Annotated in this window: 115 protein-coding genes, 1 pseudogene and 1 other annotated feature (2 of these 117 cut by a window edge); of the genes and pseudogenes, 113 read left to right on the top strand and 3 right to left on the bottom strand. The window is 45.5% G+C overall.

All coding sequences use genetic code 11. From position 1 onward, the window contains the following. On the bottom strand, positions 1-869 hold the 5' portion of the coding sequence (locus tag BTO30_RS08105) for a Fe(3+) ABC transporter substrate-binding protein (protein ID WP_075398214.1). It extends 217 nt beyond the left edge of the window; only the first 869 of its 1086 coding nucleotides appear in the window; its start codon is at positions 867-869; its stop codon lies beyond the left edge, outside the window. Positions 870-1052: 183 nt separating this feature from the next. Here BTO30_RS08105 and bshC point away from each other — a divergent pair, with 183 nt between their 5' ends. From bshC to pyrE, 37 genes are all read left to right on the top strand, one after another. Continuing rightward, complete coding sequence (gene bshC / locus BTO30_RS08100; RefSeq protein ID WP_075398213.1) at positions 1053-2669, top strand: bacillithiol biosynthesis cysteine-adding enzyme BshC; 1617 nt, start codon at positions 1053-1055, stop codon at positions 2667-2669. 147 nt (positions 2670-2816) lie between these two features. After that, positions 2817-3248, top strand: a complete 432-nt coding sequence (gene mraZ, locus BTO30_RS08095; RefSeq protein WP_075398212.1) for a division/cell wall cluster transcriptional repressor MraZ — start codon at positions 2817-2819, stop codon at positions 3246-3248. A 22-nt stretch (positions 3249-3270) separates the two neighbouring features. Further along, the gene (gene rsmH, locus BTO30_RS08090) at positions 3271-4218 is read left to right on the top strand and encodes a 16S rRNA (cytosine(1402)-N(4))-methyltransferase RsmH (RefSeq protein ID WP_075398211.1); all 948 of its coding nucleotides are present in this window, start codon (positions 3271-3273) and stop codon (positions 4216-4218) included. A 16-nt stretch (positions 4219-4234) separates the two neighbouring features. Then, positions 4235-4585 (top strand): cell division protein FtsL, encoded by a 351-nt coding sequence (ftsL, locus tag BTO30_RS08085; protein ID WP_075398210.1) that lies wholly within the window; start codon positions 4235-4237, stop codon positions 4583-4585. Then, positions 4582-6786 (top strand): penicillin-binding protein, encoded by a 2205-nt coding sequence (locus tag BTO30_RS08080; protein WP_075398209.1) that lies wholly within the window; start codon positions 4582-4584, stop codon positions 6784-6786. Before ftsL ends, BTO30_RS08080 begins: the two co-directional genes overlap by 4 nt. Before the next feature lie 91 nt (positions 6787-6877). Beyond that, a complete protein-coding gene (locus BTO30_RS08075) occupies positions 6878-8779 on the top strand; it encodes a stage V sporulation protein D (protein WP_075398208.1) in 1902 nt (633 codons plus the stop codon). A gap of 125 nt (positions 8780-8904) precedes the next feature. After that, on the top strand, positions 8905-10380 hold the full coding sequence (locus BTO30_RS08070) for a UDP-N-acetylmuramoyl-L-alanyl-D-glutamate--2,6-diaminopimelate ligase (RefSeq protein ID WP_075398207.1): 1476 nt from the start codon (positions 8905-8907) through the stop codon (positions 10378-10380). After that, positions 10377-11348 carry a phospho-N-acetylmuramoyl-pentapeptide-transferase gene (gene mraY / locus BTO30_RS08065; protein WP_075398206.1) on the top strand — a complete coding sequence of 324 codons (972 nt, stop codon included), beginning with the start codon at positions 10377-10379 and terminating at the stop codon, positions 11346-11348. Before BTO30_RS08070 ends, mraY begins: the two co-directional genes overlap by 4 nt. Then, a complete protein-coding gene (murD, locus tag BTO30_RS08060) occupies positions 11345-12694 on the top strand; it encodes a UDP-N-acetylmuramoyl-L-alanine--D-glutamate ligase (RefSeq protein ID WP_075398205.1) in 1350 nt (449 codons plus the stop codon). The genes mraY and murD overlap by 4 nt, the downstream gene beginning before the upstream one ends. A gap of 98 nt (positions 12695-12792) precedes the next feature. Then, positions 12793-13857 (top strand): putative lipid II flippase FtsW, encoded by a 1065-nt coding sequence (gene ftsW / locus BTO30_RS08055; RefSeq protein WP_281248603.1) that lies wholly within the window; start codon positions 12793-12795, stop codon positions 13855-13857. Positions 13858-13996: 139 nt separating this feature from the next. Continuing rightward, positions 13997-15097 carry an undecaprenyldiphospho-muramoylpentapeptide beta-N-acetylglucosaminyltransferase gene (gene murG / locus BTO30_RS08050; protein WP_075398204.1) on the top strand — a complete coding sequence of 367 codons (1101 nt, stop codon included), beginning with the start codon at positions 13997-13999 and terminating at the stop codon, positions 15095-15097. Between the two features lie 14 nt (positions 15098-15111). Beyond that, on the top strand, positions 15112-16020 hold the full coding sequence (gene murB / locus BTO30_RS08045; protein WP_075398203.1) for a UDP-N-acetylmuramate dehydrogenase: 909 nt from the start codon (positions 15112-15114) through the stop codon (positions 16018-16020). 19 nt (positions 16021-16039) lie between these two features. After that, on the top strand, positions 16040-16837 hold the full coding sequence (locus tag BTO30_RS08040; RefSeq protein WP_075398202.1) for a cell division protein FtsQ/DivIB: 798 nt from the start codon (positions 16040-16042) through the stop codon (positions 16835-16837). A 219-nt stretch (positions 16838-17056) separates the two neighbouring features. Then, complete coding sequence (gene ftsA, locus BTO30_RS08035) at positions 17057-18361, top strand: cell division protein FtsA (protein ID WP_075398201.1); 1305 nt, start codon at positions 17057-17059, stop codon at positions 18359-18361. Positions 18362-18400: 39 nt separating this feature from the next. After that, entirely contained in the window at positions 18401-19558 is a 1158-nt protein-coding gene (gene ftsZ, locus BTO30_RS08030) for a cell division protein FtsZ (protein WP_075398200.1), read from the top strand. Between the two features lie 157 nt (positions 19559-19715). Continuing rightward, positions 19716-20564, top strand: coding sequence for a sigma-E processing peptidase SpoIIGA (locus BTO30_RS08025; protein WP_075398199.1), 849 nt, complete (start codon positions 19716-19718; stop codon positions 20562-20564). Positions 20565-20586: 22 nt separating this feature from the next. Continuing rightward, entirely contained in the window at positions 20587-21306 is a 720-nt protein-coding gene (gene sigE, locus BTO30_RS08020) for an RNA polymerase sporulation sigma factor SigE (protein ID WP_075398198.1), read from the top strand. An 84-nt stretch (positions 21307-21390) separates the two neighbouring features. Continuing rightward, complete coding sequence (gene sigG / locus BTO30_RS08015) at positions 21391-22170, top strand: RNA polymerase sporulation sigma factor SigG (protein WP_075398197.1); 780 nt, start codon at positions 21391-21393, stop codon at positions 22168-22170. A 72-nt stretch (positions 22171-22242) separates the two neighbouring features. After that, positions 22243-22503, top strand: coding sequence for a YlmC/YmxH family sporulation protein (locus tag BTO30_RS08010; protein WP_075398196.1), 261 nt, complete (start codon positions 22243-22245; stop codon positions 22501-22503). 51 nt (positions 22504-22554) lie between these two features. Continuing rightward, positions 22555-23388, top strand: a complete 834-nt coding sequence (pgeF, locus tag BTO30_RS08005) for a peptidoglycan editing factor PgeF (protein WP_075398195.1) — start codon at positions 22555-22557, stop codon at positions 23386-23388. Beyond that, positions 23375-24049, top strand: a complete 675-nt coding sequence (locus BTO30_RS08000) for a YggS family pyridoxal phosphate-dependent enzyme (protein ID WP_075398194.1) — start codon at positions 23375-23377, stop codon at positions 24047-24049. Before pgeF ends, BTO30_RS08000 begins: the two co-directional genes overlap by 14 nt. Positions 24050-24065: 16 nt before the next feature. Further along, positions 24066-24491: a cell division protein SepF gene (locus BTO30_RS07995; protein ID WP_075398193.1), complete on the top strand. Its 426-nt coding sequence runs from the start codon at positions 24066-24068 to the stop codon at positions 24489-24491. Between the two features lie 5 nt (positions 24492-24496). Further along, on the top strand, positions 24497-24757 hold the full coding sequence (locus tag BTO30_RS07990; protein WP_075398192.1) for a YggT family protein: 261 nt from the start codon (positions 24497-24499) through the stop codon (positions 24755-24757). Positions 24758-24769: 12 nt separating this feature from the next. Next, a complete protein-coding gene (locus tag BTO30_RS07985) occupies positions 24770-25546 on the top strand; it encodes a YlmH family RNA-binding protein (RefSeq protein ID WP_075398191.1) in 777 nt (258 codons plus the stop codon). A gap of 91 nt (positions 25547-25637) precedes the next feature. After that, the gene (locus BTO30_RS07980; RefSeq protein WP_075398190.1) at positions 25638-26147 is read left to right on the top strand and encodes a DivIVA domain-containing protein; all 510 of its coding nucleotides are present in this window, start codon (positions 25638-25640) and stop codon (positions 26145-26147) included. Positions 26148-26201: 54 nt separating this feature from the next. Further along, positions 26202-26421, top strand: a binding site (T-box leader). Positions 26422-26474: 53 nt separating this feature from the next. Next, entirely contained in the window at positions 26475-29246 is a 2772-nt protein-coding gene (gene ileS / locus BTO30_RS07975) for an isoleucine--tRNA ligase (protein WP_075398189.1), read from the top strand. 76 nt (positions 29247-29322) lie between these two features. Continuing rightward, the gene (gene lspA / locus BTO30_RS07970) at positions 29323-29781 is read left to right on the top strand and encodes a signal peptidase II (RefSeq protein ID WP_075398188.1); all 459 of its coding nucleotides are present in this window, start codon (positions 29323-29325) and stop codon (positions 29779-29781) included. 1 nt (position 29782) lies between these two features. Next, positions 29783-30694 carry an RluA family pseudouridine synthase gene (locus BTO30_RS07965; protein WP_075398187.1) on the top strand — a complete coding sequence of 304 codons (912 nt, stop codon included), beginning with the start codon at positions 29783-29785 and terminating at the stop codon, positions 30692-30694. A gap of 162 nt (positions 30695-30856) precedes the next feature. Beyond that, on the top strand, positions 30857-31393 hold the full coding sequence (gene pyrR / locus BTO30_RS07960) for a bifunctional pyr operon transcriptional regulator/uracil phosphoribosyltransferase PyrR (RefSeq protein WP_075398186.1): 537 nt from the start codon (positions 30857-30859) through the stop codon (positions 31391-31393). A 192-nt stretch (positions 31394-31585) separates the two neighbouring features. Beyond that, the gene (locus tag BTO30_RS07955) at positions 31586-32494 is read left to right on the top strand and encodes an aspartate carbamoyltransferase catalytic subunit (RefSeq protein WP_075398228.1); all 909 of its coding nucleotides are present in this window, start codon (positions 31586-31588) and stop codon (positions 32492-32494) included. Further along, on the top strand, positions 32478-33758 hold the full coding sequence (locus BTO30_RS07950; RefSeq protein ID WP_075398185.1) for a dihydroorotase: 1281 nt from the start codon (positions 32478-32480) through the stop codon (positions 33756-33758). The genes BTO30_RS07955 and BTO30_RS07950 overlap by 17 nt, the downstream gene beginning before the upstream one ends. A gap of 3 nt (positions 33759-33761) precedes the next feature. Continuing rightward, positions 33762-34853, top strand: a complete 1092-nt coding sequence (locus BTO30_RS07945; RefSeq protein ID WP_075398227.1) for a carbamoyl phosphate synthase small subunit — start codon at positions 33762-33764, stop codon at positions 34851-34853. After that, the gene (gene carB, locus BTO30_RS07940; RefSeq protein ID WP_075398184.1) at positions 34846-38052 is read left to right on the top strand and encodes a carbamoyl-phosphate synthase large subunit; all 3207 of its coding nucleotides are present in this window, start codon (positions 34846-34848) and stop codon (positions 38050-38052) included. Before BTO30_RS07945 ends, carB begins: the two co-directional genes overlap by 8 nt. Beyond that, the gene (locus BTO30_RS07935; protein ID WP_075398183.1) at positions 38049-38828 is read left to right on the top strand and encodes a dihydroorotate dehydrogenase electron transfer subunit; all 780 of its coding nucleotides are present in this window, start codon (positions 38049-38051) and stop codon (positions 38826-38828) included. Before carB ends, BTO30_RS07935 begins: the two co-directional genes overlap by 4 nt. Next, positions 38825-39736 (top strand): dihydroorotate dehydrogenase, encoded by a 912-nt coding sequence (locus BTO30_RS07930; protein ID WP_075398182.1) that lies wholly within the window; start codon positions 38825-38827, stop codon positions 39734-39736. The genes BTO30_RS07935 and BTO30_RS07930 overlap by 4 nt, the downstream gene beginning before the upstream one ends. Next, positions 39736-40449 (top strand): orotidine-5'-phosphate decarboxylase, encoded by a 714-nt coding sequence (gene pyrF, locus BTO30_RS07925; protein WP_075398181.1) that lies wholly within the window; start codon positions 39736-39738, stop codon positions 40447-40449. The genes BTO30_RS07930 and pyrF overlap by 1 nt, the downstream gene beginning before the upstream one ends. Beyond that, positions 40446-41072 (top strand): orotate phosphoribosyltransferase, encoded by a 627-nt coding sequence (gene pyrE / locus BTO30_RS07920; protein ID WP_075398180.1) that lies wholly within the window; start codon positions 40446-40448, stop codon positions 41070-41072. The genes pyrF and pyrE overlap by 4 nt, the downstream gene beginning before the upstream one ends. A gap of 235 nt (positions 41073-41307) precedes the next feature. Here pyrE and BTO30_RS07915 read toward each other — a convergent pair whose 3' ends face one another. Beyond that, a complete protein-coding gene (locus BTO30_RS07915; RefSeq protein WP_075398179.1) occupies positions 41308-43011 on the bottom strand; it encodes an Rqc2 family fibronectin-binding protein in 1704 nt (567 codons plus the stop codon). Positions 43012-43178: 167 nt separating this feature from the next. Between BTO30_RS07915 and remA the strand changes: the two genes are divergently transcribed. The 15 genes from remA to spoVM all read left to right on the top strand — a co-directional run bounded on the left by remA (position 43179) and on the right by spoVM (position 56818). Next, positions 43179-43439 (top strand): extracellular matrix/biofilm regulator RemA, encoded by a 261-nt coding sequence (gene remA / locus BTO30_RS07910; RefSeq protein WP_075398178.1) that lies wholly within the window; start codon positions 43179-43181, stop codon positions 43437-43439. A gap of 5 nt (positions 43440-43444) precedes the next feature. Next, positions 43445-44062: a guanylate kinase gene (gmk, locus tag BTO30_RS07905; protein WP_075398226.1), complete on the top strand. Its 618-nt coding sequence runs from the start codon at positions 43445-43447 to the stop codon at positions 44060-44062. Continuing rightward, positions 44062-44289, top strand: a complete 228-nt coding sequence (gene rpoZ / locus BTO30_RS07900; protein ID WP_075398177.1) for a DNA-directed RNA polymerase subunit omega — start codon at positions 44062-44064, stop codon at positions 44287-44289. Before gmk ends, rpoZ begins: the two co-directional genes overlap by 1 nt. A 93-nt stretch (positions 44290-44382) precedes the next feature. Next, a complete protein-coding gene (coaBC, locus tag BTO30_RS07895; protein WP_075398176.1) occupies positions 44383-45588 on the top strand; it encodes a bifunctional phosphopantothenoylcysteine decarboxylase/phosphopantothenate--cysteine ligase CoaBC in 1206 nt (401 codons plus the stop codon). Then, complete coding sequence (priA, locus tag BTO30_RS07890) at positions 45585-47981, top strand: primosomal protein N' (RefSeq protein WP_075398175.1); 2397 nt, start codon at positions 45585-45587, stop codon at positions 47979-47981. The genes coaBC and priA overlap by 4 nt, the downstream gene beginning before the upstream one ends. A gap of 14 nt (positions 47982-47995) precedes the next feature. Continuing rightward, the gene (gene def, locus BTO30_RS07885; protein ID WP_075398174.1) at positions 47996-48478 is read left to right on the top strand and encodes a peptide deformylase; all 483 of its coding nucleotides are present in this window, start codon (positions 47996-47998) and stop codon (positions 48476-48478) included. Continuing rightward, a complete protein-coding gene (fmt, locus tag BTO30_RS07880; RefSeq protein ID WP_075398173.1) occupies positions 48478-49419 on the top strand; it encodes a methionyl-tRNA formyltransferase in 942 nt (313 codons plus the stop codon). The genes def and fmt overlap by 1 nt, the downstream gene beginning before the upstream one ends. Position 49420: 1 nt before the next feature. Next, complete coding sequence (gene rsmB, locus BTO30_RS07875; RefSeq protein ID WP_075398172.1) at positions 49421-50746, top strand: 16S rRNA (cytosine(967)-C(5))-methyltransferase RsmB; 1326 nt, start codon at positions 49421-49423, stop codon at positions 50744-50746. After that, positions 50747-51826: a dual-specificity RNA methyltransferase RlmN gene (gene rlmN / locus BTO30_RS07870; protein WP_075398171.1), complete on the top strand. Its 1080-nt coding sequence runs from the start codon at positions 50747-50749 to the stop codon at positions 51824-51826. Between the two features lie 5 nt (positions 51827-51831). Continuing rightward, positions 51832-52584 carry a Stp1/IreP family PP2C-type Ser/Thr phosphatase gene (locus BTO30_RS07865; RefSeq protein ID WP_075398170.1) on the top strand — a complete coding sequence of 251 codons (753 nt, stop codon included), beginning with the start codon at positions 51832-51834 and terminating at the stop codon, positions 52582-52584. A 5-nt stretch (positions 52585-52589) separates the two neighbouring features. Beyond that, positions 52590-54527, top strand: coding sequence for a Stk1 family PASTA domain-containing Ser/Thr kinase (gene pknB, locus BTO30_RS07860; RefSeq protein ID WP_075398225.1), 1938 nt, complete (start codon positions 52590-52592; stop codon positions 54525-54527). A 14-nt stretch (positions 54528-54541) separates the two neighbouring features. Further along, positions 54542-55417, top strand: a complete 876-nt coding sequence (gene rsgA / locus BTO30_RS07855) for a ribosome small subunit-dependent GTPase A (RefSeq protein ID WP_075398169.1) — start codon at positions 54542-54544, stop codon at positions 55415-55417. Between the two features lie 2 nt (positions 55418-55419). Next, complete coding sequence (rpe, locus tag BTO30_RS07850) at positions 55420-56079, top strand: ribulose-phosphate 3-epimerase (RefSeq protein ID WP_075398168.1); 660 nt, start codon at positions 55420-55422, stop codon at positions 56077-56079. Continuing rightward, positions 56076-56738 (top strand): thiamine diphosphokinase, encoded by a 663-nt coding sequence (locus tag BTO30_RS07845; RefSeq protein WP_075398167.1) that lies wholly within the window; start codon positions 56076-56078, stop codon positions 56736-56738. The genes rpe and BTO30_RS07845 overlap by 4 nt, the downstream gene beginning before the upstream one ends. After that, a complete protein-coding gene (gene spoVM, locus BTO30_RS17980) occupies positions 56735-56818 on the top strand; it encodes a stage V sporulation protein SpoVM (RefSeq protein WP_034285583.1) in 84 nt (27 codons plus the stop codon). The genes BTO30_RS07845 and spoVM overlap by 4 nt, the downstream gene beginning before the upstream one ends. Positions 56819-56866: 48 nt before the next feature. Here the strand turns inward: spoVM and rpmB are convergent, their stop codons facing one another. Next, a complete protein-coding gene (gene rpmB / locus BTO30_RS07835; protein WP_018392308.1) occupies positions 56867-57055 on the bottom strand; it encodes a 50S ribosomal protein L28 in 189 nt (62 codons plus the stop codon). A gap of 226 nt (positions 57056-57281) precedes the next feature. Here rpmB and BTO30_RS07830 point away from each other — a divergent pair, with 226 nt between their 5' ends. The 61 genes and pseudogenes from BTO30_RS07830 to BTO30_RS07530 all read left to right on the top strand — a co-directional run. Continuing rightward, complete coding sequence (locus BTO30_RS07830) at positions 57282-57644, top strand: Asp23/Gls24 family envelope stress response protein (RefSeq protein ID WP_075398166.1); 363 nt, start codon at positions 57282-57284, stop codon at positions 57642-57644. 17 nt (positions 57645-57661) lie between these two features. Then, the gene (locus BTO30_RS07825; RefSeq protein ID WP_075398165.1) at positions 57662-59326 is read left to right on the top strand and encodes a DAK2 domain-containing protein; all 1665 of its coding nucleotides are present in this window, start codon (positions 57662-57664) and stop codon (positions 59324-59326) included. A 57-nt stretch (positions 59327-59383) separates the two neighbouring features. Next, positions 59384-61444 carry an ATP-dependent DNA helicase RecG gene (gene recG / locus BTO30_RS07820; protein ID WP_245796375.1) on the top strand — a complete coding sequence of 687 codons (2061 nt, stop codon included), beginning with the start codon at positions 59384-59386 and terminating at the stop codon, positions 61442-61444. An 87-nt stretch (positions 61445-61531) separates the two neighbouring features. Next, complete coding sequence (gene fapR / locus BTO30_RS07815; protein WP_075398164.1) at positions 61532-62104, top strand: transcription factor FapR; 573 nt, start codon at positions 61532-61534, stop codon at positions 62102-62104. 1 nt (position 62105) lies between these two features. After that, a complete protein-coding gene (plsX, locus tag BTO30_RS07810) occupies positions 62106-63098 on the top strand; it encodes a phosphate acyltransferase PlsX (protein ID WP_075398163.1) in 993 nt (330 codons plus the stop codon). An 8-nt stretch (positions 63099-63106) separates the two neighbouring features. Next, complete coding sequence (gene fabD, locus BTO30_RS07805; protein WP_075398162.1) at positions 63107-64054, top strand: ACP S-malonyltransferase; 948 nt, start codon at positions 63107-63109, stop codon at positions 64052-64054. Then, on the top strand, positions 64051-64794 hold the full coding sequence (gene fabG, locus BTO30_RS07800) for a 3-oxoacyl-[acyl-carrier-protein] reductase (protein ID WP_075398161.1): 744 nt from the start codon (positions 64051-64053) through the stop codon (positions 64792-64794). The genes fabD and fabG overlap by 4 nt, the downstream gene beginning before the upstream one ends. 60 nt (positions 64795-64854) lie before the next feature. Continuing rightward, positions 64855-65088, top strand: coding sequence for an acyl carrier protein (gene acpP / locus BTO30_RS07795; protein WP_045850123.1), 234 nt, complete (start codon positions 64855-64857; stop codon positions 65086-65088). 245 nt (positions 65089-65333) lie between these two features. Continuing rightward, on the top strand, positions 65334-66071 hold the full coding sequence (gene rnc, locus BTO30_RS07790) for a ribonuclease III (protein ID WP_075398160.1): 738 nt from the start codon (positions 65334-65336) through the stop codon (positions 66069-66071). 17 nt (positions 66072-66088) lie between these two features. Continuing rightward, positions 66089-69649: a chromosome segregation protein SMC gene (gene smc / locus BTO30_RS07785; protein WP_075398159.1), complete on the top strand. Its 3561-nt coding sequence runs from the start codon at positions 66089-66091 to the stop codon at positions 69647-69649. A gap of 21 nt (positions 69650-69670) precedes the next feature. Beyond that, complete coding sequence (ftsY, locus tag BTO30_RS07780; protein ID WP_075398158.1) at positions 69671-70690, top strand: signal recognition particle-docking protein FtsY; 1020 nt, start codon at positions 69671-69673, stop codon at positions 70688-70690. A 92-nt stretch (positions 70691-70782) separates the two neighbouring features. Continuing rightward, positions 70783-71097 (top strand): putative DNA-binding protein, encoded by a 315-nt coding sequence (locus tag BTO30_RS07775; protein ID WP_075398223.1) that lies wholly within the window; start codon positions 70783-70785, stop codon positions 71095-71097. Positions 71098-71109: 12 nt separating this feature from the next. After that, complete coding sequence (gene ffh / locus BTO30_RS07770; protein WP_075398157.1) at positions 71110-72459, top strand: signal recognition particle protein; 1350 nt, start codon at positions 71110-71112, stop codon at positions 72457-72459. Positions 72460-72630: 171 nt separating this feature from the next. After that, positions 72631-72903: a 30S ribosomal protein S16 gene (gene rpsP / locus BTO30_RS07765; protein WP_075398156.1), complete on the top strand. Its 273-nt coding sequence runs from the start codon at positions 72631-72633 to the stop codon at positions 72901-72903. 81 nt (positions 72904-72984) lie between these two features. Beyond that, positions 72985-73374, top strand: coding sequence for a YlqD family protein (locus BTO30_RS07760; protein ID WP_075398155.1), 390 nt, complete (start codon positions 72985-72987; stop codon positions 73372-73374). A gap of 5 nt (positions 73375-73379) precedes the next feature. After that, positions 73380-73898, top strand: coding sequence for a ribosome maturation factor RimM (rimM, locus tag BTO30_RS07755; protein WP_075398154.1), 519 nt, complete (start codon positions 73380-73382; stop codon positions 73896-73898). Next, positions 73895-74629 (top strand): tRNA (guanosine(37)-N1)-methyltransferase TrmD, encoded by a 735-nt coding sequence (gene trmD, locus BTO30_RS07750; RefSeq protein WP_075398153.1) that lies wholly within the window; start codon positions 73895-73897, stop codon positions 74627-74629. Before rimM ends, trmD begins: the two co-directional genes overlap by 4 nt. Positions 74630-74758: 129 nt before the next feature. Next, positions 74759-75106, top strand: a complete 348-nt coding sequence (rplS, locus tag BTO30_RS07745) for a 50S ribosomal protein L19 (RefSeq protein ID WP_075398152.1) — start codon at positions 74759-74761, stop codon at positions 75104-75106. A gap of 98 nt (positions 75107-75204) precedes the next feature. Further along, positions 75205-75744, top strand: a complete 540-nt coding sequence (gene lepB, locus BTO30_RS07740; RefSeq protein ID WP_075398151.1) for a signal peptidase I — start codon at positions 75205-75207, stop codon at positions 75742-75744. Between the two features lie 24 nt (positions 75745-75768). After that, a complete protein-coding gene (gene ylqF, locus BTO30_RS07735) occupies positions 75769-76623 on the top strand; it encodes a ribosome biogenesis GTPase YlqF (RefSeq protein ID WP_075398150.1) in 855 nt (284 codons plus the stop codon). A 70-nt stretch (positions 76624-76693) separates the two neighbouring features. Beyond that, positions 76694-77461 carry a ribonuclease HII gene (locus BTO30_RS07730; protein ID WP_075398149.1) on the top strand — a complete coding sequence of 256 codons (768 nt, stop codon included), beginning with the start codon at positions 76694-76696 and terminating at the stop codon, positions 77459-77461. A 21-nt stretch (positions 77462-77482) separates the two neighbouring features. After that, complete coding sequence (locus BTO30_RS07725) at positions 77483-79297, top strand: hypothetical protein (RefSeq protein ID WP_075398148.1); 1815 nt, start codon at positions 77483-77485, stop codon at positions 79295-79297. Next, positions 79294-79566, top strand: a complete 273-nt coding sequence (locus BTO30_RS07720; RefSeq protein ID WP_075398147.1) for an EscU/YscU/HrcU family type III secretion system export apparatus switch protein — start codon at positions 79294-79296, stop codon at positions 79564-79566. Before BTO30_RS07725 ends, BTO30_RS07720 begins: the two co-directional genes overlap by 4 nt. Positions 79567-79721: 155 nt before the next feature. Further along, on the top strand, positions 79722-80882 hold the full coding sequence (gene sucC / locus BTO30_RS07715) for an ADP-forming succinate--CoA ligase subunit beta (RefSeq protein ID WP_075398146.1): 1161 nt from the start codon (positions 79722-79724) through the stop codon (positions 80880-80882). A 34-nt stretch (positions 80883-80916) separates the two neighbouring features. Next, positions 80917-81819: a succinate--CoA ligase subunit alpha gene (gene sucD, locus BTO30_RS07710; protein ID WP_075398145.1), complete on the top strand. Its 903-nt coding sequence runs from the start codon at positions 80917-80919 to the stop codon at positions 81817-81819. Between the two features lie 161 nt (positions 81820-81980). Continuing rightward, positions 81981-82760: pseudogene (gene dprA / locus BTO30_RS07705) on the top strand (DNA-processing protein DprA). 214 nt (positions 82761-82974) lie between these two features. Next, positions 82975-85053 carry a type I DNA topoisomerase gene (gene topA, locus BTO30_RS07700; RefSeq protein ID WP_075398144.1) on the top strand — a complete coding sequence of 693 codons (2079 nt, stop codon included), beginning with the start codon at positions 82975-82977 and terminating at the stop codon, positions 85051-85053. A 146-nt stretch (positions 85054-85199) separates the two neighbouring features. Further along, complete coding sequence (gene trmFO, locus BTO30_RS07695) at positions 85200-86504, top strand: FADH(2)-oxidizing methylenetetrahydrofolate--tRNA-(uracil(54)-C(5))-methyltransferase TrmFO (protein ID WP_075398143.1); 1305 nt, start codon at positions 85200-85202, stop codon at positions 86502-86504. A 61-nt stretch (positions 86505-86565) separates the two neighbouring features. Then, complete coding sequence (gene xerC / locus BTO30_RS07690) at positions 86566-87465, top strand: tyrosine recombinase XerC (RefSeq protein WP_075398142.1); 900 nt, start codon at positions 86566-86568, stop codon at positions 87463-87465. Between the two features lie 13 nt (positions 87466-87478). Next, on the top strand, positions 87479-88021 hold the full coding sequence (hslV, locus tag BTO30_RS07685; RefSeq protein WP_075398141.1) for an ATP-dependent protease subunit HslV: 543 nt from the start codon (positions 87479-87481) through the stop codon (positions 88019-88021). Positions 88022-88047: 26 nt separating this feature from the next. Further along, positions 88048-89442, top strand: a complete 1395-nt coding sequence (gene hslU, locus BTO30_RS07680; RefSeq protein ID WP_075398222.1) for an ATP-dependent protease ATPase subunit HslU — start codon at positions 88048-88050, stop codon at positions 89440-89442. Positions 89443-89462: 20 nt separating this feature from the next. Continuing rightward, the gene (gene codY / locus BTO30_RS07675; RefSeq protein WP_075398140.1) at positions 89463-90242 is read left to right on the top strand and encodes a GTP-sensing pleiotropic transcriptional regulator CodY; all 780 of its coding nucleotides are present in this window, start codon (positions 89463-89465) and stop codon (positions 90240-90242) included. A gap of 250 nt (positions 90243-90492) precedes the next feature. Beyond that, positions 90493-90879 carry a flagellar basal body rod protein FlgB gene (gene flgB, locus BTO30_RS07670; RefSeq protein WP_075398139.1) on the top strand — a complete coding sequence of 129 codons (387 nt, stop codon included), beginning with the start codon at positions 90493-90495 and terminating at the stop codon, positions 90877-90879. Then, entirely contained in the window at positions 90876-91328 is a 453-nt protein-coding gene (gene flgC, locus BTO30_RS07665) for a flagellar basal body rod protein FlgC (RefSeq protein WP_075398138.1), read from the top strand. Before flgB ends, flgC begins: the two co-directional genes overlap by 4 nt. Before the next feature lie 13 nt (positions 91329-91341). After that, entirely contained in the window at positions 91342-91647 is a 306-nt protein-coding gene (gene fliE, locus BTO30_RS07660) for a flagellar hook-basal body complex protein FliE (RefSeq protein WP_075398137.1), read from the top strand. Between the two features lie 37 nt (positions 91648-91684). Next, positions 91685-93256, top strand: coding sequence for a flagellar basal-body MS-ring/collar protein FliF (fliF, locus tag BTO30_RS07655; protein ID WP_075398136.1), 1572 nt, complete (start codon positions 91685-91687; stop codon positions 93254-93256). A gap of 11 nt (positions 93257-93267) precedes the next feature. Next, positions 93268-94281 (top strand): flagellar motor switch protein FliG, encoded by a 1014-nt coding sequence (gene fliG / locus BTO30_RS07650; protein WP_075398135.1) that lies wholly within the window; start codon positions 93268-93270, stop codon positions 94279-94281. Continuing rightward, positions 94274-95035: a flagellar assembly protein FliH gene (fliH, locus tag BTO30_RS07645; protein WP_158023575.1), complete on the top strand. Its 762-nt coding sequence runs from the start codon at positions 94274-94276 to the stop codon at positions 95033-95035. Before fliG ends, fliH begins: the two co-directional genes overlap by 8 nt. Before the next feature lie 3 nt (positions 95036-95038). Next, on the top strand, positions 95039-96352 hold the full coding sequence (gene fliI / locus BTO30_RS07640; protein WP_075398133.1) for a flagellar protein export ATPase FliI: 1314 nt from the start codon (positions 95039-95041) through the stop codon (positions 96350-96352). A 7-nt stretch (positions 96353-96359) separates the two neighbouring features. Next, complete coding sequence (fliJ, locus tag BTO30_RS07635) at positions 96360-96806, top strand: flagellar export protein FliJ (protein WP_075398132.1); 447 nt, start codon at positions 96360-96362, stop codon at positions 96804-96806. A 7-nt stretch (positions 96807-96813) separates the two neighbouring features. After that, positions 96814-97434 (top strand): MotE family protein, encoded by a 621-nt coding sequence (locus BTO30_RS07630; RefSeq protein ID WP_075398131.1) that lies wholly within the window; start codon positions 96814-96816, stop codon positions 97432-97434. Between the two features lie 54 nt (positions 97435-97488). Beyond that, positions 97489-98841: a flagellar hook-length control protein FliK gene (locus BTO30_RS07625; RefSeq protein WP_075398130.1), complete on the top strand. Its 1353-nt coding sequence runs from the start codon at positions 97489-97491 to the stop codon at positions 98839-98841. 3 nt (positions 98842-98844) lie between these two features. After that, positions 98845-99489 carry a flagellar hook assembly protein FlgD gene (gene flgD / locus BTO30_RS07620; RefSeq protein ID WP_075398129.1) on the top strand — a complete coding sequence of 215 codons (645 nt, stop codon included), beginning with the start codon at positions 98845-98847 and terminating at the stop codon, positions 99487-99489. A 17-nt stretch (positions 99490-99506) separates the two neighbouring features. Beyond that, a complete protein-coding gene (locus tag BTO30_RS07615) occupies positions 99507-99899 on the top strand; it encodes a TIGR02530 family flagellar biosynthesis protein (RefSeq protein ID WP_075398128.1) in 393 nt (130 codons plus the stop codon). A gap of 79 nt (positions 99900-99978) precedes the next feature. Next, a complete protein-coding gene (locus BTO30_RS07610; RefSeq protein ID WP_075398127.1) occupies positions 99979-100947 on the top strand; it encodes a flagellar basal-body rod protein FlgG in 969 nt (322 codons plus the stop codon). A 64-nt stretch (positions 100948-101011) separates the two neighbouring features. Next, positions 101012-101233 carry a flagellar FlbD family protein gene (locus BTO30_RS07605; protein ID WP_075398126.1) on the top strand — a complete coding sequence of 74 codons (222 nt, stop codon included), beginning with the start codon at positions 101012-101014 and terminating at the stop codon, positions 101231-101233. After that, positions 101223-101672 carry a flagellar basal body-associated protein FliL gene (gene fliL, locus BTO30_RS07600; RefSeq protein ID WP_075398125.1) on the top strand — a complete coding sequence of 150 codons (450 nt, stop codon included), beginning with the start codon at positions 101223-101225 and terminating at the stop codon, positions 101670-101672. Before BTO30_RS07605 ends, fliL begins: the two co-directional genes overlap by 11 nt. A gap of 30 nt (positions 101673-101702) precedes the next feature. After that, positions 101703-102704, top strand: coding sequence for a flagellar motor switch protein FliM (gene fliM, locus BTO30_RS07595; protein WP_075398124.1), 1002 nt, complete (start codon positions 101703-101705; stop codon positions 102702-102704). Then, the gene (fliY, locus tag BTO30_RS07590) at positions 102694-103896 is read left to right on the top strand and encodes a flagellar motor switch phosphatase FliY (RefSeq protein WP_075398123.1); all 1203 of its coding nucleotides are present in this window, start codon (positions 102694-102696) and stop codon (positions 103894-103896) included. The genes fliM and fliY overlap by 11 nt, the downstream gene beginning before the upstream one ends. Positions 103897-103919: 23 nt before the next feature. Beyond that, positions 103920-104285 (top strand): response regulator, encoded by a 366-nt coding sequence (locus BTO30_RS07585; protein WP_075398122.1) that lies wholly within the window; start codon positions 103920-103922, stop codon positions 104283-104285. A gap of 13 nt (positions 104286-104298) precedes the next feature. Continuing rightward, positions 104299-104964: a flagellar biosynthetic protein FliO gene (locus BTO30_RS07580; protein ID WP_083632337.1), complete on the top strand. Its 666-nt coding sequence runs from the start codon at positions 104299-104301 to the stop codon at positions 104962-104964. Further along, positions 104957-105622 carry a flagellar type III secretion system pore protein FliP gene (fliP, locus tag BTO30_RS07575; RefSeq protein ID WP_075398121.1) on the top strand — a complete coding sequence of 222 codons (666 nt, stop codon included), beginning with the start codon at positions 104957-104959 and terminating at the stop codon, positions 105620-105622. Before BTO30_RS07580 ends, fliP begins: the two co-directional genes overlap by 8 nt. A 12-nt stretch (positions 105623-105634) precedes the next feature. After that, the gene (gene fliQ, locus BTO30_RS07570) at positions 105635-105904 is read left to right on the top strand and encodes a flagellar biosynthesis protein FliQ (RefSeq protein WP_075398120.1); all 270 of its coding nucleotides are present in this window, start codon (positions 105635-105637) and stop codon (positions 105902-105904) included. A gap of 6 nt (positions 105905-105910) precedes the next feature. Then, a complete protein-coding gene (gene fliR, locus BTO30_RS07565) occupies positions 105911-106687 on the top strand; it encodes a flagellar biosynthetic protein FliR (protein ID WP_075398119.1) in 777 nt (258 codons plus the stop codon). Positions 106688-106691: 4 nt separating this feature from the next. Further along, entirely contained in the window at positions 106692-107771 is a 1080-nt protein-coding gene (gene flhB / locus BTO30_RS07560; protein ID WP_075398118.1) for a flagellar biosynthesis protein FlhB, read from the top strand. A 23-nt stretch (positions 107772-107794) separates the two neighbouring features. Further along, positions 107795-109831 (top strand): flagellar biosynthesis protein FlhA, encoded by a 2037-nt coding sequence (flhA, locus tag BTO30_RS07555; RefSeq protein WP_075398117.1) that lies wholly within the window; start codon positions 107795-107797, stop codon positions 109829-109831. Beyond that, a complete protein-coding gene (gene flhF / locus BTO30_RS07550) occupies positions 109828-110940 on the top strand; it encodes a flagellar biosynthesis GTPase FlhF (RefSeq protein ID WP_075398116.1) in 1113 nt (370 codons plus the stop codon). The genes flhA and flhF overlap by 4 nt, the downstream gene beginning before the upstream one ends. Further along, positions 110937-111830 carry a MinD/ParA family protein gene (locus tag BTO30_RS07545; RefSeq protein ID WP_083632336.1) on the top strand — a complete coding sequence of 298 codons (894 nt, stop codon included), beginning with the start codon at positions 110937-110939 and terminating at the stop codon, positions 111828-111830. Before flhF ends, BTO30_RS07545 begins: the two co-directional genes overlap by 4 nt. Then, positions 111827-112918: a protein-glutamate methylesterase/protein-glutamine glutaminase gene (locus BTO30_RS07540; protein WP_075398114.1), complete on the top strand. Its 1092-nt coding sequence runs from the start codon at positions 111827-111829 to the stop codon at positions 112916-112918. Before BTO30_RS07545 ends, BTO30_RS07540 begins: the two co-directional genes overlap by 4 nt. Positions 112919-112924: 6 nt before the next feature. Next, positions 112925-114970 (top strand): chemotaxis protein CheA, encoded by a 2046-nt coding sequence (locus BTO30_RS07535; protein ID WP_075398113.1) that lies wholly within the window; start codon positions 112925-112927, stop codon positions 114968-114970. A 14-nt stretch (positions 114971-114984) separates the two neighbouring features. Continuing rightward, positions 114985-115343, top strand: the 5' portion of a protein-coding gene (locus BTO30_RS07530) for a chemotaxis protein CheW (RefSeq protein ID WP_075398112.1). The gene runs 79 nt beyond the window's last position; the window shows 359 of its 438 coding nt (coding positions 1-359); its start codon is at positions 114985-114987; the stop codon falls past the right edge of the window.

The raw sequence follows: 115343 nt of genomic DNA, 5'->3' as shown, positions 1-115343 counted from the left end.
TTGTTTTTCGCATGTTTTGTCACACCGGCACCGCTTACGTTTACATGCGTGCCGTTTGTCTCCTGATTCGGGAAGAAAACACCAAGCTGTTCCGCTACTTTTACTTCTTCTGCATCTTCTGAATTTAACATTTGACCAAAGTAATATGTGTTCATAACCGCAACGTCACCTTCACCGGCTGCAATGGCTTTCGCCTGGTCACGGTCGCCGCCTTCCGGATCACGCGCCATATTGTTCACAATACCCTGTGCCCATTCTTTCGCTGCATCTGCACCGTTTAATGAAATAAAAGAAGCGACAAGTGATTGATTGTATATGTTTTCTGATGAGCGGATCAATACTTTCCCTTTCCACTGTTCTTCTGTTAATGCTTCATATGTCGATAAATCCTCTGGTGTTACACGGTCTTTCGCATAGACGATAACACGTGCGCGTTTTGTCAGACCAAACCATTCATTGTCGATATCCCGGTAGTTTTCAGGAACATTGGCTTCAAGTGTTTCGCTCTCAATGCTTTGCAGCAGTCCTTTTTCTTTCGCCCAGTGCAGGCGCCCTGCATCGGCTGTGTAAAACACGTCTGCTTCTGTTGCTTCGCCTTCACGTGTTAACCGCTCCATTAATTCATCTTCTTCGCCTTTGACAACATTCACTTTAATACCTGTTTCTTCAGTGAATTGTTCAAAAAGCGCATCGTCAGTTTCATAGTGGCGGCTCGTATATAAATTTACCACTCCTGCATCTTTTGTTTCTTCGTCTGCCTTTGTACCGGTTTCCGGCTCAGCGGAATTATTATTGCCGCTGCACGCTGCCAGCAGCATAACTGCCAAAGTAAATAAAATGGATAAAAACTTGAATTTCCTGTTGTTCATTGAATAAAACGCTCCTTTGTTTTGTGTGATTCAGCCAGGCTGTAACCTAAATTATAATGATAATCATTATCAAATCAACACTTTTTTGAAATAATTTTATTGGATAGGCACATTGTTTTTCCTTTCGTTACATCAGGTGGTATACTCAAACAAGAAAAATGTACGCAGAAAGGAAGTACTTTTATGGAACAAGAACGCATTTCTGTTCCCGCCTTAAACCAGTTTGCGAAAGATTACATAAGCGGTTCGGAACAGACCGCCCCGTATTTTGATTACCACCCGTTTCAGCAGGCGGATTATGCAGCGAGATCGGCAGAATTACAAACGCGAATATTTCAGCGCGGCGAGCTTGCCCGGATTATCCGCGATTATATGAGACCATTTCAAATAACCGATGAAACCGAACGATCACTTGCTAAGCTTCAGGATGAGAAGTCGGTTGTGGTTATCGGGGGACAACAGGCGGGATTGTTAACAGGTCCGCTTTATTCTATACATAAAATTATTTCCATTCTGCAATTTGCAGCCGTGAAAGAAAAAGAACTGGGTATTCCGGTTGTGCCTGTTTTCTGGATCGCCGGTGAAGATCATGACCTTCTTGAAATTAATCATGTATATGTAGAAAAAGAGGGCCGGATGGAGAAAATGGGTTACCCGGAACGGTTCGTTAAAAAACAAATGGCCTCGGAAACCGTGTATGATCACGATGTAATGGAAAAGTGGATCACATCCATTTTTTCCTGTATGCAGGAAACGATTCATACAAATGCGCTGCTTCAAGATGTTCGGAAAGCAGCCCGTGAACAAGAAACCTTTACCGCTTTTTTTGCGCAGCTGACGCAAACTCTTTTCAGTCGTTACGGTCTTCTGCTCATCGACGCTGCGGAACCAGCTTTAAGAAAGCTGGAGGCTCCTTTTTTTAAGCGGTTAATTATTGAGAATAAACCGCTTGCCGAATGTGTCGCCCGCTCGCAGGAAAAGGTAAAGAAAGCAGGCTATACACCAGCAATCGAAACGGGTGAACAGCCGGCTCATTTGTTTTTAAACGAAGACGGTGAGCGCCGCTTGCTTGAAAGGGACGGCCGCACATTTAGAAGCAAAAGCGGACGAGCCTATTCTGAACAGGAGCTGCTTCAGCTTCTTGAAACATCACCACAGCTTTTCAGTAACAATGTCGTTACCCGTCCATTAATGCAGGAGTGGGTTTTTCCGACACTGGCGTTTATTGCCGGACCGGGAGAAATAGCCTATTGGGCTGAGCTGAAAGAAGCCTTTCACTATTTTGACATGAACATGCCGCCAATCGTACCGCGTGTAAACATCACATTTGTTGAACGGTCCATCGCCGGTGCAGCTTCAGATATCGGTTTATCGATTGAACAGATTGTGCAATCCGGGGTGAAAAGGAAGAAAGAAGCGTATATTGAATCCGTACGGGATCAACATCTTCATGAATTAGCAGCGGAAATGAAAGAAACGTTGTTTGCCAATTATGAGAAAATTGAACGACGCGCGAATGAATTGCATCGCGGTCTGATACCGATTGTAGAAAAAAATAAAGAGTACCATGAACGGCAAATTGACTTTTTAATTCAAAAAAGTGATGCGGTACTCAAACAGACACACGCTGCTGCGCTTCTTCGTTTTGACCGGGTTGAAGCCGCTCTCCATCCGGGGGGGCCACAGGAAAGAATTTGGAACTTATACACATTTTTAAATACGTACGGAAAAGTCTTTATAGAGGATTTGGTGAAACAACCGTTCGACCATAACGGGGACCATTATCTCATTTTTATATGAATAAAAAGTCTGCCTTTTTGGCAGGCTTTTTTGTACGGGAAAAAAGTGAAAAGAATCAAGGAATACAAAGGGTTTACGGCGAAATGAAAATGGTGGTGCAAAGTGGGGGGATGTGGTAAAGTTAGTGTAGAAAGTGGGGAAACGGCAATGTTCATGGGCGAATACCGTCACACGATAGATGAAAAAGGAAGAGTCATTATCCCGGCAAAGTTTCGCGGGGATGCAGGCAAAACGTTCATCGTGACGAGAGGGCTTGATGAATGTTTGTTTTTATACCCGCTGCACGAATGGAAAGCGTTGGAAGAAAAGCTCTTGACACTTCCGCTGACAAAAAAAGATGCGAGGGCGTTTACCCGTTTCTTTTTTTCAGGCGCCAATGATTGTATGCTCGACAGACAGGGACGCATCAATTTACCTGACCCGCTTATGAAGTATGCCTCGCTTGAAAAAGACTGTGTAATCGTCGGCGTTTCCAACCGGATGGAGATTTGGAGTGCTTCAAAATGGGACACCTATCTCGAATTGTCGGAACAGTCATTTTCTGATATCGCTGAAAATTTACCGGATTTTGATTTATAAATGTGATTGGACTGATAAGAAAATGGAATTTAATCATACGACCGTTCTTTTACGGGAAACGGTCGACGGGCTCAATATACGTCCTGATGGAATTTATGTAGACTGCACACTGGGTGGAGCGGGACATAGCGAATATTTATTGTCGCAGCTTGGGCCTAATGGAAAATTGTATGCCTTTGATCAAGATGATACGGCGATTAGTCATGCGGGGATACGCCTTGCTCCGTACGCTGACAAGGTCGTATTGATAAAAAGCAACTTTGAACACATTAAAAATGAATTGGAAGACCGTGGGGTAACAGGTGTAGATGGCATTTTATACGATCTCGGCGTCTCCTCTCCGCAGCTGGATACGCCGGAACGCGGATTCAGCTATCATCACGATGCACCTCTAGATATGCGGATGGACAAAAATGCTCCGTTGTCCGCTTATGATGTCGTCAACGAATGGCCATTTGAACAGCTTGTCCGTATTTTTTTCAAATACGGGGAAGAGAAATTTTCAAAACAGATCGCCCGTAAAATCGAGGCGGCCCGTGAACAAAAGCCGGTAGCCACAACAGGGGAATTGACGGAATTAATTAAAGAGGCTATTCCGGCACCAGCTAGACGCAAGGGAGGCCATCCCGCAAAACGTATTTTTCAGGCAATTCGAATCGCGGTGAATGATGAGCTTGGTGTATTTGAGCGATCGCTTCATGATGCCATTGACTTGCTGAATGTAAACGGGCGCATCAGCGTCATTACTTTCCATTCTCTTGAAGACCGCATCTGTAAAACGGTGTTTAAAGAAGCTTCAACAGGTCCGGAGCTGCCTCCGGGACTGCCGGTTATTCCGGAAGAATATGAACCTGTCTTAAAACTTGTCACGAGAAAACCGATTGTACCGGCTGAACAGGAATTAGAAGAAAACAACCGGGCACGATCAGCGAAACTGCGCATTGCAGAAAAAAGAAAGGCAACCGTTTAGGGGGATAGGGATCCAGATGAACACTACTGCGAAAAAGCCGATAATGGAAGAACCAAAAGCGGGATCTATTAAACAGCGGAAAGTCATTAAACAATTCTTTACTCCGGGTGAAAAGGTCTTATTTCTTGTCTTTATGCTGACGATTTGCTTCATGTGCGCGAAGCTTATTTCGACACAGGCGGCTATTTACGAAACGAACAAACAACTGCAGGATACGGATGCCAAAATCCAGGAACAGGAAAAGATTAATCATGATCTTGAAGTGCAAATCAGCGAAGAAAGCACGTACGAGAAAATCAGGGAACGTGCAAAAGCGATGGGACTTGATTTAAGTGATCAAAATATTAAGGTTGTTGAGCCGAAATGAAAGAAAATCGGAATAATCAAAAAATAGGAGCAGCGATTCTTTTTCTCGGATTCGCCCTCCTCTTTTTTATCTTGTTTTCACGGGTGTTATTTATTCAAATCACTGGAAAAGCTGATGGTCATGAATTGAAAAACGAAGCGCTTCAAAAATATATGCGCACCGATGTTTTGGAAGCGAAAAGGGGGACCATTTATGACACGAACGGAGAGGTGATTGCAGAAGATTCGACTTCGTTTACGATAGCTGCAATATTGGATGAATCCGTGACAACCAACCCAGAAGAGCCTAACCACGTCATCGATCCTGAAAAAACAGCGGAAGTGCTTGCGAAATATATCGATATGGATGAAGCAGAAATAAGAGCGCGTTTAGAAAAAGACGGAGATCCGTTTCAAGTGGAGTTTGGCACTGCAGGCCGCGGTTTATCGAACAGTGTGAAACGGAAAATTGAAGCTGAAAATTTACCGGGCATCACATTTCTCCGGCAGGCAAAACGATTTTATCCAAATGGGAGATTCGCTTCCCACTTAATCGGTTTTACCCGGCTTGTCGAAGAAAAAGAAGATGGGAAGACGTCGTTTGAAGCAGAAGGTCAAATGGGGATTGAAAAATCGTATGAAAAGTACCTTGAAGGACAGGACGGAAAAATCCGCTACACAAGTGACCTTTGGGGCTATCTTCTCCCTGGCCGCCATGAAATGGTTGCTGAACCGGAAGATGGCGATCATTTGTATGTAACGCTTGACTCGAAAATTCAAACGTTTCTCGAAGATGCGCTGAATGAAGTGGAAGCGCAGTACGACCCATCAAAAGCCTTTGCTGTTGTGGCTGAAGCGAAAACAGGCAAAATTTTAGCGATGAGCCAAAGGCCGACGTTTCATCCCGGGACGCGTAAAGGATTGGACGTCAACTGGATGAACGATCTGGTTGAATATTCGTATGAACCAGGCTCAACGATGAAAATCTTTACTCTTGCTGCAGCGATTGAAGAAGGTGTCTATAACGGGAAGGAAATATATAAATCCGGCACATATAAAGTGGGGCCGAATCAAGTCCGTGATCATAATGCCGGCGCAGGATGGGGCGATATAACGTATGAAGAAGGCGTGCAGCGCTCATCAAACGTCGCCATGGCTAACCTTCTTGAAAAAATGACACCGGGAGTCTTCCGCCAATATTTAGAAGACTTTCGTTTTGGTCAAAAAACCGGTATAACGCTTCCGAATGAAGCGTCAGGAAGCATTTTATATAACTTCCCGCTTGAGCAAGTCACGACCTCATTCGGTCAAGGAACAACGGTGAATGCCATGCAAATGCTTCAAGCTGCCACGGCTATTGCCAATAACGGGAAAATGATGAAGCCATACATCATTGATAAAATCGTCGATGATACGACTGGTAAAACAATTGTCAAAACGAAGCCGGAAGTCGTCGGTGAGCCTATTTCAGAAGAAACGGCCGCTGCGACGCTCGATGTGCTGGAGACGGTTGTTACAGCCGAACACGGGACCGGCAGACCTTACCATATTGAGGGGTATGATGTGGCCGGTAAAACAGGAACAGCGCAGCTTGTCGGTGAAGACGGGAAATATTTGACGGGTACAAATAACTATTTATTTTCCTTCATTGGCATGGCGCCGAAAGATGATCCGGAACTGATCGTATATGTGGCGGTAGCGCAGCCGAAACTTGACAATGAATCGGGTTCTGCTCCTGTATCAAAAGTTTTTAATCCTGTCATGCGCAACAGCCTTCAATATTTAAATGTTAAACCGGACGAGAACATTGTGTCCAAAACAGTGAAACTGGAAGATTACACAGGCAAAAAAACAGCTGAAGCGCGGGAAGCCTATGCAAAATACGGGGTAGATCCTGTTATTATCGGGACCGGCAGCGAAATTGTGAAGCAGGTGCCGGCAGCAGGTGAAAAGTTACTGCAGGGTGAAAAAGCGGTTTTGCTTACATCGGACAAATGGACAATGCCGGATATGACAGGCTGGTCCATCCGTGATGTTCTGAAAGTAACCGAAACGGCCGGATTGAAATTAAGTTACTCCGGTACAGGGTATGTCACATCCCAAAATATTAAAGTAAATGGATTATTGAAAGAGGGACAGAAACTCATTGTGAAGCTCGAGAAGCCGGGCAATGCGCAGCAGGCAAATGAAAATGCAAAAGAAGAATCCGATCAATCCCGCTAGGCAATCAGAAACCGTTATGGAATATTTTTCCGTAACGGTTTTTTGTCAATTTTTCATTTTTTCTGCATATAGTCATTGTGGAGGAAAGGGGATGGAACCATTGCGTATCAGAATGTTCTGGCTGCTGGCAGCTTCATTGTTTGCTTTTACAGCGCTCATTATCCGTACCGGCTATATACAATTGTCGATAGGAAGTGAATTAACAGAAAAAGCAGAGGAACTCTGGGGACGAAGCATTCCTGCACAGCCGGAACGCGGTCTAATTAAAGACCGAAACGGAACAGTTCTTGCCGGCAATAAGAGCGCACCAACCGTTTACGTCATACCTGCACAAATTGAAGATGCTAAAACAGCGGCGCGGAAGCTTGCTGCCATTTTAGGAGAAAAGGAATTGGTTATTTATGAAAGAATGACGAAACGTTCATCTATTGAGCGCTTATCATCGAAAGGGAGACATATTTCAACCGAAACGGCACGTAACATTACTGAACTACAATTAAAAGGGGTATGGGTCGGCGAAGATTCAGTGCGTGACTATGTCTTAAATGAGCGTCTTGCCCATGTTATTGGCTTTACAGGAGCCGACAATCAAGGACTGGCCGGAATCGAAGCATATTACGATGAGAAATTATCAGGCTCTTCCGGTTCTGTTCAAATGTTTACCGATGCAAAAGGTGAAAATATGCCGGGTATGGCGGATGACTATATCCCGCCTGAAGACGGAATGGACTTGCAGCTGACCATTGATGCAAAAATCCAAGCAGTGATTGAACGGGAACTGGATTTTGCGGAAAAAACGTACAAGCCTGAAGGCGCTATGGCGATTGCGATGGATCCGAACAGCGGGGCGATTCTGGCGATGTCTTCCCGTCCCTCCTATAACCCGAGCGCGTTTGGTGATTACGATCCCGATGTGTATAACCGTAATTTACCTGTCTGGAGCACATTCGAACCTGGTTCGACATTTAAAATTATAACGCTGGCCGCCGCACTTGAGGAAAAAGAAGCCGATCTTGACCGGGATCATTTTCATGATCCGGGCTATGTGAAAGTAAACGGATCGAGGCTCCGCTGCTGGAAACGGGAAGGACATGGTCATCAATCATTTCTTGAAGTCGTTGAAAATTCGTGCAATCCGGGGTTTGTTGAACTTGGCAGCAGACTCGGTGAAAAAAAACTGTTTCACTATATTCGTAAGTTCGGTTTTGGACAGAAAACCGGTATTGATCTGTATGGAGAAGGAACGGGTATTTTATTTTCAGAGCAGGCAGCGGGACCCGTCGAAGCTGCCACCACCGCATTCGGACAGGGAGTGGCGGTGACGCCGATTCAACAGGTATCAGCCGTGTCGGCCGCTGTGAACGGCGGGATACTGTATCGTCCGTATGTGGCGATGAACTGGACAGACCCCAAAACGGGTAAGGTAACAGTTCAAAATAAAGCAAAGAAAGTAAGACGTGTCATTTCAGAAGAAACATCAAAAGAAGTACGAAGAGCTCTTGAAAGTGTTGTGGCAAAAGGAACGGGCCGCAACGCTTTTGTTGACGGCTACCGGATTGGCGGGAAAACAGGGACAGCACAAAAAGCGAAAGATGGCCGCTATTTAGAAAATAATCACATTGTCTCGTTTATCGGAGTAGCGCCGTCAAACGAGCCGAAAGTGGTCATTTATACGGCTATTGACAACCCGAAAGGCACGGTTCAATTTGGCGGAACCGTTGCAGCACCAATCGTCGGTAAAATGATGGCGGATGTCCTGCCGCTGCTCGGAGTTGAACCGCAAAAGGATCAGATCGAAAAAGAAAAAACGTGGAGCGACCCGGATATCATTGAAGTACCTAAACTGGTTGGGTTAAGCAAACAGCAGTTAAAAGAACAGCTGATCAACGTTAATATCGAAGTGGAAGGCACTGGGGACAGCGTTGTATCTCAGTCGCCGTCTGCCGGTGTAAAAGTAGAGAGGGGAAGCAAAGTGCGTGTTTTACTAAAATAAATAGGTCAAGCCGCCGAAAATTACTGAAACAGGCTGAAAAGCATTCGCATCGGCGGCTTTTTTTCGTTACAATAGAAATCGCGGGAATTGTACATATCGGTTTTGAACAGAAAGGATTGAAAAACGTGGATTTATCAACCGTGTTAACGGCCATTCCATTTTACCGTCAGGATAAAGAAGGAAATCCGGCGATTACATCGATTGAAAACGATCACCGTCTCGTCACAGAAGGGTCGATTTTTATTTGTATACAAGGATTTACATTTGACGGTCATACCGCCACAAAAGAGGCAGTCGAAAATGGAGCAGCGGCGGTCGTTGCCGAGCGGCCGGTCGATGTTTCCGTGCCCGTTATTTATGTGCGCAGCACGAAGCGTGCAATGGCACAATTAGCTGCGCATTTTTATGGTCATCCAACCGATTCTTTTCATTTAATCGGGATTACCGGTACAAACGGAAAAACGACGACGAGTCATTTAATCGAAGAAATCCTTCGCGCTTCTGGAGAAACGACCGGATTAATCGGAACGATGTATATGAAAATCGGCGATAAAATGATTGAAACAAAAAACACAACGCCGGAAAGCTTAACCTTGCAAAAAACGTTTGCGTATATGAAACAAGCGGGTGTCTCGTCAGCGGTGATGGAAGTGTCTTCTCATGCATTACAGGAAGGGCGGACGAATGGCACACAATTTAATGTGGCCGTTTTTACTAACTTAACGCAAGATCACCTTGATTTTCACCGCACTATGGAGGAATACCGGGCAGCAAAAGGACTGCTGTTCGCCCGTCTCGGCAATTCCTTTCATGCATCGGCTCCGGCTTATGCTGTCCTTAATGCCGATGATGCTGCATCTGCCGTTTATGAAGCCATGACTGCGGCGCATGTCGTGACATACGGTATAGAAAAAAAAGCGGATATACAAGCGAAAGATATTCAACTGACATCGGAAGGAACCGCTTTTACGATTCACTATCCGGGCGGGGTGATCCAGATTCATTCCAAATTAGCCGGACTATTTAATGTTTACAATATGCTGGCGGCTTTTGCGGCTGGATTCGTCTCTAAGATTACACCAGATACAATGAAACAAGCACTTGAACGGGTGAGCGGCGTTGCGGGCCGGTTTGAACTGGTACCGAATGAAAGCGGTGTGTCGGTCATTGTTGATTACGCCCACACCCCGGATAGTCTCATCAATGTATTAGAAACCGTTCGTCCGTTGACAAAAGGACGGGTTATTGTCATTGCAGGGTGCGGCGGCGACCGTGATAAAACAAAGCGTCCGCTTATGGCGCAGGCAGCATGTAAATATGCAGATGAAGCGATTTTTACATCGGACAATCCGCGCAGTGAAGATCCGGTTTCCATTTTAACGGATATGAAATCGGGCGTTAGCGGAGAGGCGTATACTGTCATTGTAGACCGGAAAGAAGCCATTCACCGGGCAATTGCACTTGCCAAGCCGGGCGATTCGGTCGTTATTGCCGGCAAAGGGCATGAAACATATCAAATTATTGGTCAGGAAGTTATTCATTTTGATGACCGGGAAGTCGCAAAAGAAGCGCTGGCCGACAAGAAAGGCGGGTTCGCATGAGTGAGTGGCAAATTGGATTGGTCATTGCGGTGTCATTTTTGATAACAGTCGTTATCGCGCCGTTATTTATTCCATTTTTACGCCGGCTGAAATTTGGACAGAGCATACGTGAGGAAGGTCCGGCATCTCATCAGCAAAAATCAGGAACGCCAACGATGGGCGGACTGGTCTTTTTATTGTCAATCGTTGTTACAACCTTGTTTTTTGTTCAATTGTTCGGTTCAATCGGTGCTGAAACTATTTTACTTTTACTTGTAACAATTGGATTCGGATTTTTGGGCTTTTTGGACGACTTTATTAAAGTGGTCATGAAGCGTAATCTTGGATTGACATCATCGCAAAAATTAATCGGGCAAATAATTATTTCGATCATTTTCTATGTGATTTACGCACAGCATGAACTGTCAACGGAGCTGTCATTCGGTTTCTTTTCAATTGATCTTGGTATTATATATGCCTTATTCGTCTTATTTTGGCTTGTCGGCTTTTCAAATGCGGTCAACTTAACAGATGGGCTGGACGGCCTGGTCTCGGGAACAGCATCTGTGGCTTTTGGCGCATATGCGGTGATTGCCTGGAGCCAAGGTTTAGATGAAACAGCTGTTTTCGCATTTGCGGTTGTGGGGGCTGTTATTGGCTTTCTCGTTTTCAATGCGTATCCGGCACACGTTTTTATGGGAGATACGGGTTCGCTTGCACTCGGCGGAGCGATTGCTGTTTTGTCTATATTAACGAAATTTGAATTTTTATTATTGTTGATCGGGATCGTATTCGTTGCGGAAACGCTCTCGGTTATTTTGCAGGTATGGTCGTTTAAAACGACAGGGAAACGAATTTTTAGAATGAGCCCGCTGCATCATCACTTTGAACTCGGCGGCTGGACAGAATGGCGTGTTGTCGTCACATTCTGGTCCGTCGGTGTTGTGGCTGCAGCGATTGGCGTCTGGATTGGAGTTTGGAATTCATGAAGCAGGTTGATCAATTTAAAGGAAAAAAAGTGCTCGTAGTGGGTCTTGCCAAAAGCGGATTCGCTGCAGCTACTCTTTTGAAAAAATTAGGTGCCATCGTGACAGTGAATGATGGAAAGCCGCTGGAGGAAAATGAGGCGGCACAGGCTCTTTTGTCGGAAGGAATGAATGTCATTTGCGGCCGTCATCCGCTGGAACTTCTTAATGAAGGATTTGAAATCGTCGTTAAAAACCCGGGTATCCCGTATTCGAATCCGATTGTTGCGGCAGCTGTGCAGCAGGGTACGCCCGTCATAACCGAAGTGGAAATTGCCGGACTCATATCAGAAGCACCGTTTATCGCCATAACGGGCACAAACGGAAAAACGACAACAACGACATTGATTAATGAAATCATGAAAGAAGACGGGAGAGGAACGGTTCTCGCCGGGAATATCGGTGAAGTGGCATCAGAAGTCGTGCAAGAGGCAAAACCGGATGATCATGTTGTTATTGAACTGTCGTCGTTTCAATTAATGGGCATTCAAACTTTCCGTCCGCACATCGCGATCATTACCAACATTTATGACGCACACCTGGACTATCATGGTTCAAAAGAAGAATACGCCGGTGCGAAAATGAACATTACAAAGAACCAGACAGAAGAGGACTTCTTAATCATAAACGCTGACCAAGAGGCTCTTCTGTCAATGGCAAGTGCGAGTCAGGCGGCCATTATTCCGTTTTCGGTTCACGAAAAAGTGGAAAATGGGGCATATATAGAAGACGGGACGGTTTATTTTCAAGGAGAGGCCATTATGCAGGCTGCTGATTTTGCACTGCCTGGTAATCATAATCTGGAAAATATATTGGCAGCTGTGGCAGCAGTTAAACTATCTGGTGTTTCCACAGCAGCAGTTGTACGTGTATTAAAAAGGTTTGCAGGTGTGCGCCACCGGACGCAGTTTGTCCGTGAATGGAATGGAAGAAAATTTTATAACGATTCAAAAGCGACGAATACATTGGCGACGAAAAGCGCCTTAACCGCCTTTCAGTCACCGCTTGTCCTTCTTGCGGGGGGATTGGATCGGGGAAATGGATTTGATGATTTGCTTCCTCATTTAACGTCAGTCAAAGCAATCGTCGCATTTGGTGAGACAGCGGATAAGTGGAAAGAGACGGCTTTAAAAGCGGGCATTTCCCAATTTGAAAAAGCCGATTATATGACTGACGCAGTCGAAAAAGCGGCTGCCCTTTCTGCTGAAGGGGATGTTGTTCTTTTGTCCCCGGCATGTGCAAGCTGGGATCAATATAAAACATTTGAAGAACGGGGCGACATATTTATCAACTGCGTGAATAAACTATAAGAAAGAGCCGGAGCCGGATGAGGCTCCGGCTTTTTTAATGGATGCATGAATGAAAGGGGTGCACAACCGTTTCCAGACAGTCGCCGGATTACGTATTCTTGATGCTCGTTTTGCTTTTGACCGGCTCGGGTTTATTAATGGTGGCAAGTGCCGGAGAAGTGTGGGGACAGTTTAACTATGGAAACCCTTATTATTTTGTTCAGAGACAGGCGTTCTTTGCAGCGGCCGGTTTGATTGTGATGGCATGCATTTCATATGTGGATTACCGGATTTGGAAAAAAATCGCGCGTCCGCTGCTTATCATTGCCTTTTTATTTTTACTGGCTGTGCTCATCCCTGGAATTGGGATGGTGAGAAACGGATCGCAAAGCTGGATCGGGTTTGGAACTCTATCGTTTCAGCCGTCGGAATTAATGAAAATCGCGCTTATCTTCTATTTTTCAGCGCTGCTTGCCGGACGAAAAAAAGTCATCCATTTATTTTGGAAGGGTCTGTTTAAACCTCTTTTCGTGCTCGGCATGGCGTTTGCGCTGATCATGATGCAGCCTGATCTCGGTACGGCGGCTGTCATGGGAGGGACCGCTTTTCTATTGCTGTTTATCGCAGGCGCGCCGATTCGTTTTTTTGTAATGACAGGAGTGTCTGCACTGGCGGGACTGGTCCTGTTAATTTTATCAGCACCATACCGGATAAAACGAATTACAGCGTATCTTGATCCTTGGTCAGATCCGCTCGGAAGCGGGTTTCAAATTATCCAGTCACTGTACGCCGTCGGTCCGGGCGGATTATTTGGCTACGGATATGGAGAAAGCCGTCAAAAATATTATTATTTGCCGGAGCCGCAGACTGATTTTATATTTGCAATTTGGGCTGAAGAAACGGGTTTTATCGGGGCCGTCTTTATTATGATCTTATTTTTCCTGCTCATCTGGCGGGGCATTCATATCGCGATGCGGATGGAGGACTCATTCGGTGCGCTGCTTGTCTGTGGAATTACAGCCATGATCAGTCTGCAATCGTTTATCAATCTCGGTGTTGTGACAGGTCTTTTGCCGGTTACCGGTGTGACGCTTCCATTTTTAAGCTATGGCGGATCTTCTTTGACGATGACACTTGCTTCCGCGGGGATTGTCCTCAGTGTAAGCCGTTCAAATGGATATTGAACAGTAGAATTGGAGGAATTTTGCTGGTTTTTTAAGATAATAATTGATTCTCGTGTCGCATTGATTTAAGATGAGAATGCATTAGACAGCTGTCTTGAAAGAATAGGAAGCTGCCAGATGAATACTGAGGTGAACGTAATTGAAAATAGTTGTCAGCGGCGGTGGAACGGGCGGACATATTTATCCTGCACTCGCGCTCATTCGAATGATTAAGCTGAAACACCCGGAAACATCTTTTTTATATATCGGAACTGAAAAAGGACTGGAGTCTAAGCTTGTTACACGCGAAGACATTCCTTTTCGGTCAATTGATATTACAGGTTTTCGCCGGGCGGTTTCATTTGAAAATGTGAAAACAATTATGCGCTTTTTAAAAGGTGTAAATGAATGTAAAAAAATACTGAAAGAGTTTAAGCCGGACGTCGTCATCGGCACCGGCGGCTATGTGTGCGGGCCGGTTGTGTATGCGGCAGCCAAATTGGGTATACCATCCATCGTGCACGAACAAAACAGTGTGCCGGGCTTAACGAACAAGTTTTTAAGTAATCATGTCAACAGGATTGCGGTTTGTTTTGAAGAGGCGAAGGCCTATTTCCCTGCAGAGAAAACGGTGTTAACGGGGAACCCGCGAGCTTCTGAAGTCATAGAAGCGGACGGTTCGGGTGTATTGGAAACGTTCGGTTTAAGAGGCGGCCGGAAGACGGTACTGATTTTTGGCGGAAGCCGTGGTGCAAAGCCGATAAATGATGCTGTGACCGGGGCATTGAATGATTTTGCAGGCCGAGATTATCAAGTGCTTTATGTCACTGGTGATGTCCATTACGACAAGGTTTCATCTATATTGGAATCGGCTGGAAAACCTGTTAATGTATCGGTTATGCCTTTTATTCATAATATGCCGGAAGTACTGGCTGCTTCTGATCTCGTCGTTGCGCGGTCGGGTGCAACCACACTGGCTGAATTGACGGCACTGGGCATCCCATCCATTCTCGTGCCAAGCCCTTATGTTACGAATAATCATCAGGAAAAAAATGCGCGTACGCTGACGGATCGCGGTGCCGCGGTCATGCTTTTAGAAAGCAAATTAAGTTCAGAATCGCTCGTACGAGAGCTCGATTCGATTTTAATGGACGATTCATTACTAATTAAAATGAAAACAGAAGCAGAACGCCTCGGTATTCGGGATGCTGCGGAACGGCTGTACAATGTCATGATTGATATTGCCGGGAAAGATAAGTAAAGGAGCGGTTCATTTTGAAAGAATTCATCAAAGAACTAACACAATTGCAAGCCGGTCCCGTGATGGAAAATGAACCGCTTGCCAATCATACAACAATGAAAATCGGCGGACCGGCTGATGTTTTTTTTGAGCCATCGTCGATCACCGGTCTGGAAAAAGCGATGAGCGCCATCATAAAACATAAGCTGCCATGGCGTGTCATTGGGCGGGGGTCTAATCTGCTCGTGTCAGATGCCGGAATTCGCGGCATTGTGATTAAACTTGGAAAAGGAATAGACGATGCGGCTATTGATGGTACTACAGTAACGGCAGGGGGCGGGTTCCCGCTCGTCGTTCTGGCAACAAAAGCAGCCAAAGAATGCTTGACAGGTCTTGAATTTGCAGGTGGAATCCCGGCATCTGTCGGTGGGGCTGTTTATATGAATGCCGGTGCTCACGGATCAGAGATGTCATCCATTCTTACAAAAGCGCACGTTTTGTTTGCGGATGGTCAAATGTCCTGGCTGACGAATGAAGAAATGGACTTTTCCTATCGGACGTCTATTTTACAAAAAAAACGTCCGGGAATTGTTCTTGAAGCAGAATTTCAACTGCGTGAAGGTGACAGGGAAACCATTCGTACACACATGTTGAAATATAAGGAATATCGCCGGACGACACAGCCATGGGATCACCCGTGTGCAGGCAGTATTTTTAGAAATCCATTGCCGGAACATGCCGGTCATTTGATTGAAAAAGCAGGGTTAAAAGGTTTCACCATTGGCGGTGCAAAAATATCAGATCTGCACGGCAATTTTATTGTGAACACAGGAACAGCTACAGCGGCGGATGTGCTAGCCTTAATTGAGCATGCAAAAAACGTCGTCTATGATCGATATCAAATTAATATGGAAACGGAAGTTGAATTGATAGGCGGACCATAAAACGGGCAGAGGTGTGGATATGGGCAAACAAAAAATCATCTCAATTGAAGACCGTATTCCGAAGCTGAAACAAATGCGCAAACGGAAAGCGAATCGGCGCCTGCTTGTTTTGCTGTCGGTTTTCTTTTTCCTTATACTTCTTTTAATTTATTTGCAGTCACCGTTAAGCAAAGTGGCATACATTCATGTAGAAGGCAATGAATTAATGACGAAACAGGAAATTATTGAACAAAGTGGACTTGAAACAGGACGCAGTATTTGGTCTTCCGATAAAAGCAGAGCGGCAGAGCAGCTTCAAAAAGATGACCGGATAAGAGAAGCACACGTTTCAATGGGTTTTCCAAATGATTTAAAGATAAAGATCATCGAGCAAAATGAAATTGCCTATGCAGCGAGTAAAGGCGGTTTATACCCTGTTTTACAAAATGGGAAAATTATGAGTGAGCCTGTCAGCGGATACCCATCTCAGCTGCCGATTTTATATAACTTTAAAGAAGGCGAGGCACTCGACCGGTTTGCTGAAGCAGTTGACACGCTGCCTGATGAGGTTGTGAATACAATATCGGAAGTTTACTATGATCCGAAAGAAAGTGATGCGCTGCATATAAATGCGTTTATGACGGATGGATTTGAAGTATCAGCGACGCTATCAACATTTGCGGACAAAATGGTGTATTATCCATCCATTTCAAATCAGCTTGATCCGAATATAAAAGGGGTCATTGACTTGGAAGTGGGTTCTTATTTTAAAGCGTACGATCCCGCGGAGCAGCCGGAAGCAGAAAAAGTGAATATCGAAGAGGCGGACACGCCGTAACGATTTCAAAAACGGGACAACTTAACCTTTTCCGGCCTCTTGTCTTAGTGTAGACTTGAATGAGGAAGCTTTGGGTGCTATTTCAGCTGAAAATATAAAACTTTAAAAGGAAAATATGTTGAATATGACGAATAACGTACTTTATACATTATTTTGCGCAGATGAGCGCGAATTGTTGTTCGATTATTCAGGTTTTTATGGTAAAGGAGGTGCCGCAGTATGAACAATAATGAAATACTTGTCAGTCTCGACATCGGTACATCCGCAATTAAAGTGATCATTGGCGAAATGGTCAATGATTCTTTAAATATTATTGGTGTCGGAAGTGTGAAATCAAAAGGGATCCGTAAAGGGGCTGTTGTTGATATTGACGATACGGTCCACTCGATTAAAAAAGCAATAGAGCAGGCAGAGCGTATGGTGGGCATTGATATCAGCTCCGTCATCGTCGGCATTGCCGCTAACCATGCGATTCTCCATCCATGCAACGGTGTTGTAGCCGTTTCAAGTGAAAATCGCGAAATTACGAGTGAAGATGTCATTCGCGTAACTGATGCGGCACAAGTTATGTCCATTCCACCGGATCGGGAAATTGTAAACGTTATTGCTAAACAATTTATCGTGGACGGATTTGACGAAATAAATGATCCGCGCGGAATGCTCGGTGTCCGTCTAGAGATGGAAGGAACCATCGTTACCGGTTCAAGAACTTTTTTACATAACACATTGCGCTGTGTTGAACGTGCCGGTCTGGACATCAGTGAGATTGTCCTTCAGCCGCTTGCAAGCGGAGAAATTGCTTTGTCAGACGATGAAAAAAACCTTGGCACGGTTCTGGTGGATATCGGCGGCGGTTCGACAACCATATCTTTCTATAGAGATGGTCATATTCAGCAGACAACGGTAATGCCTGTAGGCGGCGATCATATTACGAAAGATTTGTCGATCGGCCTCCGTACATCGACTGAAGATGCGGAACAAATCAAAATCAAGCACGGTCACGCCTTTTATGACCACGCATCAGAAGAGGAAGTTTTCAGTGTACAGGTGATTGGCAGCGATCAGCATGATCAGTTCAACCAGCTGGAAATTTCAGAAATTATTGAAGCGCGTCTTGAAGAATTATTTATGATGATTGTTGAAGAACTTCGCCAAACTGGTATTCATGACGTGCCAGGCGGTTTCGTTTTAACAGGTGGCACATCCGCCATGAACGGCATTCTTGACCTGGCGCAGGACGTTTTTCAAAACCGTGTGCGTGTAGCCATTCCGGATTATATCGGCGTGCGTGAACCGCAATATACGACAGTGGTCGGCTTGATAAAATATGCATATAAACATGCTCGTTTGACCGGCCGGAAAGTAAGTGAGCCTCAGAATCTAAAGCCGAAAGAAAAAGAGGTTAGAAGAGAACGTCAGGAACTGAAACAGGAATCAAAAATGTCGAATAAAGAAAATGAGAAGCCAAAAGAAAGCCCTAAATCAAAGATGAAACGCCTTTTCGGGTACTTTTTTGAGGAATAAAACAGACGAACAGATTATGACGAATTAGGAGGATTTGCCATGTTGGATTTTGATACAAGTTTGGATTCGTTGGCAACGATTAAAGTGATCGGCGTAGGCGGCGGCGGAAATAATGCTGTTAACCGGATGATTGAGCATGGTGTGCAGGGCGTTGACTTCATTGCGGTCAATACAGATGCGCAGGCGCTGAATTTATCAAAAGCGGAAGTGAAAATGCAAATCGGCTCAAAATTGACACGCGGTTTAGGGGCAGGGGCTAACCCGGAAGTCGGCAAGAAAGCGGCAGAGGAGAGCAAAGAGCAGATTGAAGAAGTGCTTAAAGGCGCGGATATGGTATTCGTTACAGCCGGTATGGGCGGCGGCACAGGCACAGGCGCCGCGCCGGTCATTGCGCAAATTGCAAAAGATCTTGGCGCCTTGACGGTTGGGGTTGTGACCCGTCCATTTACTTTTGAAGGCCGAAAACGTGCAACGCAGGCAGCAGGCGGTATTGAGGCGATGAAAGCATCGGTTGATACATTAATTGTTATCCCGAATGACCGTCTTCTTGAAATTGTGGATAAAAGCACGCCTATGCTGGAAGCGTTCCGTGAGGCGGATAACGTTCTTCGCCAGGGAGTGCAAGGGATTTCCGATTTAATTGCGGTCCCTGGTCTTATTAACCTTGACTTTGCCGATGTGAAAACCATTATGTCCAATAAAGGTTCTGCTTTAATGGGAATCGGAGTGGCTTCAGGTGAAAATCGTGCTGTTGAAGCGGCGAAAAAAGCCATTTCCAGCCCGCTTTTAGAAACGGCGATCGATGGAGCGCAAGGTGTTTTAATGAATATTACCGGCGGCACCAATTTGAGCCTTTATGAAGTACAGGAAGCAGCAGATATCGTGTCCTCTGCTTCTGATCAGGAAGTAAACATGATTTTCGGTTCCGTTATTAACGAAAACCTAAAAGATGAAATTATTGTTACGGTGATTGCGACCGGTTTTAAAGAACTGCCCGCTCAAACCGGACAGACTCGTCCTGGTCTTGGACAGGTGAAGCCTCAGCAGCAGGCAGCACCTCAATCCGCAAAGCCGCGTGAAACAAAGCGTGAAGATATCCCGGTTCAAGAGCAGCCTATTCGTCAGCCGCAGCAGACGCCTGTCGACGATACGCTGGATATTCCGACATTTTTACGCAACCGTAATAGAAGAAGATAAATGCAGTAAATCCCGTCACTTATGTGGCGGGATTTTTTGTGTGACATAAATCGGAAAAATTGCTGTAAAAATTCACTCACATTGCGACATACATTGAAAGCATATTCCGATACACTATTGGTCATAGGACAGGCAGCCGGCAAGGGGGAGGGGTGAATTGACCGGTTATGCAGAAGTAATTTTAATTTTTAATTTGGCAGCGGATGGATTGCTTTTGACGGCAGCAGGTATTTTACTGGGGCAGCCAATAAAAAAAACCCGGATTGTGATAGCCTCCATGATCGGGACAATCCCGCTTTTGTTACACATGATAACAGGATGGGACTGGCTCATCCATTTTGCAGTTAAATTGATGACACCGGTTTTGATGCTTGTCATAGCCTATAAAATAACCAGAATTGCCATCCTGCTGTCCGCTTCCTTGACCTTTTATTTTGTTACCTTTTTAACAGGCGGTGTACTGTTCGGATTTCAGTCTGTTTTTTTGAATGGCGCTGCTTCCGGTCAGTTTTCTACGGTACTGTTATTCATTTTATCTATTTCGGTTGCTTTTTACTTTATTCAAAGACGTCTGTTCAGTATGAGCACGAAACGAAATTTTAAAAAGCAGACAGTTCCGGTTACCTTTTCAATTTGCCGGAAGGAATGGTCGGGTACAGCACTTATCGATACCGGAAACTCTCTGTGCGATCCGATCACGAAAAAAGAAGTGGCTGTCTGCCAAATTAGACATGAGGATGGCTGGCCGGCAGCGATCAGCTCAGGAGAACAGGCAATTTTGACACAGCTCCCTGATCAATGGGCGGAAAAAATGACCTGGATTCCTGCCCGGTCAATAGGGGCCGAAAAACAGCTGCTTGCTGCTTTTCGAACGGATGAATTCACCGTTTTTCTGGATGGAAAATCCATTCGGACAGATAGAGCGCTTGTTACCTTCACAACAGTTGCGCTTTCCGATGATCAGTCTTTTTTTTGTATTTTACATCCGAATATGGTTCGACAATGAATGGAGAGGTGAGTGGTTTTATATGAGGCCGGTTAAAACAAAGTGGATGTATGTGATGTATAATATGCTTCAAAAAGCGGGAATGAAATCCAAAACGATTTATTATATCGGGGGCAGTGAAGCGCTTCCACCCCCGCTTTCGCGGGATGAAGAAGCGCATTTGCTGATGCAGCTGCCATCGGGCGATAAAGCGGTCCGCGCGATGCTGATAGAGCGAAATTTACGTCTAGTCGTATATATTGCCCGTAAATTTGAAAATACCGGAATTCATATTGAAGATTTAATCAGCATCGGAGCTATCGGATTAATTAAAGCCGTGAATACATTTAATCCGGAGAAGAAAATTAAACTGGCGACGTATGCATCCCGCTGTATTGAAAATGAGATATTAATGTATTTGCGCCGAAATAATAAAACACGTTCGGAAATTTCATTTGACGAACCGCTGAATGTTGACTGGGATGGCAATGAACTGCTCTTATCCGATGTGCTGGGCACGGAGAACGATATTATTACAAAAGGAATTGAAGAAGCTGTTGATAAACATTTAGTCATTGAAGCACTTGCTGATCTTGAAGGACGTGAGAAGCAGATAATCGAAATGCGGTTCGGATTAAACGGGCAGGAAGAAAAAACGCAAAAAGAAGTGGCCGATCTGCTTGGTATTTCACAGTCATACATTTCACGTTTGGAGAAAAAAATCATTGGACGTTTGAAAAAAGAATTGAATAAATTGCGCTGAATAAATACTCTTTCCTTAAGCGCATAAATTTTTCCGGGCCGGAGATACTGTTCGAGAAACAGAGCAGCATGAGGAGGAACAGTGATGGCCCGGAATAAAGTGGTATTATGCGGTGTCGATACGTCGACGCTTCCTGTTTTGACAAATCCCGAAATGAAAGTGCTGTTTATTAAATATCAAAACGGTGATAAAAGTGCCCGTGAAGAAATCGTCACGGGAAATTTGCGGCTTGTTTTAAGTGTAATTCAACGCTTTAATCACCGAAATGAACAGGCAGATGATTTATTTCAAGTTGGCTGCATTGGGCTGATGAAGTCCGTGGATAACTTTGATTTAAGCCATAATGTCCGCTTTTCGACGTATGCCGTACCGATGATTATCGGGGAAATACGCCGTTATTTACGTGACAATAATCCGATTCGTGTTTCGCGCTCGCTGAGAGACATTGCGTATAAGGCATTACAGGCAAGAGAAAGGCTGACGGCAGAACGTTCTGTTGAGCCGGCTGCAGAGGACATTGCCCGCGCGATTGATGTCCCGAAAGAAGATATCGTTTTTGCGCTTGATGCCATCCAAGATCCTGTTTCATTATTCGAACCGGTTTTTCAAGACGGCGGTGATCCGATTTATATGATGGATCAAATCAGTGACGGAAAAGACCGCGAAGTCGAATGGGTGGATTCCATTACTGTAACTGACGAGCTGAACCGGCTGTCTGACCGGGAGCGGATGATTATCGAAAAGCGGTTTTTCAGCGGCAGAACGCAAATGGAAGTCGCAGATGAAATCGGTATTTCCCAGGCGCAGGTATCCCGCCTTGAAAAAGGGGCGATAAAACAAATGAAAAAGAAAATAAATGGCTGATTTAAAACAGGAGAGTTACCTTCCTGTTTTTTTTTGTTGAGCTTATACATACACATGTAAAAAGGAGGCATTATCATGCGCATTTCTGATTTTCAGCTGAAAGATATTGTCAATGTGACGAACGGAAAAAAACTTGGACGTCTTACAGATATTGAAATAAACAGTGCAACCGGGGCCATTTCCTCTTTAATTATTGAACAGAGCGGCAAAAAATTCGGACTATTCGGGAAAGAGGAAGAAATCATCATTCTATGGATGAATATTGTCAAAATCGGCGGCGATGTTATTTTAGTCCGATATGGGGAAAAGTCATCCGAAGAGGAAGAACGGTGACGAAAAATAGTCGGGTGTGGTACACTAGAAGAAAAGGCACGGGAGATTAATATGACAGAACCTTTCAAAAAATCAACTGACAGCCTGTATATCATTGACCGTTGGCAAAAGGAAGCCCCTGGTTTAACAGCAGGATTTACGTCAAAAGAAGGCGGAACCGGTCTTTTTAATGGGCTGAATATGGCGTTTCATGTAAATGATGATCCGGATGCCGTGCAGAAAAACAGGCGGATAATCGGGGAACAAGCCGGTATTCCGGCTGATCAATGGATTGGCTGTGAACAGACGCATGGCATACACATTGAACATGTTTCAAAAAAAGACAGAGGACGCGGCGCGCTTGATTATGACAGTGCCTTATCGTCGACAGATGGTCTTTTCACTGACGATACAGGTGTTTTGTTGACGCTTTGCTATGCAGATTGTGTTCCGCTTTATTTTTACGACTCCGAAGTGAAACGGGTCGGGGCAGCACACGCAGGCTGGAAAGGGTCTGTTGAAGGAATCGGCCCGGCAATGATTAAAAAATGGAAAGAAGCCGGCAGTCAGCTTGAAGATATTCAAATCGTGATCGGTCCTTCAATTTGCGGAGACTGCTATAAAGTCGGCAAAATGGTCGTTGATAAAGCGGCTGAATGGTTCGAAAAAAATGAAATGAAACCTTTTTTTCCGGTTTCAAATGAACCGGATACGTTTTACTTCTCACTGCAGACGTTCAATCGGGATCTTTTCATAAAAGCGGGTATTCCGGAAGAAAATATTCAGATGACGCGTCTTTGCACCAGCTGCTCATCCGACTTTTTTTCACACCGTCGCGATGAAGGGCATACAGGAAGAATGATGAGTTATATCGGCTGGAAGGAATGGGATCATGAAAGTCATTGAAAAGTTAGCAATTATTCAAGAGCGAATAAACGCAGCGGCTGAAAGGGCTGGCAGACAGGCGGATGAGATCAAAATTATTGCCGTCACAAAGTATGTGTCAACAGCGCGTGCGGTGGAAGCTGTGGAAGCGGGTATTACCGATCTAGGTGAAAACCGCGATGAAGGAATGAACGCGAAATATGAAATAATCGGCAGTCGTGCTGTATGGCATTTTATCGGGACGATGCAGACGAGAAAAGTGAAATCGGTTATTGATAAAGTAGATTACATTCATTCACTGGATCGTGAATCACTCGCAAAAGAAATAGACCGCCGCGCCAATCGTAAGGTGAATTGTTTCATTCAAGTAAATGCATCCGGTGAAGAGTCGAAACACGGCATAACGCCGGAAGAAGTGGTCCCTTTTATTAAATCACTCGCTTCATATGAAAATATTCATATATGCGGGCTGATGACGATGGCACCTTTCACAGAGGATAAAGAAATACTCCGCTCCTGCTTTCGCCGGCTGGCGGAGTGCAAAAAAAGTGTACAGGCTTTACATCTTGCGTACGCACCGTGTACAGAACTTTCAATGGGGATGAGCAACGATTTTGAGATTGCCATTGAAGAAGGGGCAACAATGGTCCGGATTGGTACAGCGCTTGTTGGTGAAGAATGAAAGCGGAGGTGGAACCATGGGAGTAAAGTCAAAATTTAAATCCTTTTTTCTTTTAGACGAAGAAGACTATGACATGGCTGAAGAAGAGACGTATGAAGAAGAACGGCAGTCTCCTGCTGCGCGAAAAAGAAATGTCGTCAGCTTAAAAAGCGCTCAAAAGCCGGCAAAAGTGATTATGGCTGAGCCGCGTATGTTTGCTGAAGCGCAGGAAATTGCTGATCACTTAAAAGCAAAAAAAGCGGTTGTCGTTAATTTGCAGCGTATTCAAACAGACCAGGCCCGCCGGATTGTCGATTTTCTCGGCGGTACAGTCTATGCGATTGGCGGGGAAATACAGCAAATCGGTGAAAAAATTTTCTTTTGCGCACCGGAAAATGTAGAAATCGCCGGCAGTATGACGCAGTTTAACAATAATGATCATGAAAAAACGGGGTGGCAGTAAATAGAATGGATACAATTATTAACATATTAGCGAGTGCAATGAATCTTTATTCCTGGGCACTCATTATTTACATTTTGATGTCCTGGTTTCCGGACGCGCGTGAAACAACGGTCGGCCGGTTTTTAACAAAAATAAGCGAGCCTTATCTTGAGCCATTTCGCCGCTTTGTGCCGCCGATCGGCATGTTCGATATTTCACCGATCGTAGCGCTGATCGTTCTCCGCTTAGCTGAAAGCGGTTTGTATCAATTGAAAATCTGGCTGTAAGAGGATGAAGAAGTGAGTGAAATATATCAGCATTTCCGTCCGGAAGAAAAAGAATTTATCGATAAAGTGGTGGAATGGAAGCGGCAGGTAATGGAAATTTATGCACCGAAGCTGACCGGATTCCTCGATCCGCGCGAACGGCAGATAATCCGTTCGGCCGTCGGATCAGATGAAGATGTCCGCGTCTCTTTTTTCGGCGGGACAGCGGAAGCTGAACGGCAGCGGGCACTTATTCACCCGGACTATTTTGAACCGGCTGACACTGATTTTGATGTGGTTCTGCATGAAATCGACTATCCGGAAAAATTTGCATCCATCAGTCATCCGCAAATTCTTGGCAGTTTAATGGGGCTTGGTTTAAAACGGGAGAAATTTGGTGATATCATCACCGATGGGAGCCGCTATCAACTATTTGTTGTAAAAGAAACAGCAGATTACATGTACATGCACTTGGGTCATGTTGGAAAAGTGCCGGTGAAACTTATGGAAAAGCCATTTCAAGAAGCCATTCAGCAGCATGAAGAATGGCGTGAACAGTCTGTGACAGTGTCTTCCATGCGCCTGGATGCTGTCATCGGTTCACTGCCGTCCATGTCCCGCCAAAAAGCGCAGCAGCTCATAAAAGGCGGCGCTGTCAAAGTGAATTGGAAATCTGTCGAAAACCCGTCATTCGAATGTGAAGAACAGGATGTTTTATCTATCCGCGGCAGCGGCCGGATGAAAATTTTATCGATTGACGGGCAGACGAAAAAAGAAAAATGGCGAATGACACTGGGTATTTTGAAATAAATTTGTGAAAATGCAGGGATTTCCCCACAAAAGAGCGAAAAACCTTTATAATGGAAGTCAGTTATTAACGTTACGCTTTGGAGGTGGCTGTATGCCCTTAACGCCGTTGGACATACATAAAAAAGAATTCGGCCGTTCGTTTCGCGGATATGATGAAGATGAAGTAAACGATTATTTAAATCAGATTATTAAAGATTACGAACTCATCATTCGTGAAAAAAAAGAACTGGAAACACAGCTTGCAGCGCAAACGGAGCGGCTCAATTATTTTTCGAATATTGAAGAAACATTAAACAAATCTATTGTTATTGCACAGGAAACAGCGGAAGATGTAAAACGAAATGCACTGAAAGAATCAAAACTGCTGATCCGGGAAGCGGAAAAAAATGCGGATCGAATCGTTGAAGAATCACTTTCTAAAGCACGCCGGATTGCTGTTGAAATTGAAGAACTAAAAAAGCAGTCGAAAGTATTCCGGACGCGCTTTAAAATGTTAATGGAAGCACAGCTCGATTTGCTGAATAACGATGATTGGGATACGTTAATGGATTTTGAAGTCGATACGAATGAACTCGAGCAATTGAGTGAAGATGATAAGTAAACTTGACGGATGACCCGTTCATTCTTATAATGAAATCATTCAAATAGGCCATAAGAAAAAACGATGACGGGGACAGTACGTGTACAAGATCAGTCCATAAGCGAGCCGGGGATGGTGAAAGCCTGGCGGCTGACGGTAATACGGAAAATCACCCTTGAGTGCTTTTTGTGAACAAAGTAGTAGCGAAAAGCGTTTCATCCACGTTACGGATGATGAGCGGGCAGCTTTGTGCTGTCAATCAGGGTGGTACCGCGGAAACCTTTCCGTCCCTTTATAGGGATGTGAAAGGTTTTTTTGTTTTTAGTACACAAAAAGGAGTAATGAGACATGAATTACAAAGATTCACTATTAATGCCGAAAACAGAGTTTCCGATGCGCGGCAATTTGCCAAAACGTGAGCCGGATATGCAAAAAGCATGGAATGAAGAGGACATTTACAAAAAAGTGCTGGAGCGCACGAAAGGCCGCCCCGCGTTTGTCCTGCATGATGGCCCTCCGTATGCGAATGGGGACATTCATATCGGGCACGCGCTAAACAAAATTTTGAAGGATTTTATCGTCCGTTTTAAGTCAATGAGCGGCTATTATGCGCCATACGTTCCGGGCTGGGATACACACGGCCTGCCGATTGAACAGGCGCTGACAAACTCAGGTGTCAACCGGAAAGAAATGACGATTGCTGAATTCCGTCAGCTTTGTGAAGAGTATGCATATAAGCAAATCGACAGCCAGCGCGCTCAATTTAAGCGTTTGGGCGTACGCGGTGACTGGGAAAATCCGTATATTACATTGAAGCCGGAATATGAAGCCCAGCAAATTAAAGTGTTCGGCGAGATGGCGAAAAAAGGCTATATTTATAAGGGTTTAAAACCTGTATATTGGTCTCCTTCTTCTGAATCCGCCCTTGCGGAAGCGGAAATTGAATACCAGGATAAAAAATCAGCGTCTATTTATGTTGCATTTGATGTGAAAAAAGGCAACGGCGTCCTTGAAGAAGGAACGAAGATTATTATTTGGACTACAACACCGTGGACAATTCCGGCAAATCTTGGTATTGCCGTCCATCCGGATCTGTCTTATTCCGTTGTGAGTGCCATTGGAGAACGTTATGTTGTCGCAGAAGCACTTCTTGAAGAAGTGGCTCAGAAAATTGGCTGGGATCAGTATACGACAGAAAAATCAGTAAAAGGTGCAGAGCTTGAAAACATTCTTGCTGCTCATCCTATTTACGGTCGTGATTCCCTTGTCATGCTCGGTGAACACGTTACGACGGATTCTGGTACAGGCGCCGTTCACACCGCTCCTGGACATGGGGAAGATGACTTTATCATCGGAAAAAAATACGGTCTTGACGTACTTTGTCCGGTCAATGACCGAGGTGTCATGACAGAGGAAGCACCAGGTTTTGAAGGTCTTTTCTATGATAAAGCAAATAAAGCCATTACAGAAAAGCTGACTGAAGCCGGTGCCCTTCTTAAAATGGAATTCATTACGCATTCGTATCCGCATGACTGGCGGACGAAAAAACCGGTGATTTACCGTGCGACAGCACAATGGTTCGCATCGATCGATAAATTCCGGCCTGAGCTTTTAGAAGCGGTGAAAGAAACAAAATGGGTGCCGGCATGGGGTGAAACGCGTTTATTTAATATGATCCGTGACCGCGGTGACTGGTGTATTTCCCGCCAGCGTGCATGGGGTGTTCCGATTCCTGTTTTTTATGCGGAGAACGGTGAAGCCATTATCACAGATGAAACGATTGCACACGTTTCCGATTTGTTCCGCGAGCACGGCTCAAACATTTGGTTTAAGCGTGAAACAAAAGACTTACTGCCGGAAGGTTTTACACATCCGGGCAGCCCGAATGGTGAATTTACAAAAGAAAACGACATCATGGACGTCTGGTTTGATTCCGGTTCTTCCCATCAAGCGGTTCTCGTTGAACGCGATGATTTGCAGCGGCCTGCAGATCTTTATTTAGAAGGATCCGATCAATACCGCGGCTGGTTTAACTCATCCCTGACAACAGCAGTGGCTGTGACAGGAAAAGCGCCATATAAAGGGGTTTTAAGTCATGGCTTCGCACTGGATGGTGAAGGCCGCAAAATGAGTAAATCACTTGGGAATGTTGTCGTTCCGGCGAAAGTGATGGAGCAGCTTGGTGCAGATATTTTACGTCTTTGGGTGGCGTCTGTTGACTTTCAGGCGGATGTACGTGTTTCAGATGCCATTTTGAAACAGGTGGCAGAAGTATACCGGAAAATCCGTAACACGTTCCGTTTCTTACTTGGAAACCTAGACGGATTTGACCCATCCCAACATGCGGTATCTTATGAAAACTTGCGTGAAGTAGATCAATTCATGATTGTAAAATTGAATGAATTAATTAAAAATGTACGAAACCATTATGAAAACTATGAATTTGCAGCTATTTACCATGCCATTAATAATTTCTGCACAGTGGATTTAAGTTCGTTCTACCTCGATTTTACGAAAGATGTCCTTTATATTGAAGCGGAAAACAATGCAGACCGCCGGGCCATTCAAACGGTTCTTTATGAAACGTTGACAGCTCTCGCAAAACTTCTTTCGCCAATTTTGCCTCATACAGCGGATGAAGTATGGGCTGAGGTTCCGGGGGCATCAGAAAAATATGTTCAGCTCACGGATATGCCTGAATATAAAGAATTGGCGGATGCGGATCAGCTGACGGAAAAATGGACAGCATTTATGAATGTGCGTGATGATGTATTGAAAGCTCTTGAAGCGGCACGTAACGAAAAAGTAATCGGCAAATCATTGACTGCCCATGTTCGTTTATATGCTGACAGCGAAGTAACGAATCTTCTTTCGTCCATTAAAGAAGACTTGAAACAGCTGTTTATCGTTTCCGGATTTGAAGTATCCGGTTCAAAAGCAGATGCACCGGACAATGCAGTCGAACTCGAAACAGCTTCTGTTGTTGTTGAAAAAGCGGCAGGAGAAACGTGTGAGCGCTGCTGGACGGTGACGGAAGAAGTTGGGCAAAATCCAGCGCATTCCACTCTTTGCCCGCGCTGTGCGACTGTTGTGACAGAGCATTATCCAGAACTAAATTAAAGGATAAGAAAAAAGAGGTTAGCTGTAGACCGCTAACCTCTTTTCATCGTTATCCGGCTGATGGAGGAGCGTATCGATGCACTACGTATTGACACTGTTAGTAATTTTATTGGATCAATGGACAAAGTGGCTGATTGTCACATCAATGGAGATAGGCGAAAGCGTAAAAGTGATTGAGGATGTCTTTCATATTACGTCCCACCGGAACAGAGGAGCAGCCTGGGGGATGCTGGAAGGACAGTTCTGGCTGTTCTACATCATCACCATCATTGTGGTGGCGGCCATCATCTATTTCATGCGGACTGAGGCAAAAGGGAAGCCGTTAATGAAAACGTCTCTCGCTATTTTACTTGGCGGGGCAATCGGCAATTTCATTGACCGGCTGTTTCGCGGCGAAGTCGTTGATTTTGTGCAGACGTTTATATTCGGGTATCATTTTCCGATATTCAATATTGCGGATGCGGCATTGACGATAGGCGTGATCTTATTATTCGGCGCGATGTTTATTGAAGACCGAAAAGGAAAGAAGGCATAAGATGGAAAACATACGATTTACGGTCGGGGAAGAGGATAACGGCAGCCGTATTGATAAACTGGCAGCAGCGCAGAACGAACAGTATTCGCGAACGCAAGTACAGGAATGGCTAAAAGAAGGACGGGTACTTGTCAACGGAAAGCCGGTGAAAGCGAATTACAAGGCGGCAGCCGGTGATGAAGTGGAAGTGAATATTCCGGAACCGGAAGAATTGCATATTGCAGCAGAAGATTTAAATTTAGATGTTTATTATGAAGATGCAGATGTCATTGTCGTCAATAAACCGCGCGGCATGGTGGTTCATCCGGCACCAGGGCACGTGACCGGCACACTTGTCAACGGCTTAATGTTTCATTGCCAAGACTTGTCTGGCATCAATGGGGTTATGCGTCCTGGAATCGTCCACCGCATTGACAAAGATACATCGGGACTATTGATGGTTGCAAAAAATGATATGGCACATGAGAAACTGGTGAATCAACTTGTTAATAAAACCGTGACAAGAAAGTATAAAGCGATTGTTCACGGCGTTATTCAACATGATTTTGGCACGATTGATGCACCGATCGGCCGCGACACGAAAGACCGTCAAAAAATGGCCGTCATTGATCATGGGAAAGCGGCTGTGACACATTTTCATGTAATCGAGCGGTTCGATGAATTCACACTTGTCGAATGTGAACTGGAAACCGGACGGACGCATCAAATCCGCGTTCATATGAAATATATTGGTTTCCCGCTTGCAGGAGACCCCAAATACGGTCCGAGAAAAACGCTAAATATTGACGGGCAGGCGCTGCATGCCGGTGTACTGGGCTTTGATCATCCACGAACAGGCGAGTATATGGAGTTTGAAGCGCCTGCTCCGAAAGAATTTGAAGATCTTGTCATTGAATTAAAGAAAAAGATTTGACATCTGGAACGATTATCGTTAAACTAAATGCAGTTGAATAAGAACCTTTAAAGAACAGTCCCGAGAGGCTGGGAAGGGATCGGATGAAATGCGGGATGCGTATGCCTGCATGTAAAGGAATCAGTATGCCTTCTCACCAAAACGGGTGAGGAGGCTTTTTTCATGGAAAAAGCAATTGTACTAGATCAGCAGGCCATTCGCCGGGCTTTGACGAGAATTGCGCATGAAATCATTGAACGGAACAAGGGCATTGAAGACTGTGTATTGATCGGCATTAAGACGCGTGGGATTTATATTGCACAGCGGCTGGCCGAACGCATTTTTCAAATTGAAGGGCAGCATATTCCTGTCGGTGAACTGGATATTACTCTTTACAGGGACGACTTAACCATTAAGACGAAAAGTCACGACCCGGAAGTAAAAGGTTCAGAAATACCGGTTGACCTTAACGGAAAGACGATTATTTTAGTAGATGATGTGCTCTTTACAGGACGGACGGTACGGGCTGCGATGGATGCCATTATGGATATAGGACGACCCTCGCACATTCAAATGGCAGCACTTGTCGACCGAGGCCACCGTGAACTGCCAATACGAGCGGATTACGTTGGGAAAAATATTCCCTCGGCGAAAAGCGAGCGAATTGTTGTCACACTTGAAGAAGTAGATGAATATGACCGTGTAAGTATATATGAATAAAAATTGAATGTTTAATTAAAAGTCCCGAGAGGCTTTTTGAACATTGACAACCTTTTAAAAGTGCACGAGAGGCATTTAAGGGTGAATTCGGTCTGCACGTATGTGCAGTACAGCTTCGTTATGCTGTACAGTCGAGAAAACACCCTTATTGCAAGGGTGTTTTTTTCATGAAAACGGAGGCGGAAATCGATGATGAAAAATTTAGTTTCAATTAGGGATTTGAATAAAGATGAAATTTTGTTAATATTAATGCAGGCGCAAAAATTTGCGGAAGGTGAAAGCTGGTCGCCGGATGAAAAATTATTTGTCGCAAATTTATTTTTTGAGGCGAGTACGAGAACAAAAACAAGTTTTGAAATGGCGGAGCGGAAATTAGGACTGGATGTCATCCCGTTTGATGTCAGAAGCTCGAGTGTCTTAAAAGGTGAAACATTGTATGATACAGTACGTACCCTTGAAGCGATCGGAGTAAATGCGGTTGTTGTCCGTCATGAAGAGGACGCCTATTATGATGAGCTTGTCGGACACATTGATATCCCTGTTATAAACGCTGGTGACGGATGTGGACAGCATCCGACGCAATGCTTGCTTGATTTACTCACGATTCAGCAAGAATTTGGTTCATTTGAAGGCTTGAAAATAGGCATTGTCGGCGACATTCGCCATAGCCGTGTGGCGCGGTCAAATGCAGAAGCGCTCAGAAGACTCGGCGCGGATGTGAAATTTTCTGGACCGCCGGAGTGGTTTGAAGAGGATTTCCTGAACTCGGGTGGATTTGTCGAAATTGACGAACTTGTTGAGAATGTGGATGCACTTATGCTGCTTCGTATTCAACATGAGCGGCATCAGGTCGCGTCATCCATGACGAAAGAAGAATATCATGTGCGGTACGGGCTGACAGAAGAGCGGGAAAGCCGTATGAAAGAGGGAAGCATCATCATGCACCCGGCACCGGTAAACCGCGATGCAGAAATTGCGGACAGTCTTGTTGAATGCGGACGGTCGCGCATATTTAAACAGATGGAAAACGGCGTCTATGTCCGCATGGCCGTACTAAAAGAGGTACTTGAAGGGAGATTGGCAAATGAGCTGGTTAATTAAAAATGGACAAGTCTTAAACGAAAACGGTGAATTATGGCGTGCAGATATCCGCATCCAAGATGGCAAAATTGCTGAAATCGGAACAGATCTTACTGTATCAAACGAAGAAGTGATCGATGCAGGGGGAAACCTGGTGGCACCGGGGCTTGTCGATTTACACGTTCATTTGCGTGAGCCGGGCGGCGAGCATAAAGAAACGATCGATTCAGGCACAATGGCTGCGGCAAAAGGGGGCTTCACAACCATCGCTGCTATGCCGAATACACGTCCTGTACCGGATACAGAAGAAAACCTTCAAAAAGTAAACAAGTTAATTGAAGAAAAGGCGCACATTCGAGTTTTACCGTATGCATCCATTACGATTCGTCAAGCGGGTAAAGAACTCGTTGACTTCCCTGTATTAAAAGAAAACAGCGCATTTGCTTTTACCGATGACGGTGTCGGTGTTCAAGAAGCAGGCATGATGCACGCCGCAATGAAGCAGGCGGCAGCAATCGACATGGCGATTGTCGCCCACTGTGAAGATAACAGCTTAATTTACGGTGGAGCTGTTCACGAAGGCGAATATTCAAAAAGGGAAGGCATTCCGGGTATTCCATCGATTTGTGAAGCGGTGCAAATTGCCCGCGATGTCCTGCTGGCGGAACATACAGGCTGCCACTATCATGTCTGCCACGTTAGTACAAAAGAATCAGTACGTGTCATCCGCGATGCAAAAAAAGCCGGTATTCGTGTGACAGGAGAAGTATCGCCGCATCACCTTGTGTTAACAGATCTTGATATTCCTGGTCAGGACCCGAACTTTAAAATGAATCCGCCGCTGCGCGGAGCTGAGGATCGGGCGGCTTTAATTGAAGGATTGCTTGACGGCACACTTGATTTTATCGCTACGGATCATGCACCGCACACTGCGGAGGAAAAAGCCGCCGGCATACAAAAAGCACCATTCGGCATTACAGGGTTTGAAACAGCATTCCCGCTTTTATATACAGAGCTTGTGCAGAAAGAGGTCATGACATTAAAACAGCTCGTCGATTGGATGACAATTAAACCGTCTGAAACATTTAATCTGCCATACGGCCGTTTAGAAACAGGCACTGCGGCTGATATTACGGTTATTGACTTAGAAACAGAAAAAGAAGTGAATCCAGAAACGTTTTTATCAATAGGAAAAAACACGCCATTTACAGGCCGCAAGTTAACTGGGTGGCCAACCGCAACATTCTTTGAAGGAAATCTCGTATGGCAGGAAGGAAAGGAATAAATGATGAAAAAACAGCTGATTTTAGAAGATGGCACGGTATTTACCGGTGAAGGATTTGGCAGCGACAAAGATATTACAGGAGAAGTCGTCTTTACAACAGGGATGACAGGCTATCAGGAAACATTGTCTGACCCATCATACTGCGGACAGATTGTCACATTTACGTATCCGTTAATCGGAAACTACGGCATAAACCGTGACGATTTTGAAACGATTCAGCCGGCTGTCAAAGCGCTTGTTGTGAAAGAAGCAGCCGATTTTCCTTCTAACTTCAGAAGCGAATTTTCGATTGATGAATATTTAAAAATGAAAGACATTCCAGCCATTTCCGGCATCGATACACGCAAATTAACACGTATTATCCGCCAATATGGGGCATTAAAGGGAGCGATTGTTTCAGCGGATGTAAACCCGGAAGAAGTTGTTCACCGTCTTCAGGCGACGGTTTTGCCTAATGATCAGGTTGCACAAGTATCGACAAAATCAGCCTATCCAAGCCCAGGCCGCGGATTCCGTGTTGTCCTCATCGATTTCGGCATGAAACACGGCATTTTACGTGAGTTGAACAAGCGGGACTGTGACGTGATCGTTGTGCCTCACAATACAACGGGCGAGGAAATTATGCAATTTAAACCGGACGGTATTATGCTGACAAATGGACCCGGAAATCCGAAAGATGTACCGCATGCGATCGAAACCATTAAGTATTTAATTGGAAAAGTGCCGATTTTCGGTATCTGCCTCGGTCATCAGCTGTTCGCCTTGGCATCAGGTGCGGATACATTCAGATTAAAATTCGGCCACCGCGGATCCAATCATCCGGTAAAAGATTTGGAAACAGGACGTACTGCTTTAACGTCACAAAACCATGGATTTGCAGTAAGCGAAGAATCCATTGCCAAAACGGACTTGAAAGTGACGCATATTGCGTTAAATGATGGAACGGTAGAAGGCCTTGCGCATAAAACACACCCGGTATTTACTGTTCAATATCACCCGGAAGCTTCACCAGGACCAGAAGATGACAACATTTTATTTGACCGCTTCATCAACATGATGAAAGAGAACGCTGCAAAGGAGACTCAACATGCCTAAACGCACAGACATCAACAGTATATTAGTAATTGGCTCCGGTCCGATTGTTATCGGACAGGCAGCAGAATTTGACTACGCAGGAACGCAGGCGTGCCTAGCTTTAAAAGAAGAAGGGTACCGCGTGATTCTCATTAACTCGAATCCGGCCACTATTATGACAGATACAGAAGTTGCCGATGCTGTTTACATCGAACCGATCACACTTGACTTTGTACGCCGTATTATTCAAAAAGAACGCCCGGATGCGATCCTTCCGACTCTTGGCGGGCAGACAGGCCTTAATATGGCAGTGGAATTGGCTAATGCAGGTGTGCTTGAAGAATATAATGTCGAAGTGCTCGGAACGAAATTGTCCGCGATTGAGCAGGCGGAAGACCGTGAATTGTTCCGTACGTTAATGAATGATTTAAACGAGCCGGTACCGGAAAGTGAAATCATTCATACGCTTCAGGAAGCATACGATTTTGTTGAACAAATCGGTTTTCCGGTCATTGTCCGCCCGGCATACACACTCGGCGGTACAGGCGGCGGTATTTGCGCCAATGAAGAAGAATTGATTGAAACGGTCACAAACGGATTAAAACAAAGTCCGGTGACGCAATGTCTTCTAGAGAAAAGCATTGCCGGCTTTAAAGAAATTGAATATGAAGTCATGCGCGACTCCAACGACAATGCCATTGTTGTATGTAACATGGAAAACATCGATCCGGTCGGCGTCCATACTGGTGACTCAATCGTTGTTGCACCAAGCCAGACACTCACAGACCGTGAATATCAAATGCTTCGCAATACGTCACTGAAAATCATTCGTGCGCTTGGAATCGAAGGCGGCTGTAACGTTCAGCTGGCACTTGATCCATACAGCTTCCAGTATTACATCATTGAAGTAAATCCACGGGTGAGCCGTTCATCTGCTCTTGCTTCAAAGGCAACGGGCTACCCGATCGCAAAGCTTGCGGCAAAAATTGCAGTCGGATTGACGCTTGATGAAATGATGAACCCTGTTACAGGAAAAACATATGCTTGCTTCGAGCCGGCCCTTGATTACATCGTTTCGAAAATTCCACGCTGGCCGTTCGATAAATTTGAACATGCGAATCGTACACTTGGAACACAGATGAAAGCAACAGGGGAAGTCATGGCCATCGGGCGTACGTTTGAAGAGTCGATGTTAAAAGCCGTTCGTTCACTTGAAAGCGGCGTTTATCATCTCTCGCTGGACGAGCTTGCTGATAAAGATGATTCTTTCATCGAAAAGCGCATCCGCAAAGCAGGAGACGAACGTTTATTTTACCTAGGCGAAGCACTGCGCCGCGGGGTAACAATCGAAACGATTCATGAGTGGAGCCAGATTGATCTTTTCTTCCTGAAAAAATTCGAAAATATCGTTCGTTTTGAAAAAGAAGTGGAAAACAATCCATTCCATGTTGAAACAGCGAAAAAAGCAAAAGAACTTGGTTTTGCTGACAAAACGATCGCCAAAGCGTGGGGAACGAAAGAAAAAGAAATTTACGACTGGCGTAAAGAAAACGGCATAACACCGGTATATAAAACGGTCGATACATGTGCAGCCGAGTTTGAATCCGAAACACCTTACTACTATGGCACATACGAAGAAGAAAATGAGTCAATTGTGACAGATCGTAAATCCGTTGTCGTACTCGGTTCCGGTCCAATCCGCATCGGTCAGGGTGTTGAGTTTGACTATGCGACGGTCCATTCTGTGTGGGCGCTGAAAGAAGCGGGTTATGAGGCGATTATTATCAACAACAACCCGGAAACTGTTTCAACCGACTTCAGTATTTCCGATAAGCTATACTTTGAACCGTTAACGATTGAAGACGTCATGCATATAATCGATCTGGAAAAACCGGAAGGCGTTGTCGTCCAGTTCGGCGGCCAGACCGCAATCAATTTGGCAGCTCAGCTTGTTGAACATGGCGTGAAAATTCTTGGTACAAGCTTAGAAGACGTAGACCGTGCTGAAAACCGCAACAAATTTGAGCAGGCTTTGCAGGAGCTTGACATCCCGCAGCCGCTTGGCAAAACAGCATTCTCTGTTGAAGCAGCTGTGGAAATTGCCAACAGCATCGGCTATCCGGTTCTTGTTCGTCCTTCATACGTACTTGGCGGACGCGCAATGGAAATCGTGTATAAAGAAGCGGAACTGCTTCAATACATGCGAAATGCAGTCAAAGTAAATCCGGAACATCCTGTCTTGATCGACCGTTACTTAACAGGAAAAGAAATCGAAGTCGATGCCATTTCTGACGGTACAGACGTGGTGATCCCGGGTATCATGGAGCACATTGAGCGCGCGGGCGTTCACTCCGGTGACTCGATCGCGGTCTACCCTCCGCAAAAATTGACGGAAGCCCAGAAAGAAAAAATCATTAAATATACAACGAAGCTCGCCAAAGGTTTAAACATTATCGGCCTGCTTAATATCCAGTACGTGATTTCAAAAGGCGAGGTCTTTGTTATCGAAGTCAACCCGCGTTCAAGCCGTACTGTACCGTTCTTAAGTAAAATTACAAACGTCCCAATGGCAAATATCGCAACGAAAGCAATCATGGGGCAGTCATTGAAAGAAATGGGCTACGAATCAGGACTTGTTCCAGAAAAAGAAGGCGTGTATGTCAAAGTACCGGTCTTCTCATTTGCGAAACTTCGCCGTGTTGATACAACACTCGGCCCTGAAATGAAATCAACGGGTGAGGTCATGGGGAAAGATTCAACGGTTGAAAAAGCGCTGTACAAGGGACTCGTAGCATCCGGCATGAAGATCCCGACAAAGGGTGCTGTGCTCTTAACAGTGGCGGATAAAGATAAAGAAGAAGCGCTTGCGATAGCCAAACGTTTCCACAACATCGGCTTCCAGCTGCTTGCGACACATGGAACAGCCAACTTGATCCGCGAAGCAGGCGTTCCGGTTGAAACCGTTGCGAAAATCGGCGCAAAAGGACCGGATATGCTTGATACAATCCGCGGCGGCGAAGCGCAGTTTATTATTAACACATTGACAAAAGGCAAACAGCCGGCACGTGACGGATTCCGTATCCGCCGTGAATCAGTTGAAAATGGCATCCCGTGCTTAACATCACTGGATACAACAACAGCCATTTTAGAAGTATTAGAATCCATGATCTTTAATGCAGAAGCAATGCCAAAACCGGCATTGGAGGCGATCCATTCATGATTCAGAAAGAGTTGATGACCGTTACGAATCAGACGGAAATCGCCCATAATATTTATGAAATGACGCTGCAAGGCGCGCTTGTTGACCAGATGAACGAACCGGGCCGGTTCGTTCATCTGAAAGCAGGTGATGAGATGATCCCCCTTTTAAGACGACCGATCAGCATTGCGCGTATTGAACCAGAAAAGCAGGAGTTTACAATGATTTACCGCGCGGAAGGAGCTGGCACGAACGCGCTCGCGAAAAAACGCGCAGGCGATAAAGTTGATGTCCTTGGTCCGCTCGGTCACGGTTTTCCTGTTGATGAAGCGAAACCGGGTCAGACAGCGCTGTTAATCGGCGGCGGGATCGGTGTTCCTCCGTTATATGAGTTGTCCCGCCGTTTAAATGCGAATGGTGTAAAGACAATTCATGTGCTTGGTTTTCAAAATAAAGAAGCGGCTTTTTACACCGAGCAGTTTTTGGCACTCGGTGAGACATATGTGGCAACAGTGGATGGATCGCTTGGTGAACAGGGATTTGTTACAGACGTTGTAAATAAATTTTCGCTGAAAGCCGATATTTTTTATTCATGCGGGCCGACCTTGATGTTAAAAGCGGTCGAACAGCTTCAAGCGGCGCCGAGTGGCTATATTTCGCTTGAAGAGCGGATGGGCTGCGGCATCGGCGCCTGCTTTGCCTGCGTCTGCCATCCTGCACAAGACAAATCGGGCACTGCTTATTTGAAAATATGCAGTGACGGTCCCGTATTTCCAGCCGGGGAGGTAGCACTTTGAACAGATTAACGATTGAACTTCCCGGTCTTTCTTTAAAAAATCCAGTCATGCCGGCATCGGGATGCTTCGGATTTGGACGTGAATTCAGCCAGCTGTACGATTTAAGTACGCTTGGCGCCATCATGATTAAAGCGACAACAGAAGAGCCGCGCTACGGCAACCCGACGCCCCGTGTTGCTGAAACACCGGCGGGCATGCTGAATGCGATCGGTCTTCAAAACCCGGGACTTGAAAAAGTCATTGCAAATGAATTGGAGTGGCTGAAACAATTTGACGTCCCGATCATTGCGAACGTTGCCGGGTCACAAACAGAAGATTACGTTGCCGTGGCGAAAGAGATTTCGAGAGCGGCCAATGTTCATGCACTTGAATTAAATATTTCCTGTCCGAACGTCAAAACAGGCGGTATTGCATTTGGTACGGTACCGGAAACGGCAAAAGAACTGACAAAGCGTGTGAAAGAGGTGTCAGAAGTACCTGTTTACGTAAAGCTGTCGCCGAACGTCACCAATATTGTTGAAATTGCCAAAGCCGTTGAAGATGGCGGCGCGGATGGAATTACGATGATTAATACGCTCATCGGCATGCGAATTGATGTGAAAACGGCGCGTCCAGTATTATCCAACCGTACAGGCGGCTTATCCGGTCCGGCGGTGAAACCGGTGGCGATCCGCATGGTATATGAAGTAAGCCAGAACACGAACTTGCCAATTATCGGCATGGGCGGCATCTCAACGGTGGAAGACATTATTGAATTTTATTTGGCCGGTGCAGACGCGGTTGCTGTTGGAACTGCGAACTTCGTCAATCCGTTTGTATGCCCTGAATTGATTGAACAGCTTGACGGGTACCTTGAAGAACATCATATTGACCATATTAGCGACTTGAAGGGACGGAGCTGGAAGTAATGGAGAAAGAACCAATTATTGCACTCGATTTCCCTTCATGGGAGCAGACGGAAGCATTTCTCAAACCGTTTAAGCAGGAGCAGCTGTATGTGAAAGTCGGCATGGAACTTTATTTGCAGAATGGCCCGTTTATCATTGAACGGTTAAAAGAAATGAATCACCGCATTTTTCTTGATTTGAAACTTCATGATATTCCAAATACGGTCAAGCAGGCGATGAAAGGACTCGCAGCACTCGGAGTGGATATGGTGAATGTCCATGCCGCAGGCGGCGTTCAAATGATGAAAGCGGCGCGTGAAGGATTGGATGAAGGCGCAAAAGACGGAAAACGTCCGGTTTTGCTTGCGGTGACACAATTGACATCGACATCTGAAGAAGCAATGCAGGAAGACCAATTAATTTCGGTGCCTCTTCAAGAGTCCGTCCTTCATTATGCGAAAAAAGCGAAAGAGGCAGGCTGTGACGGCGTTGTCTGTTCGGTTCTTGAAGCTTCCATCATTTGTGAGGCGTGCGGAGAAGACTTTTATAAAGTGACGCCGGGCATCCGTTTGAAAGACGGCAGCACAGATGATCAGCAGCGTATTGCTGATCCTCATGAAGCACGGAAAATGGGTTCAACCATGATCGTCGTCGGCCGTCCCGTTACGAAAGCAGACGATCCAGTCGCTTCCTATCATCATGTAAAAGCACTGTGGGGAGGACAAGCTCAATGAAAAAAGAAATTGCAGAAGAATTGTTGAAAATCCGCGCGGTGTATTTGCAGCCGAACGATCCTTTTACATGGTCATCCGGCATGAAGTCGCCAATCTATTGCGACAACCGCTTAACGTTGTCGTATCCGGAAACCCGTCAAAAAATCGCCGCCGGGCTGGCGGAATTAATTAAAGAACATTACCCGGAAGCGGAAATCGTTGCCGGAACAGCGACAGCGGGAATTCCGCATGCCGCATGGGTATCAGACGTGCTGAATTTGCCGATGTGCTACGTCCGCTCGAAAGCGAAAGAGCACGGTAAAGGGAATCAAATTGAAGGTAAAGTGGAAAAAGGAGCAAAAGTCGTTGTTATTGAAGATTTAATTTCAACGGGCGGGAGCGCCATCACAGCAGCGGAAGCATTACGCGCGGCAGGCTGCGACGTTCTCGGGGTTGCTGCCATCTTTACATATGGGCTCCCAAAAGGCGACAAATGCCTTTCAGAAGCGAATTTACAGGCTGCGGCGCTCAGTGACTATGACGCATTAATTGAAGTGGCGGCTGACAAAAACTACGTTGAATCGGGCGACATCGAAACTTTGAAACAATGGAAGCAAAACCCAGATGCATGGGGGACGAAATAAAGAGGTCGAACAAGTATGGAGGAACGGCCGGATTCAGAGCCATTTCGGCCGATTTATCGAAAGGAAAGCCGGATTCTGCCTCATGGAGGCCGAAATGATGAAAATTCGGCCTGCATGACAAGAAAACCGGCCCAACATCAGAAAATTCGGCTCAAAGTGCAAGAAATCCGGCTATAAAAATGAAAAGGGATGTCTCAATGAGTTTTTGAGATATCCCTTTTCTTTTAGTAAGCTATTATTTCTTCATTTCCATCACTTTGCCTTCATCCGGTGTCACGTAAACGGTGTGCTGCTGGTCGTAGATCACAAAACCAGGCTTGGCGCCGGATGGTTTTTTTACGTGGCGCACTTTTGTATAATCCACCGGTACGGATGAGGACTCTTTTGCTTTACTATAGTAGGCGGCGATCATTGCGGCTTCTAATATCGTCTCGTCAGACGGTTCGTCCGAGCGGATGACAACGTGTGAGCCGGGGATGTCTTTCGTATGGAGCCAAATATCATCGCGGCGCGCAAATTTGTTTGTTAAGTAATCATTTTGACGGTTGTTTTTGCCGGCGTGAATAAGCGTGCCGTCAGAGGATACATACTCTTCAATGGACGGTTTTTCCATTTTCTTTTTCTTTTTCACATGTCGTGCTTTCACGTAGCCTTCGTCCGCCAGCTCTTCCCGGATTTCTTCAATATCGCGTGGAGAAGCCGATTCAAGCTGCTGCAGGAGTGCTTCAAAATAGCGGATTTCGTTTTTTGTTAGTTCAATCTGCTCTTGAACCACCAAAATCGCATTTTTTGCTTTTTGATAACGTGAAAAGTACTTTTGCGCATTGTCTGACGGGTTTTTTTGCGGATCAAGGGGAATCGTCACCATCGCGCCGTTTTCATCGTAATAATTTAATACCTCTATTTCCGTCATGCCTTTTTTCACCATGAACAAATTGGCTGTCAGCAATTCACCGAGCCGCTGATATTCACCGGCGTTTTCCGCTTCTTCAAGCGTCCGCTCCAGCTTCTTTATTTTCGACCAGTTTTTTTGCAGTTCGTTGCTGATTAAGCGTTCAAGATCGTTTGCCTGCTGACGGACACGGTCACGTTCTGCTTTGCCGAAATAATAACGGTCAAGAAGTGCAGATAACGTGTCAAAAGCCGTCCTGTCGCCTTGCAAATGAGGCAGGTCCACCATATAAAAATACGTTTTCGAGCCGTCGTCGATCATCACCGGATTATACGCAAGTTCGCGCAAAGGCTTCATCACTTCTACAAAAGCGGGCGGAATCGTTTCGCGGTTCGCAAGTCCGGCGCGGGCAACAACCTCATTACTGATGAGAGGAGACATTCCTTCAAAGGCGGCAACGAGCTGTTTGCCGATTTTTCCGGCGTTAAAATCAATGGACTGTGCAACCGACTGTATATCAGCTGTCAGCGGATTTTTTTTGTTTTGCGCAGGCGGGTCCACGTACAATGATCCCGGTAAAATCGTCCGGAAGCTGTTTAATACAGGTGGTACGTGCTTAATGCTGTCAATGATTGTCCCCTTTTCTTTATCAACAAGAATGATGTTGCTGTGGCGTCCCATAATTTCAACGTACAGCTGTTTATAGGAAATGTCGCCGATTTCATTTTTTCCTTTAAACTCCAATACAATGGTCCGATCAAGACCGTTCTGTTGAATGTTTTCTAAGATGGCGCCATCCAAATGTTTGCGCATCATCATACAAAACAGCGGCGGTTCAGACGGGTTGTCCTGTACCGTATCCGTCAGCTGGACACGTGCGTATGAAGGATGGGCGGATAAAAGAAGCTTATTGTTTTTCCCGCGCGCCCGAATGACCATCATTGCTTCATTTTTATACGGCTGGTAAATTTTATTGACCCTCCCGCCGGTGAGCGCTTCATTTAATTCTTCGACCATTGCCTTCGTGAATAATCCATCAAATGCCATACATCATACTCCCTTTTCTAACATACCTATTTATTTATCATATCACGATGAAGAAAGATTAGGTAAATTTGCGGTCCGCTTATTTTTTAAGCAATATTCGGAGAAAATATGATATAATGCTTTAAGTATGCAAGAACGGATTAGATTGACAAAGGGGATTTAAGACGATGCAGTTAATCAATATTGGTTTCGGAAGCGTCGTCTCGGCAGATCGGATTGTGGCGATTGTCAGCCCGGAGTCGGCACCGATCAAACGGCTTGTACAAGAGTCTCGTGAAAGTGGAAATCTCGTCGATGCGACGTTTGGCCGCCGGACGCGTGCGGTCATTATAACGGACAGCAGCTATATTATTTTGTCAGCCGTTCAACCGGAAACAGTGGCAAACCGAGCTGTTTTGAAAGATGAGGATGCAGAGGAAGGAATGTGAAAGACGTGAAGGAAAAAGGCTTGCTGATCGTATTGTCCGGACCATCAGGTGTTGGAAAAGGGACGGTGCGAAAAGCGATTTTCTCAAGGGAAGATGTAAAGTTCGAATATTCGATTTCGATGACTACACGCAAGCCTCGAGAAGGTGAAGTCGATGGAGTCGATTATTTTTTCAAATCCCGGGAAGAATTCGAACAGCTTATTGCCGACGGTAAATTGCTGGAATATGCTGAGTTTGTCGGCAATTATTACGGGACGCCGGTTGATTATGTGAGGGAGACGCTTGATGCCGGGACGGATATATTCCTTGAAATTGAAGTGGAAGGGGCCCGTCAGGTACGTGAGAAATTTCCGGAAGGCCTATTTATTTTTCTTGCACCGCCGAGTCTTTCCGAACTGCACAGCCGGATTATTGGCCGAGGCACGGAGACAGATGCTGTAATCCGCGGCCGCATGGAGCAGGCTAGAAAAGAAATCAAAATGATGGATTTATATGACTACGTTGTTGAAAACGACGAAGTCGAGCGTGCGTGCAGCCGCATCCAATCCATTGTTGAAGCGGAGCACTGCCGCCGTGAACGCGTGCAGCACCGTTACCAAATTATGCTGGAAGGTGAAAATTAATGTTATATCCATCAATTGATAATTTACTGACTAAAATCGATTCAAAATACTCGCTCGTCAGCGTTGCCGCAAAACGCGCGCGCTTTATGCAGGAAAACAGGGGATCAGAAGTATTACCTTCATACCAGTCTCATAAATTTGTCGGCAAAGCGCTGGAAGAAATTTATGCGGATGAGCTTGTGATGAAAAAGAAAGATTTAAATGAAACGTATTCAGATGAAGTGTAAATAAAGGATGAAGGTAAAAGGGCGGCTCACACCGGCCTTTTCTTTTTTTATGCTATCATATTGGTAAAGAACGATTGAACGGAGGATACATGGATGAATGGTAAACATATTTTGCTTTGCGTCAGCGGAGGAATTGCGGTTTATAAAGCGGCGGCGCTGACAAGCAAATTAAAACAGGCCGGTGCGGAAGTGAAAGTCGTGATGACCGAGTCGGCACAAAAATTTGTTACACCGGTTACATTTCAGGCTTTATCCAGCCAGCCTGTTTATACGGATACATTTGATGAGAAGGATCCGGCCAAAATTGCGCACATTGACATTGCGGACTGGGCGGATCTTGTCATTGCCGCTCCGGCAACAGCCAATTTGATCGCTAAAATGGCCAATGGTATCGCGGATGATATGGTGTCGACCGTTTTGCTTGCCGGTACAGCGCCAAAATGGATCGCGCCTGCGATGAATGTTCATATGTATGCCCATCCAGCCGTGCAAAAAAATATGGATACGCTGAAATCTTTTGGGTACCGTTTTATTGAACCGGGAGAAGGGTACCTTGCCTGCGGTTATACGGGAAAAGGACGTATGGAAGAGCCAGAAGTCATCGCCGCTCTTGCGGCAGATTATTTTATCCGGGAGAAACATAAACCGCTCGCAGGGAAAAAAGTGATTGTTACAGCCGGACCAACGCGTGAAGCGGTGGACCCGGTCCGTTTTTTTACAAACCGCTCAACCGGTAAAATGGGCTATGCCGTTGCGGAAGCAGCCCGTGATCTGGGGGCTGATGTGGAGCTTATTTCAGGTCCGGTGGCGATTGATCCGCCTTCTGGTGTAACCATTAAAAATGTGGAAAGTGCTGAGGACATGTTTGAAGCGGTGATGGCGTCCTACAGCGAAGCGGATATCATTGTGAAAACAGCCGCTGTCGCCGATTACCGGCCGAAACTCGTTCATGATCAGAAAATGAAAAAACAGGATAGCGGACTGTCTCTTGAACTTGAACGTACGCGAGATATTTTAAAAACACTGGGTGAGCGAAAAGAGCAACAGTTTTTAATTGGTTTTGCGGCGGAAACAAACAACCTGGAGATGTATGCGAAAAGAAAACTGGAGTCGAAAAATGCGGATATGATTGTCGCAAACAATGTGAAGCAGACCGGTGCTGGATTTGGCGGCGATACAAATATCATTACCATTTTCCACCGGGACGGCTCCCATAAAGAATTTAATAAGATGTCGAAAAAAGAAGCAGCATTTCACATTTTAACAGAAGCGATCGAGCGGATGGGTGAGGCAGAATGAAGACAGCTTCTGTCATTGTGGACGTAGCTGCCATGCAGACAGACCGCCCGTTTGACTATGAAATACCGGATCGCTGGCGGGAAGTCATTCAGCCGGGCATGCGCGTTATTGTGCCATTCGGTCCGCGTCACGTACAGGGGTTTGTGCTTGATGTAAAAGAAGAGACAGAAGGCCGCAAGCTGAAACCGATTATAGAGCCGATGGATATTGTGCCGGTGTTAAATGAGGAGCTTCTGTCACTGGCGGATTGGCTCACCATAGAATCACTTTGCTTTAAAATCTCCGCCTTGCAGGTCATGCTGCCGGCCGCGATGAAAGCAAAATATTCGAAAGTCATTCGAAAAACAGGAGAGCAGCCCATTCATCCGGAAATGGAGACGTTATTCAACAACCGGGAAGAAATTCCGTGGGAAGAAGCAGCGGATGCCGGTAAATTGGCGCATATACGCAAAGAAGTGAAAAATGGCTCACTGGAAGTCATTTATTCCGTCAAAAGCAAAGGCCGAAAAAAAACGGTCAGAATGGTCAAATGCACGCTGTCTGACACCGAGTTGTCCGAAACGGTAGAGATTATGGCGAAAAATGCCGTTAAACAAAAAGAGGCATTGCTTTTTTTTTCAGGGCGGACAAATCAATGGCTCACTTTAAAAGAAACAGGCATTTCATCTGCAACCGCAAAAGCATTAATTGAAAAAGGGTATTTGCAGGAAAAGCAGGAAGAAATGTACCGCGATCCGCATAGCGGGCAAGATTTCGAATCGGATACACCGCTCGTTTTAACAGAAAATCAAAAAGAAGCCATTACACCGATTCTCGATGCAATAAATGAAGGGACATCGGGGACGTTTTTGCTTCATGGGGTGACGGGAAGCGGCAAAACGGAAATTTATTTACAATCGATCAGCCGCGTGATTGAAAAAGGGCAGGAAGCGATTGTCCTTGTTCCGGAGATTTCCCTGACACCGCAAATGACTGAGCGGTTTAAACGGCGCTTTGGGAATGACGTTGCGGTTTTGCACAGCGGGCTTTCCATTGGTGAAAAGTACGACGAATGGCGGAAAATCAGCCGTAATGAAGTAAAAGTCGTCGTCGGCGCGCGGTCGGCTGTTTTCGCGCCGTTTCAAAACATTGGACTTATTATAATTGATGAAGAACATGAAACGAGCTATAAACAGGAAGAAAATCCGCGCTATCACGCACGCGACGTGGCGATTCAGCGGTCGGCGTTTTATAATTGCCCTGTTATATTGGGAAGTGCAACCCCTTCACTTGAAACGTATGCACGTGCGAAAAAGGGCGTTTACACATTGCTCTCGCTCGAAAGCCGTGTCAATGACCGGCCGCTTCCCGCAGTAGATATTGTCGATATGAGGGAAGAGCTCCGAGAAGGAAACAGGTCGATGTTTTCCCGGTCACTGTTTGATAAATTAAAAGACCGGCTTGAAAAAGGCGAGCAGACCGTTTTATTTTTAAATAAACGCGGATATTCTTCTTTTATTATTTGCCGCGACTGCGGATATGTGGCAGGATGTCCAAACTGCGATGTATCGATGACTTATCACCGCCATCGGCATCAGCTGAAATGTCATTATTGCGGCTATGAAGAACTGGCGCCGTCTGTATGTCCTGAATGCGGCAGCGAGCACATCCGCCATTTTGGCACCGGAACGCAAAAAGTGGAGGAAGAATTATTAAAACTGCTGCCGCAAGCGCGTATTATTCGAATGGATGTCGATACCACCGGAACGAAAGGCGCACATGAACGGCTTTTGCGTAAATTTGCCGATAAAGAAGCGGATATTTTACTCGGCACGCAAATGATTGCAAAAGGGCTCGATTTCCCTCATATTACGCTTGTCGGTGTGTTAAGTGCAGACACGATGCTTCATTTGCCGGATTTCCGCTCATCAGAGAAAACATTTCAACTATTGACGCAGGTGAGCGGACGCGCCGGGCGCCATACACTGCCGGGCGAAGTCGTCGTCCAGACGTACACGCCTGAACACTACAGCATTCAGCTGGCTGCTGAACAAAATTATGAATCGTTTTATCAGCAGGAAATGATGATGCGTAAAATGGGCGGCTATCCGCCGTTTTATTATTTAGCGCTCATTACAGTCAGTCATGAAGAAGCAGTTGAAGCGGCTTCTGCAGCGAATAAGATCGTCACGAAGATTACGCCTTCGTTGTCTCCCGCGGCTGTCATCCTTGGACCAGTCGCATCGCCCATTGCGCGGATCAACAATAGATATCGGTGGCAATGTTTGATAAAATACAAACGGGAACCAAACTTGACCGATGTATTAAAAGAAGTACTTGAACATTATTCAAAAAAGGGCAAATCAAACGGATTGATGGTGTCCATTGATATACATCCATACGTGTTAATGTAGAAAAGAGGAAGAAGATGACCGTATTAACGATTGTCGAACATCCGGCGGCGATTTTAGAAAAAAATTGCCGTCCGGTTACGCAGTTTGACAGCAAATTAAAGCGTCTTGTACGCGATATGCAGGAAACGATGATAAAAGCAGACGGCGTCGGACTAGCCGCGCCGCAGATCGGCCTGGACATCAGGCTTGCGATTGTAGACGTGGAGGATGAGCACGGATTGATCGTGCTCATTAATCCCGAGCTGGTGGAATCCTCAGGCAAACAAACGGATATTGAAGGGTGCTTAAGCTTTCCCGATTTATATGGAGAAGTAACGCGTCCGAATGTCATTCAAATAAAAGCGTTCAATGTAAAAGGACAGCCGTACACATTTCGGGCGGAAGGCTTTTTAGCGCGCGCGATCCTTCACGAAATGGATCACCTCGACGGCATTTTATTCACGTCGAAAGTAACGAAATACATTCCGGCAGAGGAATTGGAAAGGGTGGATTCGTAATGACAAAAATAGTATTTATGGGCACACCGGATTTTTCTGTTCCCGTTCTCGAGAGACTTATTGAAGACGGTTATGACATACTGGCGGTCGTCACACAGCCGGACCGTCCTGTCGGGCGAAAAAAAGTGATGACACCTCCGCCTGTCAAAGAGGCGGCATTAAAACACCAGCTGCCTGTTTTACAGCCGGAGAAGCTGTCTAAATCGGAAGAATTGAAGCAGATTTTGGCGCTGAATCCGGATCTTGTCGTTACCGCGGCATATGGACAGCTGCTGCCTAATGAACTGCTCGATGCACCGGTATATGGCTGTATCAATGTACATGCGTCTCTGCTTCCGGAATTACGAGGCGGCGCACCCATTCATTACGCTATTTTGCAGGGAAAAAAAGAAACGGGTATTACGATTATGTATATGGCGGAAAAATTGGATGCCGGTGATATTATCAGCCAGTCTGCCGTTACGATTGAAGAAACGGATGATACAGGGACCCTTCATGATAAATTAAGTAAAATCGGTGCCTCACTTTTATCCGAAACGATTCCAGCCATTTTATCAGGCCAATCGAGCCGTACTCCACAGGATGAATCGAAAGCAACATTTGCGCCGAACATACGCCGCTCAGATGAAAAAATCGACTGGAGCCGAGCCGGGGAAGAGCTGTATAATCAGGTGCGCGGCCTTCATCCGTGGCCAGTAGCCTATACAAAACTTGATGGGGCTGTCGTGAAAGTCTGGAAAGCCGAAAAAGTGAAAGGTGATGCCGGTAAACCGGGCACAATTACAGCGGTTGAACAGGACGGGATTATTGTGTCAACAGGTTCTGATACATCTTTGAAAATAAAAGAATTACAGCCGGCAGGCAAAAAACGCATGAGCGCACGCGATTATTTACGCGGCTCCGGTTCTGCACTTGCAGCCGGCATGAAGTTTGGAGAGTAAAATGGGAACAGCAAATGTGCGCGAAATAGCGCTTGACTTAATTGACACAGTGGAAAAAAGCGGCTCCTACAGCAACTTAATGTTAAACAATGCGATTGAAAAAAATGACATTTCCGGACGGGATGCCGCCTTGTTGACGGAAATCACTTATGGGACCATCCAAAGAAAATTAACACTTGATTTTTACCTCGCGCCTTTTTTGAAAAAAAAACCGGAAAGATGGGTTCATAACTTGCTCCGTTTATCACTTTATCAAATGGTCTATCTTGATAAAGTACCGGAGCGGGCCATTATACATGAAGCGGTCAACATCGCGAAGAAGCGCGGTCATAAAGGCATCGCCGGAATGGTCAACGGTGTTCTCCGCTCCATTCAGCGCGAGGGGGTGCCGGACACCAAATCGATCCATGATGAAGCGGAGCGTATTTCTGTTGAGACAAGTCATCCGCTTTGGCTTGTAAAACGATGGATAAGCGCATACGGTGCGGAAAAAACCGAAGCGATGTGCCGGCATAATTTGACCGCACCTGACCAGACAGTACGCGTTAATAAAATGAAAATGACACGTGATGAAGCGATTGAAAAACTGGAAGAAGAAGGATTTTATGCCATCCCTTCGGATGTCTCTCCATATGCGGTGCGGATCGCCAGAGGAAATGCCGCCAAATCTTCTCTTTATAAAGACGGTTCCATTTCGATTCAAGATGAAAGTTCGATGCTCGTCGCCCCTGTTCTTGAAGCCTCATCCGGACAGCGTATTCTCGATATGTGCGCCGCACCTGGCGGGAAAACCGCTCATATTGCGGAACTGATGAATGGAGAAGGGAGAATTGACGCCCTCGATATTCATGCTCATAAATTGAAGCTTGTGACGCAAAACGCCGAGCGTCTTTCGCTTTCAAACATTCTTGTTCAAAAGCAGGATGCACGCAAGGCCGGCGAGCTCTTTGAAAGTGAAACGTTTGATGCGATTCTTGTTGATGCGCCTTGCTCCGGGCTTGGAGTCATCCGGCGAAAACCAGATTTGAAGTATGCGAAAACAGAAAAGGATCTGGACAATCTGCAAGCGATTCAGCTGAATATTTTAGAGGCGGCTGTCCCGTTGTTAAAAGAAAACGGCGTTCTTGTCTACAGTACCTGTACGGTTGATAAGGCAGAAAATGAAGGGACGGCAGCGGCTTTTCTGAAGGCGCACCCTGAATTCCAGCCGGAGCCTCTTGAACATATCTCCATTCAGCCGCAATCGACAATGATTCAAGTATTTCCGGACGATTTCGGCGGAGATGGATTTTTTATCAGTAAATTTAGAAAGAAGGCACACTCATAAATGAACATAGCAGCAACCAAACAAAATGAAGCAAAGAAACCGTCGATTTATTCACTGGAACTTCACGAATTGAAAGACTGGCTCGCGGAAAATGGTGAAAAACCATTCCGCGCCGACCAAATATTTGACTGGCTGTATGTAAAACGGGCGAAATCCGTGGATGATATGACGAATTTGTCAAAAGGGCTGCGCGAAAAACTGGAAGAACATTTTTCATTCACCGTTTTGAAAACCGCCATTCAGCAAGAATCCGCAGATGGCACGATTAAATTCCTATTTGAACTGCACGACGGATATTCCATTGAAACGGTATTAATGCGGCATGATTACGGCAACTCGATCTGTGTTACCACGCAGGTCGGCTGCCGTATTGGCTGCACGTTTTGCGCCTCTACGCTTGGCGGCTTAAAACGGAACCTTGAAGCAGGTGAAATTGTCGCACAAGTTGTGAAAGTACAACAGGCGCTGGATGAAGTCGGTGAACGTGTCAGCTCGGTTGTCATTATGGGAATTGGCGAACCTTTCGATAACTACGATGAAATGATGTCATTTTTGCATATTATTAATCATGAAAAAGGGCTGAATATCGGGGCACGCCACATTACCGTCTCGACGAGCGGTATTATACCGAAAATTTATAAATTCGCGGATGAAAAAACGCAAATTAATTTTGCGGTGTCACTCCATGCGCCAAATGATGAACTGCGCTCGAAACTGATGCCGATTAATCGCGCCTATAAGCTGAAAGATCTAATGGAAGCGATCCGTTACTATACAGAAAAGACAGGACGCCGCATCAGCTTCGAATACGGATTGTTCGGCGGCGAAAACGATTCCGCTGCCCATGCGGAAGAACTGGCTGCTCTTATTAAAGGAATCAAGTGCCATGTAAACTTAATTCCGGTCAACTATGTACCGGAACGCGATTACGTCCGTACACCGCGCAATAAAATCTTTGAGTTTGAAAAAACATTGAAAAAAAATGGCGTAAATGTAACAATCCGCCGTGAACAGGGAACGGATATTGATGCGGCATGCGGACAGCTCCGTGCGAAAGAGCGTGCCGGCGAAACGAGGTGACCAATTTGAATGCTGTTTTTCAAACGGATAAAGGCCGAATCCGAGCTCATAATGAAGATAATGGCGGCGTGTTTCATCATGGCGGCCAACTTTGCTTAGCGATAGTGGCGGACGGAATGGGCGGCCATAATGCGGGGGATATCGCGAGCCGCATGACCATAGAGGCGATGGAGAAAGCATGGAATGAATCGGCAGCGGGTTTCTTATCCCCTGACGATGCTGTGGAGTGGCTGAAGGCGATTATATCCGAAATCAATCTCCATATTTTCACACATGCGAAAAAACATCCTGAATGCAGAGGAATGGGGACAACGCTTGTCGCTGCACTCTGTACGGAAAAATTTTGCACCATTGCGAGCATCGGCGACAGCCGGTGCTATTTGCAAAGTGAAAACGGGTTCACACAAGTGACAGACGATCATTCACTTGTAAATGAACTCGTAAAATCCGGTGAAATTACCCGTGAAGACGCAGAAAGCCATCCGAAAAAAAACGTCCTTACACGCGCGCTTGGGACGGAGGAAAAACTGACGGTGGATTACCGGACGATTATGTTTGAAGAAGGAGATTTTCTTCTTCTCTGCTCGGACGGTTTATCGAATAAAGTAACCGCCGATCAAATGAAAAACGTCCTGTTATCGGGAGACTCGCTGCCGCTTAAAGCGGATACACTTATTCAAATGGCCAATGAAAACGGAGGCGAAGACAACATCACTGTTGTGATCCTCGAGCATTGTGCCGGAAGTGAAAGCGGATGAGCAGTATGTTGATCGGCAGACGATTAAGCGGCCGCTATAAAATTGAACGGACGATTGGCGGCGGAGGGATGGCCAATGTGTATCTTGCCCGTGATATCATTTTAGACCGTGATGTGGCGATCAAAGTCCTGCGCTTTGATTTTGCGGGAGAAGATGAATTTTTGCGCCGGTTTCAGCGGGAAGCACAGGCGGCATCAAGCCTTGCTCATCCAAACATTGTCAGTATTTATGACGTCGGTGAAGAAGACGATGTGAATTTTATCGTAATGGAATATGTGGATGGCATGACGTTAAAGGAGTACATTCAGCATTACTCACCCGTTCCATATGAAAAAGTCATCGATATTATGAAACAGATGACCGCAGCAGTCGCATTTGCTCATCAGCACTCGATTATTCATCGGGATATAAAACCACACAATATGTTAATTGATCATGAAGGCACGGTCAAAATGACCGATTTTGGTATTGCGATGGCCATGAGTGCGACCTCGATTACACAAACGAACGCGGTTCTCGGTTCTGTTCATTATATTTCACCTGAACAGGCAAGAGGCGGAATGGCGACAAAAAAGTCGGACATTTATGCACTTGGTATTGTCATGTATGAGCTTTTAACAGGCAGACTGCCATTTTCAGGTGAGTCAGCCGTATCGATTGCCTTAAAGCATTTACAATCGGATACGCCATCTGTCAAGCAGCTGTATCCCGATGTGCCGCAAAGTGTGGAAAACATTGTCCTGCATGCGACTGCAAAAGATCCGTTTCACCGATATGCAAGCGCGGAAGCGATGGAAGCCGATCTTTCGACAGCACTGGAAGACTATCGTATACACGAAGCAAAGTTTACGATACCGGTTGAAGATGACGAAGCAACGAAAGCGATTCCTACTATCGCGTCAAAGCCGGGCGAACGGCTTAATGAGCAGCCTGAGCCTGAACAAAAAACGGAACAAGTGAAAAAAGAGAAAAAGCGTAAGAAGTGGCCGTGGTTCATTGCTGTCATTATTACCATCGCGATTGCGTTTGTATTGATCTGGCCTATCGTAACGGCACCGAAAGATATTGTCGTGCCGGATACAACAGGGGATGGCCTTGAAGCCGCTGCTTCCAAACTTGTCATAGCAGGATTTGTCGTCAGGGAATCACATGAAGAATTCAGCGGGGACATCCCGGAAGGAAAAGTTATTCGGACCAATCCGGAAGCTGGTGAAACGGTGAAAGAAGGCAGTGAAATAGACTTGTACGTATCGGCAGGCAAAGAAAAGACCAATATGAAGGATTACACCGGCAAAACGTTGGAAGAAACGCGTGAGCTGCTTGAAGAAGCCGGATTTCGCCATGTGAATGTGGAAATGGTTCATGATGACAGTGAATCGGGTACTGTTCTGGAACAAAAGCCGGAAGCTGGTGAACAGGTTCTTCCGGAAGAAGTGAATGTCGATTTAACGGTCAGTGCCGGACTTGCCAACGTCATTCTAATTGATTTGACGGACTACAACAAAAAAAGTCTTGAAGACTATGCGGATTCAGCCGGCATTTCGATTAAGGTTGCCGGAGAAGAATATTCAGATACCGTTGATGCCGGACAAGTTTTGAGACAAACACCTCAGGCTGGAAGTGAAGTTGCTCCCGGCAGCACGATTGAGGTCATCTTGTCAAAAGGACCGGAAGAGATTCCGCCGGAAACCGTTGTAAAGAACATTGTCATTCCGTATGAGCCGGAAATGGAAGGCGAACCGCAGGAAGTGCAGATTTACATTGAGGATATGGATCACAGCATGACCGAACCATATGAAAAGTTTTTAATTACAGAAGATACAGCGCGCACGCTTGAATTTATGATTGAAGAAGGATCGAAAGCCGGATTTAAAGTCATTCGTGATCAAACCGTGATTATGGATGAAGCGATTCCGTTTCCGGAAAACGATGAAAATGAATAAGGGGGACCCCTTACATGCCAACGGGCAAAATTATTAAAGCATTAAGCGGCTTTTACTATGTCCTTGATGGAAAAGAAACCATTCAGTGCCGGGGGCGCGGCGTATTCCGGAAACGGAATATTACCCCGCTCGTCGGTGATTATGTGGAATATGAAGCTGAAAACGATAAAGAAGGGTATATTTTATCGATTGATGAAAGAAAGAACGATCTCATCCGCCCGCCTGTGGCGAATATTGATCAGGCAGTTCTCGTCTTTTCAGCGGCGGAACCCGCATTTAGCACAACGCTCCTCGACCGGTTTCTTGTGCTTATTGAATCAAAAAATATTGAACCGGTTATTTGCCTGACAAAAATGGACTTATTAAACGGCTCAGAGGAACTGGCGCAGTACGTGTCGGATTATCGGAATATTGGGTATACGGTAATTGAAACATCATCTGAAACATTTAATGGTCTGGAAGCACTTGCGCAGCATTTAAATGAAAAAACCTCTGTCTTTGCCGGGCAGTCGGGTGTTGGTAAATCGTCATTACTAAATGCAATTCGTCCTGACCTGGCATTAAAAACAAATGAAATATCCAATTCGCTCGGACGGGGCAAGCATACAACGCGCCATGTCGAACTGATCCCGGCGGCTGGCGGTCTCGTGGCGGATACACCTGGATTCAGTTCCCTCGATTTTGACGGAATTGAAATTGAAGAATTGTCATCGTGCTTTCCGGAAATGGCAGCACGCAGCTCCTCCTGTAAATTTAGAGGCTGTATTCATTTAAATGAACCGAAATGTGCGGTGAAAAAAGCAGTGGAAGAGGGAGAGATTCCTTCATACCGCTATGAACACTATTTGCAGTTTATAGAAGAAATTAAAGAGAGAAAGCCGAGGTATTAGCGATGATAAAAATTGCCCCTTCGATTTTATCGGCCGATTTTGCACGGCTTGGAGAAGAAGTAAAAGATGTGGAAAGAGGAGGTGCGGATTACATTCATGTTGACGTGATGGACGGCCATTTCGTTCCCAATATTACCATTGGACCGCTGATAGTGGAAGCAATCCGTCCGGTTACAAAGCTGCCGCTTGACGTTCATTTAATGATCAGCCATCCGGATGACTATATTGAGTCATTTGCCAAAGCAGGGGCGGATATTATTACGGTTCATGCGGAAGCCTGTCCACATTTGCACCGGACGATTCAGCTTATCCGATCCTTCGGTGTGAAAGCAGGTGTTGTTTTAAACCCATCGACGCCGGAAAATGTACTCGAATACGTCTTAAAAGATATTGATATGGTACTTCTTATGACCGTCAACCCCGGCTTTGGCGGGCAGTCATTTATCCATTCAGTCGTGCCGAAAATCCGCCGCGTCCGACAAATGATTATAGACGCTGGAGTCGATGTCGATATTGAAATTGACGGCGGAGTGAACCCGGAAACAGCAAAAATTTGTGCAAAAGCCGGTGCAAATGTCCTGGTGGCCGGCTCTGCTATATACAATAAAGAAGACAGGGGAGCGGCGATTAAAGAAATTCGCGGCGCTGCCGAAAACGCGTGATCATCCGTATTGTTGCCGGCGGTCCTGAACACGAACTGCCGGATCTACATCTAAACAATCCTCATGAGTCGGAGTGGATCGGCGTAGACCGGGGGGCACTGTATTTACTTGACAGAGGGATTACCCCGTCAAAAGCATTCGGTGATTTTGACTCAGTGTCTTTATCAGAATGGCAGAAAATTTCAGATACCGTACCAGACTATGTGCAGTTTCCTGCCGAGAAAGATGAAACAGATTTGGAAATTGCTCTTACATATGCCATTAGTCAAAATCCGGACGCCATTTATTTATATGGCGTAACAGGAGGGCGTCTTGATCATTTTTTTGGTGCGGTTACGCTGCTGATGAAAGAGGAATTGATAAACGGGGGGCCGGCTGTCACGATCATAGACCGCCAGAATGCGATCCAGGTGTTTGCGCCGGGACGGATAAAAGTGGAAGCCGACGAGAACATGCAATATTATTCTTTTTTTTCTATGAGTGAAGAGGTGGCAGGGCTGACACTCGAAGGATTTAAATATCCGCTGGTGGATCATTTGCTGAAAAGCGGCTCGTCCAGATGTGTCAGTAATGAATTAATGGATAAAAAAGGGGTCTTTTCATTTCGCTCCGGCATATTAATGGTAGTAAGAAGTAGTGACGGGGGGAAAAGCCGTTGAAATTTTATACATTAAAGCTGCCGAAATTTGTGGGTGGAATGATCAGAATGGTCTTGTCTGCAGGAAAAAAGAACAAATAAAAAATCACCTGTGCCGCATCGGTACAGGTGATTTTTTACTATAAAAGATTAAACGCGTTCCACTTTTCCGGATTTAAGCGCACGTGCGGAAACCCATACACGTTTCGGTTTACCGTCTACGAGGATGCGAACTTTTTGCAGGTTAGCGCCCCATGTACGTTTACTTGAGTTCATGGCGTGTGAACGATTGTTTCCAGTACGTGCTTTACGGCCAGAGATAACACATTGTTTTGGCATTTTATTCACTCCTTACTGTTCAGGATTAACATCGTCTATTTTCATATGTGCAAGACACTTAAATAATTTATCATAATCAGATAACGAATGCAACTACTTACATAAAGTCTTTCAAGAAAAAAACCTTGACAGTGATTTGAGCGGCGGCCATTCATAGAGTGAGTTGTGATTATATATATAAATATAGTAAAATGACAATAGTTCGATTCGCAAGGGAGGATTTTTTGTGACGATTGAATTAAAAACAGAGCTTGGTCAAATTGATATTTCAAACGAAGTCATTGCGATGATTGCCGGCGGCGCTGCTGTGGATTGCTACGGTATTGTCGGCATGGCGTCCAAAAAGCAGCTGAAAGACGGAATTGCTGAAATATTACGCCGTGAAAATTTTACACGCGGTGTTGTGGTCCGCCAGGAAGAAGACCGCGTTTTCATCGATATGTATATCATTGTGAGCTATGGCACGAAAATTTCGGAAGTGGCGAGCAACGTACAGTCAAAAGTAAAATATACGCTTAATAAAACGGTCGGCCTTTCGGTTGATTCAGTTAATATTTTTGTACAGGGTGTACGGGTGACGAACCCGTAGTGTGAGGAGGAAATTTTGTGGTGATTACTTTATTGGACGGGCTGCGTTTTGCCAAGATGGTACAGGCGGGCGCACAGCATTTATCAGCAAATGCAGCAATGGTTGATGCGCTGAACGTTTTCCCGGTTCCGGACGGAGATACAGGAACAAATATGAATTTATCGATGACGTCCGGCGCAAAGGAAACAGAGCAAAGCAAACAGCCGCATGTCGGCAAAACAGCGGAAGCGTTCTCGAAAGGGCTGTTAATGGGCGCGCGCGGGAATTCAGGTGTAATCCTTTCCCAATTGTTCCGCGGTTTTTCAAAAGCTATCGCCGGCAAACAAGAAGTGACGGCGTTTGAACTGGCAGCCGCTTTTGAAGCTGGTGTGCAAACAGCCTATAAAGCCGTGATGAAACCGGTTGAAGGAACGATTTTAACGGTTGCTAAAGATGCGGCGAAAAAAGCAGTTTCGAAAGCGAAGTCAGAAACAAATGTCATTGCGGTCATCGAGGCCCTTGTGGAAGAAGGACAGGCTTCATTAAACCGGACGCCCGAGCTTTTACCCGTTTTAAAAGAAGTCGGTGTCGTCGATAGCGGCGGGCAGGGACTTCTCCTTGTGTATGAAGGTTTCCTGGCCGAGTTAAAAGGGGAAGCCCTGCCGGCCGCGCTGGCCGCGCGTCAGGATATGACGGACCTTGTCAGCGCCGAGCATCATAAAAGCGTTCAAAGCTTTATGAATACAGAAGATATCGAGTTCGGATACTGCACAGAATTCATGGTGAAGTTTGAAGCTGATAAATTGTCCAAAAATCCATTTTCAGAAGATACATTCCGTGAAGAATTAAGCGGATTCGGAGATTCACTGCTTGTCATTTCCGATGATGAGATCGCGAAAGTACATATTCATGCGGAGCATCCGGGTGACGTGCTGACGTGCGGCCAAAAATATGGCAGCCTCATCAATATCAAAGTTGAAAACATGCGTGAGCAGCACACTGCGATTACAGGCGGTAATCCTAATGCAGAAAAACCGGCAGATAAAGCGCGCTATGGTGTTGTAGCGGTGGCGATGGGTGCAGGTGTTGCAGACCTCTTTAAAAGCATCGGAGCCTCATTTGTAATTGAAGGCGGGCAGACGATGAATCCGTCAACAGAAGATATTGTGAAAGCCATTCACGATTCTCACGCAGAACACGTTATCGTTTTGCCGAATAATAAAAATATTATTATGGCGGCGGAACAGGCGGCGGAAGTGTCTGAGGCAAGCGTGACCGTCATACCGACCAAAACCGTTCCGCAAGGTCTTGCTGCCCTGATCGCTTTTAATCCGGATGGAGATGAAGAGGCGAATAAAAAGGCGATGACAACGGCTTCCGCTCACGTAAAGACAGGTCAAATCACACATGCCGTCCGCGATACAAGCATCGATGGCATTGAGATTAAAAAAGATGACTTTATGGGGCTGGCTGAAGGAAAAATTGTGGTGACAAACGACGATAAAATGACCGCAGTTACAGCGCTTCTGGATAAACTGATTGATGAGGAAACAGAAATCGTCACCGTTATTTACGGCCAGGATGCTGCAGAGGCAGAAGTCGAACAGATTGTATCGTATGTGGAAGAGAAATTCCCGGATACAGAAGCGGAAGTTCATAATGGACAGCAGCCGCTTTATCCGTTTATTTTCTCTATTGAATAAAAAAGGAGAGGGAGTGATCTCTCTCTTTTTTCACTTTTTTTGAAAGGAAGAACAAACGTGAGTCAAATAGAGGAGTCTCCACTCCAATCACCGATCAGCGTTTTAAAAGGTGCCGGAAAAGAAGCTGAAACGTCACTGGCCGGCATCGGCGTATTCACAGTCAGCGATTTAATGGAATTTGTACCGGCGCGTTATGAAGATCGGCGGCTGAAAAGTCCGGAAGATGCTGCCCATGATGAAAAAGTCACGATCGAAGGGACCATTCAAACGGAACCATCTGTTATGTATTACGGTAAAAAAAAGTCGCGTCTCACGTTTAAGCTCCTGTCCGGACCGCATTTAATTCAGGTGACTTTTTTCAATCAGCCTTATTTAAAGAAAAAAGCAGCGGTTGGCGATACGGTGACGGTGACCGGCAAGTGGGACAGGCACCGGCTGGCGGTATCGGGACAGCTGCTTGAAGCTGGACCTTATCGGCGCGGGGCTGATTTTGAAGCGGTGTACTTGCTGCGAAATGCGATTCCGTTGAAACAATTCCGCAAGCTCGTGCAGCAGGCCATTGATCTGTATGGCTCTCTTATTGAAGAAACACTGCCGGAGAGTCTGATGCGGCAATACCGGCTGATGCCGAGAAAAGACGCCATTAGAGCCCTTCATTTTCCGGAATCACAAGAGGAGATGAAACAGGCACGGCGCCGGTTTGTCTATGAAGAATTTTTTTATTTTCAGCTGAAAATGCAGGCGCTCCGAAAAACAATCCGCGAGCAGTCCGGCGGTATTTCACAAAAATACGATCTGGCGAAATTAAAAGCACTGATCGATTCATTGCCTTTCGAACTGACGAAGGCGCAAAAAAAAGCGGTGAATGACATTTGTGCCGATATGAAATCACCATACCGGATGAACCGGCTGCTGCAGGGAGATGTAGGCAGCGGCAAAACAGCTGTCGCGACATTGGCGCTTTACGCATCGGTTACAGCCGGATTTCAAGGCGCGCTGATGGTGCCGACGGAGATTTTGGCCGAGCAGCATGCAAAATCCCTTCACGACATGCTTGAACCGTTTGGGATTAATACAGCTCTTTTAACTGGCACAGTAAAGGGAAAAAAAAGGCGGGCACTGCTCGAAGCGCTGGAACGGGGAGATATTGATATTTTAATTGGGACGCACGCGCTTATTCAAGAGGATGTGGTGTTTCATAAGCTCGGACTTGTGATTACGGATGAACAGCATCGCTTCGGTGTCAATCAGCGCCGTGTGTTACGGACAAAAGGAGAGAACCCGGATGTGCTGTTTATGACGGCGACACCGATCCCGCGGACACTTGCCATTACCGTGTTCGGTGAAATGGACGTTTCGATCATTAACGAAATGCCGGCCGGGCGAAAAGCCATTGAAACGTATTGGGCGAAAGAAGAAATGCTCGGCCGGGTGCTCGATTTTACTGAAAAAGAGCTTCAAAAAGGAAGACAGGCCTACGTGATCTGCCCGCTTATTGAAGAATCGGAAAAACTTGACTTTCAAAATGCGCTTGATGTTCATGCACAGCTGAGCAGCCATTTTCATGGGAAATTTACGGTTGGTTTAATGCATGGCCGCTTGTCCGGTGATGAGAAAGAGGCCGTCATGAAATCATTCAGTGCAAATGAAATAAACATTCTTGTGTCAACGACCGTTGTTGAAGTCGGTGTGAACGTACCAAACGCGACGGTGATGATTATATACGATGCTGAACGGTTTGGATTGTCGCAGCTTCACCAGCTGCGCGGACGGGTTGGCCGTGGATCGGAGCAGTCCTACTGCATGCTTATTGCCGATCCGAAATCGGAAACCGGGAAAGAGCGGATGATGGCGATGACCGAAACGAATGACGGGTTTGTCCTTAGTGAAAAGGATCTGGAGCTGCGCGGACCTGGTGATTTCTTTGGACGCAAGCAAAGCGGTCTTCCTGAATTTAAGATGGCGGATATGGTGCACGACTATCGTGCTCTTGAAACCGCACGGGAGGATGCGAAGACACTGATCGATTCCCCTGCGTTTTGGCATGATCCTGAATACCGTCATTTACGGGCTGTTTTAACTGACTCCGGTGTGCTTGACGGTGAAAAGCTCGATTAGGAATGCAAGATTTTCCTTGCATTCTTTTTTTTTTGTCTCTATACTGATTTTAGTACCTAGTCCTAATATCGGATGGTGGCAAACATTATGAGAAGATCGAAAAAAGAACGGCAGGAACGTCTTCAGGACACGATTCAGACAAATCCATTCGTAACGGATGAAGAATTGGCAGCCGCGTTTAACGTAAGCGTACAGACGATTCGGCTGGACCGGATGGAATTATCGATTCCTGAATTGCGTGAACGCATTAAATATGTAGCAGAACGAAACATGGACGATGAAGTGCGGTCTCTTCCAATTGAAGAAGTGATCGGCGATATCATTGACATTGAACTCGATAAAAGCGCGATTTCCATATTTGACGTAAAAAAAGAACATGTTTTTATGCGTAACGGCATTGCCCGCGGACATCACTTATTTGCCCAGGCAAATTCGCTTGCCGTGGCTGTAATCAATGATGAAATGGCGCTGACAGGAAAAGCGGATATTCGCTTTACTCGGCCGGTAAGGGAAGGCGAACGCATTGTCGCGAAAGCAAAAGTGACACGCATGGAAAAGTTAAGAACGATGGTAGAAGTATCAAGTTTTGTCGGCAGCGAGCTTGTTTTCCGCGGGGAATTCTCGATGTTCCGTGCGCCGGCAGCAGAAAAGGATGATTAACATGAAACTGGCAATTGATGCAATGGGCGGCGACAATGCTCCTGAACAAATCCTTCTCGGTGTCAATCGTGCATTGAAGGAAATGCCTGACCTTGAATTACTTGTATTTGGCGATGAAAAAAAAATAAGTACATATTTAGATCAAAACAGCCGTGCACAAATCGTACACGCTCCTGATGTCATTCTCGGCACAGATGAGCCGGTCCGGGCTGTCCGCCGGAAAAAAGAATCATCACTCGTCATGATGGCGGAAGCTGTGTCCAAAAAAGAAGCGGCGGCATGTGTCTCAGCCGGCAATACAGGAGCGTTGATGGCGGCAGGGCTGTTTGTGGTCGGCCGCATTGATGGTGTGGAACGTCCTGCTCTGGCCCCGACTTTTCCGACTATCGATGGGAAAGGGTTCGTCATGCTCGATGCCGGTGCAAATTCAGATGCGAAGCCTGAGCATTTGCTGCAATATGCGGTGATGGGTTCCGTGTATGCGGAAAAAGTGCGCGGCATCGATAAGCCTCGTGTCGGCCTTTTAAACATCGGAACGGAAGAAAAAAAAGGAAACGAGCTGACGAAAGCCGCTTTTAAACTCTTAAGCGATGCAAAAGAGTTTCATTTTATCGGCAACGTTGAATCACGCGAATTGTTAAATGGTGCGGCGGATGTTGTGGTGACAGATGGCTTTACAGGTAATATGGTGCTGAAAACGATCGAAGGAAGCGCATTGTCAATTTTTTCGATGCTGAAATCAGCGCTGACGGCGTCTACAAAGTCTAAAATAGGCGCTCTTTTATTAAAAGAAGAGCTCCGGTCGCTCAAAAATAAAATGGATTATTCGGAATACGGCGGCGCGGGTCTTTTCGGATTAAAAGCACCTGTTATTAAAGCGCACGGTTCGTCGGATGCAAACGCATTTTTCCATGCGATTGAACAGGCTTATAAAATGGCCCAGTCCAATGTACCATCCATTATCGAAACGCAAATTGCCAGCGGAAAGGAATGAATAAACGAATGGGGAAAATAGCTTTTGTTTTTCCAGGACAAGGTTCACAGTCAGTCGGAATGGGGAAATCACTTGCCGATCAGCACGCAGACATTCAAGTATTATTTCAGAAAGCGGACGAAAAACTCGGGTATTCATTAACGAATATTATCTTTAATGGCCCTGAAAGCGAGTTAACATTAACGACTAATGCCCAACCAGCGCTGCTGGCGACGAGCATGGCTGTGTTAAGACAGTTTGAGAAAGAAGGCATTACGCCGGATTTCACAGCCGGTCATAGCCTTGGCGAATATACAGCACTCGCGGCAGCCGGCGCCCTCACGTTTGAAGAAGCCGTGTATGCAGTAAACCAGCGCGGCAAACTGATGGAAGAAGCCGTTCCCGCGGGACAGGGTGCCATGGCGGCTGTTCTTGGACTAGACCGCGCGGCACTTGAAGAAGTAACGGACCGTATATCAGCCGGCGGCGATGTCGTGGCGGCCGCGAACTTTAACTGCCCGGGACAGATCGTTATTTCCGGTTCAAAACAAGGTGTTGAAAAAGCGTCGGAACAGCTGAAAGAAAAAGGCGCAAAACGGGTTATTCCGCTGAATGTAAGCGGGCCGTTTCATTCACCGCTTATGAAGCCGGCTGCAGAAAAATTGCGTTCCGTGCTCGATGATGCAAATATCCGGTCAAGCCAAGTACCGGTTATTGCGAATGTCAATGCGAAGCCGGTAACGGATGCAGAAATGATTAAAGAAAACCTTGTAAAACAACTTTATTCACCTGTTTTATGGGAAGACAGCGTTAATACGCTGCTTGACCTTGGTGTGGACACATTTATTGAAATCGGGTCCGGCACTGTTTTATCCGGCCTTATAAAAAAAGTAAATCGCCGCGTGCGCACGTTTTCCGTGAGCGATGAAGAATCAATCGTGAAAACAGCGGCAGCATTGAAGGAGGAATCAGAATGACTCTTGAAGGGAAGACAGCACTCGTAACCGGCGCATCACGCGGTATCGGAAAAGCCATTGCACTTGAATTAGCACGCCTAGGAGCAGATGTTGCCATTAACTATGCGGGCAGTGAGCAAAAAGCAAAAGAAACGGCAGAAGAAATTCAGGCGATGGGCCGCCGCTCGTTTATTATTCAATGTGATATTTCAGACAGCGACGCCGTACAATCTATGGTGAAAGAAACAATCGATCAATTTGGCCGCCTTGACATTCTTGTGAATAACGCAGGCATTACACGGGATAATTTGCTCATGCGGATGAAAGATCAGGAGTGGGACGATGTCATCAACACGAACTTAAAAGGCGTATTCCTGTGCACAAAAGCTGTGACGCGCCAAATGATGAAACAGCGGAGCGGACGCATCATTAATATTTCTTCCGTTGTCGGCCGCATCGGCAATGCCGGACAAGCGAACTACACGGCGGCGAAAGCGGGTGTTATCGGATTGACAAAAGCTTCCGCGCGTGAACTTGCGGCGCGGGGCATTACAGTGAATGCGATTGCGCCGGGCTTTATTTCAACGGATATGACAGACGAACTGCCTGCTGAAGCGAAAGAGCAGCTGCTCGGGCAGATCCCGCTCGGCACACTCGGTGAAACGGCTGATATCGCAGCGGCGGCGGCATTTTTAGCGGGTGATGGAGCGAAGTATATTACAGGTCAGGTCATCGGGGTGGATGGCGGCATGGCGATGTAAGAAAATTCGTGTTCTGAGACGGTAAATCGTCTATAATAGCTTGAGGGGAGGTGAAACGTAGTGGCAGATGTATTAGAACGTGTAACGAAAATTATCGTGGATCGTCTAGGTGTTGAAGAATCACAAATCAACCTTGATGCGAAATTCAAGGAAGATCTTGGTGCTGATTCTCTTGACGTTGTTGAGCTTGTAATGGAGCTTGAAGACGAATTCGATATGGAAATTTCCGATGATGATGCGGAAAATATTACGACGGTAGGCGACGCTGTAACATACATAAACAGCAAAAACTAATCGTCCTTTCATGGCAGATCCGTTTATGCGGGTCTGCTTTTTTAATTCTTATATCCAGCTACAGGTGCCATCAGCTCGAGGTCATAAGCCAAGCCCTTCCGGAGGCAAAAATCGCCTCCGCCAGTGCTCGTCTTATGCTTGTCGCTGATAAACGGGCGCCCTGCGCTTTTAATTGTCTTTGCGCTATGCATTTTTTTCAGCTAAACTATTTTTGTGTGCATTTTAACTTTTCGGAGGAACACTTAATGAAGAAATCAAATCGCGAGCAGCGTTATGCCGAACGGAAAGACATGGAATTTAAACAATTTCAGGAAACCATGGGCATCCGTTTTCAGAACGAGGCATTATTAAAACAGGCGTTTACGCATTCATCATATGTGAATGAGCATCGGAGAAAACCGTACGAAGATAATGAAAGGCTTGAATTTCTTGGTGATGCTGTGCTGGAACTGACTGTATCACAATTTTTATATAAAACATATCCGGTTATGTCAGAAGGGGAGTTGACAAAACTGCGTGCAGCCGTCGTATGCGAACCTTCTCTCGTCACGTTTGCCAATGAGCTGGAGTTCGGGAAGCTGATCTTACTTGGCAAAGGAGAAGAAATGACCGGCGGCAGAATGCGCCCCGCCCTGCTTGCGGATGTATTTGAAGCCTTTATTGGTGCGCTGTATCTGGATCAGGGAATGGACGCAGTTATCCCTTTTTTAGAACGGGTTGTCTTCCCGAAAATCAGCGCCGGTGCTTTTTCTCATGTGATGGATTTTAAAAGCCAGCTGCAGGAATATGTACAGCGTGAATTAAAAGGAGCGCCTTCGTACCGTATTTTGGAAGAAAAAGGTCCGGCTCACAATAAAGAGTTTGTAACAGAAGTGTCATTGAATGGAAATGTTCTGGGGACGGGAAGCGGCCGCTCGAAAAAAGAGGCAGAGCAGTTTGCCGCCCGGATGGCACTTGAAAAAATGAAACAACAATCGAAGTAGGAGACAGGTGGATAGGCATGATCCTGAAAAAGCTTGATATTGCAGGGTTTAAATCATTTGCCGGAAAAGTGACCGTGGAATTTATGCCGGGCGTAACCGCAGTCGTCGGTCCAAACGGTTCCGGCAAAAGCAACATTACAGAAGCGATTCGCTGGGTGCTTGGAGAACAGTCCGCGAAAAGTTTACGCGGCGGAAAAATGGAAGACGTCATTTTTTCCGGAAGTGACTCAAGAAGAAGATTGAATGAGGCGGATGTGACGATTACGCTTGATAACCGGGACGGGGCACTGCCGCTTGATTACAGTGAAGTAAGCATTACCCGGCGTGTGAACCGGAACGGTGACAGCGATTATTTTATTAACAAGCAAAGCTGCCGTTTGAAAGACATTATTGAATTGTTTATGGATTCCGGTCTTGGACGAGGTGCGTTTTCCATTATCGGACAAGGACGAGTCGATGAAATTTTAAACAGCCGTCCTGAAGAAAGGCGAGCTATTTTTGAAGAAGCAGCTGGTGTGTTGAAGTATAAAACGCGGAAAAAAGAAGCGGAACGCAAGCTTTCGGAAACGGAAGAAAACGTCAGCCGTGTTAACGATATTCTGCATGAGCTTGAACAGCGTGTTGAGCCGCTTGAAATGCAGGCATCCGCGGCGAAAGATTATTTGGAGAAAAAAGCGGAATTGAGAGAGGTTGAGGCTGCTGTATGGGCGCACGATATTGCCGCTTCTCATGCGGAATGGGAGAAACAGAAGCTGGAAAAAGAGCAAAATGAAAAACAGGCAGCCCGTCTTGCTTTGGAAGTGGAAACAGCCGAGTCGTCGATCCGTTCCCTTGATCAGGAAATAAAAGCCCTCAGCAGCGAGGAAGAAGGGGCCCAGCAAAAATTGCTGACAATCATTGAATCGCTTGAAAAGATTGAAGGAAAGCGGCGGCTGATGGATGAACGTCAGAAAAATGCTTCCTATAATGAAGAGCGGCTGGTCAAATCGCTTGCGGAAGCGGAAGAAAAGCAAGCGTCTCTAAAAAAAGCGGCAGATGAAGCAAAAGCGCTTGCCGAACAAAAGAGAAATGAACTTGAAAAATTGCAGCAGGAAGCATCGGAACAGGAATTGCTGCTAAGAGCATTATCTGAAAATAATGGAGAAACATTGGATTCGTTAAAAGCGGATTATATCGAACATTTGAGCCGTGAAGCGGCAGCCAAAAATGAACTGCGCGAAATAGATCGGCAGCTTGAGCGGCTCAAAGCCCGCTTTGAACGTCTCGGGGGGCACAATGATCAATATTTAAGTGAACGTGCCGCTCTCAAAGAAGAGCAGGCACAGATTGAGAAAGCGCGGAAAGCGGCGGAACAAAAGCTGAACGAACATACTCATGCGTATCGGGAAGCGAAAAAAGAGCGAGATCAAGTAAAAGAAATACTTGAAAAAAAGCGCAGCTCGTTATACAAAGCATACCAGATTTTACAGGAAGCAACGGCCCGCCGTGATTTGCTGTCATCCATGGAAGACGAATACGCCGGCTTTTTCTCTGGGGTCAAAGAAGTACTGAAGGAAAAAAGCAACCGGCTGCAGGGTGTCATTGGGGCGGCGGCAGAATTGATCCGTGTTCCAAAAGAATATGAAACGGCTATAGAAACCGCCCTCGGCGGCGCGCTTCAGCATATTTTTGTAACAGACGAGCCATCCGCGCGAAAAGCCATTTCGTTTTTGAAACAGAATAAATTTGGACGTGCGACATTCCTGCCGCTGTCGACTGTAAAAGAAAAGACCATTCCGGACCATATACTTGCTTCTGTCCGGCATGAAAGCGGGTTTCTTGGAACCGCTGCGCAGCTGGCCGAATATGACATACAATATGCACACGCAGCCGGCCATTTGCTCGGCAATGTCATCATTGCCTCATCGCTGGAAGAAGCGAACAACATTGCCCAGAAAATCAACCATCGGTATCGCGTCGTGACATTGGATGGAGATGTGGTCAACGCGGGCGGCTCGATGACAGGCGGCTCACTGAAAAAAACAGGCGTATCCTTGCTCGGCCGCAAAAATGAACTTGAAACACTCAGCCGTCAGATTGACTTGATGGAGCAAAAAACCGCCCGAGCTGAAAAAGAAGTAAAGTCTCTTCAGGCAAAGGCCGCGGAAATGGATAAGCGCGTTCAGCAGCTTGAAGAAACAGGCGAACTTTACCGTCAAGGGCTTCAGGAAGCAAAAAATCAGCAGCTTGAGTGGTCATTTACTGAGCAATCCATTAATGACCGGCTTGCTGTTTACGATGCGGAAAAGAGAGAATTTCAAGAAGAAAAATCCCGCCTTGAACAGCGTAAGACAGCAGCGGCTCGCCTATTAAACGAGGAACAGCAGTCTATTCAGTCGCTTAATCGGCAGATCGCGTCGCTCGAAGCAAAGCAAAAAACAGCGTCTGTCGAGCGGGAAAGTATCGCTGCACAATTGAATATCCTTCGTCCGAAAATCGCTGTGCTGCAGGAGCAGCTTGCATACAGCAAACAGCAGGAGGCCCGCATACGGTCTGAATGGAGAGAAGTGGAAAAATGGCATGAAGAGCTTCAGGAAGAACGTTCATTTGTTGAAAGTGAGCGATCAGACAGCGGCATAACAGGTGTGACACTTGCTGAACAGTCAGAACAGCGGTCGGCTGAAAAAGACTGGATCATCAAAAATATTGCCGCACTAAAATCAAAACGCGCCGAAAAGCTGGAACAACTTGATCAAAAAACAGCGTCGCTTACAGAAACCCGACGTCTATTAAAAGGATTGACAGAAGCGCTCCGTGAACATGACGTCACAATCACCCGTCTCGATATGGAGATGGATACGCTTCTCCATAAATTAAATGAGCAATACGCACTGACATTTGAAGAAGCTCAGCGGGAATATCCGTTAAATCAGCCGATTGACGAAGCGAAACGCCGCATTCGCTTAATTAAGAAGACGATTGAAGAACTGGGCGATGTAAACATTGGCGCCATTGAAGAATATGAGACGACGTTTGAACGCGTCACGTTTTTGCGTGAGCAAAAAAGCGATTTGGAAGAAGCGAAAGCGACATTGCGTGATGTCATGAGTGAAATGGATGCGGAAATGACGCGCCGGTTTACAGAAACATTTGACGCGATAAAAGCGGAATTTCAGCCTGCTTTCACGGAATTATTTGGCGGCGGCCGGGCGGAATTGAAATTGACGGATCCGAAAGATATCCTTCATTCCGGTGTGGATATTTCCGCCATGCCGCCGGGGAAAAAACTGCAAAATTTAAGTCTGCTCTCGGGCGGGGAGCGGGCGTTAACGGCGATTGCGCTTTTGTTCGCGATTTTGCGCGTCCGTCCTGTCCCTTTTTGTATTCTGGATGAGGTGGAAGCGGCTCTTGATGAAGCCAATGTCCATCGCTTCAGCCGCTACTTAAAGCAATTTAGTCAAAATACGCAGTTTATCGTGATCACGCACCGGAAACAGACGATGGAAGAAGCGGATGCACTGTATGGCGTCGCGATGCAGGAATCCGGGGTGTCGAGCCTCGTTTCTGTTCGACTTGAAGAAGCCGCTGCATCTAATTAATGAACGAAAGGATTGAAACCGATGAGCTTTTTTAAAAAATTAAAAGAAAAATTCTCCGGTTCCCAAGAACAGGAGCAGACAACCGAAAAATATACAGAAGGATTAAAGAAAACACGGACTGGGTTTGCTTCAAAAGTAAACAACCTGATTGCCCGCTATCGGAAAATCGATGAGGATTTCTTTGAAGAGCTGGAGGAAATTTTAATCGGAGCCGATGTCGGTTTTGATACGGTCATGGAATTGATTGACGAATTGAAAATGGAAGTGAAGCGGCAAAATACGAACGATCCGTCTGCGATCCGGGAAATCATTACGGAGAAATTTGTGGATATCTATTCGGACGGGCAAGAAGTTCAGTCTGATTTAAATATTCAAGAGAATGAATTGACTGTCATTTTATTCGTGGGTGTAAATGGTGTCGGCAAAACAACGACCATTGGAAAGCTTGCGCACAAATTTAAGGCGGATGGCAAGAAAGTGATGCTCGCTGCCGGAGATACATTCCGTGCCGGTGCCATTGACCAGCTTGAAGTGTGGGGAGAGCGCACCGGTGTTGATGTCATTAAACAGGCCGAAGGATCAGACCCTGCCGCTGTCATGTATGACGCAGTCCGGGCAGCGAAATCACGCGGTGCCGACATTTTACTTTGCGACACAGCCGGCCGTCTGCAAAATAAAGTCAACTTAATGAATGAATTACAAAAAGTAAAACGTGTCATCGAACGTGAAATTCCGGGGGCGCCTCATGAAGTATTGCTTGTCGTTGATGCGACAACCGGCCAGAATGCGCTCGTTCAGGCGAAAACGTTTAAAGAAGCGACGGATGTTTCCGGCATCGTGTTAACGAAGCTGGACGGCACCGCAAAAGGCGGCATTGTCCTCGCAATCCGTAAAGAACTTGGTGTTCCAGTGAAATTCGTTGGTCTCGGGGAAAAAATGGATGACCTGCAGCCATTTCATGCCGAAAAGTATGCGTATGGGTTATTTGCGGAAGCTTTTGAAGAAAAAGAAGAAAAGAAGGAAGAGGAGGCAGGCGATTAAGCGCCCGCTTTTCTTCTTTCTTGACAGAATCAGTGGAAGCAGGTACACTGTTTTGGTGTAAAGGTTTTTCACTTAACAAAGGAGGGGCGGCCGTGCTCGAAAAAACGATGCGGATGAATTATCTGTACGATTTCTATCAGATGCTTCTGACGGATAAACAGCGCAGCTATATGTCCCTATATTACCTGGACGATTACTCGCTCGGTGAAATTGCCGATGAGTATGAAGTGAGCCGTCAGGCGGTTTACGATAATATAAAACGCACAGAAGCAATGCTTGAAGAATATGAAGCAAAGTTAATGCTGCTGAATAAGTTCCAGCGGCGCCAGCAGTTGATCGAGCAGCTGAAAGAACGCGCAGATGCGCACATTTTGCCGCTTGTTCAGGCGCTTGAGGAACTCGAATAGGGGGACTGCATGATGGCATTTGAAGGATTGGCCGAACGGCTGCAGGGAACAATGCAGAAAATCCGCGGCAAAGGAAAAGTATCCGAATCCGATGTAAAAGAAATGATGCGTGAAGTGCGTCTTGCATTACTGGAAGCGGACGTTAACTTTAAAGTCGTCAAAGAATTTGTGAAGAAAGTAAGCGAGCGGTCTGTCGGCCAGGAAGTGATGAAAAGCTTAACGCCGGGCCAGCAGGTTATAAAAGTCGTTAAAGAAGAATTAACAGAACTGATGGGCGGTGAAGAAAGCCGTATCGGCACGTCAAAGCGCCCGCCGACGGTCATTATGATGGTCGGCCTGCAAGGTGCCGGTAAAACAACGACAACCGGAAAGCTTGCGAACCTGCTCCGAAAAAAGTATAACCGGAAACCGCTTCTTGTGGCAGCTGACGTTTACCGTCCAGCCGCGATTAAACAGCTCGAAACGCTCGGCAAGCAGCTGGATATGCCGGTTTTTTCACTTGGCGATCAAGTCAGCCCGGTTGAAATTGCCAAGCAGGCGATTCAAAAAGCGAAAGACGATCATCTCGATTACGTCTTGATCGATACAGCCGGCCGCCTTCACATAGACGAGACGCTGATGGATGAGCTGAAACAAATAAAAGAGCTGTCCAGCCCGGAAGAGATTTTTCTTGTCGTGGACTCGATGACCGGTCAAGATGCCGTAAACGTGGCGGAAAGCTTTAATGAACAGCTTGGGATTACCGGCGTTGTGCTGACGAAGCTTGACGGTGATACACGCGGCGGGGCGGCGTTGTCCATTCGCGCCGTGACAGGAAAACCGATTAAATTTGTCGGGATGGGTGAAAAATTGGATGCGCTTGAACTGTTTCATCCGGAACGAATGGCATCCCGCATTCTCGGTATGGGTGATGTGCTGACACTCATTGAGAAAGCACAGACCAATGTCGATGAAGCGAAAGCAAAAGAGCTTGAACAAAAAATGCGGACGATGTCGTTCACATTTGATGATTTCCTCGACCAGCTTGGCCAGGTGCGTTCAATGGGCCCGCTTGATGAAATTTTGAAAATGCTGCCGGGTGCAAACAAAATGAAGGGGCTCAGCAACGTACAGGTGGATGAAAAGCAAATCGGCCGTGTGGAAGCGATTATCCGCTCCATGACACCTGCTGAAAAGCAGCAGCCGGAAATCATAAACGCCGGCCGGCGCAAGCGGATCGCACGAGGTTCCGGTACGTCGATCCAGGAAGTAAACCGTCTTTTAAAGCAGTTTGAGGACATGAAGAAAATGATGAAACAGATGTCCGCCATGCAGCAAAAAGGCAAGAAAAAAGGCGGCTTCCCAAAATTGCCGTTTATGTAAAAAGTAAGACTTATCTTTCATTGTCCAAAGGCGAAAAAAGGTGGTATCCAGCCGCATTACCTGTTTGATTCTTTTTACTCGGAGCCTTGTAAAGAAAAAACACTTTACAACACTTTAACTATTTGATATTATTCTATCTTGTGTGAAACTATTTCGGAGGTGCTTATTAGCATGGCAGTAAAAATTCGTTTAAAACGCATGGGTGCAAAAAAATCCCCATTCTATCGTATCGTAGTAGCAGACGCCCGCGCGCCGCGTGACGGCCGTTCAATCGAAACAATCGGCACGTACAATCCGGTATCTCAACCGGCAGAAGTGAAAATCAATGAAGAGCTTGCGCTTAAATGGCTTCAAGATGGTGCGAAACCATCTGACACTGTACGCAATCTTTTCTCTAACGAGGGCATCATGGAAAAATTCCATAATGCAAAACTTGGCAAGTAATTGATCAGCAGACGACAATTCCCCAAAAGAATATTCTTTTGGGGAATTGCCATTTTTGTTCCATGAAAAGGAGCGGATAATGTGCACATTTTACAAACGGTATCAGTCGTTCAAGTTGTCACTGAAACATGGAAGAAAGATCGAATGAATATGTATGAAAATCAAAAAAGCCGGTTAGAAAGAGAAACAGCACAGCTTCTTTTTGAAAAGAAAAAAGCGGAACGCTCCGGATCGAAGCAGTCCGAGGCAGCCGCCCGGTTCCAGAAGGAAATAGATCAGCGTCATGAAAAAATATCGGGTATTGAATTTCAAATGAGCCAGCTCGATCAGCTGCCGCTGGGAACGGAATTAAAGGAACGTGACATTCAATCTGTTGTTGAAGTGAAAGAGGGCGACCGTTTCGATGGAAGAGACGGCGGAACGATCGTTGTAAAAGATGGTGTTATTATTGAAATCCGCACGCAGAGGTGAACAGTATGAGTAAATGGTACAATGTTGGGAAAATCGTCAATACACATGGACTGCGCGGCGAAGTACGGGTTCTTTCCCGTACAGATTTTCCAGAAGAGCGGTATAAAAAAGGCAGTTCACTTTCGATCTTTAAACAGGGTGAAAAAGAAGGTGTACCGGTCACGGTTGCCTCCCATCGGAAGCATAAAACGTTCGACTTGCTCACGTTTGAGAATTATCCGTCCATTCAGATGGTTGAACCTTTTAAAGGCTCTATTTTAAAAGTAAATGAAGAACATCTGGCAGATCTTGAGGAAGGCGAATTTTATTTTCACGAAATTATCGGCTGTGAAGTAAGAACAGTCGATGGTGAAGTCATCGGTAAGGTGAAGGAAGTGCTTACACCGGGAGCGAACGATGTATGGGTCGTCATCCGCAGCGGCGGAAAAGAAGCGTACATTCCATACATTGATGATGTCGTGAAATCTGTTGATCCTTATGAAAAAGTGATTATCATTGATCCAATGGACGGTCTGCTCGAATGAAAATCGATGTTTTGACACTATTTCCTGAAATGTTTCATGGAGTATTTTCGTCATCGATCATGAAAAAAGCAGCCGAAAAAGAAAAAGTTTCTTTTCGCGCGGTTAATTTCCGCGATTATGCAGAAGGCAAGCATAAAGTTGTCGATGATTATCCGTATGGCGGGGGCGCTGGCATGGTGTTAAAGCCGCAGCCGCTTTTTGATGCAGTAGATGCACTGAAAGAAGAAACTGACGCGGCGCCCCGCATTATTTTAATGTGTCCGCAGGGTGAACGCTACACACAGAGAAAGGCAGAGGAGCTCGCGAAAGAAGAACATCTTATTTTTTTGTGCGGTCATTATGAAGGATATGATGAGCGGGTCCGCACACACCTTGTGACGGACGAGATTTCCATTGGTGATTACGTCCTGACAGGCGGTGAACTCGGTGCCATGGTCGTAGCGGACAGTGTGGTCCGGCTGCTGCCGGGGGTACTCGGCAATGATGATTCAGCTGTAAAGGATTCATTTTCATCCGGTCTGCTCGAACATCCGCATTATACGCGGCCAGCGGATTTCAGAGGGATGAAGGTACCGGATGTATTAACGTCCGGAAATCATCGGCACATTGACGAATGGCGGCGAGAACAGTCGCTGAAACGAACGTGGGAACGCCGGCCGGACTTGCTTGAAACCGTCTCGTTGACAGAAGAAGAACAGCGATTAATTGATTCATGGAAGATGAAAAATTAAATTGATTTTAAGTTAAATTTATGATAGAATTTCGAGGTCAGTGTGCGAAAACGTATACTGCATTACAACAATGTTCCGCTGCCGCTTATTTGCGGGTATGAGCATTTGTTAGAAGGAGAGGAAAACAAAATGAACAAATTGATTCAAGAATTAACTCAGGAGCAGCTTCGTACTGATCTCCCAGCATTCCGTCCAGGAGACACTGTACGTGTACACGTTAAAGTCGTTGAGGGTACACGTGAGCGTATTCAGGTATTTGAAGGCGTTGTAATTAAACGCCGCGGCGGCGGCGTAAGCGAAACTTTCACAGTCCGCAAGATTTCTTACGGCGTGGGCGTTGAGCGTGCATTCCCGCTTCATACACCAAAAATCGCGAAAATCGAAGTGATGCGCCGCGGTAAAGTTCGTCGTGCGAAATTGTACTACTTGCGCAACCTGCGCGGTAAAGCAGCCCGCATCAAAGAAATCAGATACTAAGTTTTTTGAAAGGAGTCTGCCTGCAGGCTCCTTTTTCTTTCAGGTTTCTTCTTTTGCATGATATGATAAAAGTACTTTGATAAAAGGTGGTGTCAAGCATGGCTGAAGGGAAAAATGAATTTTGGGAATGGACGAAAGCGCTGCTCATCGCAGTCGGACTCGCGGCTCTTATTCGATATTTTATTTTTGCGCCGATTGTGGTGGACGGATTTTCGATGATGCCGACGCTTGAGAGCGGTGACCGGATGATTGTGAATAAAATAAGCGAACCGGATCGTTTCGATATCGTTGTTTTTCATGCGCCTGAAAATAAAGACTACATAAAAAGAGTGATCGGACTTCCAGGTGATACGGTTGAATATAAAGACGATGTATTGTATGTGAATGGAGAAGCGCAGGATGAACCGTACTTAGAGGAATATAAAAGCGCAGTGACGGATGGTCCGCTTACACCGGACTTCACACTGGCTGAAATTACCGGACAGGACACGGTACCTGAAGGCGAGATCTTTGTCCTTGGAGATAACCGCCGTTTTAGTAAAGACGGACGTCATATCGGAACGGTGAAGATGGATGAAATCGTCGGGGAGACGAAATTTGTCTACTGGCCGTTTGACCAGATCCGTCTCGTGGACTAAACGAATAGAAAGGATTGTGTGAGATTGACGATTCAATGGTTCCCCGGCCATATGGCTAAAGCGCGGAGGCAGGTAACGGAAAAGTTAAAATTAGTCGATATTATTTTTGAACTTGTGGACGCGAGACTTCCTTTGTCATCCCGCAACCCGATGATCGATGAAATTATCAATCAAAAGCCGCGGCTCGTTATTTTAAACAAAGAGGATATGGCGGACCCTCAGATGACGAAAGAATGGATCCGTTATTTTAAGGAGCAGGGTGTTGAAGCGGTTTCCGTCAATTCACAGGCAGGAAACGGGCTTGATAAAATGGTGAAAGCGGCAGAAGGCATATTACAGGAAAAGTTTGACCGGATGAGGGCGCGGGGGATGAAACCTCGTGCGATGCGTGCCATGATTGTCGGCATTCCGAACGTCGGAAAATCAACGCTTATTAACCGGATCGCCAAAAAAAATATCGCTAAGACAGGCAATATGCCTGGTGTCACGAAAGCGCAGCAGTGGATTAAAACAGCAAAAAATTTGGAGCTGCTTGACACGCCGGGTATTTTATGGCCAAAGTTTGAAGATCCCGAAACGGGCTATAAATTGGCGCTGACGGGTGCGATTAAAGATTCCATTTTAAATTTGCAAGACGTTGCGATCTGGGGACTGCGCTATCTTGAAGACAAATACTCGTCACGGTTGGAAGAACGGTATGGATTTAAAGAACTGCCTGATGATATGGCACATGTCTTCCATCAAATCGGTGAACGGCGCGGCGCTATCTCGACAGGCGGCGAAGTGGATTACGATAAAGTGACGGACATCATAATCCGCGATGTGCGCAGCGGTCAGTTTGGCCGTCTCACATTTGATATTACACCGGAAAAAGCGTGAAGGACTGCCTTCACGCTTTTTTGTGGAAAAAAACTGAATTTGGCCGATAAAAAGAACAGGGAGATAGGAAATGACAAAAGAAACGATTGCATGTATTAAAGAGCAGCTGTCCAAAGTGACAAACGCAGAAGATCCTCGAATGTTAATCTGGCAGGAAGACGAACGAAAAGGAGTGCAGACGGCCATTACAGCCTGCAAACGACGCCTGGAGAAAGAAGCGAAGGAAAAAGAGCGTCTTCATCAAATGATGGTATATGAACGGGCTGAGCAGTCAAAAGGAGCCCGCATCATTGCCGGTATTGACGAAGCGGGCAGAGGACCGCTTGCAGGGCCGGTTGTCGCTGCCGCCTGCATTTTGCCGGAAGGGTTTTTACCTGTCGGGTTAAATGATTCTAAAAAAATGAGCGAGGCGGCCCGTGACCATCTGTATAAATTAATTGTCGAGAATTGTCAGGTAGGTGTCGGGATTATCCATGCTGATGAAATTGATCAAATCAATATATATGAAGCGGCAAAAAAGGCGATGCACGAAGCGGTATTGACTCTTCCGAATATACCGGACCATCTCCTTGTGGATGCGATGGTCATACCAGGGGGATTCCAGCAAACATCGATTATTAAAGGAGACGCGAAAAGTGCTTCCATTGCTGCGGCGTCGATTGTGGCGAAAGTAACGCGCGACAGGATGATGAAAGAATTTGCCTCCCGATATCCAGGCTACGGGTTTGAAAAAAATATGGGATATGGAACTCCAGAGCATTTACACGGACTTAAGAAATACGGCATTACCCCGCTGCACCGGAAAACATTTGCACCTGTGAAAGAGATGCTGCGTTAACGAATAAAAGAGGTGATGAGCATGGAAGTCGGTCAATCGGCCATTCAAAGAGGAATCAGAACACAGCCGGGTGGTAATCCGGTGGATATGCTGAAAGAAGGACAGATTTTTTTCGGTAAAACAATCAAGCTTTTGCCCGGACAGATGGCGGAACTTGCTGCTTTCGGTCAAAAAATGACCGCCCAGCTTGAAGTGCCGCTTCAAGCAGGCGAGAGATACTTTTTCCAGGTGACTTCCCGTGAAGGAGAGATACGGTTAAACGTTGTATCGGATAATGCGTCGATGCAGCAGCGTATGCCGGATCAAGCAGCCGCACTGCTTGAGAAATTACAGCTTCCGGTGACGAAAGAAAGCGTGGCTTTTACATCGCTGGCCATTGAGACGGGACGGCCGCTTTCAAAAGAAAACATACAAATGGCTGCGGCATGGCTGTCAAAAGCAGGTCTAAAAGACGGTATGGAGGCGCTTCGGTTTATGTTCAGCCGTCATTTGCCTCTAACAGAAAATCTTTTTCAATCACTCGTCTCAGCCCGTTCAACGGAATCATTAACCGGGAAATTGGCATCGCTACAGCAAACGCTCGTACAAATCGGGGATGCGCCGGAAGCTGCTGCTGTGATCAGCCGCCTTCTAGGGGACCTGCCATTATCTCAAGCGGGAAGAGGGCTGCCTTTAGCAGATGTGAATAATAAAGCGGTACAGATGGCGGCCGCGCTTTTATCAGGAAGCCCGGCTGAGAAAACAGCCGCTCTGCAAACGATACAAAAAGCATTAAACATGCCGATTGTGCCTCAAACAGAAGATGTAGCATCACAGCTTGCCGCCGTTGTAAAAAACCTCTCAAACGCAGTACTGGTGAAACAAGACTCCATGCCGGCGGTCCAGGCGATGAAAGAGGCGCTCATTCAGCTTGCTTCCCGTCCTATTACTCAGGAATCCATTGCTGCATTTAAAGATGCGGCAGCCTCATCCTTACCAATTAATCATCCAGAGAGAACGGCTATTTTGCAGCAGGTAACTCAATTAACGGAGCAGCTGCAAAAAGGACTTCCGGCTGAAAACCGGCAAATTGCCGCGTTATTTCAACTCGCTGCTTCAGCTGCGGTCACTGTCCCGGAGCAGGCAGCATTGCGGATGGCCGCGCTAATTGGGACGGACACCATTCCCTTTGAGGAGACACCGGTACCGGTTCAGACAGCGGCTAACGGTAAAGAAGCAGCCGCCGCTATAAAAGAGGCATTTCGACTGCTTGGCATCGATCACGAGGCGCTCATTACTTCCAAAAATCAGCCGGAAAACATGCAGCAAAATGTGAAACAGGAACTGTTAAAGCTCATGTCGGAAACCATACCGCCGCCGGTTCGCGAAGCGGCCGAACAAATTGTCGGCCGCTTGAATGCCCAGCACATCTTATCGGCAGAATCCGGTCCGCTTCAGCAGCTTGTTATGCAGCTGCCTGTGCATTTAGCGGCATTCCAAGGAGATCTCACGATAAAATGGCAGGGCAGAAAAAAAACGGACGGCAAAATCGATGCTGATTTTTGCCGTGTATTATTCTATGTAGATATGCCGAATTTGAAAAATACGGTGATTGATATGCAGGTACAGAACCGCATCATCCATTTGAATATTATGGCCGCCGCTCCGGCTTCACTGAAGAAGTTGAGCAGTACGGCGCTCGATCATTTAAAAGCATCACTTGAAGAACATGGATACAAATTGTCAGGTGTTCAATTTAAACAGCCTTCCGGCAAAGAAGAGGAGCATCGCGCGCTCTCCCCGCTTGCTAAAATCATGGATAGTGAGGGATATATGGGGGTGGATATTCTTATATGAAACCGGCTAACCGTAAACAAGCGGCCGCGCTTTCCTACAGCCCGGATGGAGCCGGCGCGCCGATCGTCAAAGCAAAGGGTAAAGGAATGATCGCTGAAAAGATTATTGAAACAGCGAGAGAAAATAATATTCCCATTCAGGAGGACCCGGGCCTCGTTGAACTGCTCGGCCAGCTCGAAATAAATGAAGCGATTCCAGAGGATTTGTACCAGGCGGTTGCGGAAGTATTTGCTTTCGTATACAGGCTCGACCGGCGCCTTGATAAATAAACGTTGTAAGCGTTTTGCAAAATTTGAATGCTCTTGAAAAAAAGAGCGTTTTTTTTATGTTCAAAAACTGGACATACTTTCTTTTTTTAACTACAATGAAGTCGCAGTCTGTTTTGTTTGTTTACTATGTTTTGAGATCGATAGGAGGCTGGAAGATGAATATTCATGAGTACCAGGGTAAAGAAGTTCTCAGAAGTTACGGCGTTGCTGTACCAAATGGGAAAGTCGCTTTTTCCGTGGAAGAAGCAGTTGAAGCGGCGAAAGAGCTTGGCACAACGGTAACCGTTGTCAAAGCACAGATTCATGCGGGAGGCCGCGGAAAAGCAGGCGGTGTTAAAGTCGCAAAAAATCTGGATGAAGTGCGTACATATGCGGAAGAAATTCTCGGAAAAGTTCTTGTCACACATCAGACAGGTCCTGACGGGAAAGAAGTAAAGCGCCTTCTTATTGAAGAAGGATGCGACATTAAGAAAGAATACTATATCGGCCTCGTTTTGGACCGTGCGACGTCTCAGGTTGTGTTAATGGCATCGGAAGAAGGCGGAACGGAAATTGAAGAAGTGGCCGAAGCAACACCGGAAAAAATCTTTAAAGAGTATATTGATCCGGTTACGGGTCTTAGCGCGTATCAAGCACGCCGCATCGCCTTTAACATCAACATTCCAAAAGAGCTTGTCGGACAGGCTGTTAAATTCATGATGAGCTTGTATACAGCATTCGTGGAAAAAGACTGCTCCATTGCAGAAATCAATCCGCTTGTTGTAACAGGTGACGGCAAAGTGATGGCGCTTGATGCAAAATTGAACTTTGATTCAAATGCATTGTACCGCCACAAAGATATTTTAGAGTACCGCGATCTTGAAGAAGAAGACGCTAAAGAAATCGAAGCGTCAAAATATGACTTGAGCTACATCGCGCTTGATGGCAACATCGGCTGCATGGTAAATGGCGCTGGTCTTGCGATGGCAACGATGGATATTATCAAACATTACGGCGGTGACCCTGCCAACTTCCTTGATGTTGGGGGCGGCGCGACAGCAGAAAAAGTAACGGAAGCATTCAAGATCATCCTTTCTGATGAAAACGTGAAAGGGATTTTCGTCAACATTTTCGGCGGCATTATGAAATGTGACGTTATCGCAACTGGCGTTGTAGAAGCAGCGAAACAGGTCAGCCTGTCTGTACCGCTTGTTGTCCGTCTTGAAGGTACAAATGTAGACGCCGGTAAAGAGATCCTGAACCAATCAGGTCTTGACATTGTTTCGGCGGATTCAATGGCTGATGGCGCGCAAAAAATCGTTAGTCTTGTAAAATAATAAAGATGTTGACAATAGAAAGGCAGGTACAGGCATGAGTGTATTTATTAACAAAGATACGAAAGTAATCGTTCAAGGCATTACGGGCTCGACTGCCCTTTTCCATACAAAGCAAATGCTCGAATACGGCACGAAAATCGTCGGCGGTGTCACACCGGGAAAAGGCGGAACAGAAGTGGAAGGCGTGCCGGTATTTAACACGCTTGCAGAAGCGGTGAAAGAAACAGGCGCAAACGCATCGGTTATTTATGTACCGGCTCCATTTGCAGCGGATGCAATTTTGGAAGCGGTTGACGCGGAACTGGATTTGGCGATCTGCATTACAGAGCACATTCCTGTTCTTGACATGGTAAAAGTAAAACGCTACATGCAAGGTAAGAAAACACGCCTCGTTGGACCGAACTGTCCGGGTGTTATTACACCGGATGAGTGCAAAATCGGAATCATGCCGGGTTACATTCATACAAAAGGCCATGTAGGTGTTGTGTCACGTTCAGGCACATTAACGTATGAAGCGGTTCACCAGTTAACACAAGCCGGAATTGGCCAGTCTACAGCTGTTGGTATCGGAGGAGACCCGGTAAATGGCACAGACTTCATCGACGTATTAAAAGCATTTAATGAAGATCCTGAAACAAAAGCGGTCATTATGATCGGTGAAATCGGCGGTACTGCGGAAGAAGAAGCGGCCGAGTGGGTAAAAGCGAACATGACGAAACCGGTTGTCGGCTTCATCGGCGGACGCACGGCACCTCCAGGCAAACGCATGGGTCATGCGGGAGCGATCATTTCCGGCGGTAAAGGAACAGCTGATGAAAAGATCCGTGTGATGAATGAATGCGGCATTCAAGTAGCTGAAACACCGTCTGTTATGGGTGAAACATTGATAAAAGTTCTTGAAGAAAAAGGACTTTTAGAAGAGTGCAAAACACACTAAGACAGCATTGGGCGCCTGTGTAAGACAGGCGTCCCATTTTGCTTTTTCAAAAAGGGGGACAAAGAGTGGACGAGACAACGAAACAATTGATTTTGCTTCATTTTTGCAGAGGGACGGGGTGGAAAGACATTTACCGGCTCTTTAAACATGACCCGCAATTAATGCACCTGAAAGAATTAACCCCTTCTCAATTTTCCAGTGTAACAGGGCGCACCGAACTGCAGTCAGCCTCTATATTACAACAGCTTCATTCCCTCACCTTTGAACATATTCTTTCCTCCCTAATGAACGCGGGCGCGCACGTAATTCCAATTTATGATCAGCGCTACCCCGAATCATTAAAAATGCTGCCACAGCCGCCATGGGCATTATTTGCTAAAGGAAATATCGATTTATTAAACGGACAAAAACTGGCGATTGTCGGCTCCCGCCACGGGGATCAATACGGCAGAGAGGTTCTTAAACGGCTTATTCCGCCGCTCGTTGAAAAAAACATCACGATTGTCAGCGGCCTCGCAAAAGGGATTGATGCGTTTGCACACGAGCAGACACTGCAGTCAAAAGGAAATACGATCGCTGTCATTGCAGGCGGTTTTTATCATTTTTATCCGAGGGAAAATATCCGTCTTGCCAATCAAATTGTAAACTGCGGACTCATGTTATCTGAATATCCCCCGTCCACAAAGCCGGAAAAGTGGCAGTTCCCGGCAAGGAATCGAATTGTCAGCGGATTGTAAAAAGGTGTACTGGTTGTGCAGGCCGCTAAAAAAAGCGGATCGCTGATCACGGCATCCTTTGCCCTTGAACAGGGCATAGAGGTGTTTGCCGTACCCGGTCCAATCACGCATCCGCTCTCGGAAGGAGTACATGAACTGATTGCTGATGGTGCGAAAATGGTGCATCAAGCTGCTGATATTTATATGGAATTCGAACCATTTTAAAAAATTCATGCCCTCTTTTTGCAAAAACAGTTGCAATTCCTGCCAATATCATATAAATTTTGCAACAGAATGATTTTTACAAAACATGTCCTGTTTTGTAACATAGAGAGCTTGAAAATGAATGGCGTACACAAGAATCAATTGACAAACAGAGGCAGTACGCATAATAATATGTCTAATTATTCATTTCACCTCTCGGGGGAGGTTTTATCTTATGTCGGATTATTTAGTTATAGTGGAATCCCCGGCGAAAGCGAAAACAATTGAGCGCTATCTCGGGAAGAAATACAAAGTTCGGGCATCCATGGGACATGTTCGCGATCTGCCGAAAAGCCAGATGGGTGTCGATGTGAAAAACAGCTACGATCCAAAATACATTACAATTCGCGGGAAAGGCCCCGTGTTAAAAGAATTAAAAGCAGCCGCTAAAAAAGCAAAAAAAATCTATCTCGCAGCTGACCCGGATCGTGAAGGGGAAGCCATCGCTTGGCATCTGGCGCACTCACTTAACATTGATACGTCGTCAGACTGCCGGGTTGTGTTCAATGAAATTACGAAAGATGCCATTAAAGAATCATTTAAGCATCCGCGGCCGATTAATATGGACCTTGTTGATGCGCAGCAGGCACGTCGTATTTTAGACAGGCTTGTAGGCTATAACATCAGCCCGCTTCTATGGAAAAAAGTGAAAAAGGGCTTGAGTGCCGGCCGCGTTCAGTCTGTCGCGCTGCGGCTGATCATTGATCGTGAAAATGAAATTAAAGCCTTTATCCCGGAAGAATACTGGACCATTGAAGCAGAATTTACAAAAGGGAAAGATTCATTCCAGGCATCCTTTTATGGAATGAACGGCAAAAAAACGAAGCTTACATCTGAAGAAGATGTGAAACAGGTTCTGTCTGCTATTAAAGGCAGCGATTTTATGATCGACTCTGTCACAAAAAAAGAACGCCGGCGTAATCCAGCTGCTCCTTTCACAACTTCTTCCCTACAGCAGGAAGCCGCACGTAAGTTAAATTTCCGGGCGAAAAAAACGATGATGCTTGCGCAGCAGTTATATGAAGGAATTGATCTTGGCAAGGAAGGAACAGTCGGATTAATTACGTATATGAGAACGGATTCAACACGCGTATCGGAAGTGGCACAAACGGAAAGCCAGGAGTACATTATCTCGCAATACGGAAAAGAATACGCAAAAGAGCAGGGACAGAAAAAGGAACCGAAAAAAACGAATGCTCAGGACGCGCATGAAGCGATCAGACCGACAAGTACGCTTCGGGAGCCGTCCTCGCTGAAAGAATTTTTATCACGGGATCAGCTCCGTCTATACAAACTGATATGGGAACGGTTTGTGGCCAGTCAAATGGCGGCAGCGGTTATGGATACTGTAAGTGCCGATATTGTTAACGGAGACGTCATGTTCAGGGCAACCGGTTCAAAAGTAAAATTTCAAGGCTTTATGAAAGTCTATGTGGAAGGCTCGGACGATGCGAAAGAAGAGAAAGAAAACTTCCTTCCGAATCTTGAAGAAGGAGACAGTGTAAAATCGGGTGAGATTGATCCGAAACAGCATTTTACTCAGCCGCCGCCCCGCTACACAGAAGCGCGTCTCGTCAAAACGCTGGAGGAACTCGGTATTGGTCGTCCGTCCACATACGCACCGACGCTTGATACGATTCAAAAACGCGGATATGTGGCACTTGATAATAAGCGTTTTGTCCCGACTGAACTAGGCAGCATTGTGCACGAGTTAATGGTCGAATTTTTCTCTGACATTATCGATGTCGAGTTCACTGTAAAGATGGAACGGGATCTTGACAGCGTGGAAGAAGGCGTGAAAGAATGGGTTGCGGTCATCGATGAATTTTACAAAAGCTTTGAAGGCCACCTTGAAAAAGCCGAAAAAGAAATGGAACAAGTTGAAATTAAAGACGAGCCGGCCGGTGAAGACTGCGAAAACTGCGGCCATGAAATGGTGTTTAAAATGGGCCGATACGGAAAGTTTATGGCATGTAGCAACTTCCCGGAATGTCGAAATACGAAAGCGATCGTCAAAGAAATCGGAGTGAAATGTCCGAAATGTTCAGAAGGTAATATAATAGAAAGAAAAAGTAAAAAGCGCCGCATTTTTTTCGGGTGCGACCGGTTTCCTGAATGTGATTTCTTATCATGGGATAAACCGATTGAGAGATCCTGTCCAAAATGCAGCAAGCTGCTCGTCGAGAAAAAATTGAAAAAAGGCGTGCAGATTCAATGTACGGAATGTGATTATAAAGAACAGCCGCAGTCATAAAGACATAGGGAACTGTCTGGATCGACCATGATTCAGGCAGTTCTTTTATTTTAGAAAAACATTTTTCTTTTTTTCTGAATACAGGTAGTGTACAATGCTAAAGGGATATACAGGTACGTACCTTTACTGGCAGGAGGAAACAAACAATGACTCAAAAGATTAATGTGATCGGCGCCGGCCTTGCGGGAAGTGAAGCCGCTTTTCAAATTGCAGAGCGCGGCCTGCACGTTCACTTATATGAAATGCGGCCGGTTAAACAAACACCGGCTCACCATACAGATCAATTTGCGGAGCTCGTATGCAGCAATTCACTCCGGGCAAACGGTTTAACGAATGCTGTCGGCGTATTAAAAGAAGAAATGCGCCGGCTGAATTCAGTTATTATCAGCTCGGCTGATGCGTGTGCTGTTCCGGCTGGCGGTGCGCTGGCGGTGGACCGTCATGAATTTGCCGGACACGTAACAGAACGGGTGAAAAACCATCCGAACGTAACTGTTATAAATGAAGAAGTGACAGATATTCCTGAAGGCATCACGGTCATTGCCACAGGTCCGCTGACAACGAAAGGATTAGCGGAAAAAATTCAGGCATTAACAGGTGAAGACTACCTGTATTTTTATGATGCGGCTGCCCCAATTATTGAAAAAGACAGCATCAATATGGATATCGTGTATTTGAAATCAAGATACGATAAAGGGGAGGCAGCGTATTTAAACTGTCCGATGAATGAAGAGGAGTTTAACCGTTTTTATGAAGCGCTGATCGCTGCTGAAACGGTGCCGTTAAAAGAGTTTGAGAAAGAGATCTTCTTTGAGGGCTGCATGCCGATTGAAGTGATGGCGAGCCGCGGAAAAAAAACAATGCTGTTTGGTCCGATGAAACCGGTTGGTCTTGAAGATCCACGTACAGGCAAGCGCCCATATGCGGTTGTCCAGCTTCGGCAAGATAATGCAGCGGGCACCCTTTATAACATTGTCGGATTTCAGACACATTTAAAATGGGGTCCTCAAAAGGAAGTCTTGCAGCTGATTCCGGGGCTTGAGAATGCAGAAATTGTCCGTTACGGCGTTATGCACCGCAATACCTTTATTAATTCTCCGAAGGCATTGCTGCCAACCTATCAATTGAAAGACCGGCCTGATTTGTTTTTCGCCGGACAAATGACGGGTGTAGAAGGTTATGTCGAGTCAGCGGCAAGCGGCTTGATGGCGGGTATTAATGCGGCGCGTCTTGCAATGGGCCAAGAACCGGTGACGGCACCGGCGGAAACAGCGATCGGCGGAATGGCTCACTACATTACACATGCAGCGGCGGATAATTTTCAGCCAATGAATGCGAATTTTGGTTTATTCCCTGCTCTTCCGGTGAAAATAAAGAGTAAAAAAGAGCGGTATGAAGCGCTCGCTGAACGTGCTTTAGAAACAATTCAAACTTTTTCGAAAAGTTTGTAAACTTTCTTGCAAGGGCTGCTGGCATGTGTTATCATTTAGTAGCCCTTTCTGAGGTGGTAAAATGTCAAAACTTTTCAATAATTATACACATTCTTATTTTGCTTATTTGCAGATAGAAAAAAACAGCTCTGTACACACGATCAAAAATTATCGTGATGACCTGGAGCAATTTTTTATGTTTATGAATGAACAGCATATTAAAAAAGTTGAGGATGTTACCCATCAAGATGCCCGCCTTTACTTAACCGGGCTTCATGCACAAAAAATGGCCCGCGCCTCTGTTTCGCGAAAAATTTCAGCGCTCCGGGGTTTTTACCGCTTTTTAATGAGGGAAGAGATTGTGATGGAAAATCCTTTTTTAATCGTGCACCGGCCGAAAGGAACGAAAAAACTCCCTTCTTTTTTTTATGAAGAAGAGATGAGGGAATTGTTTGAAACCGTTCAGGAAACGGATGCTCTGTCTATTCGAAATAAAGCATTGCTTGAACTTATGTATGGAACCGGCATTCGTGTAAGTGAGTGCACGGGACTTACACTCACGGATATAGACATCGATCTCGGTATCATTCTCGTGCGCGGAAAAGGCGGAAAAGAACGTTATGTTCCATTCGGGAGCTTTGCGGCTGAAGCCGTGCAAAGCTATGTAGAGTTGAGTCGTCCAACATTAATGAAAAACGCCAATCATTCCATGTTGTTTGTAAATTACCGAGGAGGTCCTTTAACTGTACGGGGGGTTCGTCACATTTTAACGGAATTGATTGAAAAAGCATCCTTATCGGGTAAGATTCATCCGCATATGCTGCGCCATACATTTGCCACCCATTTATTAAACAATGGAGCGGACATGCGGACGGTTCAGGAACTGCTTGGACATACGAGTTTGTCATCGACGCAAATGTATACGCATGTCACGAAAGAACATTTACAAAAAACGTATATGAAACACCATCCGCGGGCATAAAGGAGAGAAATCAATGGAACAATTTCATGCTACAACCATTTTTGCTGTGAAGCATAATGGTTCATCCGCCATGTCAGGAGACGGTCAGGTGACATTCGGCAATGCCGTTGTCATGAAACATACAGCGAAAAAAGTAAGACGGCTTTTTAACGGAAAAGTGATCGCCGGCTTTGCCGGATCGGTTGCCGACGCGTTCACATTGTTTGAACTCTTTGAAAAGAGACTGCAGGAATACAGCGGAAATTTGCAAAGGGCAGCGGTTGAACTTGCAAAAGAATGGCGATCGGATAAAATGCTTCGCCGTTTGGAGGCTATGCTTATCGTGATGGATAAACAGCATTTGCTGCTTATTTCCGGTACCGGTGAAGTCATAGAACCGGATGATGGGATTTTAGCGATCGGCTCAGGCGGTAATTATGCTTTATCAGCAGGAAGAGCGTTAAAGCAGTATGCGCCTCATTTGTCCGCATTCGAAATCGCTGAAGCATCGTTGAAGACAGCGGCGGATATATGCGTATACACAAACCATAACATTGTTGTAGAAGAACTGCAGTGAGGAGTGGAATGATGACAAGTAACGCAATGGAAATGACGCCGCGCCAAATTGTTGAGCGTCTTGATCAATATATTGTCGGCCAGAAAGAAGCAAAGAAAGCAGTTGCCGTTGCACTGCGTAACCGATACCGCAGAAGCCTGCTCGATGACGTCATCCGCGACGAGGTTATTCCAAAAAACATGCTGATGATCGGTCCAACTGGCGTCGGGAAAACGGAAATTGCAAGACGTATGGCAAAGCTGGCCGGCGCGCCGTTTATTAAAGTGGAGGCAACAAAATTTACCGAGGTCGGTTATGTCGGCCGTGATGTGGAGTCAATGGTGCGCGACCTGGCTGAAACAGCTATCCGCTTAGTAAAAGAAGAAAAAATGCAGGCGGTGCTTGAGCCGGCAAAAGCCGCGGCAAACCGCCGTCTTGTGGAACTGCTTGTGCCGTCGCGCAAAAAAGCATCCGGGGTTAAAAACCCATTTGAAATGCTGTTCGGAGGTAGTGCAGAGCAGCAGACGGAGCAAGATGAATTGCCTGAGGACATGTCGATTCAAGAAAAAAGGCGGGTCGCTGCGGAAAAGCTGGCGGCAGGTGAACTTGAAAATGAAGTGATTACCGTTGAAGTGGAAGAACAGCCGCCATCGATGTTTGACTTGTTTCAAGGGTCCGGAATGGAACAAATGGGCATGAACATGCAGGATGCGCTGGGCGGATTAATGCCGAAGAAGAAAAAGAAGAAAAAGCTCGCGGTAAAAGATGCGCGGAAAGTATTGGAGCAGGAAGAAGCGCAAAAATTGATTGATATGGATGAAGTAACGCAGGAAGCAATCAGACGCGCGGAACAAACCGGCATCATTTTTATTGATGAAGTCGATAAAATTGCTGTAAACGGAGGTGCGCAGTCCGGTGCCAATGTATCCCGGGAAGGCGTACAGCGCGATATTTTGCCGATTGTTGAAGGCTCGACGATTGTTACAAAATATGGAGCCGTAAAGACGGATTATATTTTATTTATTGCGGCCGGCGCATTTCATATGTCTAAACCTTCTGACTTAATTCCGGAGCTGCAAGGCAGGTTCCCGATTCGTGTGGAGCTTGAAAAGTTATCAACAGAAGACTTTGTCCGCATTTTAGTTGAACCGGACAATGCACTCATTAAACAATATCAAGCGCTGCTGGCAACAGAAGGCATCCGTGTTGAATTTACAGATGAAGCGGTTCGCCGCATAGCGGAGATCGCCTTTCATGTCAATGGAGAGACGGATAATATAGGTGCACGCCGCCTTCATACAATTATGGAAAAATTACTGGAAGACTTATCATTTGAAGCGCCGGATATCACACTTGAACAAATTACGATTACACCACAATACGTAGACGGCAAGCTGTCCGCTATTTCACAAAATAAAGATTTAAGCGAATTTATTTTATAAGTACACGGAGGAAAAATGAAATGAATCTTTTAGATAAAACTAGAAAAATAAACAAAATGCTGCAAAATGCGGCAGGTAAAACGGTCAATTTTAAAGAAATGGCTGAATCGCTCTCAGAAGTAATTGAAGCGAACATTTTTGTTCTCAGCCGACGCGGCAAGCTGCTTGGATTTGGCGTCAACCAGCAGATTGAAAATGACCGGATGAAACAAATGCTCGTTGAACGCCAGTTCCCGGAGCAGTATACAAAAAATTTATTCAATTTGACTGAAACATCCTCAAACCTTGATGTAAACAGTGAATACACAGCATTCCCTGTTGAAAACAAAGAATTATTTCAAAATGGTTTAACGACCATTGTACCAATCGTTGGTGCGGGGGAGCGGCTCGGAACACTTGTCCTTGCCCGTTTGGAAGAACAATTCCACGATGACGATCTTATTTTGGCGGAATATGGCGCAACGGTTGTCGGTATGGAAATTCTTCGTGAAAAAGCGGAGGAAATGCAGGAAGAAGCGCGCAGTAAAGCCGTTGTTCAAATGGCGATCAGCTCACTTTCTTACAGCGAACTTGAAGCCATTGAACATATTTTTGAAGAGCTTGACGGCAAGGAAGGACTGCTCGTTGCGTCCAAAATCGCAGACCGTGTAGGGATTACACGCTCTGTTATCGTGAATGCACTTCGCAAGCTGGAAAGCGCAGGCGTGATCGAGTCCCGTTCCCTTGGGATGAAAGGAACGTATATTAAAGTGTTAAATGATAAATTTTTGATGGAATTGGAAAAATTGAAATCAAATTAACAGGCAGAAGTACACCGGAAGAACGTTTTGTTCTTCCGGTTTTTTTGTTGAAAAATATTTTGAGATATGATGGGAGTATATGTATAATAAGAAAATAAACAAATATATGACAAAACATGAGAAAAATGAGGGTTTTTTAAAAATTAATGTTAATTTTGTAAAGTATCGTGTCGAAAAATAACTTTTATGTTATATTTCTTAGAGAATGGTTGATTTAACAGTGGAACTTTTATAGATGGAGTGATTAATATTGAAGCTATTTTCAGACTCTATTACCTCTCTGGAGCGAGGCTTGGATTACGCTGCTCTTCAGCAAAAAACGATTGCCAACAATATTGCGAACGCTGATACACCGAATTATAAATCACAAGAAGCGAGCTTTAAAAACGTTTTTTCAGATGCCGTTAGCGCTTTGCAGGCGAATCGGACAGATATACGGCATTTTCAGTTTGATGATCCACAAAATAAAAATATTCTTATAAAAAGAAATATGTCTTATAATGAAAACGGAAATAGTGTGGACATTGATAAAGAAATGTCAGATCTTGCAACGAATCAACTTTATTACAATGCGTTGGCAGATCGTCTTAGCTCGAAGTTTTCATCGTTAACGAATGTGATTAAAGGAGGCAGATAAACATGTTTAATGGAATGAATATTACTGCTTCCGCTTTGACCGCCCAGCGTTTGCGCATGGATGTGATTTCCTCTAATATGGCAAATGTCGATTCTACTCGCGCAAAGCTGGTGGATGGCGAATGGCAGCCATATCAAAGAAAATCTGTTGTTCTACAGCCGAGAGGTGGCTCTTTTGCTTCATTTTTAAGTATGGCGGCAAACCAGCAAAAAGCCGGTAATGGTGTAAAGGTCACAAGAATTGTTGAGGATACTGAAACGCCAAATAAATTAGTTTATGATCCGGAGCATCCTGATGCAAACGAAGATGGATTTGTGAACATGCCAAATGTAGATCCTCTTCGTGAAATGGTTGATTTAATGAGTGCGACCCGCTCGTATGAGGCGAATGTAACAGTATTTAACGCTTCCAAAGCGATGATGACAAAAGCGCTTGAAATTGGAAAATAAGGAGAGAATATGAATGGCAATTGAATCATTATCCGCGGTTTCCCCGTCGTTTGCTCAAACTGGAGGCATAAAAAAAGCTGCCACACCGTATGAAGGACAGCAAAAGTTTGCTGATTTTTTGAAAAATTCACTCAATGATGTGATGAAAAACGAAGCTGAATCGAATGCGCTGACAACAAAAATGATCAACGGTGAAAATGTCGATATTCATCAAGTAATGGCGGCCGCTCAAAAATCAGGCATTACGATGCAGTTAACATTGGAAGTGCGGAATAAAGCCGTTGAGGCATATCAAGAAATTATGCGCATGCAAATTTAAATCATTCGCAGGGCAATGAGGCAACCGGGGGATAGGAATGAACGAGAATATAAAACAACAGCTAGCTAAAATAAAAGAATATTGGAACAGCCGTTCAAAGAAACAAAAAGTGCTTGGTGCCGGGGTGTTTGCTTTTTTTGTCATCGCACTTTCACTTGTTGTCTTTTTTTCAACAAGAACAACCATGGCCCCTTTATACAGCGAGCTTTCACCTTCAGAAATTGGGGCTGTGAAAGAAAATTTGGATGGCCGTGGCGTTGCTTATGAAATCACAGATGGCGGTACAGGCATTCTCGTTCCTGAAGAATCTGTCGATGCCCTCAAAGTAGATCTTGCGGCGGAAGGACTGCCGCAATCCGGCTCGATTGATTACAGTTTCTTTAGCCAAAATGCTGGTTTTGGGATGACGGATAATGAATTTAATGTACTGAAGCTTGATGCCATGCAGACTGAGCTTGCGTCCCTTATTCAAAACATTGATGGTGTGAAAAACGCCAATGTCATGATTAATTTGCCTCAAGAGCAGATTTTTGTAACGGAAGAAGCGGAGCAGGCTTCGGCCTCTGTCGTTTTAAATACAGAGCCTGGCTATCAATTTAATGAAAAACAAATAAAATCTCTTTATCACTTAGTGTCAAAAAGTGTTCCAAACCTTCCTGTAGAAAATATCGTCATTATGAATCAAAACTTTGAGTATTTTGATTTGCAAAATAGCAGCGGATCTTTTGCAGGCGATGCTTACACGCAGCAAATGGCGGTTAAAAAACAAATTGAACGTGATATACAACGTCAGGTTCAAAGCATGCTTGGTACATTAATGGGTCAGGAAAAAGTGGTTGTTTCCGTAACAGCGGATGTAGACTTTACCCAAGAAAACCGGGAAGAAAACCTAGTTGAACCTGTTGATGAAGAAAATATGGAAGGCATTCAGATCAGTGCTCAGCGCATTACTGAAACATATACAGGCGATGCAGCTGGTGCTGGAGGCATTCCGCAAGCTGAAGATCCGGCAGACACAACAACTTATCTCGAAGGCGCAACGGGTACGGGCGATTATGAACGAAACGAAGAAACAATTAACAACGAAGTGAACCGCATACGACGTGAAATTACGGAGAGTCCGTATAAAATTCGCGATCTGGGCATTCAAGTAATGGTCGAACCGCCAACGGCAGACGATCCTAATTCAATGCCTGATCAAAGTGTAGAAGACATTCAGCAAATGCTGGGTACAATTGTGCGGACTTCCATTGATGAAAGCTATAATACGGATTTGACTGATCAAGCGCTGGGAGAAAAGATCGCTATTTCTGTTCAGCCGCTTAATGGAAAAATAACTTTTGAAGAAAACACAGGTCCTGTTATCCCTTGGTGGGTATACGTTATCGGCGGCGTTCTTCTCCTGATCATTGCAGTTCTCGTTTTCTTCATGATTCGAAGACGACGTGAGGAAGAAGAGGAAGACTATGAAGAAGAGCTAGTCGAAGAAATAGAAGATATTTTAACAGAAACAGAAGGCAGTGCACGTCGTAAACAGCTCGAAAAAATGGCAAAAGAAAAGCCGGAAGAATTTGCAAAACTGCTGCGTACATGGCTGTCTGAGGAATAGGAGGATCACAAATGGCTGCACGCGAGAAAAAACTAACCGGGAAACAAAAAGCCGCCATCCTGCTTATTTCCCTCGGGCCGGACTATTCGGCTTCAGTATACAAACATTTATCGGAAGAAGAGATAGAGAAACTGACGCTTGAAATATCCGGTGTCAAAAAAGTAGATACAGAGGTAAAAGAGGAAGTTTTTGAAGAGTTTCATAACATCGCTCTTGCGCAGGACTACATTTCCCAAGGCGGGATCGGCTATGCAAAAACGGTTCTTGAAAAAGCGCTCGGGTCAGATCAGGCGCAAAATATTATTAATAGGCTGACCTCATCATTGCAGGTAAGACCATTTGACTTCGCTCGCAGAGCCGATGCCGGCCAGATTTTAAACTTTATTCAAAATGAACATCCGCAGACGATTTCATTGATTTTGTCATATTTGGACCCGCAGCAGGCCGGCCAGATTTTGTCTGAGCTCCCGCAGGAAGTGCAGGCGGATATTGCGAAGCGGATTGCGATTATGGACAGCACATCACCGGAGATTATTAACGAAGTAGAAGCCATTTTAGAGCGGAAATTAAGCTCGACCGTGACGCAGGATTACACGCAGACAGGCGGAGTGGAAGCTGTCGTGGAAGTGCTCAATGGCGTCGACAGGGCAACGGAGAAAACGATTCTCGATGCGCTTGAAATTCAAGATCCGGAACTGGCGGAAGAAATTAAAAAGCGGATGTTTGTCTTCGAGGATATTGTTACGCTTGATAATCGTTCGATTCAGCGCGTCATTCGTGATTGTGAAAATGAGGACTTGCTTTTGTCATTAAAAGTGTCCAGCGACGAAGTGAAATCTGTCGTTTTCCGCAACATGTCGCAGCGTATGGTTGAAACGTTTAAAGAAGAAATGGAATATATGGGACCCGTTCGCCTGCGTGATGTAGAAGAAGCACAGTCGCGTATCGTCGCAACCATTCGCCGACTTGAAGAGACGGGTGAAATTATCATTGCCCGCGGCGGAGGAGATGATATTATTGTCTAAACTCATTCGGACGGACAATACGGGCTGGGATGAAAAACCAAAACGAATTATTAGTATTAAGCCATTTTTTTCCGCGCCGGAATTAGAAGAAGAAGATAAGACATATGACTTTGAACAGGAACGTTCTGCTGTTATTCAGGAAGCGACGGGTCAGGCTCAAACCATAATTGAACAGGCGCATCTTGAAAAAAAGCGCCTTATGGATGAAGCAGCTGCGTGGCAGGCCGATTGGGAACAAGAAAAAGAGAAAATACAAATGGAAGCTTATCAAACCGCTTTTGAGCAAGGTGCGGTTGAAGGGCGTGAAGCAGGATACAGGGAAATGAGTGCTTTGATTGATGAAGCAAAATATGTGGTTGCATCATCCAAAATTGAGTACGAGAAAAATGTAGAGCGCTCTGAACAAACGATTCTCACTCTCGCTCTTACCTGCTCGGAAAAAATTCTGAGGACAGCATTGGATGACAATGATGAATTATTTATGGGCATCGTTAAGTCGGTCATTAAAGAAGTAAGAGAACAAAAAGAAGTGCAAATTCACGTTCATCCGGCACGCTATGCCTTTGTGGTTTCGCAAAAAGACGAGATTGAAGCACTGTTTCCAGGTGATGTGAATTGCTACATTTTCCCGAACGAAGAAGCAGCAGAAAATGCCTGCTTTGTTGAAACAGCAAGCGGACGTATCGATGCGAGCATTGATACACAGCTGCAGCAGCTTCGAAAAACTTTGATTGACATACTGGAGAGAGAATAATCGATGAAAGCACGCGATTTGCGATCCATCATTCCAACACTTGACTCATTTAAGCGATACGGTCGGGTAAAACGAGTAGTCGGCCTTATGATCGAATCACAAGGACCGGAAAGCTCAGTCGGGGATATTTGTTTGATTCGATCAAAAGATGGAAAAAAGACCATTATGGCAGAAGTGACAGGCTTTAAAGACGAAATGATTATATTAATGCCTTATACAAATATGAACGAAATTTCGCCGGGCAGCCTCGTCGAGACATTAGGGCATCCGCTGCAAGTAAAAGCGGGTCCCGCGCTGATCGGGAAAATTATCGATCCGCTGGGCGAGCCTTTTGATGAAACGGTTTTGCCGAGGACATTGACATTGATTGAAACAGAAGCCGCTCCGCCCAATCCGCTTACGAGACCGCCAATTGAAGAAAAACTTGAAGTCGGCGTCCGTGCTATCGACGGCATGCTCACTGTCGGTAAAGGCCAGCGCGTAGGTATCTTTGCAGGGAGCGGTGTCGGGAAAAGCACACTTCTCGGCATGATTGCCCGCAACACGAATGCTGATTTGAATGTCATTGCACTGATTGGAGAGCGCGGCCGTGAAGTAAGGGAATTCATTGAGCGTGATCTCGGCCCGGAAGGAATGAAAAAGTCCATTGTCGTCGCCGCAACATCTGATCAGCCGGCTTTGATGCGAATAAAAGGCGCTTTTACAGCAACGGCGGTTGCGGAATACTTCCGCGACAAAGGGTTAAACGTCATGCTCATGATGGATTCCGTAACACGTGTTGCGATGGCGCAGCGTGAAATTGGTCTTGCCGTTGGAGAACCGCCGGCGACAAAAGGCTACACGCCGTCTGTTTTTGCCATTATGCCGAAACTGTTGGAGCGGACAGGGACAAATGCAAATGGAACGATTACCGCTTTTTACACCGTGCTTGTGGATGGAGACGACATGAATGAGCCGATTGCTGATGCAGTGCGGGGGATTTTAGACGGCCACATTGTGCTCGACCGGGAACTGGCGAATAAAGGGCAGTATCCGGCCATTAACGTTTTGAAAAGCGTCAGCCGGCTTATGCCGCATATCGTTGACCGACTGCATTATGACTCGGCAGTTGCAGTCCGCGATTCATTAAATACGTATTTAAACTCGGAAGACTTGATTAATATTGGGGCATATAAAAAAGGTTCTTCACCTGAGATTGACCGGGCGATTCAAAATTATCAGCCGATTCTATCTTTCTTAAAACAGCGGACAGATGAAAAGTCAACATTAGAAGAGACAGCGCATGGACTTGTTCAACTGGCAAACAAAGGGGATTGATTGACAAATGGGCTATCAATATAAATTTGATAAAATTATGCAGCTGCGGGAGCGGGAAAAAGATGAGTCAGAGAATACGTTCCGGGAAGCGGTCGGGCAGTTTGAAAAAGAAGCGGAAAAGCTGTATGACTTGTTGAAGAAAAAAGAAGACCTCATTGATGTACAGGAACAAAAAATGAAAACCGGTTTTTCTGTTCTCGACATTCAGCATTATCAGCAATTTATCGGCAACCTTGAAAAGATTATTGACCAGCAGCAGCAAATCGTCATAACAGCGCGCGGCCGAATGCAATGGTGTGAACAGCAGCTGAAAGAGAAAAATATAGAAGTGAAGAAGTACGGGAAAATCCGTACAAAAGACTTAGCACTTTATCAAAAATGGGAAAATGATGAAGAAGCGAAGCGGATGGATGAACTGTCTTCCATTCAGTTTATGAACCGAAAGATTAGGTGAAGGATACATGGCCAGAAAGAAAAAAAAAGCAGCGCCGGTTGAAGTGGAAGAAAAGAAAGGGCACAGCACTTTTCAATGGATTGTTTTTGTCGTCTTTATTCCGCTGTTATTCGCACTGACCATCGCCCTTATTGTCATGACGATCGCCGGTGTAAATGTATTTGAAAAAACAAAAGAAGTGGCGGCAAATATTCCGTATGTATCGGAGTGGGTGGATACGGGATCAGGTCAGGACGGGAAATCAGATAGTGAAAAAGTTGTTGAATTACAGGCTGAAATAAAAAACAAAGAAGCAGAGATAGATAGTCTGCAGGGGAAATTAACTGATTCTGAAAAGAAAATTGAACAGCTTTTAACAGAACAGGATCGCCTGAATGCGGAATACAAACAGCTTCAGCAACAGCAGCAGCAGACTGTAAAAGAAAAAGAAACGCAGCAAACAAGCAATGTCATTAAAACGTATGAAACGATGGATGAAAAAAGCATCGCGGGCATCGTGATTAACTTAACAGATGCGGAAGCCGTAAACATTTTAAAGCAGTTAAGTGTTGAAAAACAGGCGGCTGTTCTGGAACAAGTGGATGCCGTAAAGGCGGCTGAATATACAAAATTATTGTCAAATGAATGAAGAAAAATAGAAACATTTATGAGATAATAAACGAGGCAAAGGAGGTGTCAATAGATGCAGGCTATTTTTGGAACAAACGTATTGCCCGGTTCATCCATTTCATTAGTGGTAAGTACAAATACAGGGCAAAAGACATCTGGAACAGGGTTTAGGCAAATGCTTGGCACAGTACAGCAGGAAATAGGTGCATCGGCTGCATCAATTTCGCCTGTTGAGGGATTTGCCGCTGTATTTGGCTCGTTCGGGGAATCGGCCGATTCCATCATGGATCCAGAACTTGCAAAGATTGCGGAGCAGCTATTAAAAGAAGGGGATATGCCGACGCTGCAGGAGCTTGCCTTTGTTCTTGGAACAGATGCTGAAACATTGATGGGAGCCGTTAAACAAATCGCAGCTTTGTTGACAAATGAAGAGACGACGAAGGAGCTGCCGGAACCTTTACAGGAAGCTTTAAAATCTCTTTTATCGAAACAAGAAGACGATGAAGAGCTTCTTTCGGAGACATTGCCTGTCATGGAACTAGCTGCAGTCATTCACATGCTTTCAGCCAATGCATCACAAATTGTGAAAGAAAGTGATAAGCAAGCAGCAGCAGCAGTTATGAAAGCAGCGCAAATCTTTCAGCAGTTTACATCTCAAACTGCCTTGCAGCATCAACGAACTGTTACGGAGCCGGAAAAATGGCTGCAGTCTGCCTTGCAGCAAGCAGCGAAAGAATCAGCGCTGTCAGATTCGAAACGACAGACAGTCCTTCAAACGGCATTTACCCGCTATGAAGCTTCTGCAAACCACAGCTCATCTTCTGTTCAGCTGAAAGGAGCAGAAACTCCAATAAAGACGAATGAACAATCCGTTTTAGCCGTTAAAGCAGAAACAACTGCACGTCCGGTAATGGGCCAGGATGCGCTTAATCCGGTCGTTCACCAGATGACAAAAACAGAGCAGTTTGCGATGAGTATCAAAGCCGATCCACGCCCGATGAATATGGAACAGTTTATCGAAAAATTCACACAAATTCTCGGGAGTTCAAACTTGGTGAAAACACCAAACAGTACAAAGCTGCTTATTAAGCTTTATCCAGAACAGCTTGGAACATTGCGCATTGAACTATTGCAGCAAAACGGGGTTATGACCGCTAAAATTTTATCATCCACACAAGCGGTAAAAGAGTTGCTTGAACAAAATGCGCAGCAATTAAAAAATGCATTTAGCCAGCAAAATGTGGCAGTCGATAAAATTGAAGTGACGAACCCTGATACGAGACAGCAAATGTTTGAACGCGGCAATCAGCAGGAGCGTCAAAACGGACAAAAGCAGCAAGCTGATCAGCAGCAGCCGAATCAATCAACAGATGAAGATGCCTCTTCATTTGCCGATTTTTTAACGAATATAGAAATCGAGGTGTAATCCATGTCGAAAATTGATCCATCGCTTTATTTAGCAAATAACCCGAAACAAACGAAACAAACGGGAAGCAGCGCGCTTGGCAAGGACGAATTTTTGAAAATTTTAATGACACAGCTTCAAAACCAGGATCCGCTCAGCCCGATGGAAGATAAAGAGTTTATCGCACAAATGGCACAGTTCACATCTCTTGAGCAAATGGTCAATATGACATCGATGATTGAAGAAATGGTACAGGCACAGCAGGCATCGCAAATGATGAATTATCAATCGTTTGTCGGTAAAGAAGTGGTGTGGCATAAAATGACTGACAAAAAGGATGCGGAAGGACAGCCGGTGGTTGAAACAGGCTCAGGCACCGTGGCGTCTATTAGATTTACTGGTGAAAGCGTCCAATTTACATTGACGGATGGAACGATTTTAGAGCCGGGCAATATTTCGGAACTTGTTGGCGGCCTGTCAGGCGGCATCATCAGCTCAAACCCGCTTGTTGAAGCTAGTTATCTTATCGGCCGTACCGTAACATGGGGGGCGGATGGCAGTGAAAAGAGCGCTGCTGTCAAATCGGTTTCCATGAAAGACGGTCAAGTGTGGCTCCAGCTCACAAACGATGAAAAAATTGCGGTATCGAGCTTAACCAAAATCGAATAAAGGCGGGTGAAGGAGAAATGAAACCCATACATCCCATCATCGCAGGCACGTTCCAGCCGCTGGCGCCGGGTAAAAAGCGTGAGGATCAAAAAGGGGCATCAAGTTCTTCATTCAGCGCAACGCTTGAGAAGGCCGTCTCACAGCGTACCTTGCCAAACATCTCTAAACACGCGGAACAGCGCTTAAAAGAACGCGGCATTGCAATCAATGTGACTCAATGGCAGTCCATCGGTGAAAAGCTCGCCGAAGCAAGCGCTAAAGGTGTGAACGACTCCCTTGTCCTGTTGAAAGATGCGGCGCTGATCGCCAGTGCGAAGAACAACACCGTCATTACCGCCATGAACCGCGATGAAGCAGCATCTCACATTTTTACAAACATTAACGGTACAATCGTCATGGACAACCTATAAACACCGGCTGGACCGAAAAGGAAGCCGGCCGTCTGCCGACCGACTGACGCAGACAAATAAGAGAGGGGAAAACACACTTATGTTACGTTCAATGTACTCCGGAATCAGCGGAATGAAAAACTTCCAGACAAAATTAGACGTCATCGGCAATAATATTTCAAATGTCAATACGTATGGGTTTAAAAAGGGACGTACTATTTTCAAAGATATGGTCAGCCAGCAGCTGGCGGGCGCCACTGCACCGACAGCGATTAAAGGCGGAACAAACCCACGACAAGTAGGGCTTGGTGCACAGTTAGCGGCAATTGATACAAATCATACGACAGGATCATTGCAAACAACAGGCCGTACATTAGATTTAGCCATTTCCGGAGATGGATTTTTTCAGGTGGCGGAATCTGCAAATGCTGGCCGAACAGGCTTTACAAATGAAGTATTTACTCGTGCCGGGAATTTTTATTTAGATTCTGATGGATATCTTGTCAATGGCGACGGATTATTTGTCGTGGGGTATGGAGCGAGAGAAAGAGGAACGCCAGCCGTTTATCCTACGCCAAACCAAATTGGAGCTCCTAACCCAGCGCCAACTGCAGCTCAATTACCTCTAACAACTGAAACAATCGCCGGTTTTCTTCCGGAGGATACAGGGAACGGCAATGCAGATATTCCTTATCAGCCAATTCAAATCCCGACTGATGCGCAGAGCATGAGTATCGGGGCGGATGGCACAGTTACATTTGTGGATGCGGCTGGTGTATTACGCTGGGCTGGGCAACTTGTTATAGCTAAGTTTTCCAATCCTGAAGGTATGGAAAAAGTAGGGGGTAATTATTTTCAGCAAACAACGGCTTCCGGCGGAGAAGCACTGGCTGCTCCAGGATTGTCAGGTAATGGTGAAATTGTTGCCGGTACGCTCGAGATGTCCAACGTCGATTTATCTGAAGAATTCACCGAAATGATTGTGGCTCAGCGCGGGTTTCAGGCCAATACACGTATCATTACAACGTCAGATGAGATTTTGCAGGAATTGATGAGTATGAAGCGTTAATAGGTTTATTCTTACTTTTTAATGCGGGGAGGGACAGGGCTGAAACTTTTCAGCCCTGGCATTTATGATTACTGTGACGAGGTTGAACGGCAAGCCGTTTTCGCTTAATGCCATATACATAGAAACGGTCGAAAGCTTTCCCGACACGACCATTACGCTCACAAACGGCAAAAAATATGTCGTGCGTGAGGCGCATGAAGAAGTGACGGCGGGGATTGAATCATTTTATTCGCGCATTTCGCTTCTTGGGAAAGTGAAAGCGGAGGAGGATCATGATGGAGAATGAACAAAAAGCACAGAAAAATAAATTAATGACGATCATGGTTGTGCTGATGGCGGTCATCCTGCTTGCCGGCACCATTGCAGTAGTCGTCATTTTAAAATCATCAAACGGCGGTGCAGCGCAAAAAGGTCCGACCATTGATGAAATACTTGAATCATCGGTCGATATTCCCGAAATGACGACGAATCTGGCGTCAGATGATTTCATTCGCATCTCATTTAAAATTCAGACCGACAGCAAAAAAGCAATGGAAGAAATGACGAAGCGCGACTTCCAGGCGAAAGATATAATCATTCAAAAGCTTTCGGAAATGACGGCGGATGATTTAAAAGGTGAAGCCGGCAAGCAAAAGTTGACGGAAACGCTGAAAACCAACTTAAACAGTATTATGCAGGACGGGCAAGTGAAAGCTGTATACATCACCTCGTACATTATTCAATAAACAGGAAGCGATAGACAGGGGGTGATATAATTGTCGGGAGAGATTTTATCTCAAAATGAGATTGACGCACTTCTTTCAGCTCTTTCAACGGGTGAAATGGATGCGGATGAACTCAAAAAAGAAGAAGAACAAAAGAAAGTGAAAGTATATGATTTTAAACGGGCACTTCGGTTTTCAAAAGATCAGATTCGCAGTTTAACACGAATGCACGATAACTTTGCCCGTATTTTAACAACGTTTTTTGCCGCACAGCTTAGAACGTATGTGCAAGTGTCGGTTGTATCAGCGGATCAAATCCCGTATGAAGAATTTATCCGGTCGATCCCGAACATGACGATTTTAAACGTGTTTGAAGTGCCGCCGCTCGAAGGCCGTATTTTAATGGAAGTAAATCCGAATGTGGCTTACGCGATGCTTGACCGGCTACTTGGCGGACGGGGTGCAAGCATTAACAAAGTTGAAAACTTAACGGAAATCGAAACGCGAATTATGTCAAATATGTTTGACCACGCGTTTGAAAATTACCGTGAAGCGTGGACCAATATAGTGGATATTGATCCGATAGCGGCAGATTTCGAAGTGAACCCGCAATTTTTGCAAATGGTGTCACCAAATGAAACAGTTGTCGTCATTTCGCTGAATACAACGATTGGCGAGACGACTGGCATGATTAATATTTGTATACCGCACGTCGTTTTGGAACCGATTATTCCGAAGCTTTCCGTTCACTACTGGATGCAAAATCCGGATAAAAAAGAGCGGAATCCGGAAGAAATCAAACATCTCGATAAACGGCTGAAAAAAGCGACACTGCCGGTTATTGCGGAACTTGGCCAGTCAAGTATTACGATTGAAGAGTTTCTTCTTTTGGCTGTAGATGATGTCATTGAACTAAATACACTCGTTGATCAGCCGCTTACAGTTAAAGTGGGCAGCGTGCCGAAATTTACAGCGCAGCCTGGACGCGTTAACCGCAAGATGGCTGTACAAGTGATGGACTACTTGAAAGGAGGGGATGATGATGATGAGTGATGATATGCTATCCCAGGATGAAATTGATGCATTGTTAAAAGGAGGAAATGATGATAAGCCCGGTGATTTTTCGCAGACTGAAAAAAAATTAGTCGGCAATGTAGAAGAATATCTGGATCATTTTGAGCAGGATACTCTTGGCGAAATTGGCAATATTTCGTTTGGAAGCTCTGCAACGGCTCTATCAAGCCTGCTCAATCAAAAAGTGGATATTACCACTCCGACTGTTTCGGTAGTTGAAAAAAGCCGTCTCAAAGACGAATTCCCTCACCCGTATGCGGCGATTGAAGTGAAATATACAGAAGGCTTTACAGGCGCCAATCTGCTTGTCATTCAGCAGGATGACGCGGCGATAATTGCTGATTTAATGCTTGGCGGCAATGGAGTGGATGTCTCACCTGACCTCGGTGAACTTCAATTGAGCGCTGTTCAGGAAGCGATGAATCAAATGATGGGCTCTGCGGCTACATCCATGTCGACTATTTTTAACAAAAAAGTGGATATTTCACCGCCGTCAATCTCACTTTTAAATTTACATGAAGGGGAAGGGACAGAGTCCATTCCCGAACAGGAATTATTAATTAAGATTTCATTCCGCCTGACGGTTGGAGAATTGATTGATTCTAATATTATGCAGCTTATTCCATTACAATTCGGTAAACAGCTCGTAATGGAATTAATGAATCCGGCTCCGGAACAACCGGCATCACAGCCGGTCCAGCAGGCGCCTGTTTCAAATGAAGCACCGCCGCAGCCACAGGTTCAACAGGCAGTACCACAGTCTGTGCCGCCGGAAGCGTCCATGCCAATGAGAGAATCTGAGGCGCCGCGTCACCTTGGCGGTTCATCATTTGGCCAGCAGCAGCAGCCGGCCAACGTGGAAACGGCTGTATTTTCTTCATTTAACGCTCCTCAGCTTGGCGAGCAAGAAGCGCGTAATTTGAACATGCTTTTTGATATCCCGCTGCAAGTAACGGTTGAACTCGGCCGTACGAACCGAAAAGTGAAAGACATCTTGGAACTGACGTCAGGTTCTATTATTGAACTGGACAAGCTTGCCGGTGAACCGGTTGATGTCCTCGTCAACAATCGGTTAGTGGCAAAAGGGGAAGTCGTTGTCATTGAAGAAAATTTCGGTGTGCGGATTACGAATATCGCCAGTCCGGCGGATCGATTGAAAAATTTAAATTAACTTTTTGCAGGGGGAAGAAATAAATGGCAAATCGAATTCTTATTGTAGATGATGCGGCGTTTATGCGCATGATGATTAAAGATATTTTGACGAAAAATGGTTTTGATGTAGTGGGAGAAGCGGAAAATGGCGCGCAGGCAGTAGAGAAATATGCTGAACTGAAGCCGGATCTTGTCACGATGGATATTACCATGCCGGAAAAAGACGGCATTGCGGCATTGAAAGAAATTAAAGCTGCAGACAGCTCCGCGAAAATTATTATGTGCTCGGCGATGGGACAGCAGGCGATGGTTATTGATGCGATCCAGGCCGGTGCGAAAGACTTTATTGTGAAGCCATTCCAGGCAGACCGTGTGATTGAAGCTATTTCAAAAGTGCTGTCATCATAAGGTGTGATGTAACATGAACTTATTTTTAAAAAGAATAATGCCTTTCTTTTTCGCAATGGCTCTGTTCTCTGGCAATCAACTGATTGCCACGGCAGGGCCATTTAATTCGAATGTGAAAAATTGCATTGAAAATCCGGATCCTTGTGCGGAAGAAGAGCCGGCAGGTGATCCGGAAACAGAAGCGGGCACTGAAGCCGGAAGTGAAGTCGGCATCGGATTTTTAGATGTCCTGCGGATGATGGCGGCACTCGCTTTTGTTATAGGACTGATTTACTTTTTACTCCGGTTTATTAATAAAAAAAGCCGTTCCTATCAGGAGAATCAGATGGTTCGGCATCTTGGGGGCACGGCACTTGGCGGCAGCCGTTCTATTCAAATTGTTAAAGTGGGAGAACGGGTTCTTGTTCTCGGTGTGGGTGAAAATGTCGCCCTGTTAAAAGAAATTGACGATTCAGAAGAACGAAATGAGTTGCTTGCCCGTTATGAAGAGCAGACAGATTTAATGATGCAGCCATCTGACATCATTCATAAAGTAAAATCGCAATTAGAGCTAAAAAAGAAGTCAAAGAGGTCCTCTGATTTTAAGCAGGAATTAGAAAGAAAAATGGCTGATTTGAAAAAAAGCCGAGGGCAGGCAGTTCAAGATTTCACAGACGGGGAGCGCCGGAAAGATGAATGAATTTATGGAGTTTTTTAATTCGAGTTCACCTGAAAATGTGTCCACGTCTGTGAAATTGTTATTAATGCTGACGGTTCTGTCGCTGGCACCGAGCATTTTAATTTTAATGACATGTTTTACGCGGATTATTATCGTGTTATCATTCGTGCGGACGGCACTGGCGACACAGCAAATGCCGCCGACGCAAGTCCTTCTTGGCCTTGCTCTCTTTTTAACTTTTTTCATCATGTCACCTGTTTTACAGGAGGTAAATGATGAAGCGTTAACCCCTCTTTTTAATGAGGAAATTAACCTCGAGGAAGCGTACACGCTTGCGAGTGCTCCATTTAAAGATTTCATGAGTGAACATACACGGCAAAAAGACCTGCAGTTGTTTCTGGATTACACGCAGGCGGAACAGCCGGAATCCATTGAAGATATTCCGCTGACAACGCTAGTGCCTGCATTTGCTTTAAGCGAAATTAAAACGGCTTTTCAAATCGGCTTTATGATTTTCATTCCATTTCTCGTAATTGATATGATTGTTGCCAGTATCCTTATGTCCATGGGGATGATGATGCTTCCGCCAGTTATGATTTCACTTCCTTTTAAAATTTTACTTTTTGTGTTGATCGACGGCTGGTATCTCGTCATTGAGTCGCTGCTGCGAAGCTTTTAGGTAGGTGAAGAAATGAATACAGAAATGGTTATTTCCCTTGCTGAAAAAGGGGTTTATATGACAATTATCATTTGTGCACCGCTCCTTTTGCTGGCGCTTGGCATCGGTCTTGCAGTCAGTATCTTCCAGGCGACGACGCAAATTCAAGAGCAGACACTTGCTTTCGTTCCAAAAATTGTGGGTGTCCTGGTTGGTATCATTTTTTTCGGACCATGGATGCTGACACGTATGGTCTCTTACATGATGGAAATTTTTACAAATTTAACGAGATTTGTCGGGTAGAGGCGAATGGGTCAATTGTTTCCTGATCTGTCCGTTTTTTTACTTATTCTCGTACGCGTATCGGCTTTTTTCGTGACAATGCCGCTTTTTTCCTACAGAACGATACCTGCCCAGCACCGGATCGCCTTTGCGCTTGTTTTGTCATGGACCATGTATTACTCCATTGACGCTGGTCCGTTTGAGATAAACGGCGAATACATTTTGCTCATTTTAAAAGAAGCGATGACAGGGCTGTTAATTGGTTTAGCGGCGTTTATCGTCTTATCGGCCATTCAAATTGCCGGCGGATTTATCGATTTTCAGATGGGCTTTGCCATTGCGAACGTCATTGATCCCCAGACCGGTGCACAAAGTCCTTTAATGGGCCAATATTTATACATGTTTTCCTTGCTCATGCTGCTCGCGTTAAACGGTCATCATCTCATTTTAGATGGTATTTTTTACAGCTATGAATTCATTCCGATGGATCAACTGTATTTGCCGTTTGGAAATGGAGAAGCCGCTTATTATATGGCAAGAACATTCAATGCCGTTTTTTTGATTGCGTTTCAAATGTCAATGCCGATTGTGGCCGTTTTATTTTTGACCGATGTTATGCTGGGCATTGTCGCCCGGACGGTTCCGCAGCTTAACATTTTTGTGGTCGGCTTTCCACTCAAAATTGGTGTCGCGTTTATCGTTGTGTTTATTGTCATCGGTGTCATTTTTACTTTAGTACGTGATTTATTCGGAATGATGTTGAATGTCATGCGGGATTTAATGACGATTTTTGGAGGCGGATAGCACTATGCTGCTGAAACTGGATCTGCAATTTTTTGCGGGAGAAAAGACGGAAAAAGCAACACCGAAAAAGAAGCAGGACTCCCGTAAAAAAGGGCAGGTGGCGAAAAGTCAGGATTTAAACACAGCCGTCAGCCTGCTTGTCCTGTTCGGTTTTTTATCAGCATTTGCCGCGTCAATGGGTCGGGATATTTTTCATATGTTCCAGCATTCGATTGAATATTACATGCTGATGCCGGTGACAGAAGCGAATTTAAAAACGATTGTGTTTGAAGTGATGGAGCAGTGTGCGGTCATTCTTGGCCCTTTCATGGGCGTCGCTATGGCTGCCGGGGTGATCGCCAACTACGCGCAGGTTGGCTGGCTGGTAACAGGTGAACCCATTAAGCCAAAGCTTGAAAAGTTAGATCCGATTAAAGGGTTTAAGCGTATTTTTTCTATGCGTGCGATTGTGGAGTTATTAAAATCGATTTTGAAAATTGGTTTCGTTGGCACAGCGGCTTTTGTCATTCTTTGGATTCATATAGAAGATGTACTGAAAATGGCTTTGAAGCCGATTGAAGATACGCTTCCGCTTGTTGGTACACTGACCGTACAAATGGGTCTTGTCGCCGCGGCTGCGCTGCTCGTGCTTGGTGTGCTCGATTATTTTTATCAAAAGTTTGACTTTGAAAAAAGCCTGCGTATGTCTAAACAGGATATTAAAGATGAGCATAAAAACTCGGAAGGGGACCCGCTCATAAAATCGCGTATCCGCCAGACACAGCGTGAGATGGCGATGCGCCGCATGATGCAGGAAGTGCCGGATGCGGACGTTGTCATCACGAATCCGACGCATTATGCGATCGCGTTAAAATATGATGAATCGAAGCTTGATGCACCGTATGTCGTAGCGAAAGGGACCGACTATATTGCACAAAAGATTAAATTGATTGCGAAAGAAAACGACGTCACGATGGTTGAAAACAGGCCGCTGGCGAGAGCACTTCATGATCAAACCGAAATCGGTGATGCGGTGCCGGAAGAGTTTTTTAAAGCGATCGCAGAAATTCTCGCATACGTTTACCGGATTAAAAATAAATTGTAACTTTTTTGTTGGGAGAGAAAAAAATGAAAGCAAGAGACCTCTCTGTTTTACTCAGTGTTATTTTAATTGTTGCCATGCTCATCGTGCCGCTTCCAACGTGGCTCTTAAGTGTGCTTATCATCATTAATATTTCTCTTGCGCTCCTCGTTTTGCTCATCTCGATGAATATGAAAGAAGCGCTTGAATTTTCCGTATTTCCTTCACTGCTTTTGCTGTTGACGTTATTTCGGCTTGGTCTGAATGTGTCGACAACGCGTTCCATTTTAAGTCACGGGGAGGCAGGGGGCGTTGTCGAGACATTCGGCACATTCGTAGTCGGCGGGAATATCGTCGTTGGGATGGTTGTTTTTTTTATCCTTGTCATTATTCAGTTTGTTGTTATTACGAAAGGGGCAGAGCGTGTATCGGAAGTGGCTGCACGCTTCACACTTGACGCAATGCCGGGAAAGCAGATGAGTATTGATGCCGATTTAAATGCAGGCATGATTTCTGAAACACAGGCACGAGAACGACGTGAAAAAGTAAGCCGCGAAGCCGACTTTTATGGAGCAATGGACGGGGCGACAAAATTCGTCAAAGGGGATGCGATCGCCGGTATAATCATGGTTATCATCAACCTCATTGTCGGCATCGTGATCGGGATGATGCAGCAGGAACTCTCGTTCGGAGAATCCGCTGCCCGCTATTCGCTGTTAACAGTTGGCGACGGTATTGTGTCACAAATTCCGGCGCTTTTAATCACAACAGCAACCGGTATCGTTGTAACGCGTGCCGCCTCAAATGGAAACCTGGGTGAAGAAATTTCAGGGCAGCTTTTACGTTACCCGTCCATGCTTTATATCGCAGCTGGAACGATTTTTTTATTGGGCATTGCGACGCCTATTAATGATATTTTAACTATTCCGATTGCAGCAGGGCTTGCATTGGGAGGCTATATGATCTCGCGTGCTCCAAAAGAAGCGCCTGATGATTCAATGTCTTCAGAAGAAGAGGCCGATACAGAAGAACTTAAAAGTCCGGAATCTGTTGTTAATTTGCTGACGGTTGATCCGATTGAGTTTGAATTTGGCTATGGGCTTATACCTCTTGCCGATACCAATCAGGGCGGGGATTTACTGGACCGGATTGTCATGATCCGGAGACAGCTGGCGCTTGAACTTGGACTTGTTATTCCTGTTGTCCGTATACGGGATAATATACAACTTCAGCCAAATGAGTACCGGATGAAAATAAAGGGCAGTGAAGTGGCGGGAGGCGAGCTTCTTCTCGATCACTATTTAGCCATGAGTCCTGGAGAAGAAGATGATATGGTAGAAGGAATTGATACAATTGAACCATCTTTTGGTCTGCCGGCAAAATGGATTACAGAAGATGTGAAAGAACAGGCGGAAATTTTCGGCTATACCGTTGTGGACCCGCCAAGCGTTGTATCGACGCATTTAACAGAAACGATTAAGAAGCACGCACACGAACTGCTGGGCCGCCAGGAAACACAGCAGCTCATCGATCATTTAAAAGCATCGTATCCGATTTTAGTGGATGAAGTGACCCCAAATCCGCTTTCAGTTGGAGAAGTGCAAAAAGTTTTGGCTAAATTATTGAAGGAAAATTTATCGATCCGCAACTTGCCGATCATTTTCGAAACGCTTGCTGATTTCGGAAAAATGACATCGGATACGGATTTATTAACAGAATATGTCCGTCAAGCCCTTGCCCGTCAAATTACGATGCAATTTGCGGATGATACCGGTTCACTTCATGTCATTACTTTGTCCGGACAAATTGAAAAACTTATTGCAGACGGTGTACAGCAGACAGAACACGGCAATTATTTGTCCATCGATCCGAATGAGTCACAGCGTATTTTAGAAGCGACTGCCCAGCAGGTGGAGCAGGCATCGTTTATGCAGCAATCACCGGTTATTCTTTGTTCGCCGGCCATCCGCATGTATGTGAGACAGCTCCTTGAACGCTATTTCCCGCAAATTCCTGTTTTATCCTATAACGAGCTTGAGCCAAGTGTAGAAGTACAGAGTACAGGAGTGGTGACGATCGAATGAAAATGAAAAAGTATATGGCGCCTTCTATGCCGGAAGTGATGAAAAAAGTGCGGGCTGAACTCGGCCCGCAAGCCGTTATATTACAGTCAAAAACGGTATATAAAGGCGGAGTCTTAGGCCTATTTAGGAAAAAAAATATAGAAGTCGTTGCGGCGATTGATCCGAATGCGGAAATGATAGAACGGACAATTGAAAGAAAGCCGGAGCCGGTCACAATTAAACAGCATACACCGCTGTCTGATGAATTAAAAAAAGATATGCAGGAAATGAAACAAATGATCCGCCAGTTGAAAGAAACAAAACAGGCCGATTTTTTGTATCCGGAACCATTGCAGCCGGTTCTTGAGCAGTTGAAACGGCAAGGTTTATCCGAGGAACTGCTGCAGCTGACAGGCGATCATCTTCTGGAAAAATGGCGGGAAGAGCGCCATCGGGCAGATGATAGAAAGGTTCGTGATTGGGCCATTGAATGTTTAATAGACTGTCTGTCTTCATGCCGTACAGCGGGGCCAGAACCGGCAAAGTATATTCATCTCCTTGGGCCGACCGGTGTCGGTAAGACGACGACGCTTGCAAAGCTCGCCTCGAAAAAAGTACTTGAGAAAGGCGAAAAGGTGGCGTTTATTACAACGGATACGTATCGAATCGCTGCTATTGAGCAGTTAAAGACGTATGCGGGACTTCTGGATGCGCCATTTAAAATTGCCTATTCAAGAAGTGATATGGAAAAGGCATTTGCCGATCTGGCGGATTATGATGTAGTGTTCATCGATACAGCTGGGCGTAATTATCGCGAAAAACAGTACGTGGAAGATTTGCAGGCACTGATGTTGAAAAAAACGGTACAGTCTCTTTATTATCTTGTTTTGAGCGCAGCATCGAAACAGGAGGATTTAGAAGAAGTCATTGAGAACTTTACATCTATACAGCTCGATGGATTTATTTTTACAAAAGTGGATGAAACAAAAACTAAAGGCACAATTGTTAATTTGATGTATACTTATAAAGTAGGAATATCCTTTATTGCAAATGGTCAAAATGTACCAGATGATCTTTCTGAAACAACTCCGGAACGTATTATTCAATCTTTATTTGAGGAAACAAGATGATGAACGATCAAGCCGCATCACTCAGAAAAAAACTGATGCAAAAAACGGCCGCGGTAGAGCCGCTGAAGAAAAGGCGTGCGAAAACATTAGCGATTGTAAGCGGAAAAGGCGGCGTCGGAAAGACGAACATTTCCGTCAACCTCGCGATCGGGCTCGCCAGAATGAATAAAAAAGTTTTATTATTTGATATGGACATTGGCATGGGTAATATTTATCATTTAATTAGTAAGGATCCCGGACATTCCATTGCGGAGTTTTTTACGAAAGGTGTGCCGCTCACAGATTTGATTAATTCCGGGCCTGAAGGGATTTTATTTATTCACGGCGGGTCGGCGGCCGCGCAGTTATTTGAATGGGATGAAACGTACACCGAAAAGTGGATACAAGCTCTTGAACAGCTGGTTGATGACTATGACTATATTTTGTTTGATATGGGAGCGGGAGCATCAAAAGAAAGCTTGAATATTTTACTTGCGGCGGAAGCGGTGCTGACAGTATCCACTCCGGAACCGACTGCTATGACTGATGCTTATTCCATGATGAAGTTTATTTTTTTACGGGATGAAGAAAAGCAGTTCTTTCTTCTATGTAATAGGGCTGAAACAGAGGAGGAAGGCTTTCAGACGGCTGAACGCCTTAAGCAGACGATGGAAGCATTTTTGCGTGTAAGCCCGATCATTCTCGGCTCATTGCCGGATGATCCTGCTGTTCGCAAATCCGTTAAAGCTGGGCAGCCTTTTATGATTGCTTTTCCGGAAGCGCGTATTTCGACCGCATTTGACATCATCGTGAAAAAGTATGCAGGCGTACCTGTAAAAGACGAACAAAAAACATCAGGCTTCATTGATAAGCTGCGGCGCTTTTTTACAGAAAGAAGGGACAGCCGATGAGATCAAAAAAAATTCTTGTTGTGGATGATTCTGCTTTTATGAGAAAGCTGATTTCCGAGTTTTTAATTGAGCATCCGGAGCTGGAAGTCGTCGCATTTGCGCGAAACGGGCATGATGCTGTAAAAAAAGCGATAGAGTTAAAGCCGGATGTTATCACGCTTGATGTTGAGATGCCTGAAATGGATGGGCTGCAGGCGCTGAAAATCATCATGGAAAAGCAGCCGTGCCCTGTCGTAATGCTGTCGAGCTTGACGAAAGAAGGGACGGAAACCACATTAAAAGCGATTGAAATGGGTGCGGTTGATTTTATTGCCAAGCCTTCTGGAACAATTTCGCTTGATCTTCACAAAATCAAAGATGTACTGATTGAAAAGGTACTCGCCGCTTCAAAAGCAAATATCACTATGCAGCCGGCGCTGGCTGCAAAACCTTCAGTCATTGTCCCTCCGACAAGAAGCAATCCAGAACCGGGAGATCGCATGGCGTCGGCCGCGCGTTATAAAAAGATGGGCAAGCTCGTCCTGATCGCCACATCAACAGGAGGTCCGCGCGCCCTGCAGCATGTCATAACGAAACTGCCGGCCTCCCTTGCTGCACCGGTCGTTGTTGTGCAGCATATGCCTCCGGGCTTTACGAAATCGCTTGCGGACCGGCTTGATTCTTTATCTGAAATTCGTGTCAAAGAAGCGCAGGACGGCGAAGTTTTGAAAAAAGGCACTGCCTATATTGCCCCAGGCGGCTGCCATTTGAAACTAAGAAAGACGGGTACCTCTATTGTTGCCTCACTCGATCAAACCGAGCCGGAAGGAGGACATCGTCCGGCCGCCAATGTGACGTTCCGTTCGGCAGCAGAGATCAATGAATTTGATAAAATAGCCGTGATTATGACCGGTATGGGAGCGGACGGCGCAGAAGGATTGATCAAGTTGAAAGAAGCCGGCCCTGTTAAAGCCATTGCAGAAGCTAAAGAAACATGTGTCGTTTATGGAATGCCAAAAGCTGCTGTTGCCACGCATCTTGTTGATGATGTTGTGCCGGTTGATGAAATTGCATTAACCATTGTAAAGCACGTATATGATAAGAGGTGAAGACGGATGGATACGAATCAGTACCTGGAAATTTTTATTGATGAAAGTAAAGAACACTTGCAAGCAATGAACGAGCATTTACTGGAGCTTGAAAAAGATCCAACAAATATTGATATTGTTAATGAAGTATTTCGCTCTGCTCATACGTTGAAAGGCATGTCTGCAACGATGGGCTATGAAGACCTTGCGAACTTAACGCACAAATTGGAAAACGTGCTTGATGCGATTCGAAACCATAAAATATCGGTCACATTAGAAATTATGGATACTGTTTTTTCCTCTGTTGATGATCTTGAAGCGATGGTGCTTGATATTTCAGCCGGCGGAGATGGAAAGCGCGACGTAACAGATGTTGTGACAAAACTTCTCCAAATTGAACAGGGCGAGCCAGTATCATCCCTATCAGTCCCGTCTGAACAACCACCTGCACCTGTAACGGAACATAATCTTCAATATGATGAATTTGAACGCACCGTAATGGAACAGTCAAAAGAACAGGGGTTCAGCTGTTTTGAAGTGGCGGTTTCTCTTCGTGCTGATTGCGTTTTAAAAGCAGCGCGGGTTTTTATGGTATTCGAAGTACTTGAAAAATGTGGTGAAGTGATTAAATCCGTTCCGTCTTCTGACCAGCTGGAAGAAGAAAAGTTCGATGAACAATTCACCGTGACGCTTGTAACGAAGGAGCCGGCAGAAGATATTGAAGAGAAAGTGAAAAAAGTATCAGAAGTCGAGCAAGTGACGGTGACGGAAATTATTCAGTCTGCAGTTCCTTCACCGGAACAGCAAACCGAAGCGCCGGTGGAAGGTTCAGCTGAACAGCAAAAACAACCGGCAGCGAAGCAGGTCGAAGTGAAGCCTGCGGAGAAAAAAGGGGAAGAGAACAAAGGTTCAAAACAGGCTGTCTCCAACAAGACGATCCGAGTGAATATTGAGCGTCTGGATATTTTAATGAACTTATTTGAAGAGCTTGTCATTGACAGGGGCCGTCTTGAATCCATTTCGGGCGAATTAAATCATTCTGAACTGAATGAGACAGTTGAACGCATGTCGCGTATTTCCGGTGATTTGCAAAATATCATTTTAAACATGCGCATGGTTCCGGTAGAAACGGTCTTTAACCGGTTCCCGAAATTAGTCCGTCAGCTGTCGAGAGACTTGAATAAGCAAATCAATCTGGAAATCATCGGGGCGGAAACCGAGCTTGACCGCACGGTGATTGATGAAATTGGTGATCCGCTTGTTCATTTAATCCGAAATGCGGGAGATCATGGGATTGAGATGCCGGAGGAACGCACCGCAAAGGGAAAGCCGGCTGTAGGAACCATTAAATTAAAAGCTTACCATAGCGGTAATCACGTCTTCATAGAAATTGAAGATGACGGTGCGGGGATAAATAAAGATAAAGTTTTGAAAAAAGCATTGGATAAAGGGATCGTGACCGAAGATCAGGCACTGACACTTGATGACCGGCAAATATTTGAGCTGATTATGGCCTCCGGTTTTTCAACAGCGGATGTGATCTCTGATTTGTCCGGACGCGGAGTCGGACTGGATGTTGTCAAAACGACAATTGAATCACTCGGCGGTTCCATTACCATTGATTCCGTTGAAGGCGTTGGTTCGACGTTCTTAATTCAGCTGCCATTAACGCTGTCCATCATTTCCGTCATGCTTGTTGAAATTGAAAAAGAAAAGTATGCGATTCCGCTTTCATCCATTATCGAAACAGCGATTGTGAAGAAAGAAGAAGTGTTGAACGCTCATAACCAGCAGGTAATTGATTTCCGTGGAAAAGTTGTACCGCTTCTTTTCCTAGAAGATATTTTCTCAGTTCCTCATCAGGAAGATGATGACCGGTTCTATTCCATTGTCATCGTGAGAAAAGGGGAAAAAATGGCAGGTCTCGTTGTTGACTCGTTTATCGGCCAGCAGGAAGTCGTATTGAAATCACTTGGTAACTATTTAACAAATGTCTTTGCGATTTCCGGTGCGACCATTTTAGGCGATGGGCAGGTAGCGCTTATCGTCGACTGCAACGCGCTCATTAAATAAGAGGAGGTGCGGCTATGAGTGAAACAAGTGCTCCAACCGCAGTTAAAGTCATTGCTTTTCAATTATTGGATAAAGAATATGCTCTGCCGGTTCACCAGGTCCACTCCATCGAAAAATTAATGCATATCACGCGTGTGCCGGGCACTGTGTCTTTCGTAAAAGGCGTTATTAATTTACGGGGTGTCGTCACACCGATTATCGATTTGCGCAGCCGGTTCGGTTTGGCGGATGATCGCTATGATGACACAACGCGCATTATTATTGCTGCTCGTGATGATATGGAAGTCGGTTTAATTGTAGACGGTGCAAATGATGTGCTGGATATTCCCCTTGATGCCATTGAACCGCAGCCGGAAGTGGTTGGTTCGCTTGG

Origin of the sequence: Domibacillus antri (assembly GCF_001936625.1) — a bacterium.
Classification (GTDB): domain Bacteria; phylum Bacillota; class Bacilli; order Bacillales; family Domibacillaceae; genus Domibacillus; species Domibacillus antri.
This window is presented reverse-complemented; position numbering and strand designations above follow the sequence as displayed.

Coding starts and splice junctions, on each gene's coding strand:
- smc (WP_075398159.1), top strand. CDS start 66,089: ATGATCCTGAAAAAGCTTGATATTGCAGGGTTTAAATCATTTGCCGGA.
- fliF (WP_075398136.1), top strand. CDS start 91,685: ATGAACGAGAATATAAAACAACAGCTAGCTAAAATAAAAGAATATTGG.
- BTO30_RS08000 (WP_075398194.1), top strand. CDS start 23,375: ATGAAAGTCATTGAAAAGTTAGCAATTATTCAAGAGCGAATAAACGCA.
- flhF (WP_075398116.1), top strand. CDS start 109,828: ATGAAAATGAAAAAGTATATGGCGCCTTCTATGCCGGAAGTGATGAAA.
- BTO30_RS07535 (WP_075398113.1), top strand. CDS start 112,925: ATGGATACGAATCAGTACCTGGAAATTTTTATTGATGAAAGTAAAGAA.
- fliI (WP_075398133.1), top strand. CDS start 95,039: ATGAAAGCACGCGATTTGCGATCCATCATTCCAACACTTGACTCATTT.
- BTO30_RS07990 (WP_075398192.1), top strand. CDS start 24,497: ATGGATACAATTATTAACATATTAGCGAGTGCAATGAATCTTTATTCC.
- trmFO (WP_075398143.1), top strand. CDS start 85,200: ATGACTCAAAAGATTAATGTGATCGGCGCCGGCCTTGCGGGAAGTGAA.
- BTO30_RS07995 (WP_075398193.1), top strand. CDS start 24,066: ATGGGAGTAAAGTCAAAATTTAAATCCTTTTTTCTTTTAGACGAAGAA.
- BTO30_RS08080 (WP_075398209.1), top strand. CDS start 4,582: ATGAAAGAAAATCGGAATAATCAAAAAATAGGAGCAGCGATTCTTTTT.
- BTO30_RS07615 (WP_075398128.1), top strand. CDS start 99,507: ATGAAACCCATACATCCCATCATCGCAGGCACGTTCCAGCCGCTGGCG.
- BTO30_RS07915 (WP_075398179.1), bottom strand. CDS start 43,011: ATGGCATTTGATGGATTATTCACGAAGGCAATGGTCGAAGAATTAAAT.
- BTO30_RS07945 (WP_075398227.1), top strand. CDS start 33,762: ATGAAAAAACAGCTGATTTTAGAAGATGGCACGGTATTTACCGGTGAA.
- rlmN (WP_075398171.1), top strand. CDS start 50,747: ATGAACATAGCAGCAACCAAACAAAATGAAGCAAAGAAACCGTCGATT.
- topA (WP_075398144.1), top strand. CDS start 82,975: ATGTCGGATTATTTAGTTATAGTGGAATCCCCGGCGAAAGCGAAAACA.
- ftsZ (WP_075398200.1), top strand. CDS start 18,401: ATGTTGGATTTTGATACAAGTTTGGATTCGTTGGCAACGATTAAAGTG.
- fliP (WP_075398121.1), top strand. CDS start 104,957: ATGAATGAATTTATGGAGTTTTTTAATTCGAGTTCACCTGAAAATGTG.
- rsmH (WP_075398211.1), top strand. CDS start 3,271: ATGGAATTTAATCATACGACCGTTCTTTTACGGGAAACGGTCGACGGG.
- pyrF (WP_075398181.1), top strand. CDS start 39,736: ATGGAGAAAGAACCAATTATTGCACTCGATTTCCCTTCATGGGAGCAG.
- rpmB (WP_018392308.1), bottom strand. CDS start 57,055: ATGCCAAAACAATGTGTTATCTCTGGCCGTAAAGCACGTACTGGAAAC.
- lspA (WP_075398188.1), top strand. CDS start 29,323: ATGCACTACGTATTGACACTGTTAGTAATTTTATTGGATCAATGGACA.
- BTO30_RS07605 (WP_075398126.1), top strand. CDS start 101,012: ATGATTACTGTGACGAGGTTGAACGGCAAGCCGTTTTCGCTTAATGCC.
- BTO30_RS07720 (WP_075398147.1), top strand. CDS start 79,294: ATGAAACCGGCTAACCGTAAACAAGCGGCCGCGCTTTCCTACAGCCCG.
- pgeF (WP_075398195.1), top strand. CDS start 22,555: ATGACAGAACCTTTCAAAAAATCAACTGACAGCCTGTATATCATTGAC.
- fliG (WP_075398135.1), top strand. CDS start 93,268: ATGGCTGCACGCGAGAAAAAACTAACCGGGAAACAAAAAGCCGCCATC.
- BTO30_RS08075 (WP_075398208.1), top strand. CDS start 6,878: ATGGAACCATTGCGTATCAGAATGTTCTGGCTGCTGGCAGCTTCATTG.
- flgD (WP_075398129.1), top strand. CDS start 98,845: ATGTCGAAAATTGATCCATCGCTTTATTTAGCAAATAACCCGAAACAA.
- BTO30_RS07965 (WP_075398187.1), top strand. CDS start 29,783: ATGGAAAACATACGATTTACGGTCGGGGAAGAGGATAACGGCAGCCGT.
- BTO30_RS08040 (WP_075398202.1), top strand. CDS start 16,040: ATGGGCAAACAAAAAATCATCTCAATTGAAGACCGTATTCCGAAGCTG.
- coaBC (WP_075398176.1), top strand. CDS start 44,383: ATGAATGGTAAACATATTTTGCTTTGCGTCAGCGGAGGAATTGCGGTT.
- xerC (WP_075398142.1), top strand. CDS start 86,566: ATGTCAAAACTTTTCAATAATTATACACATTCTTATTTTGCTTATTTG.
- BTO30_RS07980 (WP_075398190.1), top strand. CDS start 25,638: ATGCCCTTAACGCCGTTGGACATACATAAAAAAGAATTCGGCCGTTCG.
- BTO30_RS07730 (WP_075398149.1), top strand. CDS start 76,694: ATGACAAAAGAAACGATTGCATGTATTAAAGAGCAGCTGTCCAAAGTG.
- ftsA (WP_075398201.1), top strand. CDS start 17,057: ATGAACAATAATGAAATACTTGTCAGTCTCGACATCGGTACATCCGCA.
- fliR (WP_075398119.1), top strand. CDS start 105,911: ATGGGTCAATTGTTTCCTGATCTGTCCGTTTTTTTACTTATTCTCGTA.
- sigE (WP_075398198.1), top strand. CDS start 20,587: ATGAGGCCGGTTAAAACAAAGTGGATGTATGTGATGTATAATATGCTT.
- lepB (WP_075398151.1), top strand. CDS start 75,205: ATGGCTGAAGGGAAAAATGAATTTTGGGAATGGACGAAAGCGCTGCTC.
- hslU (WP_075398222.1), top strand. CDS start 88,048: ATGGAAATGACGCCGCGCCAAATTGTTGAGCGTCTTGATCAATATATT.
- BTO30_RS07630 (WP_075398131.1), top strand. CDS start 96,814: ATGGCCAGAAAGAAAAAAAAAGCAGCGCCGGTTGAAGTGGAAGAAAAG.
- sucC (WP_075398146.1), top strand. CDS start 79,722: ATGAATATTCATGAGTACCAGGGTAAAGAAGTTCTCAGAAGTTACGGC.
- rpsP (WP_075398156.1), top strand. CDS start 72,631: ATGGCAGTAAAAATTCGTTTAAAACGCATGGGTGCAAAAAAATCCCCA.
- fabG (WP_075398161.1), top strand. CDS start 64,051: ATGACTCTTGAAGGGAAGACAGCACTCGTAACCGGCGCATCACGCGGT.
- priA (WP_075398175.1), top strand. CDS start 45,585: ATGAAGACAGCTTCTGTCATTGTGGACGTAGCTGCCATGCAGACAGAC.
- BTO30_RS07545 (WP_083632336.1), top strand. CDS start 110,937: ATGATGAACGATCAAGCCGCATCACTCAGAAAAAAACTGATGCAAAAA.
- mraY (WP_075398206.1), top strand. CDS start 10,377: ATGAGTGAGTGGCAAATTGGATTGGTCATTGCGGTGTCATTTTTGATA.
- rpoZ (WP_075398177.1), top strand. CDS start 44,062: ATGTTATATCCATCAATTGATAATTTACTGACTAAAATCGATTCAAAA.
- codY (WP_075398140.1), top strand. CDS start 89,463: ATGAATCTTTTAGATAAAACTAGAAAAATAAACAAAATGCTGCAAAAT.
- trmD (WP_075398153.1), top strand. CDS start 73,895: ATGAAAATCGATGTTTTGACACTATTTCCTGAAATGTTTCATGGAGTA.
- fabD (WP_075398162.1), top strand. CDS start 63,107: ATGGGGAAAATAGCTTTTGTTTTTCCAGGACAAGGTTCACAGTCAGTC.
- fliQ (WP_075398120.1), top strand. CDS start 105,635: ATGAATACAGAAATGGTTATTTCCCTTGCTGAAAAAGGGGTTTATATG.
- BTO30_RS07950 (WP_075398185.1), top strand. CDS start 32,478: ATGAGCTGGTTAATTAAAAATGGACAAGTCTTAAACGAAAACGGTGAA.
- murD (WP_075398205.1), top strand. CDS start 11,345: ATGAAGCAGGTTGATCAATTTAAAGGAAAAAAAGTGCTCGTAGTGGGT.
- ffh (WP_075398157.1), top strand. CDS start 71,110: ATGGCATTTGAAGGATTGGCCGAACGGCTGCAGGGAACAATGCAGAAA.
- rimM (WP_075398154.1), top strand. CDS start 73,380: ATGAGTAAATGGTACAATGTTGGGAAAATCGTCAATACACATGGACTG.
- ftsL (WP_075398210.1), top strand. CDS start 4,235: ATGAACACTACTGCGAAAAAGCCGATAATGGAAGAACCAAAAGCGGGA.
- carB (WP_075398184.1), top strand. CDS start 34,846: ATGCCTAAACGCACAGACATCAACAGTATATTAGTAATTGGCTCCGGT.
- bshC (WP_075398213.1), top strand. CDS start 1,053: ATGGAACAAGAACGCATTTCTGTTCCCGCCTTAAACCAGTTTGCGAAA.
- mraZ (WP_075398212.1), top strand. CDS start 2,817: ATGTTCATGGGCGAATACCGTCACACGATAGATGAAAAAGGAAGAGTC.
- flhA (WP_075398117.1), top strand. CDS start 107,795: ATGAAAGCAAGAGACCTCTCTGTTTTACTCAGTGTTATTTTAATTGTT.
- BTO30_RS07935 (WP_075398183.1), top strand. CDS start 38,049: ATGATTCAGAAAGAGTTGATGACCGTTACGAATCAGACGGAAATCGCC.
- rsmB (WP_075398172.1), top strand. CDS start 49,421: ATGGGAACAGCAAATGTGCGCGAAATAGCGCTTGACTTAATTGACACA.
- rpe (WP_075398168.1), top strand. CDS start 55,420: ATGATAAAAATTGCCCCTTCGATTTTATCGGCCGATTTTGCACGGCTT.
- ileS (WP_075398189.1), top strand. CDS start 26,475: ATGAATTACAAAGATTCACTATTAATGCCGAAAACAGAGTTTCCGATG.
- BTO30_RS07955 (WP_075398228.1), top strand. CDS start 31,586: ATGAAAAATTTAGTTTCAATTAGGGATTTGAATAAAGATGAAATTTTG.
- rsgA (WP_075398169.1), top strand. CDS start 54,542: ATGCCAACGGGCAAAATTATTAAAGCATTAAGCGGCTTTTACTATGTC.
- BTO30_RS07580 (WP_083632337.1), top strand. CDS start 104,299: ATGAACTTATTTTTAAAAAGAATAATGCCTTTCTTTTTCGCAATGGCT.
- BTO30_RS07610 (WP_075398127.1), top strand. CDS start 99,979: ATGTTACGTTCAATGTACTCCGGAATCAGCGGAATGAAAAACTTCCAG.
- fliE (WP_075398137.1), top strand. CDS start 91,342: ATGGCAATTGAATCATTATCCGCGGTTTCCCCGTCGTTTGCTCAAACT.
- plsX (WP_075398163.1), top strand. CDS start 62,106: ATGAAACTGGCAATTGATGCAATGGGCGGCGACAATGCTCCTGAACAA.
- pyrR (WP_075398186.1), top strand. CDS start 30,857: ATGGAAAAAGCAATTGTACTAGATCAGCAGGCCATTCGCCGGGCTTTG.
- BTO30_RS07625 (WP_075398130.1), top strand. CDS start 97,489: ATGCAGGCTATTTTTGGAACAAACGTATTGCCCGGTTCATCCATTTCA.
- fliL (WP_075398125.1), top strand. CDS start 101,223: ATGGAGAATGAACAAAAAGCACAGAAAAATAAATTAATGACGATCATG.
- pyrE (WP_075398180.1), top strand. CDS start 40,446: ATGAAAAAAGAAATTGCAGAAGAATTGTTGAAAATCCGCGCGGTGTAT.
- sucD (WP_075398145.1), top strand. CDS start 80,917: ATGAGTGTATTTATTAACAAAGATACGAAAGTAATCGTTCAAGGCATT.
- fmt (WP_075398173.1), top strand. CDS start 48,478: ATGACAAAAATAGTATTTATGGGCACACCGGATTTTTCTGTTCCCGTT.
- fapR (WP_075398164.1), top strand. CDS start 61,532: ATGAGAAGATCGAAAAAAGAACGGCAGGAACGTCTTCAGGACACGATT.
- rplS (WP_075398152.1), top strand. CDS start 74,759: ATGAACAAATTGATTCAAGAATTAACTCAGGAGCAGCTTCGTACTGAT.
- sigG (WP_075398197.1), top strand. CDS start 21,391: ATGGCCCGGAATAAAGTGGTATTATGCGGTGTCGATACGTCGACGCTT.
- BTO30_RS07585 (WP_075398122.1), top strand. CDS start 103,920: ATGGCAAATCGAATTCTTATTGTAGATGATGCGGCGTTTATGCGCATG.
- flhB (WP_075398118.1), top strand. CDS start 106,692: ATGCTGCTGAAACTGGATCTGCAATTTTTTGCGGGAGAAAAGACGGAA.
- fliY (WP_075398123.1), top strand. CDS start 102,694: ATGATGAGTGATGATATGCTATCCCAGGATGAAATTGATGCATTGTTA.
- fliJ (WP_075398132.1), top strand. CDS start 96,360: ATGGGCTATCAATATAAATTTGATAAAATTATGCAGCTGCGGGAGCGG.
- def (WP_075398174.1), top strand. CDS start 47,996: ATGACCGTATTAACGATTGTCGAACATCCGGCGGCGATTTTAGAAAAA.
- pknB (WP_075398225.1), top strand. CDS start 52,590: ATGTTGATCGGCAGACGATTAAGCGGCCGCTATAAAATTGAACGGACG.
- hslV (WP_075398141.1), top strand. CDS start 87,479: ATGGAACAATTTCATGCTACAACCATTTTTGCTGTGAAGCATAATGGT.
- rnc (WP_075398160.1), top strand. CDS start 65,334: ATGAAGAAATCAAATCGCGAGCAGCGTTATGCCGAACGGAAAGACATG.
- remA (WP_075398178.1), top strand. CDS start 43,179: ATGCAGTTAATCAATATTGGTTTCGGAAGCGTCGTCTCGGCAGATCGG.
- BTO30_RS07540 (WP_075398114.1), top strand. CDS start 111,827: ATGAGATCAAAAAAAATTCTTGTTGTGGATGATTCTGCTTTTATGAGA.
- BTO30_RS07725 (WP_075398148.1), top strand. CDS start 77,483: ATGGAAGTCGGTCAATCGGCCATTCAAAGAGGAATCAGAACACAGCCG.
- ftsY (WP_075398158.1), top strand. CDS start 69,671: ATGAGCTTTTTTAAAAAATTAAAAGAAAAATTCTCCGGTTCCCAAGAA.